Here is a 111,425-nt window from a genome sequence, read left to right on the forward strand (position 1 = left end):
CAATATTAGCCTTGACAATATTTGCTTAGGCAATTAATATTTATTCCATGTCAAAACCATCCACTCCGTTTTACAGCCCGCACAACTACCGGCCGGAAGCCAGCATTGGCTACCTGATGCGCAACATCCTCAACCATGTTGCCCAAGCGGTGGACCGCGAACTCGCGCACACCGAGCTGACCAATGCGCAGTGGATTCCGCTCTTCAAGCTGTATTCCAAGAAAGCTTCCACCGTGGCCGAACTGGCCCGCGCCTGCGAGATCGACAACGGCGCCACCACCCGTCTGCTGGATCGCATGGAGGCCAAGGGCCTGTGCCAGCGCGTGCGCTCCGAGCAGGACCGCCGCGTCGTGAACATCGAGCTCACCCCCGCTGGCAACACGGCTGCGGCAGACATCCCGCGCATCCTCAGCGATGTACAGAACGCCCACCTCGAAGGCTTTAGCCCCGAGGAATTCGACGCGCTCAAGGGCTATCTGCAACGCATTCTGGACAACGCCCAACGCATCAAGGCCACTGCGCAATCGCAAGCGGCCTCCCCTTCTTCCGACAACGAAGCGAACAATGTCTAACACCACCTCTCCCACATCCCAAGCGCTGCGCTGGAGCCGCTTTGCCCTGAGCGCCGTGGCCATCGCCTCCCTGACCGCCTGCGCCAATTTCTCCGGCATCTTCTCCAGTGCAAAACCCGTCGCCACCCAGCAAGCCGGCCTGTCCACCCAAGCAATTCCGGCCGACAGTGTCGCCCTGGACAGCCAATGGTGGAAAGCCTATGGCGATGAACAACTGAACCAGTTGGTGGACAAGGCCCTGGCCAATAACCCCAGCCTGCGCGTGGCCCAGGCCCGCGTCCAGCGCGTGATGGCGTCCATCGACAACGCAGACGCTGCGGGCGCCCCCCAGATGAGCGCCAGCCTGGATGCCAACCGCCAGCTCTACACCCGCAATGGCCTGGTGCCCGCACCCATCGCCGGCAGCGAGCGCGACATCGCCACCCTGCAGGCCTCGGGTAGTTGGGAGCTGGACCTGTTTGGCAAGAACCGCGCAGCGTTGGACGCCGCCATTGGCCAGGGCCGTGCCGCGCAGGCCGATGCCCAGGCCGCCCGCATGCTGCTGGCCAGCAATGTGGCGCGCAACTACTTCCAGTGGATGCGCGTTCAGGGCCAGTTGGAGGTGGCGCAACGCACGCTGGCACAACGCCAGCAAACGCGACAGCTGGTGAAAGACCGCCTGCAAGCCGGCCTGGACACCCAGCTCGAACTGCACGCCAGCGAGAGCGCCCTGCCCGACGCCCGCTTCCAGATCGAAGCCCTCAAGGAACAGGAAGCGCTGCTCATCAACGCACTGGCCGCACTGACCGGACAACAAAATACGAATCTGACCCTCGTCAGCCGTGCGCCAGCAGCTATTAATTCAGTAGCAAACGCGCAAACCAAGGTTGATGCCGTCCCGCTGGACCTGCTGGGCCGCCGTGCCGACGTGGTGGCTGCCCGCTGGCGCGTGGAAGCCTCCACCCGCGATGTGGACAACGCCAAGACCCTGTTCTACCCGAACATCAACCTGACCGCGTTTGCCGGCTTCTCCAGCATCGGCTTTGACAAACTGGTGCAGAGCAGCAGCGCGCAATGGGGCGTGGGCCCCGCCATCCGTCTGCCCCTGTTTGAAGGCGGCCGCCTGCGCGCCAACCTCAAGGGTAAAACGGCTGACCTGGACGCCGCCATCGAAACCTACAACGCGGCCGTGGTCGATGCGGTACGCGACGTGGCCGACCAGCTCGCATCCACCAAAGCCATCGCGCGCCAGCAGCTGGAGCAAAAGGCCGCGCTGCAGTCAGCCGAGTCCGCCTACGCCATCGCCGTACAGCGCTATGAAGCCGGCCTAGGCAACTACCTGAACGTGCTCAATGCCGAAACCACCGTGCTCACACAGCGCAAGCTGGGCGTGGACCTCGCGGCCCGCAGCGTGGACACCCAGATCCAGCTCATCCGCGCGCTGGGCGGCGGCTTTACCGACGCCGACACCAGCACCCATACCGCACAGGCCGGCAACACCGCCGCCCGCTAAGCCCCACAGATACCGACCGAACCTGATTGAAAGACACCACCATGAGCACAACCAACACTCCCGTCGCTACCCCTGCCGGCAACCCCGCTCGCAAGAAGGCCCTGACCGCTCTCTCCATCGTCGTCCTGCTGGGCCTGGCCTATGGCGGCTTTGAGTACTACGGCTCCCGCCACTCCGAAGAAACCGACAACGCCTACGTACAAGGCAACGTGATCCAGATCACGCCCCAGGTCGGCGGCACCGTCACCGCCATCATGGCCGACGACACGGACTTCGTGAAAGCTGGCCAGGCCCTGGTGAAGCTGGACCCGGCCGACGCCAAGGTCGCACTTGACCAGGCCGAAGCCAACCTGGCCCAAGCCGTGCGCCAGGTGCGCACTCTGTACGCCAACAACGGCACCCTGTCAGCCCAGGTGACCCTGCGTGAATCCGACATTGCCAAGGCCCAGACCGAGATCGCCCGCGCCACCGACGACCTGAACCGCCGCCAGGCCCTGGCAGGCAACGGTGCCGTGTCCAAGGAAGAGCTCAACCACGCCAAGTCGCAGCTGACGGCTGCCCAAAACGCCCTGGCCGCCGCCCAGGCCGGTGTGGCCGCCGCACGCGAGCAGCTCTCCAGCAACCAGACACTGACCGAGGGCACCAACGTCGAAGGCCACCCCAGTGTGGTGGCCGCCTCGGCCAAAGTGCGCGAGGCCTACCTGGCCCTGCACCGCGCCGAGCTGCCCGCGCCGGTGGATGGCTATGTGGCCAAGCGCACCGTACAACTGGGCCAGCGCGTGGCCGCTGGTGCGCCGCTGATGTCCATCATCCCCCTCAGCCAAGTCTGGGTGGACGCCAACTTCAAGGAAGTGCAGCTGCGCAACATCCGCATTGGCCAACCCGTGAAGCTGACCGCTGACCTGTACGGCAAGAAGATGGAATACAAGGGCACCGTGGCCGGCCTCGGCGCAGGTACCGGCGCGGCCTTCTCCCTGCTGCCCGCGCAAAACGCCACTGGCAACTGGATCAAGGTCGTGCAACGTGTGCCGGTGCGTGTGGCGCTGGACGCCGAGCAACTGGCCCAGAACCCGCTGCGCGTGGGCCTGTCCATGGAGGCCACGGTGGACGTGACCGACCAGAGCGGCAAGTCGCTGGCGGATGCGCCCCGCTCGGCCTCCGTCACGCAGACCGACGTGTACACCGTGCTGGACCAGCAGGCCAACGATGAGGTGCGCAAGGTCATTGCCACCAACCTGGGCCGCACTGTCAAAGCCAGCGCCCACGCCGCAGCCAAGGCCAACACCGGCGCCTAAGCACCATGAGTTCACCCGCCGCTTACACACCACCGCCGCCCCTGCAAGGGTCGGCGCGCCTGTGGGGCACGATTGCCTTGTCCGCCGCCACGTTCATGAATGTGCTGGACTCGTCGATTGCCAACGTGTCCCTGCCCGCCATCGCCGGCGACCTCGGTGTCAGCTCCAACCAGGGAACCTGGGTCATCACCAGCTTTGGTGTGGCCAACGCCATCGCCCTGCCCCTGACCGGCTGGCTGTCACAGCGCTTCGGCCAAGTCCGCCTGTTCGTCACCAGCGTGCTGCTCTTTGTGCTCTCCAGCTGGCTGTGCGGCATTGCACCCAACATGCCTTTCCTGATCGGTGCACGCGCACTGCAGGGCTTTGTGGCCGGGCCCATGATGCCGCTCGCCCAGACGCTGCTGCTCTCGAGCTACCCGCCGGCCTTGGCCGGGCTGGCCATGGCACTATGGGCCATGACCACCTTGGTCGCGCCCGTCATGGGCCCGTTGCTGGGGGGCTGGATCACCGACAACGCCCACTGGGGATGGATCTTCTTCATCAACGTGCCCATCGGCTTCATTGCAGGCTTCATCACCTGGACCATCTTCCACAAGCGCGAGACGCCGACCCGCAAGCTGCCGATTGACACCGTGGGCCTGGCCCTGCTGGTGATTGCGGTAACAGCCATCCAGATGATGTTGGACCGCGGCAAGGAGCTTGACTGGTTCCACTCCAACGAAATCATTGCCCTGACCGTGCTCTCGGTGGTGGCCTTCGCCTTCCTGATTGCGTGGGAACTGACCGATGAGCACCCGGTGGTGGATCTCAAGCTGTTCAAGGTGCGCAACTTCCTGACTGGCACGGTGGCCATGTCGATTGCCTATGGTCTGTTCATGGGCAACATCGTGCTGCTGCCCTTGTGGCTGCAAAGCTTCATGGGCTACACCGCCACTCAGGCGGGCATGCTGATGGCACCGGTGGGCATTTTCGCCATCATCCTGTCCCCGGTGATCGGCAAGAACATCGCCAAGTTCGACACCCGCAGACTGGCAACCATCGCTTTTCTGGTGTTTGCCCTGGTGTTGTGGATGCGCTCGCACTTCAGCACGCTGTCGGACTTCAACACCATGATGATTCCCACGCTGATCCAGGGCATTGCGCTGGCGCTGTTCTTCATCCCGCTGACCAGCATCATCCTGGGGGGCTTGCCGCCCGAGAAAATTGCCTCGGCGTCGGGTTTGAGCAGCTTTACCCGCGTGCTGTTCGGCTCCTTCGGCACCTCGATCTCGGTGACCCTGTGGCAAGACCGCACCACCCTGCACCATGCGCAGCTCACCGAGATGATCAACCGGGGCAGCGTGGCGTCCAACAGCGCGCTGAGCGGCTTGAATGCCGCCGGCATGAGCACCGAGCAAGCCCTCAGCCAGATCAACCGCATGATCGACCAGCAGGCCGCCACGTTGGCTGCCAACGATGTGTTTTACGCCTCGGCCCTGATCTTCGTGGCGCTGATTCCGCTGGTGTGGCTGTCACGTCCCCAACGTGCCGGAGCAGGTGGCGGCGGCGCGGCCAGTGCGGCAGCCGGCGCCCACTGACACGAGACACGCAAAAGAAAACGGGGCCCAAGGGCCCCGTTTTTCATGGTGCGCAGTGCTCAGCCCAGTTCAGGTGTCACCGGTGCCGTGGCCCGGTTGGCGCGGCTGGCACCGTTGTTGACCGACCAGGGAATGCTGGTGGGCTTGTCCAGCGGAGCCACCTTGGCCAGCAGAGCTTGCCAGAAGAAGCCACTCTGGATGGCAATCACCGCAAACAGCATGTAGCTCTGCGAGCTGGACGCCAGCCACAGGTTGTAGGTAGGCATAAAGACAAAGGGCGAAACCAAGAGCGGCAGCACGATGCGCAGCACCTGCATGGACTCGATGCCCTTGCCCATGTTGAACAGGTCCCAGTAGTAGTTGGTGAACATGCCCAGCACCATCCAGCACACCAAGTGCCATGCATACACGATAGCGTGGTTGCGCACCAGCAAAGTGATCCAGGGCTGCGAGCCCTCGTCTGCATTGACGATCAGAACCATGAAGGTTCCCGTGGTGAGGAACACCACGAAGTAGATGAACATCAGGAATTTGAGCGCTCTGGACATGTTTTCCCCGGGGTTTGAAATTTGGCGAAAGTATCTTACCCCGGGTCAACGCTGCTTCAGAGCAGGGGAACCCCTGTTTTCTCCTGCAACTCCTCGCGGCTGACGCCCGGCGCCAGCTCCACCACCTTCAGGCCCTCGGGCGTCACGTCCATGACAGCCAGGTCGGTGATGATGCGGTCCACCACGCCCACGCCGGTCAGCGGCAGGGTGCATTGGGGCAGGATCTTCAGGTCGGTGGTGCCGTCCTTCTTGCGGGCCACATGCTCCATAAGCACGATAACGCGCTTGACGCCAGCCACCAAGTCCATGGCGCCGCCCATGCCCTTGACCATCTTGCCGGGGATCATCCAGTTGGCCAGGTCGCCCTTGGCGCTGACCTGCATGGCGCCCAGGATGGACAGGTTGATCTTGCCGCCGCGGATCATGGCAAAACTGTCGTGGCTGCCGAAGATGCTGCTGCCCTTGATGGTGGTCACGGTCTGTTTGCCGGCGTTGATCAGGTCGGCGTCCACCTCGTCTTCCGTGGGGAACGGGCCAATGCCCAGCATGCCGTTCTCACTCTGCAGCCAGACTTCCTTGTCGGCGGGGACATGGTTGGCCACCAGCGTGGGGATGCCGATGCCCAAGTTCACATAGAAACCGTCTTCCAGCTCCTGCGCCGCACGGGCGGCCATTTGGTCTTGACTCCAGCTCATGATCAGACTCCTGCTTTCTCGGTGATGGTGCGTTTCTCGATGCGTTTCTCGGGCGCGGCGTTGAGCACGACGCGGTGCACGTAAATGCCCGGCAGGTGCACCTGGTCAGGCGCAATCGCGCCGGTTTCCACAATCTCTTCCACCTCCACCACGCAAATCTTGCCGGCCATGGCCGCGGCGGGGTTGAAGTTGCGCGCCGTAAATCGGAACTGCAGATTGCCGGACTTGTCAGCACGGTGCGCCTTCACCAGCGCCACATCGGGCACCAAGGCACGTTCCATCACATAGGTCTCGCCGTCAAACTCGCGCAGCTCCTTGCCTTCGGCCACGATGGTGCCCACACCGGTCTTGGTGAAGAAGGCCGGAATGCCCGCGCCGCCGGCGCGCAGCTTTTCTGCCAGCGTGCCTTGGGGCGTGAATTCCAGTTCCAGCTCGCCCGCCAGGTACTGGCGCTCGAACTCCTTGTTCTCGCCCACGTAGGAAGAAATCATCTTCTTGATCTGGCGCGTCTCCAGCAGCTTGCCCAAGCCAAAGCCGTCCACGCCAGCGTTGTTGGAAATCACGGTCAGGTTCTTCGCGCCGCTGTCCTTGAGCGCCTCGATCAGCGCCTCGGGAATGCCGCACAGGCCGAAACCGCCCACAGCGAGCAACTGGCCATCGGCCACGATGCCTTCAAGCGCCTTCGCGGCGCTGGGGTAAATCTTGTTCACAGCAAGGTCTCCATAAAAAGAAGCAACGACCGTACGATACTACGTAGTGCCATACGTAGTTCTTCGTAAAGCCCAACCCTATGGACATTGACTACCGCCTCGCCTTCGACCTCGCCCCCGTCGGGCTGGCGCTCTCGCGCAACCGCACCATGGTGGATTGCAACCAGCGCCTGTGCGACATGTTCGGCGCCAGCCGGGCCCAGTTGGTAGGACAGTCCTTTCAGATTCTGTATCCGAGTGCCGACGAGTACGAACGCATTGGCGCGCGCATCAGCCCCATCATGAACCGCAACGGCAGTTATGCCGACGACCGCATCATGAAGCGTCTGGACGGCCGATTCAAGGGGGAAACCTTCTGGTGCCATGTGACCGGGCGGGCACTGAACCGCGACGCACCGCACGAAGCCGGCATCTGGAGCTTTGAAGACCTGAGTGCACGCCGCCCTGTGAAGGCCGAGCTGACTCCGCGCGAACGCGAGGTCGCCGCCCACCTGATGCAGGGCCTGACCTCCAAGCACATTGGCAAAACCCTGGAGATCAGCCACCGCACCGTGGAGATCTATCGCGCCCGCCTGATGCGCAAGTACAAGGCCTCCACCACCGCCGACCTGGTGCACAAGCTCATGTCGGGCAACTAAAGCAGCCTCACAGGTGCAGGCTGCGCACCAGCAAGCCGGCGGCAATGCTCCACATCATGCCGGCTACCAGCAGATCCAGCAGACGCCAGGCCAGGGGCTTGGCAAACAGCGGCGTCAGGACTCGGGCGCCGAAACCCAGACCCAGAAACCACAGCGTGCTGCCCACGCCGGCGCCCAGCAGAAACGCGCCTTGTGTACCCAGTGGCTGCTGTGCGCCCACGGCGCCCACCAGCACCACCGTGTCCAGATACACATGGGGGTTGAGCAGGCTGATGGACAGCGTTTGCGCCACCATACGCCCCACGGGCACCGGCGCCCCTGCGCCAGTAGCCTGCAAGGTGCCGGGCCGCACCGCCCGGCGCAGGGCCAATGCCCCGTAAACAGCCAGCACTGCAGCACCCAACAACCCCAGCGCATCCAGCACGCGCGGGTACTGCCCCAGTGAGGCCGCCAGGCCACTCACGCCCACCGTCATCAGCGCAATGTCCAGCAGCGCGCAGACCGCCACCACGGCCGCCACATGCTCCCGCCGCAGGCCCTGGCGCAGCACATGCGTGTTCTGCGCGCCAATGGCCACGATGAGGGACAGGCTCAGCGTGAAGCCGGTAACAAAGACAGAAGGGCTGAAGGTGTAAGTCATGGCGGCAGTATCCGGCAACTGGTGGTACAGATCTACTGAATTCTGCTAATGTAGAAACAGCAATACTTACTTTTTAACTTCATGCTCGATACCGCTTTGCTCGCCACCGTGGCCGCCGTCGTACGCGAAGGCAGCTTCGAGCGCGCCGCGCGCGTGCTGCACATCACGCCTTCCGCCGTCTCCCAGCGCATCCGACAGGCCGAAGACCGCGTGGGCACCGTACTCGTCGTACGCGGCCAGCCCTGCACGCCGACCGAAGCCGGTGCGCGCCTCTGCCGCCATGCCGAGACCGTGGCCCTGCTGGAAAGCGAGCTGCACCACGACATGCCGGCCTTGCGCAGCGAAGGTGTGCCGGCCGCCACCATCCGCATTGCCATCAACGCCGACAGCATGGCAACCTGGTTTGTGCAGGCCATGCAGGCCTTTTGTGCGCAAGGCAACACGCTGCTGGACGTGGTGCTGGACGACCAGGACCGCACCAGCGAATGGTTGCGCCGCGGCCAGGTTCTGGCGGCCGTGTCCTCCCTGGCCAAGCCCGTACAGGGCTGCCGCAGCCGCAAACTGGGGGCCCTGCGCTACTGCGCCACCGCATCACCGGAATTCATGCAGCGCTGGTTTGCACAAGGCGTCAGCGCCGAGAGCCTGGCCCGGGCACCCAGTCTGGTGTTTGACCGCAACGACCGCCTGCAGGAACGCTGGGTACGCCGCGTAACACGCAAAGACTTGACCCTGCCAGCGCACCGCCTGCCCTCTTCCCAAGCGTTTGTAGATGCCACGCTGGCCGGCCTTGGCTGGGGCATGAACCCCACCGCTCTGGTGCAGGGCCACCTGGCTGCGGGTCGTCTGGTGGAGTTGTTGCCGGACCGGGCACTGGATACCCCGCTGTACTGGCAAGTGGCTCAACTCCCTTTGCCGGAATTGGCGCGGTTGAGTGAATGTGTGCAGAAGGCAGCTGGAGCAGGGCTGGGGAGGTAATTTTTAATACCCAGATAAAAAGTCACCCCGGCTGCGCCCCCTCATACCCCTCAATCACAATCACATCCGCCGTAGCCGCCCCTAGCCGACACTCCCTCGCCGCCTGGTACTCCGGCGAATTCCAGCAGTCCAACGCTGACTGGTAGCTGGGAAACTCGATCAGCACATTGCGCCCACGCGCGCTGCCTTCGACGGCCTCGAAACGCCCCGACCGCACCAGAAAGCGCGCGCCGTACTTGGCAAACGCGACAGCATTGGCAGTGATATAGGTTTGGTACTGCTCGGGGTTGCTCACGTCGACCCGGGCGATCCAGTAGCCTTTGCTCATTCCAGTCCCTTTCCTTCAGATGATTCAGATGAGATTGCGCATGGCGCGCGCGGTTTCCTGCAACACCGGCAGCACGCGAGCCACCGCGTCGTCGGTAGATTCATTGCCCATGGGCATGGTCACATTCAGCGCCCCTACGAGCACGCTGTGCCGGTCCATCAGCGGCACTGCCACGCCGCGGTGGTTCAGCTCCAGTTGCTGCTCCGAGATGGCCCAGCCCTGCTGGCGGATACGCGCCAGCTCCACCCTCAAGCGGTCTTTGCTGGCAATTGTGTGGGAGGTGTAAGCGCGTAATTCGCGGGTGGTAAGCCAGCGCTCCAGCCACTCGGGCTCGCGCATGGACAGCAGTAACATGCCGGCCGCCGTCACCTGCGCGGGCACCCGTGCGCCCAGCACGTAGCCGGTGTTCATGGTGCGGTTGGTGCCGTTGCGCGCGATATAGACGATGTCGTCGCCGTCCATCACACAGACGTAGGCAATCTCTTGCGTGCCCGCCGTCACCCGCTGCAAAAACGGCTGCACGATGCGCGGCAGCCGTGCCGACTCCAGGTAAGACTGGCCCAGACGCAACACACGCGGCGTGAGCCAAAACAGCTTGCCATCGGTGGCCACATAGCCCAAGTACTGCAGGGTCAACAGGTAACGGCGCGCAGCGGTGCGCGTCATGCCGCAGCGCTCGCCCGCCTGGCTGGCGGTCATGCGGGGGTGGGCGTCATCAAAGGTCTCAATGATGGTCAGACCTTTTTCCAGGCCAGCAATCCAGTCTTTCTTGTCCAGCCCCGGCGTTTCGGGTTCGGTCAGGGCAAAGGGGGCGATGGCGGTGGGCGACATGGGCAAATTCTGGCGGCAAGGAATGGCGAAAGGCCTAGTGATAACCCGTATTACGATCGATCATCGAACAACAACGTTCGATGATCGATCTTTTTGACAAGATTATCCTTTTGGAACAGACAGTGCATGGCTAAAGTTCGTTCCGAAATCGCCAACTTGATCGACAAACGAACAATTCCATGCATTCCGCTGCCGTTCCCACCCTTTCAGGCACCACCGACGTCTACCTGATCGTCGGGTACCCGGTAGCCCAGGTACAGGCGCCAGCCCTGTTCAACGCCGTGTTCGCCCGCGCAGGCCTGAACGCCGTGATGGTGCCGGTGGAAATTGCCCCGCTACACCTGCTGGAGTTTGTGAAGTCTGCCTTCCTGGCCCCCAATGTGCGGGGCCTGTGCGCCACCATTCCCCACAAAAATGCGCTGGCCGACGCGATGCACACCTGCAGCCCGAGCGCCCGTATGGCCGGGGCCGTCAATGCCGTGCGCCGCCGTGCCGATGGACACCTCGAAGGCGAACTGTTTGACGGCCAGGGCTTGCGCGCGGCGCTGGACTACTTTGGCATGGACTACAGTGGCAAACGCGCACTGGTGCTGGGTGCCGGAGGGGCAGCCGCCGCCATTGCCAGCGAGCTGGCCAGCGCGGCGCCCTATGCAGCCGCCCAGGTCAGCCTTTATGACCCCGCACCCGGCAAGGCCCAGGCTTTGGCCAAGCGCCTGGCCGCCCACACGCCTGTTCCGGTCGAGGCCGCCAACACCAATGACCCGGCTGGGTTTGACCTGGTGATCAATGCCAGCCCGCTGGGCCTGCAGCCGGACGACGCCCAGCCCTGCGATGTACAACGCATGGAACCCCACGCGGCGGTGATGGACATTGTGATGAAGCACCAGCCCAGCCGCTGGGTGCGTGCGGCGCGGGCCCGTGGCCTGCAGGCCCAGCCCGGATTTGAGATGCTGATACAGCAAACCGCACCCTACCTCGACTTTTTTGGCTTGCACCCTGCGGCCGAACTGGTGCGCAGCGATGCCAGCTTTCTGCGCGAGCAGATATACCCCAACGCACTGCGCAGCGAGATCCGCGGGCATGAGCCTCACCAGCTGATTCCCGCACTGCTCTGACTGAGCCCTACCAATCCATCACCCTGGCTTTCCATTTTTTCAACCGAGGAGACAATGACATGCAAAAACGAAACACTCTCAAATTGATAGCTGCTTGCGCAATTTTGATGGGGGCTAGCACCTCATTTGCACAAGAAACCATCAAGATCGCCAACATTGTGGAACTGTCCGGCGGCGGCGCCACAGCCGGTACCAACTTCAAGAATGGCGTGGAACTGGCCGTGAAGGAAATCAATGCCTCCGGCGGCATCCTGGGCAAGAAGATCCAGACCATCACCTCCGATACCCAGTCCAACCCCGGCGTGGCCAAGGGCCTGACACAAAAGGCCGTGGACGACGACGTGTTTGCCATCTTCGGCCCCGTGTTCTCCGGCTCCATCATGGTGTCCATGGCCGAGAGCCGCAAAGCCGAGATCCCCAACTTCACCGGGGGCGAAGCCGCCAGCATCACCATGCAGGGCAACCCCTACGTCTTCCGCACCAGCTTCACCCAAGCCACAGCCATGCCCAAGGTGGCCCGCTATATCAGCGACGGCGCCAAGCTCAAGACCATTGCCATCATTTATGTGAACAACGACTTCGGCAAGGGCGGCCTGGACATGATCAAGAAGGCGCTGGACAAGTCGCCCACCAAGGTCGTGGCTGAAATCTCCACCGACTCCGGCCAGGTGGACTTCTCCGCCGCCGTGCTCAAGGCCAAGCAAAGCAACGCCGACGGCGTGTTCGTCTACTCCAACGAAGAAGAATCTGCCCGCGCCCTGCGCGAGCTGCGCAAGCAGGGCTGGAACAAGCCCATCATTGGTGAAACCACGCTGACCGGCCAGAAGGTCATCGAACTCGCTGGCGAGGCAGCCAACGGCGCCGTCGCCCACGTGGGTCTGACCGTGGATGCCCCGCTGCCCGCCATCCGTGCCTTCCGCGCCAAGTTCGAGCGCGAGTACAAATATGTGTCCGACCACAACGGCATGAAGGGCTACTCCGGCATCTACACGCTCAAGGCCGCCATCGAAAAAGTGGGCAAGCTGGACCGCAAGGCCGTGGCCAACGCGCTGCACAGCCTTGTAGTCACCACCGACAAGGAACCCGGCATCCTGATGAACGTGGCCTTTGACCAGAACGGCGACCTAGACCGCGAAAGCTTCCTGGTGGAAGTCAAGAACGGCCAGCAAGTGGTGGTGGCCACCCTGCCCCCGCTCAACCCCATCGTGGCCGCCAACAAGCCCGCAGCCCCTGCGGCCAAGCCTGCGGCACCCGCCAAGAAGTAAGCCCGCCGGGCCCGGGGCGGCACACCGCCGCCGGGCCCGCGCTATCCACGTTACCCCACGGGATCTTCCATGACCGATTTCCTCCAACTCTTCTTCAGTGGCATGGCCACGGGCGCCATCTACGCCCTGGCCGCCCTGGGTTTCACCCTGCTGTGGCAGGCCAGCGGCACCATCAACTTCGCCCAGGGCGAGTTCGTCATGCTGCCGGCTTTCATGATGCTGGGCTTCCTCAGCATCGGTGCGCCCCTGGCCGTGAGCTTTGTGCTCACTGCCGTACTGGCCACCTTCCTGCTGGGTTGGGTCTTCAAGCGTGGTCTGGTCGATCCCCTCTTCAAGTTCGGCATGATGCCCATCGTGGTAGCCACCATCGGCCTGTCCATCGCCATGCGCAACGGCCTGCGTGCCGGCTACAGCGCCGAAGCCCACCCCTTCCCCAGCCTGTTTGCCGACAAGCTGTTTCAGGTTGCCGGCGTGACCATTACCTTGGCCGACGTGGGCACCTTCGCCCTGGCACTGGTACTGGTGTTTGCCACCCAGGCTTTCATGACCAAGACCGTCACCGGCCGCGCCATGCAGGCCGTGGCGCAAAACACCGAGAGCGCCAGCGTGCTGGGCATCAACGTGCCGCGCATGATTTTTTACGCCTTTGCCATCAACGCCATCCTGGCCGTGGCAGCGGCCCTGCTGGTCACCCCCACCTACCTGGCCAAGTTCGACATGGGCGAATCGCTGGGCAACAAGGCCTTCTTCGCGGCCATCATCGGCGGCTTCAACAACTCGCGCGGCGCTCTCTTGGGCGGGCTCATCGTGGGCGTGTGCGAAAACCTGGCCGCGGCCTACATCTCCCCGGCCTACAAGGATGCCGTGGCCCTGGTCATCTTCATGGTCGTGATCCTGTTCAAGCCGCAAGGGCTGCTGGGCAAGAAAGTCGAACGCAAGGTCTGACATGAAAAAACTCACTCTTATTTTGATAGCTGCTTGCGCACTGTTGATGCTGGTTGCGCCGCCTTTCCTCAAGAACTACGGGATCTACCTGCTGTCTTACTGGCTGGTCTTCGTGATCGCCACCATGGGCCTGAACCTGACCGTGGGCTACGCCGGGCAAAAGTCCCTGGGCCATGCGGCCTTCTTCGGCATCGGCGCCTACACCGTAGCCATCTTCATGAAAGCCGGCTTCAGCTTCTGGCTGGGCCTGCCCGCTGCGGCGCTGATCTGCTTCTTCGTCGGCATTGCGCTGGGCTTCCCGGCGCTGCGCGTGCAGACCATCTACCTGGCCTTTGCCACCCTGGGCTTCAACACCGCAGTCTGGCTGGTCATGCGCAACGAAGAGTGGCTCACCGGGGGCACCTTCGGCATCAACAACATCGCCCGTCCCAGCCTGTTCGGCATCTCGCTGGAAGGCAACCTGGCTTACTACTACTTTGTGCTGGCTACTGCGCTGTTGCTGGGCGCCCTGCAATGGGGTCTGCTGCGCAGCCCCTGGGGCAAGGCCTTCACCGCGCTGCGTGACAACCCGATCCGCGCCGAGAGCCTGGGTATCAACACCCGCAGTTACACCCTGCTGAGCTTCGCCATCGGCGCCGCCTACGCCGGCATTGCCGGTGCGCTGTTCGCCTCGCTGGTGCAGTTCATCGAACCCGCGCCCTTCACCGTGGGTGCGTCCATCATGATGTACTTGATGGTGGTGGTGGGTGGCCCGGGCTACTTCCTGGGTCCGCTGCTGGGCTCGGCCGTGGGCGTGATCCTGCCCGAGTGGCTGCGCTTCGCGCAGGCCTGGTACCTCTTCGTCTTCGGTGCTGCCGTGGTGCTGCTGATGATCTGGCTGCCCGATGGTCTGCTGAGCATCCCCGACCGCATCAAGGCCAAGCGCCAGGCCCGCGAAGCCAGCACCGCACGCGCCGCTGCCGCACAACAACAGGGAGCCAAATGATGAGCCAACCCGCTGCACAACAACCCGTTCTTAAAGTTACCAACATCAAGAAGGCCTACGGTGCCATCCAGGCCGTGGGCGGTGTGTCCTTCGAAGTCCTGCCCGGAGAAATCTTTGGCGTGATCGGACCCAACGGCTCGGGCAAGACCACCCTGTTCAACAGCATGCTGGGCCAGATCACCCCGGACGAAGGCAAGATCGAACTCAATGGCCGCGACGTGACACAGGCCGGCCCGCTGGAACTCAACCGCCTGGGCGTGGGCCGCACCTTCCAGACCCTGCAGGTCTTCGGCAAGATGAGCGTGCGCGACAACCTGCTGGTGGCTGCCCAGGAGCACAAGGGCACCATGCTCAGCCGCATGTTCGCCCCCGGCGACTCGGGCCTGGGCGCCAAGGCCGACGCGCTGATCGACCAGTTCCGCATCCGCCATGTGGCCGACAAGAACGCCGGCGAACTGTCCTACGGCCAGCAAAAGCTGGTGGACATTGCCATGGCCTTCATGAGCGAGCCCGACCTCGTGCTGCTGGACGAACCCTGCGCCGGCGTGAACCCCAGCCTGGTGGGCGGCATCAGCACTCTGCTGAAGGAACTCAACCAGAACCCCAAGTTCGGCAAGAAGAGCTCCTTCGTCGTCATCGAACACAACATGGACTTCGTGATGGACCTGTGCCACCGCATCATGGTCATGGTCGAAGGCCAGGTCATGGCCATCGGTACGCCTGCCGAAATCCGCGCCAACAAGCAAGTCCTCGACGCCTACCTGGGAAGCTAAGCCATGAGCAACAACATCGCCATTGAATTCAAGGACGTGGTGGCCGGGTACAAGGATTTCATGATCCTGAACAACCTGTCCTTCCAGGCCAAGCGCGGCACCATCACCCTGCTGCTGGGCCCCAACGGCGCGGGCAAGTCCACCGTGCTCAAGACCCTGTTCGGTCTGCTCAAGCCGCGCCAGGGCGACATCCTGCTCGACGGCGTGAGCGTGGCCGGCGCCAGCCAAAAAGCACTGCTGGCACAAGGCATTGCCTTCGTGCCCCAGGGCCGCAACCTGTTTGGCCAGCTTAGCGTGTGGGAGAACCTGGAGCTGGGCGGCATCACCCTGGGCATGAAGACCACGCACGAACGCATTCCCGAGGTGCTGGAGTTTTTCCCCCGCGTGAAAGAGCGCCTGCATTCCGCGGCGTCCGCCCTCTCCGGCGGCGAGCAGAAGCAGCTGGAGATTGGCCGCGCCCTGCTGCTGCGTCCCAAGGTCATCCTGATTGACGAACCCTCCATCGGCCTCTCACCCATGGTGGTAGCCGATGTGTTCAAGCTCTTGCGCAAGCTGGCCGACCAAGGGACCACGGTGCTCATGGTGGAACAGAACGTGAAAAGCGCGCTGAAGATTTCGGACGAAGCCATCGCGCTCGAATCAGGCCGCATGGTGCTGCAAAAGCCGGCCGCCGAGCTGCTGGCTGATCCGCACATCGAGCGCCTGTTCCTGGGCGGAGCCCACACCAGCGCTGCCCCCGCCACCGTGTGACTGCGCCCCCGGCAAGCCAACCGCCCAGAGAGGACCAACCATGCGTTTGAACACCATCCACCGCCGCCTGATGCTGGCGTTTACCGTGGTGCTGGCATTGATGATTCTGATCCTGGGTCAGGGCCTGCTAGGGCAGCAGCACACCGAGAAGATGGTCGACCACCTCGGCAATTCGCTCGCCAGAACGGAGCGTGATGCCTTGCAGTGGAAAGAAATCCTGAGCAGCCAGGGCATCAACACCAGCCTGCTCATCGCCACCGGAGACCCCGAAAAGCAAAAGCCGCTGCGCAGCAACATCCAGACCCAGTTGCAGACCATCGACGGCCTGGTCAAGACCTACACGTCCAAATCCAGCGATGGGCCTGCTGAAGCGGCCTTGCTGCAGCAGCTCAACAGCTCCTATGCGGCCTACAAGACGGCCCTGGCGGCCGTGCTGGCCGCCGTGGATAGCGGCTCCAGCGATTTCTCGCGCACCGAGTTCAACGACACCTATGTGCCCAAGTTGCTGGGCCACCAGAAAGACCTGAGTGCCTGGGCCGCACACCAGCAGGCCTCCATGGATGCAGGCGTCCAAGCCGTCAAGGATGAACAGGACCGGGCAAGGGTGCTGATGGTCGGCGTGGGCCTGCTGGCCTGCACCGTGGGTGTCGTCCTGTCGTGGACCATCTCGCGCAGCATCAGCGGCGCGGCCACGGAAGCCGTACGCCTGGCCCATGCGATTGCCCAGGGCCAACTCGACGTCGCCAGCCGCAACGTCACCAGCTTCGGAGAAATGCAGCAACTGCTCGATGCGCTCAAGGGCATGCAGGACAACCTGGTGCGCGTGGTGTCGGCGGTTCGCTTGGGATCTGAAGGGGTGGCCACAGCGAGTGCAGAAATCGCCAAGGGCAATAGCGACCTGTCCGCCCGCACTGAACAACAAGCCAGCTCGCTGCAGCAGACCACCGGCGCCATGCATGAACTCAGCAACAGCGTGCATGGCAATGCCAGCCATGTGCAACAGGCCAATGCATTGGCCAGCGACGCCTCCGGCACCGCCAGAAAGAGCGGCCAGGTGGTGACGGATCTGGTGCAGACCATGCAACAGATCGATCAGGCCTCCAAGAAGATCGCCGACATCATCCAGGTCATCGACGGCATCGCCTTCCAGACCAACATCCTGGCGCTGAACGCGGCCGTGGAAGCTGCCCGTGCCGGCGAACAGGGCCGCGGCTTTGCCGTGGTGGCTGCCGAAGTGCGCTCGCTGGCAGGCCACAGCGCAGAAGCCGCCAAGCAGATCAAGGGACTGATCGGCACCAGCGTGCAGCGCGTCAACCAGGGCAACCATCTGGTGGAACAGGTGCAGCACTCCATGTCCGACATGGTCCAATCCATCGAACGCGTGACCGAAGTCATGACCCTGATCAGCCAGGCCGGGCAGGAGCAATCCCACGGCGTCTCCCGGCTGGGGGACGCCATTGCCACCATCGACCAGGTCACCCAACAAAACGCCGCACTGGTTGAGCAGATGGCTGCCGCCGCAGCCGGCCTCAACAACATGGCAGAACAGCAGGTGGAGGCGGTTGCCGTCTTTGACCTGGGCACACGCGGCACCACCCAGCCGCTGGCGCTCGCGCGCACCTGATACGCCGCCCCCTCATTAACACCCCATACATCGCCCCCAAATACCAACTGGAGCCAGCACAATGTCCGACTACCGCACCAATCCCTCCCGCCCCAGCGGCGCAGACCGCGAGCACATTGACGAAGGCCCCAACCCGCTGGGACTGGAGGGCATCGAGTTCATCGAGTACGCCACCTCCAAGCCGCAGGCGCTGGGCCAGGTGCTCGAAGCCATGGGCTTTCGCCCGATCGCGCGCCACCGCTCGCGCGAGGTGCTGCTGTACCGCCAGGGCGATGTGAACATCATCGTCAACGCCCATGGCCGTGGCGCCGCGCTGACCGAGAAGCCCGAGATTGCCGCCATCGCCCTGCGTGTGCAGGACGCCTCGGCCGCCTACCGCCGCGCGCTGGAGCGCGGCGCCTGGGCCGTACCGGTGCAGGTGGAGGTGATGGAGCTCCACATTCCGGCCATCCACGGCGTGGGCAACAGCCGCATCTACTTTGTCGACCGCTACCGCGAGTTCTCCATCTACGACGTGGACTTCACGCCCGTTCCCGCAGTGGACAAGTTCCCCCCGGCCATCACCGGCTTGCACTTCTTTGGCGTTGTGCAGTACATCGGCAATGACCGCGTGGACGATTGGACCGAGTTCTACGGCGCGCTGTTCGGCTTCACCGCGCTGGAGCCGGAAACCCGCTTTGGCATCCTGCCCAAGGGCCGCATCCTGCAAAGCCCCTGCAAGACCTTTTACCTGCAACTCATCGAACCCGAGCCCGGTGTGCTGGACGTGGAAGACGACGAATGCTTCCAGCGCGTGGGCCTGGGCACACCCGATGTGCAGGCCACCGTGGCCGCGCTGCGGCAGCGTGGTGTGGAGTTTGTCCCCAGCAAGGACCCGGCGCAGGACAGCAAGGGTGCGCTGACCCGCCCCACCATGGGCAACGCCATGTTCGAGCTGGTCCACCACGTGCGGAGCTGAACGCCATGAGCCAATTCGACGGCAAGTTTGACGATTTCGGCATGGACACCATCACGCTGGCCGGGCCGCTCAAGGCCAAGCTGGCGGCGATGAAGGACGCCGGCTTCACACAGGTGATGTTGCTGGCCCGCGACCTGGTGGGCCACCCCGACGGCTGGCAGGCCGCAGTACAGGAAGTCAAGGACAGCGGCCTGCGCGTCACCGGCTTCCAGGTGCTGCGCGACTTCGAGGGCCTGTCGGGCCACCTGCACGAGTACAAGGTCGATATCGCCAAGAGCATGATGGAGATGTGCGCCGCGCTGGACTGCCGCGTCATGCTGGCCTGCTCCAGCACTTCCACCCACGCCACCGGTGATACCGCCACGCTGGTGAAGGACCTGCGCAAGCTGGCCATGCTGGCCATCCCCATGAACATCAAGATCGCCTTCGAGGCGCTGTCCTGGGGCCGCACCATCAACGAGTTCCCGCAAGCCTGGGACCTCATCATGGAAGCCGACATGCCCAACCTGGGCCTGGGCTTCGACTCCTTCCACATGTTCGCCACCAAGACGCCGCTGGACGACCTGGAAATCCTGGACCCCAGCAAGATCTTCCTGGTGCAGTTGGCCGACTTCATGTGGAACGAGATCAAGACCGTGGAGGAGCGCATCAGCACGGCGCGCACCTTCCGCGTCTTCCCGGGTGAAGGCGTGCACAGCGAGGCCTTGGCCCAGCTGGTGCTCAAGCTGCACCAGCTTGGCTACCGCGGCGACTACAGCTTTGAAGTCTTCAATGACGACTACCAGCAGATGCCGCTGGCCACCGTGGCCGAACGCGCACGCCGCGCCGCCCTGTGGCTGGGCGAGGACGTGTTGCGCCGCTCCGTGCCCCTGCCCAACCAGCTTCGCCTCAAGCAAACCCGACGCTGAATGCCATGAGCAGTGTGTTCGACGATTTTTTGCACCCGCCCGAGGTGCTGCAGTCCTTCGGGGCCCAGCGCTTTGTGGCGGCCATGCTGCGCGTGGAAGCTGCGCTGGCCCAGGCCCAGGCTCAGTGCGGCGTAATTCCGGTGGCGGCGGCCCAGTCCATCGTGGGCACCTGCAAGGTCGACCTGTTTGATGCGCCCAAGATCGTGCGCGACAGCGGTCGTGCTGGCAGCCTGGCGATCCCGCTGGTCAAAAGCCTGCGCGAAACGGTGGGCCTGTTCAACCCCGAAGCGGCCTCCTATGTGCACTTTGCCTGCACCAAGCAGGACCTGGTGGACACCGCCACTGTGCTGATCACCCACGATGTGCTGGAACGACTGCGCAGCGATGTGCAACAGTGCACGCGGCGGCTCGAGGCCCCGGAGATGGCGCACGCCGCCGCCCCGCTGCTGCGCGCCCTGCAGCGGCTGGAGCACAGCGCTAACGACGCGCTGTGCGTACAACTCAGCGGAACGCTGGCTCAAACACCGGAGCATGGCGCCGAGGTGGTGCGCCTGGTGGCGCAGCAGTTGGGCCTGGCCGTACCGGCTGCCCCCTGGCATACCCAGCGCGACGCTTGGGTGGCCCTGGGCTGTGACCTGGGCCTGCTGATCGGCAGCCTGGGCACGCTGGCCAAGGGCATGGCGCGCGACGCTACGGCCGACGAGGTGCCCGCAGGATGCCTGGTGGCCCTGGCCATGGCCAAGCGCGCACCGCAGCGCGTGGCCGGTCTGCTGGCCTCCATGCCCGACGCTTACGAGCGCGGCCTGGGTGTCTGGCAGGCCGAACAGACCGACTGGGCGCAGCTGCTCATGTCAGCACATGCCAGCGCCAATGGGGTGTGGCAGGCCTTGCAGAGGGATGGGCGAGGCTAGGTGGGGGATCCTGTCTCAGGACCTTTACAGCGGTCCCTTTGGTGGGGTGATGCTAGGGAAATGGACGGCGCCTTGGGACCAGAAGCGGATGCCGACGAGCAACCGCTTTGTGGATGTGGATCCGTGCCAGAGCTTTCTCGACTCATAGCCCAAGCTCTGACAGCCCGGCATGGTCATCGGGGCGACGACCAAGCGGCCAGTGGAACTTGCGCTCCGATTCTTGGATAGGCATATCGTTGATGCAAGCGTAGCGACGCTGCATGAGCCCGCTGGCCTCAAACACCCAGTTCTCGTTTCCGTACGACCGGAACCAGTTCCCGGCGTCGTCGTGCCACTCATAGGCATACCGAACGGCGATGCGGTTGCCGTCGTAGACCCAAAGTTCTTTGATGAGCCGGTAGTCAAGCTCCTTCTTCCACTTCCTCTCAAGGAATGCTTGGGCTTCGGCCCGGTTGTTTGCGAACTCGGCGCGATTGCGCCACTTCGTGTCGAGGGTGTAAGCCAGAGCAACCTTGGCCGCGTTGCGCGTGTTCCAGCCGTCTTCGGCAAGTCGGACTTTTTGGATGGCGGTTTCTCGTGTGAACGGGGGTAGGGGTGGGCGTGTTTCCATGGTGCGACCTCTGCAAGTTATGTAGAACGATCTGTCTACATGATGAATGCTAGCAGAGGTGGAACGACCTGTCTACAATGGTCGAATGCAATCTTCTACGCAAACTTTGGTTTCATTGCCTCCTCGGGAGCGCATCTTGGAAGCGGCCCACAAACTCTTCTACAGTGAGGGGATCAGGGCAACGGGTGTTGACAGAATCATTGAGCAGTCGGCCGTGAGTAAGGTGACTTTCTACCGGCAGTACGCAAGTAAAGACGATCTGATTCGGGCGTACCTCGACTACCGGCACGAGAACTGGATTTCCTGGTTCAGGAGTAGCCTTACGAATACGGCCAGTACCAGTTCGAATGCGACGGAAGCACTCGTTACAACACTCAGGAGTTGGTTTGTCCAGCCCGACTTTAGGGGCTGTGCGTTTTTGAATGCCGCCGCTGAGCTGGGCTCATCCGACCCCGAGATATTGAAAGTTGTCTGTCGGCACAAGCAAGATATGTCATCTGTTGTAGATGAGTTCTTCAGTGGAGGCGCTTTGTCTGTGGGGCGCAAGCTGTCACTCGTGATAGACGGCGCAATCGTCCACGTACAGATGGGCAGGCCTGTTGATGAAGTGTTGGAAGACTTCAAAGTCTCAGTTGAGGCCATTGTGGTCTGACAGGGGGCAGCCAAAGAGACCACCGCTGCGGGCCAGGATCGGGCACTCACGAGTGACCGCAATCGGGCGCTAGGCTTCAGATTTAGCCAATTCCCACCTTACTGTCTGATAGCCATCTCACGGGATCTGACACGGACCTTCTCGGGACGTCTATGCGTAGGTATCAACCAAGTTACCTAACGAGATATTTTTTCTATCGGCCTTGTCGCGATTTTCCTGGTCCAGCTTTGCTGCGCTCTGCGCTTTCTGCATCGCAGCATTTTGTTGTTCTTGCTGGCGGGCACGTTGAATGGCCGCGATTTGAGCTTGAACCGTTTGGATCTGTGATTGCAGGAGTTTGACACGCTCCTTCTTCGCTTTCGGCTCCATGTCAGATGTGGCTACGCCTTTGAGCTCTTCCACCAATTCGTGCAGCTGCTTCTGCAACTTTGCGATTGCGCTGGCATCTCCGCCGGCGGCTGAACGGCTGCCTGCGCTGGGAGAAGTTCCAGACAATTGCATTAGTGATTTATCGGTGGATGAGGGCTAAAACTTGAGTGAAGACATTGGGTCAGCCATGTCCGCTTTCGCCGCGAAGTCGAGACATCTATAAACTGACTGCTGTCCTAGCTATTGTTACCCGGCCAGCGCCATAGCGGACGTTGGTATCTAAGCTCTAGGGGCAGCTTCGCAGCAAGTTTTTTTGTCAGAGTGAGCTGCCGCCATGGGCTGTTTGCTGCTGTACAACCAACCTTGAAAGCTCACATGGGGAAAGGCACTTCACGGTTAGCAGTTACAGGGTGAACCAATATTGGCCCACCAAGTGAGCCGGCTACTAGCTGCCATTTGCCTCGCTCATATCCTTCAATCGCATCCTGGGAAACATTCAATTTTTCGTTTGGGAATGCCTTGTTGACTATGCGACTGAACATGTGGACATCACGATTCAACCGCTTCTTCCAGAGTCGAAGTCCCGACTCCCATACTTTGAGTTGATTACCGGTTGCCGGAGTAAAGGTCCCAAAAACGCTTTCAGTGAGGTAGCCATCGATTACGTTGGAGCCATTTAGGCCAATACCCAAACTTCCTGGAAAATCGTTGCCAGTTCTGGGCTGACCTTCAAAAGGGCAAGTATTCAGCCAAAAATTTGTGACTTCTGAATCCTTGTTGCCCAAAACCTCAAGTAAATCACTTATGGCTACAACTTTGAATTCACGACCTCGAAATGACAGCATTGCAAATTGAGCCCCTTTTCTCTCGAATATCTCAATCAAATCGATCAAGTCTCTTTTCGTTACGATGCCCTGAAAACTAACGCGCTTCATTAGTCATATCCTTGAATCGGTATGTGTCCTAAAAGGTGGGGCCTCTAGACCCAATGCTAACGCGTTCATTAGGCCGTAGTCATCACGCGATATTGCTACATCGCAGTTGCCATTTGGTGGTGTTTATACAAAGCAAGGCTATGACCTGCCCCCATCCAGCTGTGCCAAACCGAAAGTCAGCAATCGCGGCAAACGTGAAGTCTACGACTGCCCGCTGACCTGCACAAAGGTGGGTTTCCAGAAAGCCGACGTTCGCGACCGACGGCTTCCGCCGCATAGGCAACCTCGACAAGCCCGCCTAATTTGTAATAGATCGGATGTCCGCTTTTGGGCAGATATTCCAGGTACTCAGAAGTCCGCTTTGCGTTGACTACCGTAAAGTTGCTAATTGCCAGTCCTGATTGCGCATCAACTTGCGCGATGCACGCTTCAAGCAACGGCCTCGTTTTTTGTCCAACGGTGCGAAGTTCGTCAAGGCCTTCAAAGCTTGACATTAGTGCGCAGCAACGCTGTTCTCAACTCGCGGCTAGCTGGTTTTGAAACATCCACGCCCTGCACCGCCAGGTCGAACTGCGAGCCCGGTCTGATGCTGGTTGGGAGTATTTTCTTTACGGGATTCGTATTGGGGTACTTGCCATCAGCAGGACACATGCGGACAGAAAACCCGAATTCGTCAAGCACACCCTTGGCGTACAACTCCGCCAATTGCGGAAACGACACGAATGTTGAACGTTTTACTTCCCTACTCCCTGGCTCGCGGATGACACGAACAATCTCGAATTTGCCGAGAGAATCTCGTTGCGTATTCGTAAAGGGATGCAGCAACAACGTCACACGCAAGCCGCCCTTTGGTAGCGCCAGCGTGTGCTCAACAGCGATATCAGTTAACAACATGTTGTTTTCCTTGCAGACCAATGGGAAGCCGATGCCCCCGAGAAGCGAGGACGGACTTTAACTGAACGACTGCAAATGGATATTCCCAGCTGCAAAGCAATGAACCGCTTTCGGTCGGCTGCTGAGCACGCTTAACCCATACCACGGCAGCAGACCGCCGGTACTTTATTGCACGCAAACAGCGGCGCTAGGGAAAGTCCTAATCCGTCTCTGCAGGGTGCGTACAAATCTGCGAACACAGCGTATAGGCGCCCCGGGCTGCTGCGGCCTAACCTTCGATCCACTGTGTCTGAGGATAGAAGCGCCATGCAGAAGAGACGTTGTTGGAAGTTGCGGCCGCTCGCCGCATTGGGCCTGTGCGCCTGGGCCCTTGGGGCCCAGGCGGTGGACATCACCGTGGCCACGGTGAACAACCGCCAGATGATCGAAATGCAAAAGCTCAGCGTGCATTTCGAGAAGGCCAACCCCGACATCCACGTCAAGTGGACCACCATGGAAGAAGCCGACCTGCGCCAGCGCGTGAGCGCGGACGTGACCAACAAAGGTGGCCAGTTTGACGTGGTCACCATCGGCATGTACGAGACGCCCATCTGGGCCGCCAAAGGCTGGCTGCGCGAGATCACCCCCACCGACGCCTACAACGTGAAGGACCTGATTCCCACGGTGCGCGATGGCCTCTCGTACAACAAGCGCCTGTACGCCGCGCCCTTCTATGGCGAAGGCTCCATGACCATGTACCGCAGCGACTTGTTCGAGAAAGCGGGCCTCAGCATTAACAACCGGCCCACCTGGGAACAGATCCGCGACGCGGCGGCCAAGATCCACAATCCGGCCGCCGGCATCTACGGCATCTGCCTGCGCGGGCGCGCCGGCTGGGGCGACAACATGGCCCTGCTCAGCACCATGGTCAACACCTTTGGCGGCCAGTGGTTCGACATGGCCTGGCGCCCGCAGATCCAGAGCAAACCCTGGAAGGACGCGATCAGCTTCTACATCCAGCTGCTCACCAAATACGGCCCGCCCAACGCAGTAGCCAACAGCTTCAACGAAAACCTGGACCTGTTTGCCCAAGGCAAGTGCGGCATCTGGGTGGACGCCACCAGCGCCGGCGGTGCGCTGATTGACCCCAAGTTCAGCAAGGTGGCGGCCGTGACCGGTTTCTCGCTGGCGCCCACCGCCGTCACCAACAAAGGCGCGGGTTGGCTCTGGTCCTGGGCGTTGGCCATACCGGCCAGCAGCAAAAATGCCGATGCGGCCCAGCGTTTTGTGCAGTGGGCCACGTCCGAGCCCTACCTGCGCCTGGTGGCCGACACCAATGGCTGGACGGCCATGCCCTCGGGCACCCGCCTGTCCACCTACCAACGCCCCGAGTTCACCAAGACTGCGCGCTTTGCCATGACCGAGGCGATTGCCATGGTCACCGCCAACCCGCGCGATGCCACCGAGGGCAAGGCCCCGTATGTAGGTGTGCAGTTTGTCGCCATCCCTGAGTTCCAGGACATCGGCGAACTCACCGGCGCAGAAATCCGCGATGCCTTGGCTGGCAAGCAGACCGTAGACCAAGCCCTGCAGAAAGCGCAGGCCCGGACCGAACAAGTAATGCGTGTGGCGGGGTACATCAAATGAAGAAAGTGACATGGACCGTGGGCCGCCAGCTGGGTGCAGCGTTTGGCGTGATCGTGGTGCTGGTGCTGCTGCTGGCCCTGACGGCCTGGAGCCGCATTGCCGCCATGAACCGCGACTTTGACGCGCTGGTGGACCAGACCCTGCCGGCCCTCACAGCGCTCAGCGATGTGAACGACCGCCTGCAGGTGGTGCGCACGGCCGAGCTCAGCCACCTGGCTGCGCTGACCATGCCCGCCAAGGACCGCGAGGAGGCCGCCGTCAAGGCCACCGTCAAAGCGCTAGACGAGGCTCTGCTGCGCTACACGGCCGCAGCTGCCAGCCTGTCGGACGAGAAAAGCAACGCCACACTGGCGGCCGCCCTTGCGCAATTCCACGCGGCGCGCAGCACCTTTCTGCAGATGTCCAACTCGGCGGCCGGCGCCGAATCCGAGCGCGCGGTAGAGGCCAGCGACTATTTCACCGGCCCCAGCCAGCAGGCCTACAAAGGGGCATATGACGCGGTGCAAACCCAGTGGAAGATGCACCTGGCCCAGGCGGATGCTGCCAAGGCCGCGGGCCGGGTCTCAGCCGTCAAGGCCAACACCATGCTGCTGGCGGTGACGGTGGTGTGCGCCGTGCTGTCGGTGCTGCTGGCGCTGTTCATCACCCGCGCGTTGTTACGCCAGCTGGGTGGCCAGCCGGCTTATGTGGCACAACTGGCCCGCACCATTGCCGATGCCAACCTCGCCTCGCCCGTAGCGGTGCGCCCGGGCGATAACGACAGCGTGGTGGCCGCCATGGCCCGCATGCAGGAATCGCTCACCCGCATCGTGCACGCCGTGCGACAGGGGGCCGACAGCGTGGCCATTGCCAGCGCCGAAATCGCCCAGGGCAACCACGACCTGAGCAGCCGCACCGAACACCAGGCCAGCGCGCTGGAGGAAACCGCCTCCAGCATGGAAGACCTGAACGCCAAGGTGCGCCAGAACGCCCTGAGCGCCGGCCACGCCAACCAGTTGGCGCTGAATGCTTCTAGCGTGGCGGTGCAAGGCGGAGACGTGGTGGGCCAGGTGGTGCAGACCATGAAGGGCATCAACGACGCCTCGCGCAAGATTGGCGACATCATCAGCGTGATCGACGGCATTGCCTTCCAGACCAACATCCTCGCGCTGAACGCGGCGGTGGAAGCGGCGCGCGCAGGCGAACAGGGGCGCGGTTTTGCCGTGGTGGCCAGTGAGGTGCGCAGCCTGGCCGGGCGCAGTGCCGAAGCGGCAAAGGAGATCAAGCAGCTCATCGGCACCAGCGTGCAACGGGTTGAACAGGGCTCCGCCCTGGTGGACCAGGCCGGCCACACCATGACCGAGGTGGTCGCCGCCATTCGCAAGGTGACCGACATCGTGGGCGAGATCAGCGCGGCCAGTTCCGACCAAAGCGCCGGCGTGTCGCAAATTGGCGAGGCCGTGAACGAGATGGACCAGGTGACGCAGCAGAACGCGGCCCTAGTGGAAGAGATGGCCGCGGCCGCCAGCAGCCTGCAGTCGCAGGCCCGTGCGCTGGTGCGCGTGGTGGCCGTGTTCCAGACCACGGAAGCGACCGAAGATGTGGGTAGCACCCCGAAATCGCTATCAAAACAGGAGCTGCTCGCGCTTAATCCATAAGGGCCAGAGGCCTGATTTGCTTCATGTCTGCGGCACCGGGCAGCGCCGCACACGCCTGCACCACAAACTCGCGCAACAGGCGCAGGCCCGGCGTGAGCTGGCGCCGGTCGGGCAGCACCATGTACAGCGGCACTGGCTCGGTCTGCCAGTCAGTGCACAGCTGCACCAGCCGGCCCGCCGCCAGATCGTGCGACACGTCGATCCAGGCCTTGTAGGCCACGCCGCGCCCCGCCAGCGCCCAGCGGCGCACCACGTCGCCGTCATTGGTGACATGGCCGCCCTGCACGCGCACGGCCAGGGCCTGGCCATCGCGCGCAAAGGTCCAGCGGTCATTCACATCCCCGCCCAGCATGAAGCACAGGCAGTCGTGCGTGGCCAGCTCCTGCGGTGTGGCTGGGGTGCCGCGCGTGCGCAGGTACTCGGGGGAGGCTACCAACACGCGCCGGTTGTCGGGCACCACCGGGAGCGCCACGAGACTGGAGTCGCGCGGTTCGCCATGGCGAAAGGCCGCGTCCACCGGTTCGCTGTACATATTGGCCATGCGGTCGGACAAGGTGAGGCGAAAGCGCACCTGCGGGTGCTGGTCCTGAAAGGCCTCCAGCCAGGGCAGCAGCACGTTGCGCCCCATGTCGGACGACGCTGCCAGCCGCAACACGCCCTGCACCTGGTGGCGACCCGTGCCCAGCGCGTGCATGCCCTCCCCCAGGGTCGCCAGCGCCAGCCGGGCGTGCTCCAGAAACAGCGTGCCTTCTGGCGTGAGGCGCAAGCTGCGCGTGGAACGCACCAGCAGCGGCGCATGCAGCTCGGCCTCCAACCGTTTGAGCGCCGCACTGGCTGCTGCCGGCGTGATGTCCAACGCCCGCGCGGTGGCCGAGAGGCTGCCCGTGTCCACGGTGCGCACAAAGATGTCCAAGTCTTGCAGGGCTTTCATTCTCAAATTTTATTTGAAGGTGAATTCAATACACCGCCTATTTTTCTTTCTGGAGATAGGAAAGAAGATCAAGGCTTCTTATCACTGCGCAAGGAAGCACCCCATGAAAGCGATTGGCTACACCCAGCCCCATGCCCTCTCTACCCCGTCTACTCCCGGCCAAGGCCTGCAAGACATCACCCTGCCCGACCCCGTGGCCCAAGGCCATGACCTGCTGGTGGAAGTGCAGGCGATCTCCGTCAACCCGGTAGACACCAAGGTGCGCGCCAGCGCCGCCCCAGCCCCGGGCCAGGACTTCAAGGTGCTGGGCTTTGACGCCAGCGGCATCGTGCGCGCCGTGGGGCCGGAGGTCACGCTATTCAAACCCGGCGACCGCGTGTACTACGCCGGCGCCATCCAGCGCCCCGGCACCAATAGCGCACTGCACCTGGTTGACGAGCGCATCGTGGGCCACATGCCCGCCAGCCTGGACTTCGCCCAGGCCGCCGCCCTACCCCTCACCAGCATCACCGCCTGGGAGCTGCTGTTTGACCGCTTGGGCGTGCAGCCCGGCAAGAAGCCCGGCGGCAAGACCCTGCTGGTGATTGGCGCGGCCGGCGGCGTGGGTTCCATCCTCGTGCAACTGGCGCGCCGCCTCACGGCGCTCACCGTCATCGGCACGGCTTCCCGCCCCGAAACCCAGGCCTGGGTGAAGGAACTGGGCGCCCACCATGTGATTGACCACACCCGGCCCATGACGGAGCAGTTGGCCGCCCTCGGCATCCCGCAGGTCGACATCGTGCTGAGCCTCACCCACACCGGCCAGCACCTGCCGCAGATTCTGGAAGTGCTGGCCCCCCAGGGGCAGTTCGGCCTGATTGACGACCTGCCGGTGCTGGACGTGATGCCCTTCAAGCGCAAGGCGATCTCGGTGCACTGGGAGATGATGTTTACCCGCCCCCTGTTTGCCACGCCCGACATGGTGGCCCAACACCAGCTGCTCAATGAAGTGGCCCAACTGGTGGACGCCGGCCTGCTGCGCACCACGCTGGCCGAACACTACGGCCCCATCACCGCCGCCAACCTGCAGCGTGCCCACGCCTACATCGAGTCCGGCGCTGCGCGGGGCAAGGTGGTGCTGGAGGGCTGGGGCTGACGCCTCGATGAGCACACGGCAGCACGGTCAGGAGAGCTTGTCTGGGTTTGCGGACATCAGCTCGCAGGAATTCACGATGGTAGTAGCGAATTCAGCAAGCCTTACATTCCTGGCTCTGGCGGCAGCGCGTAATTGGTCGAAAGCGGCCACACGACTCAGCCGATAGTGCGCCATCGTGATCCCCACCGCAACATTGATGCTGCGCTCGTTGTCCAGGGCCTGCTGCAGACTCTTTTCTTTGGTACGCACAGCTTGTAACTCTTGACTTCTCGCAAGCGCGGAGCTGACTACAAGCTGCAATTGCGCCTGTTCGATCGGCTTTGAACAGAAAGCAAAAGCGCCTAAAGCGAGCGCCTCATTTACCGTGGAATCATCGCCGTAGGCACTAAGCACGATAAAAGGAATGTGATCCCAATCTTGCAGGCGATGTGCCAAATAAAGTCCACCTTGACCGGGCAGGCGAATATCAAGAATGGCCAGATCCGCGCGCAGACCTCCTACCAGAAGCTCTTCAGCTTCTTCCGCTGATCTGGCACAAGTAACCAAGTACCCAGCATGTTCCAACGAATCAGTCAGCATCAGGCTGACCAATCTATCGTCCTCCACCACAAGCAACTTCGGGGGGTTTTCTGACTTTTTTTGAGCAATCATGACTTCTCCCCGATAAGGAGCACTGGCTGTGTCAGTTCCAGCTCAACGCGCATTAAGCCAGATACCAAAGAAGAGCATAGCCGGGCTCCGGGGTTAGGCAGGAGTTGATGAATGAGCTTGTAGCCCATCCCAGACTCCGCTTGCCTAGGTGTGTCTGAAGCCGGAAAATTTGTAATGCTTAACATCACACCTTGATCGTTACCCGTGGACGATAAATGAACTCGCACATCGCTGCGATCAGAGGGCGAGTGCTTGACTGCATTGACAAGAAGCTCATTGACGATCAAAGCAATAGGGACACCCTCTTCTTCCGCAACCCAATACCCGGTCATAGGGGTCGCCCCAGCGGTGAAATGAATGGGCACCCCCCAAACCACCCCCACTTGCTCAGCAATGGAACACACCATTTGTTCAACGGAAATCTGCTCCGACCCGTACCCACTTTTCAGCCCGTAGGCAGTGGCAACGCTCTTGAGCTGACCAATCGCGTGATTCAGTATGGGGGAGACTTGGGGCTCATTGTTCGCGAAACGCTGCAGTAAACCGGAAACACCTTGGAGACTATTCTTGACGCGATGGTGAACTTCGCGAACCAACGCAGCGCGTTGTGCAGCCTCCTGCCGTCGACGCTCAGCTTCCAAAGCGTATCGTTCAGACAAATCAATATAAGTAGAAACGTAGCTCGAAATCACGCCCTTCGGATCGGTGACAGCTGTGACTGTCAGCGAAACAGGAATGTCGTACCCATCGGCGTGCCGGCACCACAACTCACCGGCCCAGCTCCCGGATGCAAGCAGCCGAGATAACAGATCTTCATAAAACCCGTCAGGGTATCTACTCGATCGCAATGCGGTGGCTCTATGCCCGATCACAGCCTCCTTGGTGTATCCCGTAATGCGGGTAAACGACTTGTTGACCCTCAAAACATTCCGATCTGCGTCTGCAACGAGTATCCCTTCTTGGACTTCAAAGGCTGTCGCCGCAATTCTTAAATCCGCATGCGCCTTGTCCAACTCACGCTGCTGCTCTTTCAGCATAGTGATATCGGACACAAGCACCAAAAAACCACACACCTCGCCTTCCACAACATGGGGGATGTATTGCGCCCAGGTGTGGCCAATTTCGCCATTCGCCTTTACCAAGGTCCGCTCGAAATGCTGATCTTCTCCGGCAAGTGCTGCACGAATGTAAGGTTCATTCTTGGCGAACAACTCAGCCCCCAGCAAGTCCTGTATGCGGATGTCCCGCATCTGCTCTTTGGTGCGCCCAAACCAAGCCAAATAAGCAGCATTCGCATACTGGCAACGCAGCTCGCGGGACCAGTAGCCGACCATCCCAGGAAGGCTGTCAGCAATCAAAGTTACCAGCCCAATTTCCTCGACCATAGACCCATCCCTACATTTGCTTCTAGTAGCTATCGCAATGCTTGCAAACTGAAAACATATAGAGACTGTGACCTAGCACTTTCCCTAATGCAACTAAATACAAGCACTAGACTTATTTTGGTAGCATTACCGACTAGTGCTGGCGGCCCTTGCCCATGGTCCCGGCTCATCAAGGCCCTGCCCCCGCCTTAACAACTGATTGTTGCCATCTCGACTGAACAGACACACGCCATGAAGCTGCGCTAAATATGGCATGCAATGTCTTCAGGCATTGCATGACTTAGTGTATTTCGTGACAAGGGCTTGCCTGAGTGTTGACTGTCCAACTGGGGCTCAATCAGTCCTTAAGAGCGTTGGAGGTCGTTGATGAAACAAATGTCTGTGCGGGCCAAATTGACTTGGTCCTTTGGTGGTCTCGCTTTGATAGTCCTGCTGATAGCCGGTGGCGCACTCAAATCCTTAGGAGACGCGAATTCACGTTTCGAGTCCTATGTCAACGGCATCAATGCGCGCTCCAATACCGCTCATTTAGTGCGGGAAGCCATAGATCTCCGCGCGATCGCTGCACGGAATCTGGTCTTGGTGACATCTCCAGCCGACTTGCAAGTCGAAAAAGGTGTGGTCACCAAGGCCCATGCCGATGTTGAAAGGCACTTGAGCAACCTTAAGAAACTTGCGGAGTCCCCTGACGCGTCAGACGAAGGACGCAAAATGATCGCAGAGATTGCGAGCATTGAATCTGCGTATGCTCCGGTGGCGCTATCCATCGTGGAAATGGCCCTCAATGGCAAACACGAAGACGCCATTGCAAAAATGAACAGCGAATGCCGCCCGTTGTTGGCGAAGCTGGTCACGGTGTCAGAAAAGTATTCGACCTACACCACAGAGCGCGCTGCAAAAATGGTTGAAGCTGCGCAGTCTGACTACTCCAGTCAACGCACCTTTCTGCTTCTGGGATGCTGCATCTCGATGGCCGCAGCTGTAGCCGCAGGCGTTTTGATTACACGAAGCATTACTGGCGCCCTGGGAGCGGAGCCGGATGAATTGTGTGACATTGTCGGGAAGGTGGCAGACGGCAACCTGACAAGCAAAATCAAAGCTCATTCGAACAACGCCAATAGCGTTATGGCGGCGATAGACCGGATGCAGACTGCACTCATTGGCGTAGTCGGCAACGTACGCCAAGGCGCGGAAGGCGTGTCTACCGCAAGTGCAGAAATCGCATCTGGCAACAATGACCTGAGTGCACGCACAGAACAACAAGCAAGTGCCCTGGAGGAGACCGCCGCCTCCATGGAGGAACTTGGCTCAACCGTGAAACAAAATGCAGAGAACGCCCGTCAAGCCAACCAGTTGGCCCTGAGTGCTTCTGAGGTCGCTGTGCGGGGCGGTGAAGTGGTTGGGCAAGTCGTTGAAACCATGAAAGGAATTAACGAGAGTTCCCAGAAAATTGCAGACATCATTAGCGTGATTGATGGCATTGCGTTCCAAACTAATATCCTCGCCTTGAATGCGGCAGTAGAGGCCGCCAGGGCAGGTGAACAAGGCCGCGGCTTTGCGGTAGTGGCGTCAGAGGTACGCAGTCTCGCTGGGCGCTCCGCTGAAGCCGCCAAAGAGATCAAGGGTTTGATTAATGCCAGTGTTGAGCGAGTCGAGCACGGTACAACATTGGTTGACCAAGCCGGAACCACCATGAGCGAGGTGGTCAGCTCTATCAGGCGTGTCACGGACATCATGGGTGAAATAAGCGCTGCCAGCAGCGAACAAGCAGCAGGTGTTGCACAAATTGGCGAAGCAGTCCAACAGATGGACCAAGCCACCCAGCAGAACGCGGCCTTAGTCGAAGAAATGGCAGCAGCTGCCACCAGCCTAAAAAGTCAAGCCGGTGATTTGGTAGGCACCGTCCGCGTATTCAAATTGGATGCATCCTTAAAGGGACAAAACAACACACTGCCCCCGACATTCGGGCAGGCGAGTTTGCAATCAAAGACGAGCAAGTCCGGAAAAAGGAACACGTCCGCACCACCCAAGTTTTTGCCAAACCTGCAAAAATCTTCTCCATCCGACAAAGGACAAAAAGTAGAAAAACCCTCGGGACCGGATGACGATTGGGAAACCTTTTGAATAGCAGCTTAGTCATGGGCAAGCAATTCAAAAAGCAATTGCAGCAGGAAAGCCTGCTGCGCACAGCTACAGCCTTGTGTGCAGCGCGAGACAACTTATTGCTTTGTGCTGAAATGCTGCGTGAGCATTTATTCAATGCCGACATCGTTGGTAGACAGCGCGCCATACAACTTGCAGACGAGGCAGTCAGCAAAGCAAAAGACGATGCGCCTCCCAAGGTGAAAAAGCCGACATAAGACAGCACTCCGCGGCAGCTCACGCGTTCAGTCCTATGCGCCAGCCAAAACGTAACCCGACTGAGAGGTAGTAAAAACCTACCGTTAGACAGCGCTCATCAGTGCCATCACCCGGTTGCGGCCCTGCACCTTGGCCTCGTACAAGGCCTTGTCGGCACGCACAAAGACATCCTGCATGTCCGTATCGTCCGGTGCCCAGCAGCTCAGGCCCACACTGACCGTCGCCTCGTCCACCACCGTGAACAGGGTGCTGGCCACAGCGGAACGTACTTTTTCCGCCACCACCTGGCCCTGGGTGGCATCGGCGGCATCGGGCAAAAGCACCACGAATTCCTCGCCACCGTAGCGGGCCACAAAGTCAGTGGTGCGCACGCACTCCAGCAGCACGTCGGCGAGTTGCTGCAAGACCGCGTCGCCCACGGCATGGCCATGGGCATCGTTGATGCGCTTGAAGTGGTCCATGTCCACCACCAGCAGGCCAAAGGGCTTGCCCGAACGTTGTGCGGCCAGGTAATGGGTGCGCAAGGTGTCGTCAAAGCAGCGGCGGTTGAACAGACCGGTCAGGGCATCGTGCGTAGCCAGACGTTCCAGCTCCCCGTTGGCGCTGGCCAGCGCTTCCGTGCGCTGGGCCACCTGCTCCTCCAGCGAAGCGTTCAGCGCCGCCAGTTCCTGCTCGCGCGCCTGTAGCGACGCGGTCATGGACTGCACAGAGCGGCTGAGCAGCGTGAGTTCGCGAGAGTGTCCGTCTTCTGGATAGCGTGGTTCGCCCGTGCGGCGCTCCACCGCCTGGACAGCAGCCACCAGTTGCTCCAGCGGGCGGCTGAAGCGGATGGACAAGCGGTAGGCCAGGAAGGTGAACAACAGTGCAACACCCAAGCCGATCATCAGCAGGCGCTTGCGCATGTCCGCCACAGGCTCCAGCGCAACGCTGAGCGGCTGGCGCATCACCACGCGCCAGCCCAGGTCGCTGCGTGTGGAGGGCGACACCTTGACCACGCTGGTGACGTACTCGCCATCGGTCCACCGCAAGTTCTGGTAGTGCGCGTCGGCCTTGGGATTGGCGGGCAACTTGAGCTGCCCTGCATGTTTGTAGGGGTAGAGAATGACATCATTGCGGTCCGCAATCAGCACCTCCACCTGCCGCTGTACCGTGTGCTGCGTGACCACCGACTCCACAGTCTCGGTCACCCAGCTCCACAGCGCGTGGGACGCCAGCACGCCTCGCAATTGTCCTTGGACGTCATAGACCGGGGCGGCAAAATCGATAAAGCGCAGCGGCTGCTCCGGCGAGGTCTGTGGCAGAAGCTTGGCCAGCAATACCGCCTCGTGCACATCGCCGGTAAAGACAGCTTCGCGCCCAGCCTTGAACCAGGGGCGCTTGTCCACCATCTGCCCAACCAGCATGCCGCCGGTGGCCTGTTGCACCTGGCCGGCCGCGTCGGTCACCCCAATCCAGGCGTATTCACCGTGCGCAGCCTGGCGTGCCTCCAGCGCCTTGCGTATGGCGGGACTGGACAGGTCGCCGTCGGTCAATAGCGGCGCCTTGCTCAGCATGTCCACTTCCAGCTCACGCTCGCGCAGGTTGGTGGCCAGCAGGTCGGTGGCCGATTTGGTGCTGGCGTAGAGAAATTCCCCACCGGAAGCCACCAGCCCCTCGGTAGCGATCTGCCCTATGTACAGGCCGCTTCCCAGCACGGCGGCCAGCGACAGTCCCACTAGCCAAAGGGTGAGCTGCCCGCGAAAACTGTTCAGCACATTCCAACGCATACCGTCTCCTGACGTCGCTGCTTTTTCTGATCGCCCTGGAGGCAGTCTAAGCCCGAAAGCCTCGCGGGGGAACCGGTCAAACCTGCCCGCCCACCACCTCGTTCGCGGTGCGAAACGCCTCCACCGCAGTGGGGACGCCGCAGTACACCGCAGCGTGCAGCAGCACTTCCTGGACTTCGGCCGGGGTGGCGCCATTGTTCAGCGCACCGCGCACATGACCCTTGAGCTCGTTCTGCTTGCCAAGCGCCGTGAGCATGGCCACGGTGATGAGGCTGCGGGTCTTCAGGTCCAGCCCCGAGCGCTGCCAAACATCGCCCCAGGCGGCACGGGTGATGTGTTCCTGGATGGGGGCGGTAAAGGGGGTGGCATTGGCAAAGGCGGCCTCCACAAAGGTCTCGCCCATGACCTGGGTGCGCATGGCCAGCCCCTTGTCAAAGGCTTCGGGATGCGGGGAAGAGATATCTTGGGGTTTCAGGCTCATGGGCGGCTCCATCAGGGCATTGCATCAATGCCCGTGATAGTAGCCGCCGCATCAGCCGCCGTGCCACTGCGCCAGGTTGGCCAGGGTCACGACGAGGCCGCTGCTCCAGATGGAGAGGCCCAGGGTTTTCTGGATGCTTGCCATGGTGGGTGCTCCGGTTGCGCGAGGGGGTTCGCAGTAGGATGAATGGTAGGAATGCACACCTTGTATGTACATTCAATTAAAAGCATGGCAGCAATAGCTTTTGCAAAACAACAGGAGACACCATGGCCAGCCGCTACCCCCTGCCCGACCTGAACACCCTGCCCGAGGACATCCGCGCCAAGATACTGGAGGTGCAGGAGAAGACGGGCTTTGTGCCCAATGTGTTCCTGGCCTTCGCGCGCCGCCCGGCCGAGTGGCGCGCCTTCTTCGCCTACCACGACGCGCTGATGCTGCGCGAAGGCAGCAGCCTGACCAAGGGCGAGCGCGAAATGATCATCACCGCCACCAGCGCGGCCAACCAGTGCCTGTACTGCGTGGTGGCCCATGGCGCCATCCTGCGCATCTACGAGAAGAAGCCGCTGGTGGCCGACCAGGTGGCGGTGAACTACCGCAAGGCCGACATCACGCCGCGCCAGCGCGCCATGCTGGACTTCGCCATGCAAGTCTGCCTGGAAAGCCACACCGTGGAAGACGCCAACTTTGCCGCCCTGCACGCCCATGGCTTTGACGACGAGGACATCTGGGACATTGCCGGCATCACCGCCTTCTTCGGCCTGTCCAACCGCATGGCCAATGTGACCAGCATGATGCCCAACCCCGAGTTTTATTTGCTGGGCCGCGTTCCCAAGGCCAAATAGGCACCCAGCCCCGTCAATAGTGCGCGAGCAGCTAGCAAATCCATAGCAACCGAGTCGATGCCAGGGCCGGCGCACGTCCGCCGCAGCCGTCGTCGTCCCTACAATCCCGCCATGGCCATCCCCCAAACCTTCATCCAGGAGCTGCTCGCGCGCACCGACGTGGTGGAGATCGTGGGCCGCTATGTGCAGCTCAAGAAGGGCGGCGCCAATTTCATGGGGCTGTGCCCCTTCCACGGCGAAAAATCCCCCTCCTTCTCGGTCAGCCCCACCAAACAGTTCTACCACTGCTTCGGCTGCGGCAAAAACGGCAACGCCATCAGCTTTTTGATGGACCACGCCGGCATGACCTTCATCGAGGCGGTGCAGGACCTGGCCGGCCAGTACGGCATGGTCATCCCCGAGGAAGAAGGCAGCGCGCAGGACCGGGCCCGCGCGCAGGCCCAGCGCCAGAAGCAGAACACCCTGACCAGCGTGCTGGAGAAGGCCGGCGAGGCCTACAAGCGCGGCCTCAAGGAATCGCCGCGTGCCATCGACTACCTGAAAGGCCGCGGCCTTTCGGGCGAGATCGCCAAACACTTCGGCCTGGGTTACGCCCCCGAGGGCTGGCGCAGCCTGGCCAGCATCTTCCCGCAGTACGACGACCCGCTGCTGGTGGAAAGCGGGCTGGTCATCCTGCACGAGGCCGAAAACGGTGGCGAGGAAAAGCGCTACGACCGCTTCCGCGACCGGATCATGTTTCCCATCCGCAACGTCAAGGGCGAGTGCATCGGCTTTGGCGGGCGCGTGCTGGGTGACGAAAAGCCCAAATACCTCAACTCGCCCGAAACCCCGGTTTTCAGCAAGGGCCGCGAGCTCTACGGGCTGTTCGAGGCCCGCAGCGCGCTGCGCGAGCATGGCTATGTGCTGGTCACCGAAGGATATATGGACGTGGTGGCGCTGGCGCAGCTGGGTTTTCCCAACGCCGTGGCCACACTGGGCACGGCCTGTACCAACGAGCACGTCCAGAAGCTGTTCCGCTTCACCGACAGCGTGGTCTTCAGCTTCGACGGCGACGCCGCCGGCCGGCGCGCCGCGCGCAAGGCACTGGACGGCGCCCTGCCCTTTGCCACCGATGTGCGCAGCATCAAGTTCCTCTTCCTGCCACCCGAGCACGACCCCGACAGCTTCATCCGCGCCTACGGCCAGCAGGCTTTTGCCGACTACGTCTCCAAGGCCACGCCGCTGAGCCGCTTCCTCATCGAGGCGGCGCAGGAAGGCTGCGACCTGGCTACGGCCGAAGGCCGCGCCCACATGTCCAGCAACGCCAAGCCGCTCTGGACCCAGATGCCCGAAGGCGCGCTCAAGCTGCAACTGCTGGCCGAGTTGGCCCAAGCCGTGCAATTGCCGGCCACCGAGCTGGGTGCGCTCTGGAGCCAGGGCGCCGCCAAGCCCGCCGCAGAACCGCCACGCCGCAAGGCCCCTACCCCGCCGCCGCAGTACGATGATGCGCCCCACGACCTAGACCACTACAGCTACGAGGAGCCTGCCGAACCCTGGGTACCGCAGGAAGAGTGGAAGAAAAAGACCGAGTGGAAGAGCGACTGGAAAAAGGACGGCTGGACCAAGCGCGACAAGTGGGAAGGCAAAGGCGGCGGGCGCTTTGGGAAGCAGGAGCAACGCCCCAGCGGCCCGCGTGCCAAGCTCGACAGCCGGGCCGACCACGCCGCCCGCCTGCTGCTCAACCACAGCGAGCTGTGGGAGATTCTGACCAGCGAAGACCATGGCTTGCTGTGCGAGCTGCCGTCCCCGCACGGCGAACTGTTTGTCTGGCTGGAAGGCCAGTTGCATGAACACGGCCCGGTGTCGCGCGGCACGCTGCGCGACGCCATCGTGGGTCATGCCGCCGAAGACCTGGCCCTGCGCCTCATGGCCGGCCCCGCCGTCAGCAGCGAGCCCTTGGCCGAGTCCGCCCCCGAACTGCGCGACCTGCTCAACCGCATGCTGATCGACCGCATCAAGGAATTGCAGACCGAGGCCATCGCGGCCGCCAGCCACGATGCTGGCGCCATGCAGCGCTACCGCGAGCTGGAGCTGCGCCGCAAGCAGCTGCTCCAGGCCGTGCAGCCCAACGCCGCCTGAGCCAGGCGCCGCCTAGCGCGCAGCCTTGAGCAGGTACTTCTGGCGCAGCTGGGTGTAGCGCCCGTCGTTCCTGATCTTTTGCAGCGCCGCATTGAGCTTGCGTGCCACTTCTCCGTCCACCGAGAGGTTCAGGCCGTACCAGTAGTTGAGGCTGTCATCCAGCACCAGCACTGGCACCAAGTCGGCGGGATCTAGGCCCGCACTCTTGGCTTTGAAAGCCGCCGCCCAGTCCAGCGACACCTTTTGCAGGGAAAGCCCGGGCTAGTGCCCCCGCCGCCAGCAGGGCGACAGCCAGCACAATGCCTTTGAAAAAATCCATTTGCAAACTATAATGTTGGATTGTTTCGGCAAGAGCGACAGCAGCACCTCCGGCACAGGCCCCCGTAGACACCACGTCACACCGGCCACCTTCCCCGCAAGGACTGCACTCCAAATGTTCGCCCTCCCATCTTGCCACTGGGGCCATGCGCCCCGCCTTGCCACCTACTTCGCCTCTTGCGAACTGTAGCTGGTGCCCTGATCTGTTGTTTGCCTGTTTTTTTGTTGACCTGAGGTTTTTGCATGCCCGCTTCAAAATCTGCCAAGCCTGCCCAGTCCGCCAGCAAGTCCGCCACGAAGACCGATAAGAAAGCCTCCTCCGTGCCCGCATCCAAGTCCAAAGCCGCCCTCCTCGCCGAAGCCGACGAACTGCTCAAGAAGAAGAAACCCGGCCGCCCGCCCAAGGCAGCGGCTGCGGAAGCGAGCGCACCGGCCAAGACGACGACCGGTGCCAAGCGCGGCCGCAAACCCAAGGCAGCGGCAACGGAGTCCAGCGGCGATGATATGGACATGTCGGACATCGAAGCCGACCTGGCCGGAGAACCCGAAACCGCAGCGGCGCCTGGCGAAAAGGTCAAGCCCCTTCGCATGAAGATCAGCAAGGCGAAGGAACGCGCCTTGATGAAGGAATTCGGTCTGGACGAAACCGTCCTCTCCGAAGAAGACATGGCCAAGCGCCGTGCCCGCCTCAAGGCCCTGATCACGCTGGGCAAGACCCGCGGTTACCTGACCCACGGCGAAATCTCCGACCACTTGCCCGACAAGCTGGTCGATGCGGAAACGCTGGAAGTGGTGATCTCCATGTTGAACGACATGGGCGTGGCCGTTTACGAGCAGACCCCTGACGCAGAAACCCTGCTGCTGAACAACAACGTCTCCACCGCCGCGACGGTGGAAGAAGCAGAAGAAGAAGCCGAAGCTGCGCTCTCCACCGTGGACAGCGAATTCGGCCGTACCACCGACCCGGTGCGCATGTACATGCGTGAAATGGGCACCGTGGAGCTGCTGACGCGCGAAGGTGAAATCGAGATCGCCAAGCGCATCGAAGGCGGCCTGATGGACATGATGGAGGCGATCTCCGCCTCCCCCGCCACCATCGCCGAGATCCTGCGCCTGGGCGAGGAAATCCGCGAAGGCAAGGTAGTCATCACCACCATCGTGGACGGTTTCTCCAACCCCAACGAGGCCGACGACTATGTGGCCGAAGAAGACTTCGACGAATTTGACGAAGCCGATGATGACGACGGCAAGGGCGGCTCCAAGGCCCTGACCAAAAAGCTCGAAGAACTCAAGAAGCAGGCGCTGGAACGCTTCGACAAAATGCGCGAGCTCTTCGAGAAGGTGCACAAGGTCTACGACAAGGAAGGCTACGGCACTCCCGCCTACATCAAGGCCCAAAAGGCCCTGAGCGACGAGCTCATGACTATCCGCTTCACCGCCAAGGCCATCGAGAAGCTGTGCGACATGGTGCGCGGCCAGGTGGACGACGTGCGCAAGAAGGAACGTGAGCTGCGCCGCATCATCGTGGACAAGTGCGGCTACCCGCAGGAACAGTTCATCGCCGACTTTGGCGGCCGCGACAAAAACGGCAACAAGATCGCCTCCAACCTGCTCAACCTCAAGTGGATCGAGAAGCAGGCTGCCTCCGGCAAACCCTGGGCTGCCGTGATGGGCCGCAACATTCCGCCGGTACAGGACTTACAACAAAAGCTGATGGACCTGCAAGCCCAGGTCGTGGTGCCTCTGGATCACCTCAAGGACATCAACAAGCGCATGAACGAAGGCGAGTACGCCTCCCGCGCGGCCAAGAAGGAAATGATCGAGGCCAACCTGCGCCTGGTGATCTCCATTGCCAAGAAGTACACCAACCGCGGTCTGCAGTTCCTGGACCTTATCCAGGAAGGCAACATCGGTTTGATGAAGGCGGTGGACAAATTCGAATACCGTCGCGGCTACAAGTTCTCGACCTACGCCACCTGGTGGATCCGTCAGGCCATCACCCGCTCTATCGCGGACCAGGCCCGTACGATCCGCATTCCGGTGCACATGATCGAAACCATCAACAAGATGAACCGCATCAGCCGCCAGCACCTGCAGGAATTCGGCTTTGAGCCCGATGCGTCCGTGCTGGCCGCGAAGATGGAAATCCCCGAAGACAAGATCCGCAAGATCATGAAGATCGCCAAGGAGCCCATCTCCATGGAAACGCCGATCGGGGACGATGACGACAGCCACCTGGGCGACTTCATCGAAGACAGCGCCAACACCGCGCCCATGGAAGCTGCGATGCAGGCCGGCCTGCGCGATGTGGTCAAGGACATCCTGGACAGCCTCACGCCGCGCGAAGCCAAGGTGCTGCGCATGCGCTTCGGTATCGAGATGACGTCGGACCACACGCTGGAAGAAGTGGGCAAACAGTTCGATGTGACCCGCGAGCGCATTCGCCAGATCGAAGCCAAGGCGCTGCGCAAGCTCAAGCACCCCAGCCGCTCCGACAAGCTGCGCAGCTTCACCGACACACTGTAAGCCTCCGGCTTTCAAGCCATTTAGCGCCCCAGCCCACATGGAATGTGCGCGGGGCGCTATTTTTTTTGATAGTACATTCTCCGCACCACTTGCATGGCCCACGAACAACCGTACCGACTCGCCGGTGTGATGGGATGGCCCGTCGCCCATTCCCGCTCCCCCATCCTGCACAACCACTGGATCGCTGAACACGGTCTGCGCGGCGCCTATGTGCTGCTGCCCGTGGAGCCCGAAAAGATTGAACAGGCCCTGCGCGCCCTGCCGGTGCTGGGCTTTGCCGGTTGCAACCTGACCATCCCCCACAAGGTAGCCGCCATGTCCATCGTGGACCACTTGGAACCACTGGCACAGCGCATAGGTGCGGCCAACACCATCGTGGTCGGTACAGATGGCGCGTTAACAGGCCGCAACACCGACGCCTACGGCTTTATCCAAAGCCTGCGTGACGCGCAAGCGCACTGGCGCGCCGACGCCGGGCCGGCCTGCGTGATGGGTGCCGGCGGCGCGGCGCGTGCCGTGATTGCGGGCTTGCTGGACGAGGGCGCGGCCGAAATTCGCCTCAGTAATCGCAGCGAAGGCAAGGCGGTGGATATGGCACAGGAATTCGGCCCGCTGGTACAGGCGGTGCCATGGGCGGAGCGCCACGAAGCACTGGCTGGTGCCGCACTGCTGGTCAACACCACCAACCAAGGCATGCACGGCCAAGCCGCGCTGGACCTGCGCCTGGACGCGCTGCCCCGTACCGCGCTGGTGTCAGATATTGTCTATGTGCCGCTGGAGACACCCTTGCTGGTGGAGGCCAAGGCGCGTGGCAACGCCACGGTGAACGGACTGGGCATGCTGCTGAACCAGGCCCGACCGGCGTTTGAAGCCTGGTTCGGCCCCCTGCCAACCATCAGCCCGGTGCTGATGGACAAAGTACTGGCAACTTTTTAGGCAGCGGCCCTAGCGCGACTGCTTGATGGCGCGCTCGCCCACAAAACCGAAGGCGAACTGCAGCACCTCTTCGAGCGAGAGTTCGATGGCGTGGCGTTCCTGCTCGGTCAGGTAGAACATCATGTCCACGTCATGGCGCACATAGCGTGCCGGCAGGCGGTTCAGCGCCACGCAGGCCACGTCCGCCAGCATGTCGTTCGTGAAGTCGGGGTGGGCCTGGGCCCGGCGCACCACTTCCTCGAATACCAAGCGTTCGTAATAGTTGTGAACCTGCTCAAAATTGAAAATCATGGGAGTCTCCGCAAGGTGCCTGCCCGCTGGGCGTTCAAAGAACGTTAGCACCTCGCCCGCACACTGGCAAGAGCGGGACAGCCCCCATGGCGCAGCCCGGGTTGGAAGCTTTTTCGGGGCTTTATCCCGAAAAGCGTACCTGACCAGCTATGAAACTTGTAGCAGCTGAAAATCTGCGCTATAGTTTCCGCTCAATTCAGCGGTTGTGGCCTCCGGGCGCAATCTGTCAGGGCCAAGACAAAGGGTAAGGTAATGAGTGCAAAAGAAACAGCCGCAGTCGGACAACTGTTGGGCTTGCTGGAGTCCCGATATGCAATCCGGGTGCTGTGGGCCCTGCGCGACGGACATGCTCAAACCTTCCGTCTGCTGCAGGACAGCGTGGGCGGTATCACCCCCAATACCCTGAATACCCGTATCAAGGAGCTGCGCGAAGCCGGCCTCCTGACCCACGGCAATGACGGGTATGTGGTTACCGCAGCTGGCGCCGACCTCCTCAAGCGCCTGGGCGACCTGCAAGCCTTTGCCGTGAAATGGTCCACCAGCCTGGCCAAGAAGGCCAAGTAAGCAAGCACCGGCGCGCGCCGGTTGCTCACCCAGCAAGACAGGCTCAGCCTGTCTTTTTTTCGTCTGCGGCATAATTTAGGGTTTTCTGCGTCCCGGCGCACGCCCACGTTGCGCGAGCAGCTACTCTTTTTATAGCAAACAAGGAACTCCCCATGCAAACCACCGCCACCGGCCTGCAATTCGAAGACACCGTGGAAGGCACCGGCGCCGTCGCGACCAAGGGCCAGAGCGTGAAGGTGCACTACACCGGCTGGCTCTACAACGACGGCACCCAGGGCGCCAAGTTCGACTCCAGTAAGGACCGCAACGACCCCTTCGTGTTCCACCTGGGCGCCGGCATGGTGATCCGCGGTTGGGACGAAGGCGTGGCCGGCATGAAAGTGGGCGGCAGCCGCACCCTCATCATTCCCGCCACCCTGGGCTACGGTGCCCGCGGCGCTGGCGGCGTGATTCCTCCCAATGCCACCCTCAAATTCGATGTGGAATTGCTGGGCGTATCGGGCTAAAACCCCTTGAAACTGCGCTCCCAGTCGCCAACTGGGGCGCAAACCCGCCTAACTTCGATCCAAACGCATGTCTGACAACTCTTCCACCCCTACCCCCACACCTGCGGCAGCCGACTACCAAAGCACCGAGGAAATGGTTGCGGCTCAAGCCGCCAACGAGGCCGATGCCCTGAGTCAGGCTCAGGCGGAATTGGCCACACTGCAGGCCAAGAGCGCCGATCTGGCCGACCAGTACCTGCGCGCCAAGGCTGATGCGGAAAACGCCCGCCGCCGCGCAGAAGACGAAATCGCCAAGGCCCGCAAGTTCGCTGTGGAGTCGTTTGCCGAAAGCCTGCTGCCCGTGGCAGACAGCCTGGAAGCCGGCCTGACCATCAAGGACGCCAGCCCCGAACAGATTCGCGAAGGCGCCGAAGCTACCTTGCGCCAGTTGCTGGCGGCCTTGGAACGCAACAAGGTGATTGCGATTGCACCGGCGGCGGGAACCAAGTTCGACCCGCACCAGCACCAAGCCATCAGCATGGTGCCCGCCGAGCAGGAAGCCAATACCGTGGTGAGCGTACTGCAAAAGGGCTATTCCATTGCCGACCGCGTACTGCGCCCGGCCTTGGTGACCGTGGCAGCCCCCAAATAAGGCCGACCGACCTGAAAAATACCACTTTGAACGTTGTGGGCTCTTGAAACAAGCCAGTTAACCCACACGTTATCCACATCTGAATCTTTAAGTTAGTAGGAGTAAATCATGGGAAGAATCATCGGCATTGACTTGGGTACCACCAACAGCTGCGTCGCCATCATGGAAGGCAACACTGCCAAAGTGATCGAAAACGCAGAAGGTGCGCGTACCACGCCCTCCATCATTGCGTACCAGGAAGATGGCGAAGTGCTGGTCGGCGCGTCCGCCAAGCGCCAGGCCGTGACCAACCCCAAAAATACGCTGTACGCAGTAAAGCGCCTGATCGGCCGCAAGTTCACCGAAAAGGAAGTGCAGAAGGACATCGACCTGATGCCCTACACCATTGCCGCTGCCGACAACGGTGACGCATGGGTGGAGGTGCGCGGCAACAAGCTGGCCCCCCAGCAGGTCAGTGCCGATGTGCTGCGCAAAATGAAGAAGACCGCCGAGGATTACCTGGGCGAGCCCGTCACCGAGGCCGTCATTACCGTGCCTGCGTACTTCAACGACGCACAACGCCAGGCTACCAAGGACGCTGGCCGCATCGCCGGTCTGGACGTCAAGCGCATCATCAACGAACCCACCGCAGCCGCGCTGGCCTTCGGTCTGGACAAGAACGAAAAGGGCGACCGCAAGATCGCCGTGTACGACTTGGGCGGTGGCACGTTTGACGTGTCCATCATCGAAATCGCCGACGTCGATGGCGAGAAGCAGTTCGAAGTGCTGTCCACCAACGGCGACACCTTCCTGGGCGGTGAAGACTTCGACCAACGCGTGATCGACTTCATCATCTCCGAGTTCAAAAAAGAGCAAGGCGTGGACCTGTCCAAGGACGTGCTGGCCCTGCAACGCCTGAAGGAAGCCGCTGAAAAGGCCAAGATCGAACTCTCCAGCAGCTCGCAGACCGACATCAACCTGCCCTACATCACTGCGGATGCATCGGGTCCCAAGCACCTGAACATCAAGCTGACCCGCGCCAAGCTGGAATCCCTGGTGGAAGAGCTGATCGAGCGCACTATTGCCCCCATCCGCACCGCCCTGAAGGATGCTGGTGTCTCCGCCTCTGAAGTGCACGACGTGATTCTGGTCGGCGGCATGACCCGCATGCCCAAGGTGCAAGAGAAGGTCAAGGAACTGTTCGGCAAGGAACCCCGCAAGGATGTGAACCCCGACGAAGCTGTGGCCGTGGGCGCCGCCATTCAAGGCCAGGTGCTGTCCGGTGACCGCAAGGACGTGCTGCTGCTGGACGTCACCCCCCTGTCCCTGGGTATTGAAACCCTGGGCGGCGTGATGACCAAGATGATCACCAAGAACACGACCATCCCGACCAAGTTTGCGCAGACCTTCTCGACTGCGGAAGACAACCAGCCCGCCGTGACCATCAAGGTGTTCCAAGGCGAACGCGAAATTGCATCTGCCAACAAGATGCTGGGCGAGTTCAACCTCGAAGGCATTCCGCCCGCAGCCCGCGGCACACCTCAAATCGAAGTGTCCTTCGACATCGACGCCAACGGCATCTTGCACGTGGGTGCCAAGGACAAGGGCACCGGCAAGGAAAACAAGATCACCATCAAGGCCAACTCCGGTTTGTCCGAAGCAGAAATCCAGCAGATGGTGAAAGATGCCGAGTTGAATGCTGCCGACGACAAGAAGAAGCTGGAACTGGTGCAGGCCAAGAATGAAGCTGATGCCAATGTGCACAGCGTCAAGAAGAGCCTGACCGAGTACGGCGACAAGCTGGAAGCCGGCGAGAAGGAAAAAATCGAAGCGGCCATCAAGGAACTGGAAGATGCGCTGAAGAGCGACGACAAGGACACCATCAAGTCCAAGAGCGACGCGCTGATGGCCGCCAGCCAGAAGTTGGGCGAGAAGATGTATGCCGACATGCAGGCCAAACAGGCAGCCGAAGGCGGTGCCGAAGCGGCATCTGATCAAGGAGCGCAGGCATCTTCTTCCAAACCGGTGGACGACGACAACGTAGTCGACGCGGAAGTCAAGGAAGTCAAAAAAGGCTGATTGCGCTGACATGCGCAGCTGAAAGACGCCGCGTTGAACGCCAGCTGGGGTTCAACGCGGCTTTTCTGTTGTAAACGGGCACAGAGACACACATGGCCAAACGCGACTATTACGAAGTTCTGGGCGTCAGCAAGGGCGCTTCAGAAGACGAGATCAAAAAGGCCTATCGCAAACTGGCGATGAAGCATCACCCTGACCGCAACCAAGGTGATGCGGCCAAAGCCGCTGAAGAGAAGTTCAAGGAGGCCAAAGAGGCCTACGAGATGCTGTCGGATGCGCAAAAACGCGCGGCCTATGACCAGTATGGTCATGCGGGCGTGGACCCCAACCGGGGCGGCGGCGGTGGTGAAGGCTATGGCGGTTTTGCCGAGGCCTTTGGCGACATCTTTGGCGACATGTTTGGCCAACAGCGCGGTGGCGCCCGCGGGGGCCGCCAGGTCTATCGCGGCAGCGACCTGAGCTATGCGATGGAAGTGACGCTGGAAGAAGCCGCACGCGGCAAGGATGCACAAATCCGCATCCCGAGCTGGGACAGCTGCGACACCTGCAAGGGCAGTGGCGCCAAGCCCGGCACCCAGGTCAAGACCTGCGGCACCTGCAATGGCGCGGGTTCGGTGCAGATGCGCCAGGGCTTCTTCAGCGTGCAACAGACCTGCCCCACCTGCCGTGGCGCAGGCAAGGTCATCCCCGAACCCTGCACCGTCTGCAGCGGCCAGGGCAAGATCAAACGCCAGAAGACGCTGGAAGTGAAAATCCCCTCCGGTATCGATGGCGGCATGCGCATCCGCAGTGCCGGCAACGGCGAACCCGGCACCAATGGCGGCCCTCCCGGCGACCTCTACATCGAGATCCGCCTCAAGAAGCACGACATTTTCGAGCGCGATGGCGACGACCTCCACTGCTCCGTGCCCATCAGCTTCGTGACTGCTGCGCTCGGCGGTGAGATTGATGTCCCCACGCTGGCGGGTAAGGCCGCGATCGATATTCCCGAAGGCACGCAGACCGGCAAGCAGTTCCGCCTGCGCGGCAAGGGCATCAAGGGCGTGCGCTCCAGCTACCCCGGCGACCTGTACTGCCACATCGCGGTGGAAACCCCGGTCAAGCTCACCGAGCACCAGCGCAAGCTGCTGAAGGAACTCGACGAGTCCTTCAAGAAGGGCGGCAGCAAGCATTCGCCGTCGGGTGACAGCTGGACCGACCGCCTCAAGAGCTTCTTCAGCTGATCCAGGTCAACCCTGCGGCCTCTCGTCACGAGAGTCCGCAGGGCACAATCCGACGCATGTCCACCGTCCGCTACCTGACCGCTGCGTTCTACAAGTTTGTGGATCTGCCCGACTACGCCGAACGCAAGCCGGCGCTGCTGGCATTCTGCGAGGCGCACCGGGTCAAGGGTCTGATCCTGTTGGCGCGCGAGGGCATCAATAGCACCATTGCGGGCGCGCCCGACGACGTGCACGCCGTGCTCGCCTACCTGCGTGCGGATCCCAAGTTGGCCGATCTGCAGCACAAGGAATCCTTTGCCGACAAGGCGCCCTTCTACCGCATGAAGGTGCGACTCAAGAAGGAGATCGTCACCATGCAGGTGCCTGGCCTGGACCCGACCCGCGACGTGGGCACCTATGTGAAGCCCGAGGACTGGAACGCGCTGATCTCCGCTCCCGACGTGGTCGTGGTCGACACGCGCAACGACTACGAGGTGGAACTGGGAACCTTCACCGGAGCCATCAACCCGCACATCCAGAGCTTTGCCGAACTGCCGCAGTGGGTGCAACAGGCCCAGGCGCTGCAAGCCCGGGACGGGCAGAAGCCCCGCGTGGCCATGTTCTGCACTGGTGGTATTCGCTGTGAAAAATCCACCGCCTACCTGCGTTCCCAGGGCTTTGACGAGGTCTACCACCTGGAGGGCGGCATCCTCAAATATTTGGAAACTGTAGACCCCGCGCGCAGCCTCTGGCAGGGTGAATGCTTTGTGTTTGACGAGCGCGTCTCCGTGGGCCACGGCCTCACGCCGGGCCCACACGGCCTGTGCCGCGCCTGCCGCCACCCACTGGAAGAAGGTGCCAAAGACTCTCCTCTTTTCGAGCCCGGTGTGAGCTGCCCGCGCTGCCACGCCCAAACCAGCGAGACGCAAAAAAACAGCGCGCGCGAACGCCAGCGCCAGTGGGAGCTAGCCAAAGCGCGCCAGCAGGTGCACATAGGCGCGGTACTGCCCGGCGCCTGAGCGCATGCCCATCCTCTACTCGTTCCGCCGCTGCCCCTATGCCATGCGCGCCCGCCTGGCGCTGGCCGTGAGCCAGCAGGTCTGCGAACTGCGCGAAGTGGTGCTGGCACGCAAGCCGGCCGAGCTGCTACAGGCATCGCCCAAGGGTACGGTGCCGGTGCTGCTACTCGACGACGGCAGGCTGCTGGAACAAAGCCTGGACATCATGCACTGGGCCTTGCAGCAACACGACCCGCTGGGCTGGCTACCCCGCACCGGGGCCGCGCAGGCCCGCACACAGGACGCCATTGCACACAATGACGGCCCCTTCAAGCGACAACTGGACCGCTACAAATACCCTGCGCGTCATGGTCTGGAGAGCGGCATGGCCGAGCGCGATGCCGCCGCCGAATGGCTTACCTCGCTCGACAGCGAGCTGCGAGACCACCCCTACCTCGCCGGATCCCATTTCGGCCTGTTTGACGCCGCACTGGCCCCCTTCATCCGCCAATTTGCCCATACCGATCCGGTCTGGTTTGCAGCCCAGCCCTGGCCCGCGCTGCAAGCCTGGCTCACAGCATTTGAAGAATCAGCGCTGTTTCTGGCCTGCATGGACAAGCATACCCCCTGGGTTTCTGGCCAGTCCGGGGTGGTCTTTCCTACAGTCCAAACGGACTATTTACAACTGGTTACCAGAAACACCAACCCGGCCGCGTAAATCTGCGGGTTTGGGCGCCTGCCGCCCTAGGGCGGAGGCGATCGCCATGCGATCATTCCGCATCAGAAATTCAGTCGATGGACGGATGGTCCGCCCGCTCTTGGCGTGGCGCGGCGAGTCCGCGGTACATGAGCGCCTTTCAGTCCTTTTCAGTCAGCACCAGCACCCCGGAGTCCCGCGCACAGGCCGTGCGGCTGGTACGCGCCATGATGGGCAAGACGCTGGGCTATTTTGAAGACCGCGAAGACGCCCAGCTCAAACAGATACGCGCCCACCTGCTGGATCTGGCCGATAGCAAGCTGCCCTTGCTCCAGTCCCAAAACCTGCGCAATGCGGCCGTGCTGCTGGACCGTCAGTCCGAAAAATTCAAACGCGGCTACCGTGAGGCCTTGCAGCAATGCCTGCAGGAAGAGGTGCTGGCGATCTGGCCCGAGATGGAGAAACTGGGGAACAAGCCCGCAGCCCCAGCCGGCGACCACGCGCTGGACGGCATGACGCTGAGCCTCATCGATGTGGACGAGGTGCACCGCATCCTGCTGCTGGACCGTGTAGCCCAACAATTCAACACGCGCTACGAGGCCGTGCTCACGCCGCTGACACAAAAGCTGGGCGTGCTGTTTGGCAACGAATCCCCCAGCCTCTCCTCCAACCCCTTCCGCCCCAGCATTTTGTTGGGTGCCTTTTTGCGCGCCTGGGACAAGGGCGAGTTCGATCCCCAGGCCACGGAACACCTGGTGCAGGCCCTGGAACCGGGCCACACCATGGACCTGACGCAGCTCTACACCGAGCTGGGTGCCACGCTGACCCAGGCTGGTATCCAGGCCCAGACGGTGCACCGCATCCGCAAATCGGTGTCCTCGGCCTACGCGCCGCTCACCGGCGCCGCACCGCTGGGCGAGGCCGGCAACAGCGCCCCCACTCCCCTGAGTTCCGGCCAGGCACCGCTGACACGCGGTGCACCGCTGGCAGCCGTGCCGTCCGCCGGCACAGGGCCAGGGCCGGCGCCTGAACACCAGCGCAGCGCCTGGAGCGCGCTGGCACCTGCTGGCCAGCAAATCGTGACCCAGGTGCGCTCCTTTCTGCAGCGCCTGGGCGTAGGCGCCGCGCCGCATCAGGCAGATGGCGGCGATGTAGCCCGCCTCTACGAGGGTGATACCGAAGGGCCCGACGGACCGCAAACCCTGACCCAACCCTATGGCGGCGGTTCCGGCCAATGGGTCGCCGCCGACCCGGCCCTGCTGGACTACCTGGGCCAGATGCAGGCCAACGCCGGCCCCCATGCCTCGCGCTGGCAACACCTGCAAGCGCAGGACAGCCCGCATGGCCACCACAACGTGCTGCGCCAGATCCGCGAGCAGGAAGAGATCCGCCAGGCGCCCGAGCTGGACCGGGGCACCGTGGACGCACTGGCCGAGGTGTTCGACTATGTGTTTGCCGACCAGGCTATCCCCATGCAAATGAAGGTGGTGATAGGCCGGCTGCAGATTCCTGTGTTGCGCGCGGCCATGATGGACCGTGACTTTTTCCTGAGCAGCGAGCACCCCGCGCGCAAACTGGTGGATACGCTGGCCTCCTCCTCCGTCGCCTGGACGCCCGAGAAAGGTGAGGAAGACCCACTCTATGTGCGCATTGAGCACACCGTGCAGCGCGTTCTCCACGAGTTCGAGGATGACCTCACGCTGTTCAGCCTGCTGCTGGCCGAGTTCACCGAATTCCTGTTCGAGAGCGAACAGCAGGCGCAGCAGCAGATCGAGCCGGTGGCCGACGTGCAGCGCGACGAGGAAGCCCTCAACGCCGCCCTCGCCCATGCCGACGAAATCATCCACGCCCGCATCAGCGCCCTGCCCGAAAAGCTGCCGCTGGTGCCTTTCCTCAAGCCCTTTCTGACCGAGCAGTGGCGCCAGGTGATCGCTGCCGCCTGGCTCACGGAAGACACCGAGCCCGGCCGCTGGAATGCCACGCTGGACACCATGGACCGCCTGATCTGGAGCACCCAGCCCAAGACCAGCTCCGAGGAACGCAAGGAGTTGGTCGGCGTGCTGCCCGAGCTGGTGCGTGTGCTCAATGTGGAGCTGGACGCAATCGACTGGCATGGCGATGCGCGCGCCACCTTCACGCGCCGCCTCATCGGCACGCACATGCTGGCCATCCGCATGAAGGCGCCACCTCCTGTGGACACACAAGCAGCCGCGCTGGAAGAAAGCGCGGGTCAGGCTGCCATGGAGGCACTGGACCAACGCCGTGCCGAGCAGCTCACCGTGCAAAACCCGTCGGAGATGGACGATTTCGACGCCAGCGCCCAGGTGCTCACGCGCGGTGTCTGGTTCGAGGTCGAAGGAATTACCACCGCGGCCCACCGTTGCCGCCTGAGCTGGGTCAGCCCCATGCGCACGCGCTTTCTCTTCACCAACCGCGAAGGCTTTGACGCCTTTGTGCGCAACGAGCGTGAAGTAGCGGCCATGCTGCGTAGCGGCGAGCTGCGCATGTTGGAACAGGCGCCGATTGTGGAACGTGCGCTGAACCGCCTGCTGGCCGAGAACGAGCCGGAACTCCGCCTCCAGGCCTGAGTTCGCTCAGGCGCCGGCCAGCCTCACACTATCAAAAAAATAGCGCCTCGCGCAGATTGCACAGGCGCTACAGGCTGAAAAGCCGGGTATCAGGCGTAATTCCGGGCCAGCAGTTCAGCCTTGGCCTGCGCATATTCACGCTTGAGCTGGGCCACGTACTCGCCGGCGGGCTGGATCTTGTCGACCGCGCCGATGCCCTGGCCGCAGCCCCAGATGTCCTTCCAGGCTTTGGCGGCAGCACTGCCGCCGAAGTTCATCTTGCTGGGGTCGCTTTCGGGCAGATTGGCCGGATCCAGACCGGCCGCGCGGATGCTGGGCGCCAGGTAGTTGCCGTGCACGCCGGTAAACAGGTTGCTGTAGATGATCTCGTCGGAGTCGTGGTCCACGATGGCCTGCTTGTACTCCTGGGCTGCGCGCGCCTCTTCGGTGGCAATGAAGGCTGAGCCAATGTAGGCAAAGTCAGCCCCCATGGCCTGCGCCGCGAGCACGGCTGCCCCGCTGGCAATGGAGCCCGACAGCGCCAGCGGGCCGTCAAACCACTGGCGGATCTCCTGTACCAGCGCAAACGGACTCTTCACGCCCGCGTGGCCGCCCGCACCGGCGGCCACGGCGATGAGGCCGTCGGCGCCCTTCTCTATGGCCTTGCGCGCATGCTTGTTGTTGATCACGTCGTGCAGCACCACGCCCCCATAACTGTGGGCCGCGGCATTGATTTCCTCGCGCGCGCCCAGGCTGGTGATGATGATGGGCACCTTGTACTTCACGCACAGCGCCATGTCGTGCTCCAGCCGGTCATTGCTCTTGTGCACGATCTGGTTGATCGCAAACGGCGCGGCGGGCTTTTCCGGGTGGGCAGCGTTGTGAGCGGCCAGGGCCTCGGTGATTTCCTTCAGCCACTCTTCGAGCAGCTCGGCCGGGCGCGCGTTGAGTGCCGGCATGGAGCCCACCACGCCCGCAATGCACTGCGCAATCACCAGCTTGGGGTTGCTGATGATGAACAGGGGCGAGCCGATCACGGGGAAGGGCAAACGATCCAGGGGCGCAGGCAGCTTGGACATGGGTCTCCTCGGGTCTAAGGATATATGGGAAATACGATGCCAGCCCCCGTGCTTATTGCGCGAGCAGCTAGCAATTCAGTAGCAAACCGGAACTACTCAGAAAGCGTCCAGCGGCAAGGCCGTGACGCTGTCGGCGCCTTCGACAATGCTGTCACGCAGGCCGCCGGCCTTGCTGAGCAGGTGATCGGCGTAGAAACGCGCGGTGGTGATCTTGGCTTGCATGAAGGGCACATCAGTACCGGCCGCGACCTGCTTCTCCGCGACCAACAGCGCACGCGCGAGCTGCCAGCCGGCCATGAGGTTGCCACCCAACATGAGGTAGGGCACGCTGCCGGCAAACACGGCGTTCGGGCTGGCCTTGGTATTGCCGGCCACGAAGTCCACCACGTCAATGAACGCGAGGCGTGCAGCCTTCAGGCGCCGGGCCACGGCCACGGCGTGGGCCGAGCCGCTGGCGGCCAGTTCAGCTTCCGTGGTTTCGATCTGCGCCGCAATCGCCTTGGCGGTCTGGCCGCCGTCGCGTGCGGTCTTGCGGCCGACCAGGTCATTGGCCTGGATGGCGGTGGTGCCTTCGTAGATAGTCAGGATCTTGGCGTCGCGGTAGTACTGGGCCGCACCGGTTTCTTCGATAAAGCCCATGCCGCCATGCACCTGCACGCCCAGGCTGGTGACTTCCAAACTCATCTCGGTGCTGTAGCCCTTGACCAGGGGCACCATGAATTCGTAGAAGGCCTGGTTCTGCTTGCGCGTCTCAGCGTCGGGGTGGTGGTGGGCCGCGTCGTAAGCACTGGCCGCCACGCTGGCCAGGGCGCGGCAACCCTCGGTGTAGGCGCGCATGGTCATGAGCATGCGGCGCACATCAGGGTGGTGGATGATGGCTGCGCTGCCCGGGGTGGAACCGTCGACGGGGCGGCTTTGCACGCGCTCGCGCGAGAAGGTCACTGCTTTCTGGTAGGCACGCTCGGCAATTGCAATGCCCTGCACACCCACGCCATAGCGCGCGGCGTTCATCATGATGAACATGTACTCCAGGCCGCGGTTTTCCTGGCCCACCAGATAGCCGATGGCGCCGCCATGGTCACCGTACTGCAGCACGGCCGTGGGGCTGGCCTTGATGCCCATCTTGTGTTCGATGGAGACGCAGTGCACATCGTTGCGCGCGCCCAGCGAACCGTCCTTGTTGACCATGAACTTGGGCACGACAAAGAGGCTGATGCCCTTGACGCCATCGGGCGCGCCGGCCACTCGGGCCAGCACCAGATGAACGATGTTCTCGGCCATGTCGTGCTCACCCCAGGTGATGAAGATCTTGGTGCCGAACACCTTGTAGCTGCCGTCGGGCTGGGGCTCGGCGCGGGAGCGCACCAGCGCCAGGTCCGAACCGGCCTGGGGTTCGGTCAGGTTCATGGTGCCGGTCCACTTGCCGCTCACCAGGTTTTCCAGGTAGGTAGCTTTGAGCTCGTCAGAGCCGGCTGTCAGCAGTGCTTCAATCGCACCATCGCTCAACAGGGGGCACAGCGCAAAGCTCATGTTGGCGCTGTTCACCATTTCGCCGCAGGCGGCACCAATCGTCTTGGGCAGGCCTTGGCCGCCAAAGTCGGTGGGGTGCTGCAGGCCTTGCCAGCCACCTTCGGTGAACTGCGCAAAGGCTTCCTTGAAGCCCGGGGTTGCCGTGACCACGCCATCCTTGAGGCTGGAGGGGTTCTTGTCGCCTTCCCAGTTCAGCGGGGCCAACACGCCCTCGGTGAACTTGGCCGCCTCTTCCAGCACGGCCTGGGCCGTGTCCAGACCCGCGTCTTCAAAGCCGGGGATTTGGGCGATCTGTTCGATATTGGCCAAGTGCTCGATGTTGAACAGCATGTCCTTGACGGGGGCGACGTAGCTCATGAAAGTCTCCAAAAATTCTTGTTACAAGCGGGTTACGTGGGTATTTAGGCCAAAAAAAAGGGCATCGCACGCGATGCCCTTTTTCCGTCTGGCATCAGAGCGCAGCCACCAGTTCGGGCACCGCCACGAACAAATCTGCTTCCAATCCAAAGTCCGCCACCGAGAAGATAGGCGCCTCAGGATCCTTGTTGATCGCCACGATCACCTTGGAGTCCTTCATGCCGGCCAAGTGCTGGATGGCTCCGCTGATACCGCAGGCCACATACAGCTGGGGCGCCACGATCTTGCCGGTCTGGCCCACTTGCAGATCGTTGGCCGCGTAGCCCGCGTCCACCGCCGCACGGCTGGCACCGATGGCCGCACCCAGCTTGTCGGCCAGAGGGGTCATCACCTCATTGAATTTCTCGCTCGAACCCAGGGCACGGCCGCCAGACACGATGATCTTGGCAGCGGTGAGTTCGGGGCGGTCGTTCTTGGCGATCTCGGCACCCACGAAGGCGACTGCAGCATTGCCGGCAGCGGCTGTGGTAGTTTCCACGGCAGCAGAACCGCCCGTAGCAGCGGCAGGGTCAAAGCCGGTGGTGCGCACGGTCAGCACCTTGACGGCGTCCGTCGCTTGCACGGTGGCGATGGCGTTGCCGGCGTAGATGGGGCGCTCGAAGGTGTCGGCGCTCACCACCTTGGTGATGTCAGAGACTTGGCCGACGTCGAGCTTGGCAGCCACTCGGGGGGCAATGTTCTTGCCGGATGCGGTGGCGGGGAAGACGATGTGGCTGTAGTTGCCAGCAATGGCGAGCACCTGGGCAGTCACGTTCTCGGCCAGGCCGTGGGCCAGGTCGGCGCTGTCGGCATGGATGACTTTGGAGACACCGGCGATCTGGGCGGCAGCCGCAGCAGCGGCAGCGGCGTTGCTGCCTGCCACCAGGATGTGGACGTCGCCACCGGCCTGGGCCGCAGCGGTCACGGTGTTCAGGGTGGCGCCCTTGATGGAGGCGTTGTCGTGTTCGGCGATTACGAGTGCGGTCATGGTCAGATTACCTTTGCGACGTTCTTCAGTTTGTCCACCAGGGTGGCGACATCGGGCACCTTGATGCCGGCGCTGCGCTTGGCAGGCTCGGCCACCGACAGGGTCTTGATGCGGGGGGCCACGTTCACGCCGAGGTCTTCAGGCTTGAAGGTGTCGAGCTGCTTTTTCTTGGCCTTCATGATGTTGGGCAAGGTGACATAGCGGGGCTCGTTCAGGCGCAGGTCGGTGGTGATGATGGCCGGCAGGGTGACGGCCAGGGTTTCCAGGCCGCCGTCCACTTCACGGGTGACATTCGCTTTTCCATCCACCACTTCGACCTTGGAAGCGAAGGTGGCTTGGGGCAGGTCGGCCAGGGCCGCCAGCATCTGACCGGTCTGGTTGCAGTCGTCGTCAATGGCTTGTTTGCCCAGGATGACGAGGCCGGGTTGTTCTTTGTCGACCAGGGCCTTGAGGAGCTTGGCCACGGCCAGGGGTTGGAGTTCTTCGGTGGTTTCGACCAGGATGCCGCGGTCGGCGCCAATGGCCATGGCGGTGCGCAGGGTTTCCTGGCATTGGGTGACGCCGCAGGAGACGGCGATCACTTCGGTGACCACGCCTTTTTCCTTCAGACGCACGGCTTCTTCCACCGCAATTTCGTCAAAGGGGTTCATGCTCATCTTGACGTTGGCGATGTCTACACCGGTGTTGTCCGACTTCACACGGACCTTCACGTTGTAGTCCACCACGCGTTTGACGGGTACCAGGACTTTCATTGCTGCCACTCCAGATGGTTAAAAATTGGTCTCTTCAGTTGACGTGCACGTCAATCAGTGGATTCTATGCCGGGCGGCGCTTGCCACCCTATGGGACATCTCTGCCGTCATCATAATCACAAAATAGAACGATCGTGCTTTTTTATGATTATAGCGGCGCCCATGCCCACTTTGCGCGCTTTGGCGACTTAACTTAGAGGCAGCTCATCAAAAAGCCGCTGCTCAACGCTCCTGGCGCATGTGCACCACGCGCTGCGGGTAGGGAATATCGATGCCATGGCTGCGCAGGGCCTGCAGAATGGACAGATTGATGTCCGAGCGTAAATTGCCCTGCCCGTTCTCCAGATCGTTGATCCAGTAGCTCAGGCTGAACTCCAGGCCATCGGCTCCAAAGTTGGCCAGGCTCACGGTGGGGGCCGGTTGTTGCAGCACACGCGCCTGGCTCTTGGCGGCCGTGAGCAACAGATTCATCACCAGGTTCACATCGCTGTCGTAGCCGACCGCAATGTTGATGGCCTGGTTCACCCGTGTGTCGGCCAGCGACAGATTTTCGACGCGCTGCGTGATCAGCATTTCGTTGGGCACGATGGATTCGCGCCCGGTTTGCGAACGTACCACGGTGTAGCGCGCGTTGATCTGGGTGATGGTGCCCTCAAAGTTGTCCAGTCGCACCACATCGCCAATGCGCATGCTGCGCTCAGCCAGGATGACGAAGCCCGACACATAGTTGGCCGCCAGCTTCTGCAAGCCGAAACCGATACCCACCCCGACCGCACCGCCCAGCACAGAAAGCGCCGTCAGGTCGATGCCCACGGCCGACAGCGCCAGCATCAGGCCTACAAACATGAGCAGTGCGCGCGTGGCATTGCTCACGGCCTTGCGCAGCGACAGCTCACCGCCCGTGGCCGAACGCAGCAGGCGGGACTCGATGCCCGCCGACACCCACAGCGTGAGAATGAGCACGCCGCCTGCGGTGATCAATCCCTCCAACAAGGTACGCACCGACAGCGTGGTGCCGCCCACCTTCCAGGTAATCAGGTCGAGCTCATTGAGAATGACCGGCAGCAGGCCGCTGACCCACAGCACCATGGCCAACCAGGCCACCCAGGAGATGGTCTGCTCCAGCGGCTTGACCCAGGGTGCATCGGTAAAGCTGGCTTGCAGCACCTTCACCCCGACCCGGATGACCACCAGCGACATCAGCACCGGAATCGCCACCCGCAGCACCGCCACCTGCACATAGTTGCCCAGCAACTCCAGCGACAGATAACCCAGGCACAACAAGGCCAGCGGAAACAGCACCCCGTCGATCACGCGCTGGCCAAACCAGATGGAACGGGCGTCCTGTTGGCCCAAGGCACGGCGCAAGGCCGCCACCAGCCCCCAGGCCAGTGCCACGCTGAGTGCCAGCGCCAGAAGTTCCAGCAAGACGGTGGGCTGGGTGAAGGTCTCCAGCCAGCCCTGGAAGTCGTCAATCGGTTTAGGAGCAGGAAGATGTTTCAAAGCATTCATTGCAAATCTGCCAATACGCGCACATGCGCTTCCACACTGCGGGCCAGTGCGTCCAGGTGGTAGCCGCCTTCCAGGCAGGAGACGATACGTCCCTGCGCGTGGCGCCTGGCCACCGCCATGAGCTGCTCCGTGATCCAAGCGTAGTCGCTTTCCACCAGACCCATTTGACCCAGGTCGTCATCGCGGTGGGCATCGAAGCCCGCGCTGATAAAAATCATCTCGGGCCGGTAGGCCTCCAGCCGCGGCAGCCATTCCTGCGTGATGAGTTCGCGCACTGCTGCCCCCTTGGTGTAGGCCGGCACCGGCACGTTGACCAGATTACTGGCCTGCGAACGCGCTCCGCCCGGCGGGTAGAAGGGGTGCTGGTAAAAGCTCACCATGAGGATGCGCTGGTCGCCGGCCACGATGTTTTCGGTGCCATTGCCGTGGTGCACATCAAAGTCCACGATGGCCACGCGCTTGAGTCCGTGGCGCTCCAGCGCGTGGCGCGCGGCCACAGCCACATTGTTGAAAAAGCAAAAGCCCATGGCCTTGTCCTTGCAGGCATGGTGGCCGGGCGGCCGCGTGGCACAAAAGGCATTGGCCATCTCGCCCGCCATCACCGCGTCGGTTGCTGCGACCGCGGCACCAGCCGCACGCAACGCGGCATCCCACGTATGCAGATTGAGGCTGGTGTCGGGGTCCACCTGGGCATGGGCCGGACCACCGGCCTGCATGTCGTCGCGCAGTCGATCCGTCAGGCCGCGGATGGACGCCACATACATGCGGCCATGGGCCAATTCCAGATCAGAAATAGGGGCTTGTGGTGCCTCGCGCTGGTCCAGCGCATCGGCCACGCCGGTGATCAGCAGGCGATCGTCAATGGCGTCCAGCCGTTGCGGGCATTCGGGATGGCCCTCGCCCATCTCATGCTTGCGGCAATCGCGGTGCGAAAAGTAGCCGGTCTTGCTCACGGGTGCGCTCGTCATTCAGGATTTTCAGGTAACGTCGTGCCATGGATGCACAACACAAACTCAAATCATTGCTGGCCCAGCTTAACACGGTGATTGTGGGCAAGCCGGCACAGATCCAGGACTGCGTGGCCTGCCTGCTGGCCGGTGGCCACCTGCTCATCGACGATGTGCCTGGCGTTGGCAAGACCACGCTGGCCCATGCGCTGGCACGCAGCTTCGGCCTGCAGTTTTCGCGTGTGCAGTTCACTTCCGACCTCATGCCCAGCGATCTCTCGGGCGTCTCCATCTACGAGCGCGGCAAGGAAGCCTTTGTGTTCCATCCCGGTCCCCTGTTTGCGCAGGTGCTGCTAGCGGATGAAATCAACCGCGCCAGCCCCAAGACACAAAGTGCTCTGCTCGAAGCGATGGAAGAAAAGCAGGTCACCGTGGAAGGCGAAACCCGCCCCCTGCCCCAGCCCTTCTTTGTCATCGCCACGCAAAACCCGCTGGACCAGCTCGGCACCTACGCCCTGCCCGAGTCACAGTTGGACCGTTTCCTCATGCGCATTTCGCTGGGCTACCCGGACCGCGCCTCCGAGCGCGCCCTGCTGGCGGGTGAAGACCGACGCGGCATGGTGGATGCCCTGCCCAGCCTGCTGGCCGAAGGCGAGCTGGCGCAGCTACAAGCCACCGTGCTGGCCGTGCATGCGGCAGGGCCGCTGCTGGACTATGTACAGGACCTGATTGCCGCGACCCGCTCGGGCCAGTGGTTCTTGCAGGGCCTGTCGCCCCGCGCCGGCATTGCCGTGGTCCGAGCCGCCAAGGCCCAAGCCTTGCTCAGTGGGCGCAACTATGTGGCGCCCGACGATGTGCAGGCCGTGTTGCCGCAGACCATCGCTCACCGCCTCATCCCCGTGGGGGATGCCGGCCGCGGTGCCGTCGAACAAGTGCGGGCCATGTTGCAAGCCGTTCCCCTGCCCTGATGGCCCGGTTCTGGAATCCTCTTGCGCTGGTGCGCGCGCGGTTTCGCCAATGGTGGCAGTCGCGTCTGCCGCGCAAGGACAGCACCACGCTCACCCAGCGCAACGTCTACATCCTACCCACGCGTCCGGGCCTCATGCTGGCGCTCACGCTACTGGTGCTGCTGGTAGCCAGCATCAACTACCAGCTCAACCTGGGCTATGTGCTGACCTTCCTGCTGGCCGGCTGCGCAGTCATTGGCATGCATGTGTGCCACGGCACGCTGCGCGGAATCACTATGCATTTGATAGCGCCTGACGCACAGTTCGTGGGGGCCAGCGTTCAAATTGGCATACAACTGCAAAGCAGCAGCCCGAGGGTTCGCTATGGCATCGGCCTGGCGGTGCTGGATTCGGACCACTGGAGCTGGACCGATATCCCCGCCCAAGGCAGTGCCAAAGTGCAGGTGGCGTTCACGCCTGCCCACCGTGGTCTGCATGCCCTGCCCGCGCTGACGGCAGAAACGCGCTTCCCACTGGGCACCTTCCGCGTCTGGACCATCTGGCGCCCGGCGGCCCAGGTGCTGGTCTACCCTGCCCCTGAAGCCCATCCGCCCCCGCTGCCCCCCGGCGAACCGCGTGCCGGAGGCGCCGCCAACAGCCACAAGCAGACCACTGGTGAATTCGACGGCGTGCGCGCCTACCGGAGAGGCGATCCGCTCAAGCTCGTGGTCTGGAAAAAGGCTGCCAAGGCCGACGAACTGGTGAGCCGCGATGCCCAGCAGGCCCAGCGCTTCGAACTCTGGCTGGACTTGGCCCACGCGGGCCAGGGCTTGGGCACCTCGCGCGAGCACGCGCTCTCACGCCTGTGCGCTTGGGTGCTGCTGGCCGAGAAACAGGGCCTGCGCTACGGCCTGCGCCTGGGCCCCCAAGAAATTGCCCCTGACAGCGGCGCAGCCCATCAGAAAAACTGCCTGCAGGCGCTGGCCCTGGCCTGAAAACGCACACCTCCATGCTGCAACGCCTGTCCCACCTCCCGCGCGAAGCCCGCGACACCCTGTTCCTGCTGCTGGTGATTGCCTGGGTCATCCTGCCGCAGGCCGAACGCCTGCCACTGTGGTGCAGTGCCATGGCCGCACTGGTACTGCTGTGGCGTGGCCGACTGGCCATGCAGGGCGCCCCGCTGCCCTCGCGCTGGTGGCGTCTGGGCCTGCTGGCCGTAGCTACTGCCGCCACCTGGTGGAGCTACAAGACCCTGCTGGGGCGTGATGCCGGCGTCACCCTCATCGTGGTGCTGCTCACCCTCAAGACGCTGGAGATGCGCGCGCGGCGCGACGCCTTTGTGGTGTTCTTCCTGGGCTTCTTCACCATGCTCAGCAACTTCTTCTTCTCGCAAAGCCTGCTCACGGCCGCGGCCATGCTGGTGGCGCTGCTGGGCCTGCTCACGGCCCTGGTCAACGCCCACATGCCCGTGGGCCGCCCACCGCTGCTGCAAGCAGCCAAGACGGCGGGCTGGATGGCGCTGCTGGGTGCGCCCATCATGGCCGTGCTGTTCATGCTGTTCCCGCGCATCGCGCCGCTCTGGGGCCTGCCCGGTGACGCGATGAGCGGACGCAGCGGCCTGTCGGGCCAGATGCAGGTGGGCAGCATTGCCAGCCTGGCGCTGGACGACAGCATCGCAATGCGCATCCGTTTTGACGGCCCACCACCGGCGCAGCGGGACCTTTATTTCCGCGGCCCCGTTTTCTCCACCTTTGACGGGCGCGAGTGGCGTGCGCTGCGCTCGGATTTCCCGTCCCGCTTCCAGCTCAAAGCCGATTTGCAGGTGCAAGGCACACCCGTCAGCTACCAGGTCACCCTGGCCGCCAACAACCGTCCCTGGCTGCTGCTGCTGGACGCCACCACGGACAAACCCGAGATCGTGGGCTACACCCCCAGCATGGGGCCAGACCTTCAATGGACCACCGACCAGCCCATGGCCGACCTGGTGCGTTACCGCGCCACCAGCTACCCGCAGTTCCGCCACGGCCCCACGCGTCTGGAGGTGGGCCTGCAGGACTATGTGGCCCTGCCCAGCGGCTTCAACCCGCGCACCCTGCAGCTGGCCGCCGACATGCGCCGCAGCCCCGAACTGGCCAATGCGCGCACACCCGAACTCGTGGAAGCCGTCATGCAGCGCCTGCGCACCGGGGGCTACGAGTACACGCTGGAGCCCGGTGTCTACGGCACCCACACGGCGGACGAATTCTGGTTCGACCGCAAGGCCGGCTTCTGCGAGCACATCGCATCCAGCTTTGTGCTGCTGATGCGCGCGCTGGATGTGCCGGCCCGCGTGGTCACCGGCTACCAGGGCGGACAGGTCAACACCGTGGACGGTTTCTGGACCGTGCGCCAGAGCGATGCCCATGCCTGGGCCGAAGTCTGGATCGCGGGCCAGGGCTGGGTGCGTGTGGACCCCACCTCGGCCGTGGCGCCCGGCCGGACAGGCTCTTTCACCCGCCTGCAGGCGCCACAGAACGTCTTCACACAGGCTCTCAATACGGTGAGCCCCGGCTTTGCGCTCAATCTGCGCGAAATCTGGGAAGCCGCCAACAACCGCTGGAACCAGTGGGTGCTGAACTACAGCCAGGCGCGCCAGCTGGACCTGCTGCGCAAGCTCGGTTTTGAGGCGCCCAGCTGGGAAGACCTGGGCTACGTGCTGGCCGCCCTGGTCGTCATCGCCAGCAGCCTGGGCGCGCTATGGACACTGTGGGAGCGCTACCACCAGGACCCCTGGCTGCGCATGCTGCACCTCGCGCAGGCCCGGCTGCGCCACGCTGGCTGGAGCGTGGGCGCGCAGGAGCCTCCCCGCCAGTTGGCCAACCGACTGCAGGCAGTGGCCAGCGAACAACCGCAAACCGCCGCCATTGCCACCTGGCTGCTGCGCCTGGAAGCCTGGCGCTACGCTCCCCAAACCCCGGGAAGCCTGGCCGCATTGCGGCGAGAATGCAGGCAATTGGCTTGGCCATCCCGCCTACCCTGAGTACTGGATTCCGTGAAGTTCCTCATTCGCCTTACTGCTACTATTTTCATAGCTGCTTGCGCAATTTCTGCGGGGGCTAGCACACCAAAACACCACAAATCTGCGACGCGCGCCAAAGCGGCTGCGCCCCAGGCCGACAAAGCGGCCGGCCCCCTGTATGCCACCCGACCGGATGTCATGCGCATAGCCGACGATCTGGCCCAGCGCCGGAATCTGGACCCGGCTTGGGTGCGCCACGCCATCAGCCAGGCGCGCTTGATTCCGGCCATTCAGCGCGCCAGCACCCCGCCGGCGGTGGGCACACCCAAGAACTGGGCCGAATACCGCCGCCGCTTCGTCAACCCCATCCGTATCAAGGCGGGCATGCAGTTCTGGCAGGACAACCGTGACACCCTGGAGCGTGCTGAGCGCGAAACTGGCGTACCCGCCCAAATCATTGTGGGCATCGTGGGTGTCGAGACCATCTACGGCCAGCAGACTGGCAACTACCGCGTCATCGACGCGCTCAGCACCCTGGCCTTCGACTTCCCCACCGCCCACCCGCGCGCCGCGGACCGGGCGCGCTTCTTCCTGTCCGAGCTGGAGGCCTACCTCAGCCTCACCGCCCGCACCAATACAGACCCGCTGGCCCTCAAGGGGAGCTACGCCGGCGCCATGGGCCTGCCGCAGTTCATGCCATCGAGCTGGAGCAAGTACGCGGTGGACTTTGATGGCGACAGCCGGGTGGATTTGTTCCACAGCGCGGCCGACGTCATTGGCTCCGTGGCCAACTACTTTGTCGCCTTCAAGTGGCAACGCGGCCTGCCCACGCATTACCCCGTGCAGTTTGACCTGGCCCGGCTGGACCGCACCACCCTGCTGGCGCCCGACATCGTGCCCACCTTCACCCCGCAGGTGATGCAAGACAAGGGCGTGTTGCTGGATGGCGCTGCCGCAGCCCACCCCGGCAAGCTGGCGCTGGTGGAACTGCAGAACGGCGCCGACGCACCGCTCTACATCGCCGGCACCGACAACTTCTACGCCATCACCCGCTACAACTGGAGCAGCTATTACGCCCTGGCCGTGATCGAACTGGGCCGCGAGGTGGCTGCTGCCTTGCCAGACGGCCCTGGCATGCCAAAATAAACCATGCCCACACCCGCACCCCTTGCCCTGGACAAGACGGACGAACACTCGACCACCGCGCTGTACCGCGCAGCGATTGGTGAGGTCAACAGCGCCTACTACCTGCCGCTGTTCGAGCGCTTCGAGGCGGCTGACCGCGCCGGCCTGAGCTGGAACGGCCCCGCCGCGCTCTACACCCTGAACTGGCTGGCCTTCCGCCAGCTCTGGCATGCGGCCCTGCTCTATGCCGGAACGGTGGTGGCCCTGGCGCTGGGCATCTTCGGCATCGGCCGGCTGGTGTTTGGCCTGTCGGAAACCACGCAATGGGCGCTGCTGGGCGGGCTGGTGCTGCTGTCGGTGTTGCTGCCGGGCCTGGGCGGCAATGCCCTGCTGCACCGCGCGACCCGCAAGCGCATGGAAGCTGCGCTGCAAGCCACGCAGACCGTGCCCGAGGCCTGCGCGATGCTCAGCCGCAAGGCGCCCACGCGCAAGGGCCTGATCATCCAGATGGTGTGCAACGCGCTGGCGATTGGCCTGCTGGCCTATGGCTGGCTACAGTTCGAAGGCTGGAGCGCCGCACCGGCCGCCGCGCTGCAAGCCACGTCTGACGCACGCAATGTGGCCGTGGGCCGCACAGTTGATGGCTCCACCCCGGCCGCACCTGCTGCGTCCGCCGCATCCGCACCTGCATCGGCAAGCTCCTCGCCGCTGCCTGCCGCTTCTGCGCTAGCTGCGGTATCCGCCACGTCGGCGCCCGTCGCCACCGTGGCGGCTTCTGCCCCGGTGCGCGCGGCCTCGGCGCCCGCTGCAACCGCATCCAGCCCTGCCGCCCATGCCGCAAGCGCAGCGGCACCACCTGCTACAAAACCCGCAGCATCTGCACCTGTGGCCGCTCGCCCGGCGCCGGCTGCCTCCCGTGTTGCACCGGCCCCTGCTGCTGCCCCCAAGAGCACCCCGACAGCTGCGCCCGCGCGCGCGGCAAGCTCGGCGCCCGCCAAAATCATCCTGCTGTCCAAACCCGTGGTGGTCGAATCTGCCACCGGGGCGCCGCCCGCCACGCCCACACCCGTGCCTGCGGCAACCACCGACGACAAGGCCGGCCGCTACCAGGTGAATGTGGGCATGTTTTCGCAGGAGAACAATGCGCGCAACGCGCTGGCCCAGCTCAGCGATGCGGACCTGCCCACCAGCCGCCAGACGGTGCGCACGGCGCAAGGCCAGCGCATCCGTGTGCGCGTGGGCCCGTTTGACACCTTGGCCGAAGCCGAACGCGCGGCCGACAAGGTGCGCAGCTTGGGACTGGACGCCCAAGTCGCCCCTCAGTAAGGTTTAGAAACCGGCAGGCCCCTCAAACTGGGGGTGCAAGGCGTCCAGCCAGTGGTCGATCTCGGCGTCGCCCACATGCAAATGGGCCAAGCAGCCGGCTCCATGCCGGTCCCACTCTGCATGCACGGCTTGACCTTCATGCAAGGCCACCAGGTGCTCAGCCAACAAAGACATGGCCACCAACATGCGCACATCGGTCGGGATGTTGTCGTCCTTGAGGACCGTGAAATCGTGATGCAGGCGCACCGCAATCGCAACGATGGGCGGCAGCCGCCAGGTCTTGGCCACAATGGCGCCCACCACGGCATGGTCCGTGCGGTGGGCTGCATTTTCCACCTCAGTAAACGGGTGCTCTCCATGCAAGGCCGCATTCAGCGTGGCCTCATAGCCTGGCAAGGCTTGCAACATGATCGGCAGGCCCACGTGGCAAAACAGGCCGCATGTGTGCGCGATGTCGGCATTCATGCCGTACATCTGCCGCGCGATGTAGCCCATGGCGTAGGCGCGGCGGGTGGAGGTTTCCCAGAAGTGCTCCAAGAAGGGGGATTTGGCAGGAATCACCTCACGCAGCAAGAAGCCCGTCAGGATGGACACTGTCTGCGCAATGCCCAACATGGCCACCGCATCGGCCACGGTGGAAGCCGTGCGCGAACGCGCGTAGATCGGGCTGTTGGCCACCCGAATCAGGGCGGCCGCCATGGCTACATCGCGCGAGGCGATCTTGGCGATGGTGGCGGGCTCAGGATCTTCCCGGTTGAACTCGACTCGCAGGTCCGTCAGCAGAGCCGGACAAGGCTGAATGACGATGTCCCGCAAGGGCCCCGCGGACCGGGCGGATTCAATTTCACGGTCAATGTCAGCAACACGCATGCTCGCTCCTCATTGCAGACATTATGCGGACCCGCTGGCGCGGTGGGCCAGCGTTTACCCGCATTTTTCAAGCGCTGGCCTCAGACCGGAACCAGATACTCCCGGCTGATGTGGGCGCCCAAATCGTTCACCCGGTCCAGGAACTGCGTGAGGTAGGCATGCAGGCCCGTGGCCAGGATTTCATCGATGCGGCCGTACTGCAGTTCGGCGCGCAGCTTGCCTGCGCGGCGCAGGGTTTCGCTGTAGGGGTCGCTGGCCACCAGGCTCAGGTTGTTCACCACTTCGTTCAGGCTGGCATGCAGCGAGCGCGGCATGTCGGGCTTGAGGATGAGCAACTCGGCCACGCGCTCAGGCTTGATCACATCGCGGTAGACCTTGCGGTAGTTCTCGAAGCCCGAGACGCTGCGCAAAATGGCGCTCCAGTGGTAGAAGTCGTACTCTTGGTCCTTCTCGCTCGCTGTGCCGAAAAAGTCGCTCTGCACAGCGTGAAACTTCACGTCCACCAGGCGCGCCGTGTTGTCGGCGCGCTCCAGGAAGGTGCCCATGCGCATGAAGTACAGCGCCTCGTCCATGAACATGGTGCCCACGGTCACACCGCGAGAGAGGTGCGAGCGGAACTTGACCCACTCGAAGAACTGCGCCGGGTCTTTCTCGAACTCGCCGGTCTTGATCATGCGCTTGACTTCAAGCCAGGTGGTGTTTTGCGTTTCCCAGACCTCGGTGGTCAGCGTGCCGCGCACGGCGCGCGCGTTCTCGCGCGCAGCGCTCAGGCAAGACATGATGGAGGACGGGTTGCTCTCGTCCTTGACCATGAAGTCCATGACCTCGCGCGCCTGGATCTCACCATGGCGCTGCTTGTAGCTGTAGAGCAGCTCGCTGATGGACAGCAGGCCTTGCCAGCCCAACTGGGCCACGGCCTCGGACTGGGGCAGCAGCGAGGTCTGGTAGTTCACGTCCAGCATGCGGGCAGTGTTCTCGGCCCGCTCGGTGTAGCGGGACATCCAGAAAAGATGGTCAGCGGTTCTAGACAGCATGAAAGTTCCTCCGCTCTACGTTTATTGCTTTTGGGTTTGCGAAGCGGTGCCTGTGGCAGGCGCATCGGCTTCGAGAATCCAGGTGTCCTTGGTGCCCCCGCCCTGCGAGGAGTTCACCACCAGGGAACCATCCTTCAGCGCCACGCGCGTCAGGCCGCCGGGCACCATCTGCACGGTCTTGCCCGACAGCACATAGGGCCGCAGGTCGATATGGCGCGGGGCAATGCCGCTCTCCACAAACGTGGGGCAGCTGGAAAGACTCAGCGTGGGCTGGGCGATGTAGCCGCTGGGGTTGGCCTCCACGGCCTTGCGGAAGTCCTCGATCTCGGCCTTGGTGGCCGCAGGCCCCACCAGCATGCCGTAGCCGCCGGCGCCGTGCACCTCTTTCACCACCAGGTCCTTCAGGTTGGCCAGCGTGTAGGCCAGGTCGTCCTTGTTGCGGCACATGTAGGTGGGCACGTTGTTCAGGATGGGTTTCTCGCCCAGGTAGAACTCGATCATCTTGGGCACATAGGGGTAGATGGATTTGTCGTCGGCAATGCCGGTACCCACGGCGTTGCAGATGGTCACATTGCCCGCCTTGTAGGCGCCCAGGAGGCCGGCGCAGCCCAGCGTGGAATTGGGGCGGAACACCAGCGGATCGAGGAAGTCGTCATCCACGCGGCGATAAATCACATCAACGCGCTTGGGGCCGCGCGTGGTGCGCATGTAGACGAAGTTGTCCTTCACGAACAAGTCCTGGCCCTCGACCAGTTCCACACCCATTTGCTGGGCCAGGAAGGCGTGTTCGAAATAGGCGCTGTTGTACATGCCGGGCGTGAGCACCACCACCGTGGGCTCGGCCGTGGTGGCCGGGCTACTGGCCTGGAGCGTCTCCAGCAACAGGTCGGGGTAGTGGGCGATGGGGGCTACGCGGTGCGCGCTGAACAGGTCTGGGAACAGGCGCATCATCATCTTGCGGTCTTCGAGCATGTAGCTCACGCCGCTGGGTACGCGCAAGTTGTCTTCGAGCACGTAGTACTCGCCATTGCCCTTGGCGTCAGGCGCACGCACGATGTCGATACCGCTGATTTGCGAATAGATGTTGTTGGGAACATCCACACCCATCATCTCGGGACGGAACTGGGCGTTGCCCTCGATCTGCTCGCGCGGCACGATGCCGGCCTTCAGGATTTCCTGGTCGTGGTAGATGTCGTGGATGAAGCGGTTGAGCGCCGTGACGCGCTGCGTCAGGCCCTTTTCCATGCTGGACCATTCGTGTGCGGGAATGATGCGCGGGATCAGGTCAAAAGGAATGAGGCGCTCAGTGCCGGAACCGTCCTCGTCCTTCTCGCCGTAGACGGCAAAGGTGATGCCCACACGGCGGAAGATCATCTCCGCTTCTTCACGGCGTTTGGCCATCATGTCGCCGGGTTGGCGTGCCAGCCATTCGTCGTAAATCTTGTAGTGGTCTCTTATCTGCTTGCCCTGAGTAAAAAACTCGTAGGGGAGCTGGGTGTACATCTCATCGAATTTCCGCATAAAAAGACCTCTCCTATGACAGCTTCCATGCAAGCTTAGTGCCACGGCAAGCACCAGTCCTGCATGCACCACTATGGCACATCATGATGCCAGTATCGGCGCCCATCCTCCCTTTGGCACGCCACATTTTGGGGCTGCTCCGAGCGCCAGAGCATGGCACCACAACGGGGCGACGTCACCAATTGGGTGCCTGCCTGCGCATAGCGCTCAGCCACCGGCGCGGCTGGATGGCCAAAGCGATTGCGGTAGCCCGCCTGTACCAGCGCCCACTGGGGCTGCACGGCCTGCAGGAATTCCGGTGTGCTGGAGGTCTTGCTGCCATGGTGCGGCACCAGCAGCACGTCGGCCAGCAAATGGTCCGTGCCCTGCCAGGCCGCCACCAGGCGTGCCTCCTGCGCGGCCTCGATGTCGCCCACGAGCAGCGCGGCGTGTGCGCCATCGCTGATGCGCAGTACGCATGACAGCGCATTGGGCTTGGGCAAGGGCTGCTGCGCATAGTCCGCCGCCTGCGGGTGCAACACCTCGAAGTCCACTCCATCCCACACCCAGCGCTGGCCCGCCTCGCAACGCCGGGCGGTGCGCAGCTGCTGTAGCGGGTGTTCGGCCTCGATGGAGCTGAGCAGGGCCGCCTGCGGCTGCATGGCCAGCACGGCCGCCGCGCCACCCACATGGTCGGTATCGCGGTGGCTCAGCACCACAGTGTCCAGCCGCACATCCAGCGCCTTGAGCAGGGGCACCAGCACGCGGTGGCCCGCGTCGCTCTCCAGGCTGTAGCGGGGCCCGGTGTCAAACAGCAGCGCATGGCCCGCCGTGCGCACCAGCACCGCATTGCCCTGCCCCACATCGGCAGCGAGAAGGGAAAACGTACCCGGCGCGGGCGCGGCGGGGTGCCAGAACAGCAGCGGCAGCAACAAGGGCAATCCCAGCGCGCGCAGATGCCATGGCACCGGCACGGCCATCAGCATTCCGCCCGCTACGCCCAACAAGCCCCAGCCCAGCGACGGCAAAGGCAGGTTGAAGGTGGCTCCGGGCCAGGTCGCCATGGCGGACAAACACCACCACAAGGCCTCACTGGCTTGCGCTGCCAACGCCCACAGGGGCGACACCACCACGCCCAGCAAGGCCAGCGGCGTGAGCACCAATGTCACCCAGGGAATGGCCAGCAGATTGGCCAGCAAGCCCACCACGGACAGTTGCCCGAACAGCAACAACGTCAGTGGCGCAAGCGCCAAGGTGATGATCCACTGCTCCCGCAGCATGGAGAAAAATCGCCCCATACCCCCCGTGGATTCTGCGCGAGCAGCTCCTGAATCTGTAGCAAACAGCACCCCCACCGCCACAAAGCTGAGCCAGAAGCCCGGCTGCAACAGGGCCCAGGGGTCCAGCGCCACCACGGCGGCGCAAGCCAGCATCCACACCAACGGCCAGGGCCAGCGCGCGCCAGCCAGACGCAGCAGGCTCACGGTTGCCAGCATGAGGCAGGTGCGCTGCGCTGGCACACCCCAACCCGCCAGCACCGCATAGGCCGTGGCCAGCAACAGGCCACCCAGCAGCGCGGCAGAGGGCGCTGGCAACAACAGGCACAGTCGGCGCGAGCGCCGCCACAACCAGCCCGTGAACCAACCAGCGCCCCAGGCAAACATGGTGATGTGGAGGCCTGAAATCGAGATCAGGTGACTGACGCCCGTGGCGCGGTAGACATCCCAGTCACTGCGCTCCACCGCCGCTTGGTCACCCACTACCAGCGCGGCCAACAGGCCGGCGGCGCGCCGCTCTGGCAGGGCCGCCAGAATGCGATCGCGCAACTGCTGACGCGCCCAGGCCACCGGCGCCTGCCAGGTCTGGCCCAGCTGGCGCGGCTCGGGGTCGCGCGGGCCGGCGCGCACATAGGCACGGGCCTGCACGCCCTGCTCCCACAGATAAAGCTCGTAGTCAAAGCCATGCGGGTTGATGCTGCCATGCGGTGCCTTAGGCCGCAGGGTGAACTGCCAGCGCTCGCCCGCCTGCAGCGGGGCCGGCACGCGCTGCAAACCCGTCTGCTCGCCACCCAGCGCGTAGCCCTGGGCATACCAGCCCACAGCCCAGCGCCCGGGCACCACCGCCGGCTGCCCGTCCAGCAGGGCATGTTCCACGCGCAGGGTAAAGCGCAGGCCGGCGTCCGTGGGCTGCGGCAAGCCCTCCACCACACCGGTGACCCGCAGGTCGTGCCCCTCCAGCGCCGGGGCCAGCGTGTGGCAGGCAAAGACAACCGCGCGCAAACCGGTGCTGCCCAAGCCCAGCGCCATGCCAGCACACCACACCAGCACACAGGCCAGCCCCAGAGGCAGCAGACCATCGCGGCTTGGCAGCCAACGTGCTATCTTTTCAGGAGCTGCTTGCACATACAGGACGGGGGCCAGCAGCACAAATAATCCATAGACCCACACCGGCCACAAAGCCGCCTGCTGCAACTGCAGCGCCGCCCCCAGCACAAAGCCCAGCAGCGCCGCAAACACCGTGCGGGGCCATGCGCTGGTGCGGTTGGCGGCAAAGAACATGCGGCCATGCTAACCGCGCCGCCAAAGGGCTGGGCTGCATGGCGCGGGACTTGCTTGGAACCCCTCGTCATCCACCATTGTTAGGATGGGGTCGGTGCGGCAGACAGCGCACCGGCTTTCCAGTGTGTACCCTACCGAGACCGGCCCATGTCCATTCACGCAGCGCTGAACCACGTTACCCACTACACCTACGACCGTTTGGTCAATCTGGGCCCCCAAGTTATCCGTCTGCGCCCTGCGCCCCACTGCCGCAGCAAAGTTCTGTCCTACTCCCTCAAGGTCGAACCCGGCAACCACTTCATCAACTGGCAGCAGGACCCCTTCGCCAACTACCAGGCCCGCCTGGTCTTCCCCGAGAAGACCACCCAGTTCAAGGTCACCGTGGACCTGGTGGTCGAAATGGCGGTCTACAACCCCTTCGACTTCTTCCTGGAGCCGAGCGCCGAAGAGTTCCCCTTCCAGTACGAGTCCGCCCTCAAGCAGGAACTGGCGCCCTACCTCGTGGCCGACGCCATGGAGCCGCTGTTCAAGGGCTTTCTGGACAAGATCGACCTGAAAAAGCGCCGCACCATCGACTTTCTGGTGGACATCAACCAGCTGGTGCACAAGGCCGTCAGCTACACCATCCGCATGGAACCCGGCGTGCAAACGCCCGAAGAAACCCTGGCGCTGGCCAGCGGTTCCTGCCGCGATTCGGCCTGGCTGCTGGTGCAGTTGCTGCGCCGCTGCGGCCTGGCTGCGCGCTTTGTCTCGGGCTACCTGATCCAGCTCGCGCCCGACGTGAAATCGCTGGACGGCCCCAGCGGCACTGAGGTCGATTTCACCGACCTGCACGCCTGGTGCGAGGTCTACCTGCCCGGCGCTGGCTGGATCGGCCTGGACGCCACCAGCGGCCTGCTGGCCGGCGAAGGCCACATCCCCCTGGCCTGCACACCGCAGCCCAGCGGCGCCGCCCCCATCGAAGGCGGTGTGGACAAGAGCGAGGTGGAGTTCAGCCACCACATGCAGGTCACCCGCATTTACGAATCTCCCCGCGTCACCAAGCCCTATACCCCCGAGCAATGGGGCTCCGTCATGGCGCTGGGCGAAGCCGTGGATGCCGAGCTGCTGGCCGGCGATGTACGCCTCACCATGGGCGGCGAACCCACTTTTGTTGCAGTGAACGACCGCGACGCGCCCGAGTGGAACACTGATGCCTTGGGCCCGACCAAACGCGGCTTTGCCACCGAGCTGACGCACAAGCTGCGCGACGAATACGGCCAGGGTGGCTTTCTGCACTTTGGCCAAGGCAAGTGGTACCCCGGTGAGCAGCTGCCACGCTGGGCGCTCAACATCTACTGGCGCGCCGACAAGCAGAAAGTCTGGAACAACACCGCCCTCTTTACCGACGAACGCGAGCCCACCCACTATGTGGCCGAGGATGCGGGCTACTTCATCCGCACCCTGGCCGGCAAGCTGGGCCTGACTGACAAATACGTGCAGGCCGGCTATGAGGACACCTGGTACTACCTCTGGCGCGAGCGCCGTCTGCCGGTGAACGTGGACCCCTTCAACGCCAAGCTCGACGACGAGATGGAACGTGCCCGCCTGCGCCGCGTGTTCGAGCAGAAGCTGGATTCGGTGGTTGGCTATGTGCTGCCGCTCAAAGCCGGCGCCAGCAACAACCCCGGCCTGAGCGGCCCCGAGTGGACCACCGGGCCCTGGTTCTTCCGCGACGAGCGCATGTACCTCATGCCCGGCGACTCGCCCATGGGCCTGCGCCTGCCGCTGGATTCGCTGCCCTGGGTCAGCCAGGGCGACTACCCCTACCTGATCGAACGCGACCCCACCGAAGACCGCGGCCCCCTGCCCCCGCACAGCCGCTTTGCCGCGCGCTACGCCCCCGGCAGCAATGCGCAAGGTGGCAGCGTCACCGACAGCGGCCTGCCCTACCTTGCCGGCAACCTGAGCACCCCCGAAGCCCGCCGCAGCCTGCAGGCGCCCGGCGTGAGCGGCGAGGCCGGCGACAAGGCCCTGCAGGCACGCCAGCCCGAACCCGCGCGCTACGCCCAGGCCCCCGACCGCTTCGAGAGCGCGCACTGGATCACCCGCACCGCGCTGTGCGTGGAAGTGCGCGACCCGCGCCGTGCCAGCGGCCCCAAGGCCGAAGCCGTGGGAAGCAAATCGGGCGTGATGTACATCTTCATGCCGCCGCTGGAGCGGCTGGAAGACTACCTGGACCTGCTCGCCGCCATCGAGGCCACCGCCACCGAACTGAAGATGCAGATCGTGCTGGAAGGCTACCCGCCCCCGCGCGATCCGCGCCTCAAGCTGCTGCAGGTCACCCCCGACCCCGGCGTCATCGAAGTCAACATCCACCCGGTCACCAACTGGAAGGAACTGGTCTACAACACCGAGTTTTTGTACAACGCGGCGTTTGAGTCGCGCCTGTCAGCCGAGAAGTTCATGACCGATGGCCGCCACACCGGCACGGGCGGTGGCAACCACTTTGTGATGGGCGGCGCCACGCCGGCCGACAGCCCTTTCCTGCGCAAGCCTGAGTTGCTGGCCAGCCTGCTGCTCTACTGGCATAACCACCCGTCCTTGAGCTACCTGTTCAGCGGCATGTTTGTGGGCCCCACCAGCCAGGCCCCGCGCGTGGACGAGGCGCGCAACGACCAGCTCTACGAGCTGGAAATTGCCATCGAGCAGATCTACAAAAACCGCGAACTCTACGGCCAGAGCATGCCGCCGTGGCTGGTGGACCGCACGCTGCGCAACATCCTCATCGACGTGACCGGCAACACGCACCGCAGCGAGTTCTCCATTGACAAGATGTACTCGCCGGACTCCAGCACGGGCCGCCTGGGCCTGCTGGAGCTGCGTGCGTTTGAAATGCCGCCGCACCCGCACATGAGCAGCGTGCAGCAGCTCCTGCTGCGCGCGCTGGTGGCCCGCTTCTGGAAAACACCGTACAAGGCGCCCGTCACCCGTTGGGGCACCGAGCTACACGACCGTTACATGCTGCCCACCTTCATCAAGATGGACTTTGACGACGTGATGGCCGACATGAACGCGACGGGCTATGCGTTCGATACCAGCTGGTTTGCCCCGCATTACGAGTTCCGCTTCCCGCTGCTGGGTGCGGTCAAGGCGGCGGGTGTGGAAATGACGCTGCGCAATGCACTGGAGCCCTGGCATGTGATGGGTGAAGAAAGCACGGCCGGTGGCACCGCCCGCTATGTGGATTCCAGCCTGGAACGCATCGAGGTGCGCGTGACGGGCCTGAACGAAAGCCGCTACGTGGTGACCTGCAACGGCGAAGCCCTACCCCTGCAAAGCACCGGTACCGTGGGCGAGTTTGTGGCCGGCGTGCGCTACAAGGCCTGGAACCCGCCTTCCAGCCTGCACCCCACCATCGGCGTGCACGCACCACTGACCTTCGACATTGTGGACACCTGGATGAAGCGTTCGCTGGGCGGCTGCCAGTACTTTGTGGCCCACCCCGGCGGGCGCAATTACGACACCTTCCCGGTCAACAGCTACGAGGCCGAAAGCCGCCGCCTGGCGCGCTTTGCGGCCATGGGCCATACACCCGGCTTGCAGGTGGTGCCACCGGCGACCATCCATGTCGCCGGCAGCAAGGAGTTTCCGTTTACCAAGGATTTGCGGCGAGGCTGATTTTGAAAGAAATCAGGCTCTAGCCCCCGTGAAATATGCGCAAACAGCTACTGAATATGTAGCACTTCCCTTTTCACAGGGTCGCTTCGGAGCTGGAGGAACGGCCCCCGCCTCATACTGTCACACGCCCAGAAAGCGGCGGAAAGCCATTCCCCCAGCTCTGCGGGTGAGGTGGTTGGTAGCCCACAAACGTCGGGCTACTTTAGGTCACGGCCGCTTTGCGGCGATACCGGACATGCGGCGCCATGGTCCAGTTTGATACGATTCCGATGACTCTTCCATTCAATATTCGTTGAGCCTCTATGAAAACACTCGCTCACTGCAGAGAGTTGCCAGGATTGCCGGGAGAGGGGGAGCGTCCGCGCCAGTACAGCGCGACGGGTCAAGGGATGCACCGTGAAGGCTATGTTGTTGAGTTCACACCAAATCACGGTCAGCCGTGGGTGGGAAACTTCCAGCCCGGAGGCACGAGTCTCACAGACCTTGTCGAGTTCCCGCAGAGCGATTCCGTTCTGGTGGTCGCCAAGGGCCAGGGTTACTTAGTCGATATTCAATCCGGAATCCTTCTGGCACAGTACGAAAGCGATATTGACTTTCTATTGACGAGCCCGGCGCCTGATCTGGTAATTGCGGGTACCGTTACGGATTTTTCGGCATTCCGAGGTGCTGCGAAGGTGTGGTGCACACGGCGAATTTCCTGGGATGGTTTTCGCAATCTGGCGGTGCTTGGGAACGAGTTGACGGGGGAGGCATGGTGTTTTGATGACTCGTGGCATGCGTTTTCTGTGGATCTCACAAATGGCAAAGTCACGGGTGGTTCGTACTATGAGTTCGAAGCTTAGAAGGTCAGCGCACACGGACACTCGGCACCAGTTTGCCGGGTGCCAGTGACCTACAACATTAACGACCGCTTCGGAGCGATACGAAAGTCGGCTTTCAGTCTGGAGGCGTCGTGGTGTCGGGTCGATAGACTTCGGAACCGATTAAATATTCGTTGACGACAACATGGCGTTCAAGCATCACTCCTACTTCGAGAAGGTAAAAGATACTCAGAGAGTTCTTTACCCGCATGTCTGTTTCCATTGCAGGAAATCCTTCAAGAAGCCTACGAGTGACCATCCCAGGCGCTGTCCGCAGTGTGCAGGAGCAATGGTATTACTTAGCCGCAAATTCTCAGCGCCCGCTGCTACTGACATAGCTCAATGGAAAAAGGTGGAGTTCTTGGTAGAGCATGGCTTCATTTTTCAGACCGTCTATGAAACGCCGGGCGGCGGAAAGTCCATGCGCTATCCTGCTTCGCTGGAAGAAGCAAGGGGATTCGTTGTTGCTTATGCAGCACAGGCAGTTCGTCCTGCTGCTTAACATCTCACAGAACACAGATCTAGTCCGCGCAGGGTGCGTTCAATACGTCGTGCTATGGCCCTGTCATATGCAAGTTAACGGCTGCTTTGGAGCGCACCGAAAGTCTGCAACCAGTCTTTACCAGTAAAACCATCAATGAAATTAAATCGCGGAGAACCCGACCACCCTCACTGGAAGACGCCTTTCACTCCCCAACAGAAAGCTACGGCGTCCTTGGGTCTTGGCTGTTGCTTCCTACTTCTTGCAATGGTGGATTGGATGGACCCAGCGAAGCCACCTTTTACTGGCCGTTGGGGTTGGCTGAAGTCCGCAGCATACGAGGCCTTCGGCTTGCACGGTGCCGTTGTCCTTTACTGCGTGATTGGGGCCGCTTTTCTTATTGCTGGTTGCGTGAAGTGGCTTCAGTGCCGTACGCCACGCATTCGTTAACGTCAGCTTTCAGTCTGCAGACGTCTGAGCTTTGCCGCGAAAGCGGGCATCCAGGCGCCAGAGTCTATTGGGCTATAGTCGTGAGCACTATGTCCTCTTGGCCATTCGTTAGGTTCTATGAGAATTGACTGCCTTGCTGGTCACATTGAGCTAATCAACGAGCCAGCCTACACCTTTGGCTCAACAGACAATGCGCGCTCGTACGGTTATTCCAAGAACCTGGACGACGAATACCGTTCAACATCAGTTCACGGTGTCCTCCTCAACGGAGAACCTCTTGCCGTTCTTGGCGATAGCGGTGGCTGCAGTGGGGTACACGAACATTCCGCAGTTGTTCTTGACGATCTGCTCTTCTTTGCCGTCGGTCGCCATGTGGTCTGCCTTCGCCCCGCACCGTTCGAATACAGGTGGTCGTTACAAACTGATGCCGCTACTTGTTTCGGCGTTCACTATGACGAGGCGCATCAAGCGTTGGTCTCGCACGGAGAACTAGAAATCGCACGTTTCAACAAAGACGGCTTACTTCTTTGGTCGGCATCTGGTGCAGACATCTTTACCGAAGTTTTTGCGCTCGGGCCGCAGTTCATTGAGGCTCGCGATTTCGAAAACAAAAATTACCGATTCAATTACGCTGATGGCCATGTCATCGTCTAATCAGGTGACGGCGCCTCCGTCACCTCTCCCTTAACGACTGCTTCCAAGCTCAGCAAATGTCTGCAGTCAGTCTGTAGGAGCCCTATTCAAATGTTCATCGAACTGATTGAAGGAAAGGTATTTCGTAGTGCTGATGGCGCAGAGTTCGGTGTCATTCGGAGACTCGACGGCCCTGCGCCCATACAGATTACGGAGCAATCATTTGAGGCATTTGCTGAAGATGAATGTGGCAATTTTTTCGTGCAAAGGCATGACTCTATAGCCTTCTGGGACCATGAAACCAATGCATTCGAACCATTGGCTAATTCTCAGGTTGAGTTCATGTCGAAACTCGTATCGCCGAGGCCTGCGTTGGATCTTCCAGACAACGTTCTCTCCGCGTGGATTGACCCTGAGTTTTTGAAAGAGCAAAACAACAGGTGAGTATCTCGGTTCAGTGGCTGCTGTAGAGAAAACCGAATGTCTGCAACCGGTCTGTTGACGCCTAGCGTATGTGCCGGAAGCTTGAAACACCCTTGAAATCTTGAACCGGTTGCAATTGGTGATAACTGCCCCAGCGGCGTCGCTACCTTAGGGAGTCAGTATTTGGGCGACGGCAGACATCACCCAAGCACTGACTTATGCCTTGCACGCAACTTGCATACGCTGTGACCTTCTTTAAGGAACTTCATGGCTTCAATCAATTTCATCGGCGGCGAAAAAGGCGGGGTCGGCAAATCCGTCGTCGCCCGTGTGCTGGCCCAGTACTTCATCGACCAGGGCCGGGCCTTCACCGGCTTTGACACCGACCGCTCCCACACCTCCTTCACCCGCTTCTATGCCGACTACGCCGCCCCGGTCGTGGTGGACAGCTACGAGGGCCTGGACCTGATTGCGGGCGTATTCGAAGAGGAGCCCGTCATTGGCGTGCCACCCAACGTCATCGTGGACCTGGCAGCACAAACGGCGGCTCCCCTGGCGCGCTGGGTCAAGGACTCGGACCTGGTCTCGCTCATGGCCAGCCTGGGCGTCACGGTGAATTTCTGGCATGTGGCCGACGCCGGCAAGGACTCGGTGGACCTGCTGGACCGGCTGGTCGCCACCTATGGCGCCGGGCCCAACTACATCGTGGTGAAGAACCTGGGCCGGGGCAGCGACTTCTCCCAGCTGGACGACTCTGCGGCCCTCAAAAAGGCGGCTGCACTGGGCGGCCAGGTGGTCAGCCTGCCGGCTCTGCATGAAGCCAGCATGCGCAAGATCGACCGGCAAAACGCCAGCTTCTGGGCAGCCATCCACCGCAAGGAGGGGAAGGATGCGCTGGGCATGCTGGAGCGCCAGCGCGTGAAAACCTGGCTCAAGACCAGCTACGCCGTGCTGGAAACGCTGCCGTTGGGCTGAGCGTGGGTTAGCATCGGCCCTGTCATTGCCAACAAACACCGCCATGTCACTCCAGCCCTTTCACCTTGCCATTCCCGTGGACAACCTGGCGCTGGCGCGCCAGTTCTATGGCGAGGTGTTTGGCTGCGAAGAGGGCCGCAGCAGTGCGCAGTGGGTGGACTTCAATTTTTTTGGCCACCAGTTGGTAATTCACCTGGCGCCCAAGAACGAATCCCAGATCCACGCCCATACCAATGAGGTGGACAGCCACCATGTACCCGTGCCGCACTTTGGCGTGGTGCTGGCGTGGGATACCTGGCACGCACTGGCCGAGCGGCTCAAGAGCCGCCACACCGCCTTTGTGTTGGAGCCCGGCATCCGCTTTCAGGGCCAGGTGGGCGAGCAGGCCACCATGTTCCTGCTGGACCCCTGCGGCAATGCCCTGGAGTTCAAGGCCTTCAAGGACATCGGCCAGCTTTTCGCCAAATAACCCGATACCAGCCGGAGGGCCCCATGCACACCCTGGTCAGCGAATTCAGCCGCGAAGTTTTTGGCGCAGGACTCACCGTCTTCAGCGTGGGCGACGCGGGCGACTCGGCCTACGTCATCGAATCGGGCTGTGTGGAAGTGCTGGTGGGCCCGGTCAACGCCCAGCAGCGCGTTGCCGTGCTCGCCCAGGGCGCCATGTTTGGTGAAGTGGCCCTGCTGGACCGCCAGGCCCGCACCGCCACGGTACGCACCCTGATTCCCACTACCCTGGTGCGCATCGACCGCACCCATGTGGAAGAACTGTTGCTGCGCGCCGACCCGGTCATCCAGTACCTGCTGCGCCTGCTGCTGGAACGCTTTCGCAACAAGCCCCAGGGCGATGCGCTGGCCGCCCAGGTGCCTGCCCAGGTACCAACCGATGCGCCCCCCAGCACCGACCTGCACGCTGCCGCCGTGCGCACCCTGTCGCTGGCGCATGATCTCTCGGACGCCATCGACCACGACCAGCTCGACCTGTACTACCAGCCCATCGTGCGCCTGGACGGGGAGACGCTGGCCGGCTTCGAGGCCCTAGTGCGCTGGCGCCACCCGGCGCTGGGCGTGGTGCGACCCGACGAATTCATTCCCCTGGCCGAAAAAACCGGGCTGGTACACCGCATCGGCCAATGGGTACTCAAGCGTGCCAGTGCCGACTGGCCCCAGCTGCGCCAACGCTGCCTGGCCGCATCCAGCGCCACGCCGTTTGTCAGCGTCAACCTCTCGGCGCCCGAGCTCTGCCACCCCGGCATCGTGGACAGCATCCGCCAATGCATCCAGAACAGCGGCATGCCGCCAGCCGAGCTGCGCATCGAACTGACCGAGACGGTCATCATCAGCAGCGTGGAACAGGTCTCCAAAGCCATCGCCCAACTGCGCGACATGGGCGTGGGCATTGCGCTGGACGACTTCGGCACCGGATACGCCGGACTGGACTACCTGCAGACCCTGCCGTTCACCTCCATCAAGATCGACCGCGCCTTTGTGGCGCAGATGCACGAGTCCGAACGCAGCTTCCAGATCATCAAGTCGGCGCTGGAGCTTTCGCGCCTGTTGGGCATTGCCACCGTGGCCGAAGGCATTGAAGACGCCCGCACCGGCGCCCTGCTGGCAGACATGGGATGCGACTACGGGCAGGGCTACCACTACGCCAAGCCGCTGGCGCTGGCCGAGCTGCTGGCCCGGCCCTGAACGGCCTCAGGGCGCTGGCGCCGAAGCGCGCAACGGCGGCTTGCGCATGCCGGTGTTGAGCGCGCGCAGCGCGGCCTCTCCCGCAGGGCTGCGCTGGAAGCAGACGTAGAGATTCTTCACCTCCAGCACCTTGGCATTGGCCTGCAGGCGCGAAGCCACCTGGGCCACCGCCGCATCGGTGCGCACCAGATGCTGGTAGACGTGGCTGTCGATCACCACCAGGTCCACCCGCCCAGCGGCCAGCTTGAGCACATTGCTGCGGTCGTCCGGCACCTCTTCCGCGTCCAGCGTCTTGTTGGCAATGCGGCTGTCCAGCTCTTCGGTGTTGACAAAGCCCCGCACCACGCCGATGCGCAGCCCGCGCAGGTCGTCGTAGCTGGACCAGCGCACCACCTTGTCGCTGCGTTCCAGAAACATCATGGTGCTGCGCCCCACAGGTTCGGAAAACAGGTAGCGCCGGGCGCGCTCACGCGAGTAGTAGGCGGGGAAGAAGGCGATGTAGTCGGGGTCAGAATCCACCAGATGCACCGCGCGCGACCAGGGGAAGAAGCGGATGTCGACCGAATGCCCCATGGCACCCAGGGCGTCGCGGATGGTGGCCGAGACAAAGCCCTGGCCAGGCAAATCGGCACTGGTATAGGGCGCCCATTCCAGCGTGGCCATGCGGTAGTCGGCCGCCTGGGCTGCGGGCGCCACGCAGCCCCACAGGCAGCACGCCAGTCCCAGCCATCCCGCTATGCGCCACCGAGGGGCCATGCTTTTTTCTCCAATGCGTCCAACGTTCTTCGCAGGGGACCATGGTAGCGGTCTTTGGACAACTTTGTGCAGTTGGGGGGCGGCACAGGCCTTGCGTGCCCCGTCTGCATTGCCAGGCCCCCTGCACTGGCATACTCTGCGCCAGTGAACGCCCCAACCGATCCCCGCCTCGCGGACTCTCTCTCCAGCGCTGCAGACCTGCTGCAGCGGGCACGTGCGTGCACCACCGCAGCCGGCCATTTCGATGAACTGCGTGGCTGCACCGATGGCAAGCCCGCTCCCACCCCCAACGGCGACACCGCCGGCGCTACACAATCGATAGCTGCTTGCGCAGATTTCACGGGAGCCTGGAGCCAATTTCTTGAGCAACTGGAAGAGCACTCCAGTGCCGCCATGGACGCCCGCGCAGCCAGCCTGCAGCGCCAGATCCGCGACAACGGCGTCACCTACAACGTCTACGCCGACGCCGAGGGCCCCCAGCGCCCCTGGTCACTGGACCTGTTCCCCCTGATCGTGGACGCTGCCAGCTGGCAGCAGATCGAAGCCGGCGTGCAGCAGCGCATGCGCCTGCTCGAAGCCGTCATGGCCGATGTCTATGGCCCCCAGTCCTTCCTGGCCCAGGGCCTGCTGCCCCCCGCTTTGGTGCATGGCCACCCCGGTTACCTGCGGCCGTTGGCTGGTGTGCCCCCGGTGGGTGGGCGCCATCTGCATGTGGCCGCCTTTGACCTGGCCCGCGGCCCGGACGGCAACTGGTGGGTGGTCGGCCAGCGCTCCCAGGCGCCCAGCGGCCTGGGCTACCTGCTGGAAAACCGGCTGGCCGTCTCGCGGCAGTTTCCCCAGGCCTTCCAAGCCCTCAAAGTGCAGCGCCTGGCGGGCACCTACCGCGCGCTGGTCGACAGCCTGAAGGCGCACAGCCCGGCCGGGGCTGATGCCCACATCGCCCTGCTGACCCCGGGCCCCTACAACGAGACCTATTTCGAACACGCCTACCTGGCCCGCTACCTGGGCCTGAGTCTGGTCGAAGGCAGCGACCTCATCGTGCGCGACGAGCGCCTGTTCCTCAAGACCCTGCGCGGCCTGGTGCCGGTGCATGGCCTGCTCAAGCGTGTGGACGACCAGTACCTGGACCCGCTGGAGCTGCGCCCCGACTCCACCCTGGGCGTGCCCGGCCTGCTGCAGGCCATACGCGCCGGCCATGTGCTGGTAGCCAATGCGCCCGGTTCGGCCTTTCTGGAATCGCCAGCGCTGCTGGGCTTCCTGCCGGCGCTGGCGCGCCATGCGCTGGGCGAAGAACTCAGCCTGCCGGCCCTGCCCACCTGGTGGTGCGGCGAGCGCAGTGCCATGGAAGACGCACTCTCGCGCCTGCGCGAGCACACCATCAAGCCCACCTACCCAGGCTCCAGCCTGCACACCAGCTTCGAGTCGGTGCTGGGCCACACCCTGGGCCAGACGGCGCTGGACGCCTGGGCCGGGCGCATCATGCGCCAAAGCGAAGACCACACGGTGCAGGCCTATATGCCGCTTTCGCAAATGCCTACCTGGAACAGTGGCGAACCGGGGCGTAGCGGCAGCATGGTTGCCCGCTCGGTGCTGCTGCGGGTGTTTGCCATCTCCGACGGACAGGACGCCCAAGGCCAGCCGCGCTGGCGGGTACTGCCCGGTGGACTGGCCCGCGTGGCCAGCAGCACCAATGCCGACATCGCCAGCATGCAGCGCGGCGGCAGCAGCGCCGACGTCTGGGCGCTGACTGAGGGCGAGGTGGACACCACCACCCTGCTGCCCAGCGCGCTCACCCCCACTGTGCTCTCGCAGCGCAAGCGCCTGGTCACCAGCCGCGCGGCCGAAAACCTCTACTGGCTGGGCCGCTACACCGAGCGCGCCGAGAACACCCAGCGCCTGGCGCGACTCACGCTGGAATGCCTGGGCGGCGAGAACCAAACCTCGGTACCGCTGCTGCAATGGCTCTCGCAACTGGCCGTGGCCAACACGCTGGTGCTGCCGGGCACGCCCTCGGCCGTGCAGGCGCGCCGCGTGTTCGAGCGCACCCTGATCGCCAGCCTTGCAGCGCCCGAAGGGGCCACCAGCGTGGGCTTCAATGTGCGCGCGCTCAAGCTGGCTGCCGCTGCCGTGCGCGAGCGCCTTTCGCAGGAACACTGGCACACCATCGTGCGCACCGAGGAAGAGCTGTTCGACCATTGCCGCCGCCTCAGCGCCCAGGGCGACTACGCCCCAGCCCAGGCCCTGCGCGTGCTGGGCGAACTCAGCGACCAGCTCGCTGCCATCACCGGTGCGCAGACCGACCGCATGACGCGCGACGATGGCTGGCGCCTGCTGAGCATTGGCCGCCACATCGAGCGCCTGCACTTCCTGGCCAATGCGCTGGCACGCGGCTTCGAGACCGGCTCGGTGGACACCGACGGCGGCTTCGAAGCCCTGCTCACGCTGTTTGACAGCACTATCACCTTCCACGCCGAGTACCAGCAAAGCCGCGACATTGCCGCGCTGACCGACCTGCTGGTGCTGGACCGCGACAACCCGCGCTCCCTGGCATGGGTGGCGCACACCTTGCGCGGACGCCTGGCCAAGCTGGCGCTGAGCCCGGCCGGTGAGCTGAGCGAACTCGCCATGCGCGTGCCCAACCCCGACACCTGGGACCTGGCCCACCTGTGCAACACGCCCGCTGGCGAGCCGCCAGCGCCAGAGCTGCGCGCGCTGCTGGACGAATTGAGCCACTGCGCCTTCACGGTGTCGGAAGAGATCAGCAGCACCTATTTCACCCACTCGGGCCAAACCAAGCACAGTCTGGGCACCTGAGGGAGCGACACATGCTGCTGCAAGTCACCCACACCACGCGTTACGACTACCAGCCGGCGGTCGAGACCGCGCAGCACATGGCCTACCTGCATCCGCTGCAGCATGCCGGCCAGAACGTGATGAGCCATGCGCTGCACATCAACCCCATGCCCGCGCAGCAGCGCAGCACGCTGGATGTGTACGGCAACACGCGCTGCTTCTTTTCGCTGGAGGTGCCACACACGGTGCTGGAGGTGCAGGCGCTCAGCCTGGTGTCCACCAACGCCGTGGCCCAGCCCAGCAGCGAACAACCCTGGGAACAGTTGCGCGACCGCATGCGCTATCAGGCACAGGCCGCGTACGAGCCAGCCTCCGAATTCGTCTTCGCCTCGCCGTTTGTGCCGCGCCGTCAGGAATTCGCCCGCTACGCGCGGCTGAGCTTTTCGCCCGGCGTCAATGTGCTGGCCGTGGCGGTGAACCTGATGGAGCGCATCCACGCCGACTTCACCTACGAAAGCCAGAGCACGCAGATCAACACCCCGGCCCTGCAGGCGCTGGAGCAGCGCAAGGGTGTGTGCCAGGACTTCGCCCACATCATGCTGGCCTGCTTGCGCAGCATGGGCCTGCCGGCGCGCTACGTCAGCGGCTACCTGCTGACCCAGCCCGCGCCCGGCGAAGTCAAGCTCATCGGCAGCGACGCCTCGCACGCCTGGGCCAGCGTCTATGTGGCCGACCTGCCCGAGGGCCAGCGATGGGTGGACCTGGACCCGACCAACAACCGCTGGGGCTGGTTCGCACCCGGCGTGGACTATGTGACCGTAGCCACCGGCCGCGATTTTGGCGATGTGTCGCCGCTGCGCGGCGTCATCCACGGCGGCGCCAGCCATACGCTGACCGTGGGCGTGACTGTGGCCCAAATCCCCAGTGACAATAGCGGTTCTGCGCTGACCGCCGAGATGCGGCAGCCGCCAACCCTGGGACAAAGCCAGTCCCAGGGAAGCGGCCAGACCTAAGGGCAAAGCGCTATCAATTAAATAGCTGCTTGCGCACATTCCATGTGGGCTGGCAGCACTTTTAACCCAGAAGGACTTTCCATGAGCATTTACGACAAACTCGCCGCCCTGAACATCACCCTGCCGCCTGTAGCTGTGCCCGCCGCCGCTTATGTGCCCTTTGTGCAAACCGGCAACCTGGTCTTCCTGAGCGGCCACATCGCCAAGAAGGACGGCAAGCCCTGGGTGGGCCAGTTGGGCAAGAACACCAGCACCGAAGAAGGCAAAGCCGCCGCGCGCGCCATTGCCATCGACCTGATGGGCACCCTGCACGCCGCCGTGGGCGACCTCAACCGCGTCAAGCGCATCGTCAAGGTCATGTCCCTGGTCAACTCCACCGGCGAGTTCACCGAACAGCACCTGGTCACCAACGGCTGCAGCGAGCTGCTGGGCGAAGTCTTCGGCCCCGCTGCAGGTGCGCATGCGCGCAGCGCCTTTGGCGTGGCGCAAATCCCCATGGGTGCCTGCGTGGAGATCGAGCTGATCGCCGAAGTCGCCTGATCGGCCATTCGCCGCCGCCCCAAGCGCTGCACCTGCAGCGCTTTTTTATTTCTGCCGCCGTATCCGCGGCAACAATGCAGGCCATGGATTCGATTTACCTCATCGTCGCACTCGGTGCTGTCGTCGCCGGCTTTGTGCAGGGACTCTCCGGGTTTGCCTTCGGGCTGGTGTCCATGTCTTTCTGGGCCTGGAGCCTGGAACCACGCCTGGCGGCGGTACTGGCCGTGTTTGGCGGGCTGACGGGGCAGATCATCGCCGCCGTGTCGGTGCGCCGCGGCTTTGACAAGGTGCGGCTCGCGCCCTTTGTGCTGGGGGGTCTGGTGGGCGTGCCCATCGGGGTGTGGCTGCTTCCGCATCTGGACATGGCCTGGTTCAAGACCATCCTGGGCCTGCTGCTGGCGGCCTGGTGCCCCACCATGCTGATGGCACACAGCCTGCCACGCCTGTCCCACGTGGGCCGTTGGGCCGACGCCGTGGCCGGCCTGAGTGGCGGGGTCATGGGCGGTCTGGGCGGCTTTACCGGGGCGCTGCCCACGCTGTGGTGCACGCTGCGCGGCATGGACAAGGACGTCCAGCGCTCCATCATCCAGAACTTCAACCTGTCCATGCTGGTGGTGACCATGGCCAGCTACCTGGCCACTGGTCTGGTCACGCGTGACATGCTGCCGCTGTTTGCGGTGGTGGCACCCGCCATGCTGGTGCCCACGCTGCTGGGCACCCGTGTCTACATCGGCATCAGCGAGGCGCGCTTCCGCCAGATCGTGCTGGGCCTGCTGACCCTGTCAGGTCTGGCCCTGCTTGGCTCCGGCCTGCCGGGGCTGCTGAAGCGGCTCGGCTAGGTCGTCAGCAACGGCAGATCGCGCCCGCTGCCATGTCCGCCGCCGTGGCCCAACTGCGGCGCGACCTTGAAGACGGACACCGCCTGGGCCAGTTGGGTCGCCTGGTCGCGCAGGCTCTCGGCGGCCGCAGCACTCTCCTCCACCAGCGCCGCGTTCTGCTGCGTCATCTGGTCCAGATTGCCCACGGCCTGGTTCACCTCGGCAATGCCCGCGCTCTGCTCGCTGGAGGCGGCGGTGATCTCGCCAATCACATCCACCACGCGGCGCACGCTCTGCACGATCTCCTGCATGGTGGCGCCAGCATCCGTCACCAGCTTGGTGCCGGATTCGACCTTTTCCACCGAGGTACCGATCAAGCCCTTGATCTCCTTGGCCGCCTCGGCCGACCGGCCCGCCAGTGAACGGACCTCGGAGGCCACCACGGCAAAGCCACGGCCCTGCTCGCCTGCACGGGCGGCTTCCACCGCGGCATTCAGCGCCAGGATGTTGGTCTGGAAGGCGATGCCGTCGATCACGCTGATGATGTCGTTGATCTTCTTGCTGCTTGCGTCGATCTCCTGCATGGTGCTCACCACCTGCGATACCACCTGACCACCGCGCTGGGCCACGGTGGAGGCATTGGCCGCCAGCGTGGCGGCCTGGTGCGCGTTGTCCGAGCTCAGGCGCACGGCGTGGGTCAGGCTGTCCATGCTGGAGGCGGTGGATGCCAGGTTGCTGGAGGTCTGTTCGGTGCGCTGGGCCAGGTCGTTGTTGCCGGTCGCAATCTCGGTACTGGCGGTGGCGATACTGTCGGTACTGTGGCGCACCTGGGCCACCATTTGCCCCAGCGAGCGGTTCATGGTGGCCAGGGAGCGCATCAGGTCACCAAACTCGTCGGCCCGGCTTTCATCCACATTTCCGCTGAGATCGCCCTCGGCAATGCGCGCGGCCAGGGTGTTGGCTTGCAACAAGGGCTGCTGGATAGATCGGATCAGGAACCCGGCGCCGACCAGAATGCCGCCAATCAGCAGCACCAGGCCACCGGCCGAGGTCATGATCAGGCGGCGGCCCTCGGCCTCGAAGTTCTCCCGCAGCTCGTCGTTGGCCGCATCCTGCATGGCCACGAATTCCTGATGGGCCTTCTGCAGCGCCAGCACGGCCGGGCGGTACTGTGTTTCCACAAAAGCCGGCATTTCGGCCGGCTTGGTCACCTTGAGCAGCGCCGTCTGGCTGGTCAGGTCTTGCAAGGTCTTGCGCGCCGCAGTGATCTTGGCCAACTGGGCCTTTTCAGCATCGGACGGGTCTGCGGCCTCAATGGCCTTTTGCAGTTCCTCGATCTTGGCATTGCTCTGGGCAATTTCGTCCTTGAAGGCATTGGCCACGCCGTTGTCGACGGCCACCACGACTGCATAGGCCCGCGTGGAATTCACGTCGACCAGCGCAGCCCATTGGTTTGCCATCTTGATCTGGCCCACCATGGCTGCGTTGATGGTGCCGTAGGCCTCACGCGACTTGCGCGACTGCAATGCGGTGAATGCGATGATGATGGCCAACAGCAGCACCATCAGGCCCATGGCGGCCCATAGCTTGGTGGCCAAGCGTAGTCGGTCTAAGCGCATTCCAATCTCCTTTAATTATTTTGTAATTTAACCATGCCAAAAGCGGTATGGCGGAGCGGAAATGCCCGGATTTACCCTGCCAAACGGGTACAAGCGGGTTACAGCGCCACGGCCCGTTTGGCCGGGGAAAACCGGGGTCAGAGCCGCCAGAGCCCCTGGTCGGCCACCGCCGCCAGGGCCTTGGCATCCACCAGTTCCGGAGCCACATCGGCCAGCGGGCGCAGCACAAAGGCGCGCTCCTGCATGCGCGGGTGCGGCACAGTGAGTGCAGCGCTCTGGATGCGGGCGCTGCCATAGAGCAGCAGGTCAAGGTCCAGCGTGCGCGGGGCATTGCGGTAGGGGCGCTCGCGCCCGGCGTCTTGCTCCACCTGCTGCAAGGCCTGCAGCAATGCGGGGGCAGTCAGGGTGGTGGAGAGCTGGGCCACGGCGTTGACGTAGTCCGGCCCGCCGGAGTCAATCGGGGCACTGCCGTAGAGTGGAGACTGGGCCGTCAGCGTGCACTGCGGCAGGGCCGCTAGCGCAGCCAGTGCCCCCCGCAACGCGGCAACCGGATCCCCCAGATTGGCTCCCAGGCCAATATAGGCCAGCACCGGTGCGCGCATGGCAGTATGGCTGGAAGCGCTTATTCGCCCTGGGGCGCAGCGCCCTCACCACCCCGGCCGCCCGAGCGGCGACGGCGGCGGCGCTTGCGCGGCGCGCTGTCACCAGAAGAACCAGACTCACTCTCGAACTCTTCGCGTGGTGCGGCGTCTTCGGCTGGCGCGGCGGTCTTGGCGGGGGCACGGGGCGGGCGCGGGGCCTGCTTGCGCTGTTGCTGCTGCTCGGCGCGCACCTGGTCCACCATGTCCTGGCGGGTGTCGTCGCTGGCCAGGCTGAATTCCTGCCACCAGTCGGCCAGGGTTTCGTCAATCTCGCCGGCGTCGGCGCGCAGGCGCATGAAGTCAAAGCCAGCGCGGAAACGCGGCTGCTCTACCATGCCAAAGGGCGTGCTGCCCACGCGCTTGTCAAAGCGCGGCTGCATGAGCCAGATCTCGCGCATGTCGCCGGCCAGCTTGCCGCGGCCGGATACATCGCCAATGCGGGCGTTGAACACGTCCTCGATCGCGTCCTGCAGCGCCGGGTGGCTGTGCTGGCCGCTGCGTGTGCGCTGGGACCAGCCGTCGCGCACATCGGCCCAGAGCACGCAGGCCAACAGGAAACTGGGCGCCACGGGCTTGCCTTCGCCCACGCGGCGGTCGGTATCGCGCAGCGCGGCAGCGACGATGCCTTGCTCGGCGCGCTCCACCACCACGTCCAGCAGCGGATAGATACCACGCGCCAGGCCCAGGGCCTTGAGCTGGGCGATGGAGGCCAGCGCGTGGCCGGTCTGCAGCAGCTTGAGCATTTCGTCGAACAAGCGGCTTTGCGGTACGTCGTTGAGCAACTTCTGGCTCTTGACCAGAGGACCGGCGGTCTTGGGTTCCAGCTTGAAGTCCAGCGGGCTGAGCTTGGCGGCGAAGCGCACCGCGCGGATGATACGCACCGGGTCTTCACGGTAGCGCGTGGCGGCGTCGCCAATCATGCGCAGGGTGCGGCTCTTCACGTCCTTGAGGCCGTTGTGGTAGTCCACCACGATCTGGGTCTCGGGGTCGTAGTACATCGCGTTGATGGTGAAGTCGCGGCGCACCGCGTCTTCTTCCTGCGGGCCCCAGACGTTGTCACGCAGCACGCGGCCGCTGCTGTCCACGGCATGCTGCATGCCGGCGAGCTCGCTCTTGCTGGTGCGCTCGTTGCCAGCCACCTGCTCGGCGGCGGCATTGTCCAGGTAGGCGCGGAAGGTGGAAACTTCGATCACCTCATGCTCGCGTCCGCGTCCGTAGACCACGTGCACGATGCGAAAGCGCCGGCCGATGATGAAGGCGCGGCGGAACAGACCCTTGACCTGCTCGGGCGTGGCGTTGGTGGCCACGTCAAAGTCCTTGGGGCGCAGGCCAACCAGCAGGTCGCGCACCGCGCCGCCCACAACATACGCCTCATAGCCCGCTTGTTTCAGGGTGCGCACCACGTTAATGGCGCGGTCGTCCACCAGCGAGGGATCGATGCCGTGCACGGACGAGGGAATCTCCACCCGTTTGCCGAACTTGGGCTTATTGCCGGCAGCCGTTGGGGCCTTGCCCAGCAATTTGTCGATGATTTTCTTGATCAAAAGAGACTTCCACGCGGCCAGCGCCGCAACTCAGGAAAAGAGCTCAAGTATGCGCCATCCGCGCTCTTGGGCCAGGGCGCGCAGGCGCGCGTCGGGGTTGGTAGCGACCGCCACATTGGCTTTTTCCATCAGGGGCACGTCGTTGATGGAGTCGGAATAGAAGGTGGTGTGCACGGTATCCCAGGCCAGGCCACGGTCGCTGAGCCACTGGTTCACACGGGTGACCTTGCCTTCGCGGAAGGACGGCACGCCGGCAATCTCGCCGGTGTACCAGCCTGTGCCGCCGGGAGCATCATCCGTCACTAGGTCCACGGCAATCAGGTCTTCCACGCCAAAGGCTGTGGCAATCGGACGGGTCACAAAAGCGTTGGTGGCCGTCACGATGATCACTGTGTCACCCGCAGCCTGGTGATCCTGCACCAGCTTCAGGGCTTGGGGTTGGATAGCCTTTTGGATCACAGCCCGCATGAAATCTTCGTGAGCAGCTATCGATTTTGCAGCACCCTGCTTCACCACAGCCGCTGTGGCAAAGCGGCAGTAGGCATGGATATCCAGGGTTCCGGCCTTGTAGTGCTCGTAGAACGCGTGGTTTTGCTGCTGGAAGCTGGCCGCATCCGTCCACCCGAGCGCGGTCGTGAATTCGCCCCAGGCGAAATCCGAATCCAGCGGGATCAGGGTGTGGTCCAGGTCAAACAGGGCAAGTTTCTTCAGGGTCATTGGTTCTCCAGCATGGACTTGATCATGGGAATGGTGATGGCGCGCTGGGTCTGCAGGGCATAGCCGTCCATCAGTTCGAGCAGCTCCATGAGGCTGCCCAGGTCGCGGCTGAAGCGCTTGAGCATGAAGTCCATCACCTCATCGCTCAGGAACACACCGCGCGCATCGGCCGCCTGGCGTAGCACCGAGCGGCGCTCGGGCTCGCTGAGCACCTGCAGGCCAAAGATATGGCCCCAGCCCAGGCGGGTGCGCAGGTCATCGCGCAGCTTGAGTTCCACGGGCGCGGCCTCGCCCGCCGCCAGCACGGGGCGCTGGTGGGTCTGGGCGTTCACAAACCAGTTGAATGCCATGTGCTGCTGCTCGGCCGTGTACAGGTGCACATCATCCATCAGCACCGCAGCCCAGCTTTCGTCAAACTCAGCCGGTTCCAGCACGCCGGCATCCAGCCAGCCCACGCGGGCGCCCTGCTCGCGCAGGCCTTCGCGCGCAGCCTTGAGCAAATGGCTTTTGCCGCTACCCTCGGGGCCCCAAAAATAGGTAGGCACTGGCGAGCGGCTCTGCGCGCTGCTCTTGGCGCCTATCCAGAGTTCCAGGTGTCTGAGCGCGGCCTCGTTGGGGCCCGCGAAAAAGTTCGCCACTGTCGGCCCTGTAGACAGGCCGATGTCCAGGGCAATCTGTTGCATTGCCAAAGTGTTATCCCAAATAGAGGCGGCTGGCCAGGTAACCAGCACGGACGCGACGCACCGCGACCAATAGCACGGCACTGGCTGGCAGGGCGATCAGGACGCCCACAAAACCAAACAGCTGCCCGAAAGCCAGCAAGGCAAAAATCACCGCCAGCGGATGCAGGCCAATGCGCTCGCCCACCAAGCGCGGCGTGAGGTACAGGCTTTCCACCAACTGCCCTAGGCCATAGACCACGGCCACCATGACCAACGGGTAAACCACACCACCGCTGGAAAACTCCAGCAGACCGGCAAACGTGGCCAGTACCAGCCCCACGCCAAATCCCAGGTAGGGCACAAAAATTGCCAAGCCTGTAAAGATGCCAATGGGCAAGGCCAGGTCCAGCCCGAACAAGGCCAGGCCCACGCTGTAGCCCACGGCCAAAATCAGCATCACCAGCAGCTGGCCGCGCAGGTACTGGCCCAGCACTTCGTCCGCCTCGGACAGGAAACTGTTGACCCCGGCGCGCATGCGCAGCGGCACCAGCTCGCGCACATGGCCCACCAAACGGTCCCAGTCCATCAACAGGTAGAACAAGGCCACGGGAATCAGGATGGCGTTGCCGATGATGGCAAAGGCCACGCTGCCACCCAGCTTGACCGAGGCCAACACCGAGCCCAGCGCATCTTCGACGTTGGCATTGAGGTACTTCATGACAAAGCCCTTGATGCTGGCCACGTCCAGCGACACGCGGATGCCCCATTGCGCCAGCCAGGGTTTGACGGTGGTGTTCAGGCTGTCCAGCATCGCGGGGAACTGCTCCCGCATGAGCGGCAGCTCCTTCGCAAAGATGGGAACGATGAGCAGCAGCACGCTGAACAGTGCCACCACAAACAGCAGCTCCACCACGACCACGGCCACCAGGCGTGGCAAGCGGCCCCGCCCCAGGTCGTCGAGCCAGTCCACCAGCGGGGTCAGCGCATAGGCCAACACCGCCGCCACCACAAAAGGCGCCAGCACCGGGGCCAGTAGCCACAGCGCCAGTACCAGCAGACCCGCAATCAGGGCCCAGGCGGCAAAACTTTTTTGGGTGGTGGTGAATTGCATGCGGTGGGGTGAAACCTTATGGGAAGTTTTAGCGAGGGTGCAACCTGATTCAGGGGGCTGGCGCAGTCGCAGCTAAAATCTGGGGCAAATTCTATCGGGGTCTGCCTCTGTTCTGCCCCAAAAGCCACATCCCGCCACCGCCCATGACCCAATCTGCCTCCCCCACTCCCCTTTCCTACAAAGACGCCGGTGTTGACATCGTTGCCGGCGACGCGCTGGTCGAACGCATCAAACCCCTGGCGAAAAAGACCATGCGCGAGGGCGTGCTGGCTGGCATTGGCGGCTTTGGCGCCCTGTTTGAAGTGCCCAAGCGCTACAAGGAACCGGTGCTGGTGAGCGGCACCGACGGCGTGGGCACCAAGCTCAAGCTGGCCTTTGAGTGGAATATGCACGACACCGTGGGCATCGACCTGGTGGCCATGAGTGTCAACGACGTGCTGGTGCAGGGCGCCGAACCCCTGTTCTTCCTGGATTACTTTGCCTGCGGCAAGCTGGACGTGGACACGGCTGCTGCCGTAGTTGGCGGCATTGCCAAGGGCTGCGAGCTGTCTGGCTGCGCCCTGATTGGCGGCGAAACCGCTGAAATGCCCGGCATGTACCCCGCCGGCGAATACGACCTGGCCGGCTTCGCCGTCGGTGCGGTCGAAAAGTCTAAGATCCTGACCGGCGCGGACGTGAAGCCCGGCGACGTGGTGCTGGGCCTGGCCTCCGCCGGCGTGCACTCCAACGGCTTCAGCCTGGTGCGCAAGTGCATTGAGCGGGCTGAAAGCGCTGGCACCGTGCCCGCCACGCTGGACGGCAAGCCCTTCAAACAAGCCATCATGGAGCCCACCCGCCTGTACGTGAAGAACGTGCTGGCTGCGCTGGCCGCCCACCCCATCAAGGCCCTGGCCCACATCACCGGTGGCGGTTTGTTGGAAAACATCCCCCGCGTGCTGCCTGAAGGCACGGCCGCCCACCTGAAGAAGGGCAGTTGGCCCCAGACCGAGTTGTTTGCCTGGCTGCAGGCAACGGCTGGCATCGACGACATCGAGATGAACCGCACCTTCAACAACGGCATTGGCATGGTGGTGGTGGTGGATGCCGCTGACGCAGAAGCCACGGCCGCCACGCTGCGCGCCAGCGGTGAAACCGTGCACACCATTGGCGTGATTGCCGTCCAAGGCAGCGGCGCCCAGGTCGTCGTCGCCTGATCCCGGGCGGGAGCCTGATGCGCTCCCGCCACACCCTGCTAGTAAATTTATAGCTGCTCGCGCAGAGCTGCTATGGACTTTTGCCGGTTTTTGGCCCAAACTTTGTCCCTCACTGGGCCATCGTTGGAGCAACATGCCGGTCATCGCAGTCGTGAATCGCAAGGGGGGCAGCGGTAAAAGCACCCTCGCCACCCATCTGGCCGCCTGGCTGGCCCGGCAAGGCGTGGCGGTCATGTTGGGCGATGTGGACCGCCAGCAAAGCACCAAGGCCTGGCTCAAACGCCGCTCTCCCGCCCTCCCCACCATCGCCCCCTGGGCCCTGGACCAGAAGAACGTTCTCAAAGTACCGCATGGCGTGACCCATGTGGTGCTGGACACCCCCGGCGGCATGCAGGGCTTCGAGCTGGCCCGCATCATCATGTCGGCCGACGCGGTGCTGGTGCCCGTCTGCAACTCACTGTTCGACCGGGAATCGGCCGCCGCCTGCCTGGCCGAGCTGGCCAGCCTTCCGCGTGTGGCCTCCGGCCGCTGCCAGCTGGGTGTGGTCGGCATGCGGCTGGACGCGCGCACCAAAGGTGCGGATACCCTGCAGCAATGGGCGCAGGACCTGAAACTCAATTTCCTCGGCGTGCTGCGCGAAACCCAAGGCTATGTGCGCGGGCTGGAAACCGGCATCACCCTGTTTGATGCAGCCAACAGTGCCCAACAGGCCGATCTGGCCCAATGGGAACCCATCCTGCAGTGGCTGCGCCCCATCGCCCGTTTGCAAGCCGCGGCGGTGGCAGCCCCCGCACCGGCTCCCGTGGTCCCGCCTTCCACGGTTCAGGCTTCCCGCGCCGCCAGCCTCATGCCGGCGCAGGAGTCACTGGTGCATGGCAGACGGCTGTCAGTATTTGCCCAAGGCATCAAGACCGGTGCAGACACGGTGACGGGGGTGGATTTGAACCGCGCCCTGCCTGCTGCGGCTTCCAGTGCCGTGCCACAATTTCTGTTGCGGCACTAGCCTGCGTCAGGGCTGGCGCAACTGGCGCCGCAGCACGCTGACCTGCTCGGCCACGGCGTCCACATCGACCACGTTTTCGGCGTGCACCAAGTAGCACTCCAGGTCAGACAATGCGGCCACCTGGTTGCCCAGCGAGGCATGGACCAGACCCCGGTCACGGTATTCGGACCAAGACTCCGGCAATAGCACGACCAGGCGCTCCTGCACCGCCAGCAGCCGGGGCCAGTCTTCCTGGGAGCGGTAGATTTCCTTGAGGTTGCGCAGCATCCGCGCCAGGATCTCGCGCGGCGTGGCGGACTGCAGGTACAGGCCCAGTGGCGCCTCAAAGGCGTCGACCAGCCCGCTACGTTTGCGGTAGGGCTCCAGCATCTCCGAGAGCTCCTCACGGCTCAGCGAGCGACCGGTCAGCGGCTCGATCACCGCCTGGCCCACAGGCAGCATGACCTTGATGAGGAAGTGCCCCGGAAAACTCACCCCATGCACATCCAGGCCCAGGCCCTGGGCCAGCTCCATCCAGACCATGGCCAGCGAGATCGGGATACCGCGGCGCGTGCGCAGCAGCACACTGGGAAAGCTGTTGTCGGGGTCGTAATAATTGTTATGGTTGCCGCCGAACCCCAGGTCATCGTAGAAAAAGCGGTTCAGCACGCGCAGCCGCTGGATGGCCGGCGCGTCGGCTGCCAGGCGGCGCTTGACGCGCGCAAGCAGTTGGTCCATCTCGCCCAGCACGGTCTGCACATCAGTCTCGGGGTACTCGTCCTGGGCCAGACAGACGGCCGCCTCGAAGAGCACAAACTCGCTGTCGCTGTGCACCAGCGCGCCGAAGTAATCCAGCGGCGTGGGAATGGCAAAGGGCAGAACCATGGCTATCTCCCTCTAGGGCTTCACGTCAAGGCACGACACTAACGGCGCAGGAACTGGCGCAGATTCAGGCCGGCCGCCCAGGCCGCGCCCAGGTAGACCAGCGCCGCGCCACTCAGCAGCAGGGCCAGCCAGCCTATGCGCAGCCAGTGCTGGCTGCGCAGCGCCACCCAGTCCACCAGGCCCGCAGCCCAGAGCAGGTATATCACCAACAAGGCACTGGCGGCCAGCACCTGCAATGTAAAGCGCCCCCAGCCCGGCTTGGGCCGGTAACTGCCGCGGCGCAGCAGGCCAATCAGCAACCACAGCGCATTGAGCATGGCCCCCAGGCCGATGGAGAGCGACAGGCCCGCGTGTTTGAACAGCGGCACCAGGGCCAGGTTGAGCAGCTGCGTCACGATGAGCACCACGATGGCGATGCGCACCGGCGTCTTGATGTCCTGGCTGGCGTAGTAGCCCGGCGCCAGCACCTTGATCGCCACAATGCCGACCAGCCCCGCGCCCCAGCCCATCAGGGCCAGCGCGGTCTGCTGCACGTCCGTGGCCGAGAAGGCGCCGTAGTGATAAAGCACCGCCACCAGAGGCTTGGCAAAGGTCAGCAGGCCGATGGCGCAGGGGACGGAGAGCAGCACCACGATGCGCAGGCCCCAGTCCAGCAGGCCCGAGTACTGCTCGGTATCGGCCGTTGCGCGCGCCCCGGCCAGTTGGGGCATAAGCACCACGCCCAGCGCCACACCCAGCATGGCGGTGGGGAATTCCATCAGCCGGTCGGCATAGGTCAGCCAGCTCACGCTGCCGGTGGGCAGGTGCGAGGCGATCTGGGTGTTGATCAGCAGCGAGATCTGGGCCACGCTCACGCCCAGCAGGGCCGGCAGCATGAGTTTGCCAATGCGCCGTGTCTCCGGGTCGGCCCAGGCCTCGCGCAGGGCCGCACCGGCCAGACGCACGCGCGGCAGCATGCCCAGACGCAGCAGCGCCGGAATCTGCACCGCCAGTTGCAGCACACCGCCCAACATGACGCCGCCGGCCAGCGCATAGATCGGCGGCACGCCGCGCGCCGCCAACCAGGGCACGCCCAGCCAGGCCGCCGCAATCATGCTGACATTGAGCAGCACCGGTGTGGCCGCCGGTACTGCAAAGTGCTTCCAGGTATTGAGAATGCCCGAGGCCAGCGCCACCAGCGACATGAAACCGATGTAGGGGAACATGAAGCGCGTCATCTGCACCGCTGCGTCATAGCCCTCGGGGTTTTGCTGCAGGCCGCTGGCCATGGCCCAGACCATGAGCGGCGCGAGCAGCACGCCAAACACACAGGTCAGCAACAGCGCCAGAACCAGCAGGCTGGCCACATGGTCGACCAGCCGCTTGGTGGCGGCCTCGCCGTGCTGGGCCTTGCTGCCGGCCAGCACCGGCACAAAGGCCTGGCTGAAGGCCCCCTCGGCCAGCAGCCGGCGGAACAGGTTGGGAATGCGAAATGCCACGTTGAAGGCATCGGTCATCGCGCTGGCGCCAAAGGCGGCTGCCACCAGCAGTTCACGGACCAGGCCGGTGATGCGCGAGGCCAGTGTCCACAAAGACACGGTAGATACGGATTTGATCAAGCTCACCGTCCGAAGTGTAGCCCTTGGCCCAGGCTGACCAGAGGCCCGGACGGCCGATTTGAGCGTCCGGCCGCTTACTGGTACAATCGCGGGCTTTGCTGGCAACATCCTCCAACACAAGGAATTCAAATCATGGCATCTGGTAAACCCAAGAAAAAGAACCCGCGCCTTGCGTCGGGCCGTAAGCGCGTCCGTCAGGACGTCAAGATCAACGCTGCGAACACCTCCTTGCGTTCCAAGTACCGCACTGCGGTGAAGAACGTGGAAAAGGCAGTGCTGGCTGGTGACAAGACCAAGGCCGGTGAACTGTTCGCCAAGATGCAAGCCGTGGTTGACGCCGTGGCTGACAAGGGCATCTTCCACAAGAACAAGGCCGCTCGCGACAAGAGCCGCCTGGCCTCCAAGGTGAAGACCTTGGCTCTCGCCGCCTAATCACTTAGGCAATCGCACGCATCCTGCCCGTCAGGATGCGCCGTTTGTAGTGGGTGCGCTGCCAGCAAGAAAGCAAACCTAAAAGCAAAAAAGCCGTTCAGATGAACGGCTTTTTTGTTTCCGGCTCCCGCGTGGGGTGCGACAGACAGAAAGTTATTCGGATTTGCGCGCCGGAGGCTCGGGCCGGGTCTCACTGACCTGCAGCTCGTTGTCACGTGCGAAGTTCAGGCAGAAGTCCCAGGCCATGACGTCATAGTCGCGCAGGTCGCGGTGCACGATCACGCATTTAGTCGAGCCGATCGAGGTGGGCACACACCAAGGCGAGTAGCCCAGATGGCTGCCGGGCTGGGGACCGCCGGGACGGAACTGGCTCATGACACCCGCCAAGCGCTCGGCCCAGTCGCTGGGGCGAAACGTCTTGCCTTGCAAGGTCAGTCCCAGGATGAAGAGCTCTTTGGAAGGTGTGGATGCCATCGGGGTGAAGAAGTAAGCGGGGGCGCCGCATATACGCTGGTGGCGTGCTGCGCCGCACAAGAATTCTACCCGCTCTGCCGCCACTCCCACGGCAAAGCTGCTATGCCGACAGGCGCATCGCGGGCATCACAGTGATGCCCATTTGTCACCAAACCACCACGGGCCATGCGCCTAAAATCAGGCTTCAACGGCCCACCCCACGTTGGGCCGCCTTTGTTTGTAGCCAACCCGGAGTTATTGCATGACCGCCGCCACGCCAGCCACCACGCCGTCCTCACCCCATGTGATGAACACCTATGGCCGATTGCCCGTCGCCCTCAGCCACGGCCAGGGCTGCCGCGTGTGGGACGTCAATGGCAAGGAGTACCTGGACGCGCTGGGCGGCATCGCCGTCAACACCGTGGGCCACAACCACCCCAAGCTGGTCGCCGCCCTGCAGGATCAGGTGACCAAGCTCATCCACACCTCCAACTACTACCACATCCCCCTGCAGGAAGAACTCGCCAGCCTGCTGGTGGAGCGCTCGGGCATGACCAATGTCTTCTTCTGCTCCACCGGTCTGGAGGCCAATGAAGCCGCCCTCAAGCTGGCGCGCAAGTTCGGCCACGACAAAGGCATTGAACGCCCCGAGGTGGTGGTCTACGAGAAGGCCTTCCACGGCCGCTCCATCGCCACCCTGAGCGCCACCGGCAACCCCAAGGTCCAGGCAGGCTTTGGCCCGCTGGTCGAGGGCTTTATCCGCGTGCCCGTCAACAACATCGAGGCGCTGAAGAAGGCCACCGAGGGCAACCCCAATGTGGTGGCTGTGTTCTTCGAGGCCATTCAGGGCGAAGGCGGCGTCAACCCCATGCACATGGACTACCTGCGTGAGGTGCGCGCACTGTGCAACGAGCTTGACTGGCTGATGATGATTGACGAGGTGCAGTGCGGCATGGGCCGCACCGGCAAATGGTTTGCGCACCAGTGGGCCGGTATCCAGCCCGACGTGATGCCCCTGGCCAAGGGCCTGGGCTCGGGCGTGCCCGTGGGTGCGGTGGTGGTGGGCCCCAAGGCCGCCAGCATCTTCCAGCCCGGCAACCATGGCTCCACCTTTGGCGGCAACCCGCTGGCCATGCGCGCCGGTGTGGAAACCATTCGCATCATGGAGGCCGAGGGCCTGCTGGCCAATGCCGCAGAGGTGGGCAAGCATCTGCGCGCCGGCCTGGAGAAGGCGCTGGCGGCCGAGCTGGCCAATGGCGGCGTCAAGGAAATCCGCGGCCAGGGCCTGATGCTGGGCATTGACCTGGCCAAGCCCTGCGGTGCACTGGTGCAGCGCGCGCTGGATGCGGGCCTGCTCATCAGTGTCACCGCGGACAGCGTGGTGCGCCTCGTGCCATCGCTGACCCTGAGCCGCGCCGAGGCCGACCAGATCGTCGCCATCCTCTGCCCCCTGATCTCCGCCATCCTCAAGGAAGCCGCATGAGCCTGCCGCACAACGCCGTTCCCAGCACCCTGCCCCAGGGCGCACCGCCGCTGCGGCACTACCTGCAGTTCGACGACTTCAGCGCCGACGAGTACGCCTACCTGCTGGAGCGCACCGCGTTCATCAAGGCCAAGTTCAAGCGCTTCGAGCGCCACCACACGCTGGTGGACCGCACGCTGGCCATGATCTTCGAGAAGGCCTCCACCCGCACGCGTGTGAGCTTCGAGGCCGGTATGTACCAGCTGGGCGGCAGCGTGGTGCACCTCACCACGGGTGATAGCCAGCTTGGCCGTGCCGAGCCCATTGAGGACAGCGCCAAGGTCATCAGCCGCATGACCGACATCGTGATGATCCGCACCTACGAGCAAACCAAGTTGCAAGCCTTTGCGGCCAACTCGCGCGTGCCCGTCATCAACGGCCTGACCAACGAGTTTCACCCCTGCCAGATCCTGGCCGACATCTTCACCTACATCGAACACCGCGGCCCCATCCAGGGCAAAACCGTGACCTGGGTGGGCGATGGCAACAACATGGCCAACACCTGGCTGCAGGCTGCGGCCAAGCTGGGCTTCCACCTGCGCGTGTCCACGCCCAGCGGCTATGAAGTCAATGAAAAATTGGCTGCTAGCCCTCATGGAATGGGCGCGGGTAGCTACAAAACCTATAGCGACCCACTGGAAGCCTGCCGTGGTGCCGACCTCATCACCACCGACGTCTGGACCAGCATGGGCTATGAGGCCGAGAACGAAGTGCGCCGCAAGGCCTTCGCTGCCTGGTGCGTGGACCGCAAGATGATGGCGGCTGCGGCCCCCGACGCCCTCTTCATGCACTGCCTGCCCGCCCACCGCGGCGAAGAGGTGGAAGCCGAAGTGATCGACGGCCCGCAAAGCGTGGTCTGGGACGAAGCGGAGAACCGCATGCACGTGCAAAAGGCACTCATGGAGTACCTGTTGCTGGGGCGCCTGGCCTGAAAGCCCTGGGCGCCCACAGGCGCCTCAACGCATCAAGTCTTCGATCGCGTCCACCACCATGCGCGTGCCAATGGCGATGAGCAAAATGTCATTGGCCACGCGCACGTACTTGTAGCCCGCTGGCGGCACGCCAATGCGCACCGACACCTCGCGCGGCAGCGGGTAGAACACGACATCCCCCGGCAGCGGCTGGCCCCGGGACCACTTCTTGGCCTGCCCGGGCGGCATGCAGCCATTGTTCTTCTTGGCCAAACCGGGCGGGCAATGGCCCTTGGCCTGCTGGCCGCCGTAGTAATCATGCGCCGCGCGGCGCTGCTCGTCGCCAAAGTAGCCGCCTATGCGCACCTCGACCGTGGGCCCCTGCACCTGGGCTGCCTCGCCGTGACCCTTGCCTTTGCCGGCCCATTCGGGCTTGTTGGCCTGGGCGGTTCCGCACAACACGGCGCAGGCCAGCCCCAGTGCCACTGCACGTGCGGGCAGGGAGAAAGACGCGTTGCGATGTTCCATAACGACTCCTTGTGGTTCTACAGAGGCCACATTGTGAGCCTGGAAACTGTGACGATTCAATCCAGCGGAACGGGTAGATCGGCCATCTGCCCCTTGAATTCTTGTAACGAGAAGTGCGACTGCACCTGACGCACGCCAGGCAGGCGGTGCAGCTTGCGTTGCAACAGCTCGGAGTAGTGGTCCAGATCACGCGCCACCACGCCCACCAGAAAGTCCGCCTGTCCCGAGATCGCGTGGAACTGCACGACCTCGGGAATCTCGGATACCGCCTCCACAAAGGCCTGCGAGGAGGTCTCGTTCTGGTGGTCTATGCCGATGAGCACAAAGGCCAGCACGCTATAGCCTAGCGCGCGCCGGTCCAGCGCCGCGTGGTAGCCCTTGATGGTGCCGTTGTCCTCGAGCTGCTTGACGCGCCGCCACGTGGGCGACTGCGAGAGATTAGCCATCTGCGCAAGTTCGCCCGAGGTAAGGCGCGCGTTGTCCTGCAAGGCCCGCAACAGCAGGCGGTCGGCTTTATCGCTAAGTTGTTGCATTAATTTTCCAAATTTCTGCATATGAAGACTAATTTAGTCTAATTTTTTGATTCACTCAAATAGATATCGAACTTTCAAAGTGAGCAACACATAATTCGAAAAACACCCTACCTCACTCCCCATGGCCACACCCTCCCTCACCCTAGCCGACTGCCGCGCACGCGACGCCGCCCACCCCCTGCACCCTCTGCGCGATCTGTTTGACATCCCCGCCGGCGTCATCTACCTGGACGGCAACTCCCTGGGTGTGATGCCCAAAACCGCCGCTGCACGCGCGGCCGAAGTGGTCACCCAGGAATGGGGCCAGGGCCTGATCCGCTCCTGGAACACGGCCGGCTGGTTCAGCCTGCCGCAGCGCCTGGGCAACCGCATTGCTCCGCTGATTGGCGCCGACGCCGACGAAGTGGTGGCCACCGACACCACCTCCATCAACCTCTTCAAGGTGCTGTCCGCCGCGCTCTCCATCGCCGCGCAGGATGCGCCGCAGCGCAAGCTCATCGTCAGCGAGCGCAGCAACTTCCCCACCGACCTCTATATCGCCGAAGGCCTGTGCAAGGAGCGCGGCTACACGCTCAAGCTGGTGGAGCCGGAAGAGATTGCGGCTTCGCTCACGGCCGATGTGGCCGTGCTCATGCTCACCCATGTGAACTACCGCACCGGTGCCATGCACAACATGACGGCGGTGACCGCCGCTGCGCACGCAGCGGGCGCACTGGTGGTGTGGGACCTGGCGCACAGCGCGGGTGCCGTGCCTGTGACGCTCAAAGCCTCGAACGCCGACTTCTCCATTGGCTGCGGCTACAAGTACCTCAATGGCGGCCCCGGCGCGCCGGCCTTTGTGTGGGTGAACCCCAGGCATGCCGACCGTTTCTGGCAGCCGCTCTCCGGCTGGTGGGGCCACGCAGCACCGTTTGCCTTCACGCCCGACTACCAGCCCGCGCCCGGTATCACGCGCTACCTCTGTGGCACCCAGCCCATCGTCAGCATGTCGCTGCTGGGCTGCGGCTTGGAAGGCTTTGAGGCCGCAGAGAAGCTGGGTGGCATGGCCGCACTGCGCGCCAAGTCGCTGGAACTCACCGACCTGTATATCCAGCTCGTCGAAGAGCGCTGCGCAGGCCACGGCCTGGGCCTGGCCACGCCACGTGACCATGCGCAGCGCGGCTCGCAGGTCTGCCTTACGCGTGATGAAGGTGCATTTGCCATCGTACAGGCCCTCATCGCACGCGGCGTCATCGGCGACTACCGCGCTGGCGATGGTGGCATCCACAAAGACATCCTGCGCTTTGGCTTCACGCCGCTCTACATCGGCTTTGAAGACGTCTGGAACGCCGTGGAGCATCTGCGCCAGGTGCTGGAGACCGAAGAGTGGAAGCGCCCCGAGTTCAACCAAAAGCATGCGGTGACCTGAGATGAGCACACCTTCCAACGGCTGCCCCATGCATGGGGCCACACCCCAGCCCTCGCCCTCTGCCGGTGAATCCATCGTCGCCGAAGAAAAGGCCCAGCTCGACTTCAGCCAAAGCATGAGCTACGGCGACTACCTGCAGATCGACACCATTCTGGCCGCGCAGAAGCCACTCTCGCCCACGCACGACGAGCTGCTCTTCATCATCCAGCACCAGACCAGCGAACTCTGGATGAAGCTCATGCTGCACGAGCTGACTGCGGCTATCGCCCACATCGCCAAGGACGACCTGCCGCCCGCCTTCAAGATGCTGGCGCGCGTGAGCAAGATCATGGAACAACTGGTCCACGCCTGGGATGTGCTGGCCACCATGACACCGCCCGAGTACACCGCCATGCGCCCCTACCTGGGCGCCAGCAGCGGATTCCAGAGCTTTCAGTACCGCTGCATTGAGTTCTCGCTGGGCAACAAGAACGTCGCCATGCTCAAGCCCCACGCCCATGCGCCCGAGCGCCTGGCGCTGGTGCAGGCCGCGTACGCAGCGCCCTCGCTGTACGACGAAGCCCTGAAACTCATGGCCCGCCGCGGCATTGCCGTGCCCGCCAGCCACTTGCAACGCGACTGGACCCAGCCCTACGCGGCCGATGCTGGCGTGGAGGCCGCGTGGCTGCAGGTCTACCGCGCACCGCGCGAACACTGGGACCTGTACCAACTGGCCGAAGAGCTGACCGACCTGGAAGACGCCTTCCGCCTCTGGCGCTTCCGCCATGTCACCACCGTGGAGCGCGTCATCGGCTTCAAGCGCGGCACCGGCGGCACCGGCGGCGTGAGCTACCTGCGCAAGATGCTGGACGTGGTGCTGTTCCCCGAAATCTGGTCGCTGCGCACAGCGCTGTAAGCGATTACAAGGAAAAACGGCCTCTAGCCCTTGTCGATATTGCGCCAGCAGCTACTCATTTGATGAGCGGTTGAGTTGTATCGGGCGGGCCAGCGCAGATCACGCCGCCAAAATATCGGTCACCGGCAAGCGGTTCGAGGCCTTCATTTCCCGCAGGGACAGGTTGGAGCGGATGCTCGATACAAAGGGCAGCTTGCGCAGCACCTCTTCCACAAAACGGCTGTAGTCATCCAGATCCCGCGCCACCACCTGCAGCAAAAAATCGGCTTCACCCGTGGTGTTGTGGCAGGCCAGCACGTTCGGGCTGGCCTGGATGATGCGTTCAAACGCGGCGGTGGCTTCGGTGGTGTGCTGGGTGAATGACAGCTGGACAAACGCCATCACCCCCAGGCCCAGTTTGCGGCGGTTCAGCATCACCTGGTAACCCTCAATCACGCCCTGTTCTTCCAGCCGTTTCACGCGCCGCCAGCATGGCGTTTCACTCAGCGAGAGATGTTCGGCCAACTTTGCGTTGGACAGCCGCCCATCCTGCTGCAGGCAATCCAGGATAGCGGCATCCGTTTTGTCAAAGTCACTCATTGGAGGGGATTCTTTCTATTTCTTGCATTTAGCGAAATGTTCACCACCAAACAAGCCCCAACCATAGCAAACAAGGAAAAGTAATTCCAGCCGGATGAGACCATAATTTTTCATCTATTTCGTTCCCGCCAATCCCCCTTCTGGAGTTCCCATGCAAGCCGTTGTCTACGAAGCCTTCTCCGCCCCACCCCGTCTGCAAACCGTGCCGGACCCGACGCCAGAGACGCATGGCGTAGTGGTCAAGGTGCAGGCCACCGGCGTGTGCCGCAGCGACTGGCACGGTTGGGTGGGGCATGACACCGACATCGTGCTACCCCACGTGCCCGGCCATGAACTGGCGGGCACGGTGGAAGCCGTGGGCAAAGACGTGACCCGCTGGAAGGTGGGCGACCGCGTTACCGTGCCTTTTGTGGGTGGCTGCGGCGCCTGTCCGGAATGCCACTCGGGCAACCAGCAGGTCTGCGAAAAGCAGTTCCAACCCGGCTTCACGCACTGGGGTTCGTTCGCGCAGTACGTCTCCATCCACAAGGCCGACCTGAACCTGGTGGCCCTACCCGAGACGCTGGACTTTGCCACCGCCGCCAGCCTGGGCTGCCGCTTTGTGACTTCCTTCCGCGCAGTGGTCGATCAGGGCAAAACCTCGGCGGGCCAATGGGTGGCCGTGCACGGCTGCGGTGGTGTGGGCCTCTCGGCCATCATGATTGCCCACGCGGTGGGCGCCAACGTGGTGGCCATCGACATCTCGGAAGACAAGCTGGCCATGGCGCGTGCCATGGGTGCGGTGGCCACGGTCAACGCCACCCAGGTGGCTAACGTGGTCGAGGCGGTGATGGAGATCACAAAAGGCGGCGCGCATGTGTCGCTGGACGCGCTGGGCCACCCCACAACATGCTTTAACTCCATCAGCAACCTGCGCCGTCGCGGCAAACACATTCAGGTGGGGTTGATGCTCGCCGAGAACAGCACGCCTGCCATCCCCATGGCCAAGGTCATCGCCCACGAGCTGGAGATTTTGGGCAGTCACGGCATGCAGGCCCACCGCTACGGCGCCATGCTCGACATGGTGCGCACCGGCAAACTGGCCCCTGAAAAGCTGGTGGGCAAAAAGATTAACCTTCAACAGTCCATAACCGCGCTGATGAACATGGACAAGTTCGAGGTGGCCGGCGTGACCGTGATCACCGAGTTCTGAGGCCCCTCCCAGTAAGGCCTAAGGCCCTCTCACAAGAGGGCATGCAACGGCCTTCAAGCAAGGTCAATCAATGGAAATAGTGCATCGTCCATCACCGCGCCATCGGGCAAGCGGTCTGCCAGCCCGGTGAAGGGCGGCGAGGTGCGCCAGCTGCGTACGGCGTGGCGGGCGTCGTCGCCCAGGTAGCGGGCAGAGAACACGCGACGCCGCGTGCCCGGCCCCACGCCACTGCTGGCGTGCAGGGTAAGCATATGGAATGCCACCGCATCACCGGGTTGCAGGGCCCAACCGAGTTGCTCAAACTGCTCGGGATGCGCGTCGATCTGGGGTAGTTCGGCCAAGGCGCCCTCAGGGAACCACTTGGCTTGCTGATCCCGGAAGGTGCGCGGCATGTACCAGGTGCCGGCATGGGAGCCAGCCACAAAGCGCAGCGTGCTCTCCAAGGGCACCGGGTCCACAGGAATCCATAAGCTCACGTTCTGCCGGCCCGCCACGTTGTAATAGGGCTGGTCCTGGTGCCAGGGCGTGGGCTGGCGCGTGCCCGGCTCTTTCACCAGCAAGTGGTCGTGGTAGACGCGCACCGTATCGCTCTGCATCAGCTGCGCCGCCACGCGGGGCAAGGCGCTGTGTTGCATCAGGTGCGCGTAGTCGGGGTTGTGCTGCCAGGTGCAGAAGTCTTCGACAAACTTGCCCGGGTCATCGGCACGGCTGGCAACTTGCGCCAGCGGGCTCAGGTGGGCCAGGTTGTATTCGATGCCACGCGCCAGCTGGGCCACTTCGGCAGGGCTGAGCACGCCGCGCAGCACCACGGCGCCTTGGCGCGCGTAGTCACTCACGGTGGAATCTGGCAGGGTGTAGTGAGAGGTGTGCATGCCCTGCATTTCACCTCAAAACCAGCGCCGCGCGCTCAAGGTTGTTGCAAGATGAAGCGGGCTTCGCGCCGGCGCAGGCGCCAGCCATCGGGGGTGTGGGCCAGCGTGTCTACAAACTCCCCCACCTGGGTCAGGGCGTCGGCCACGCGGCCCTTCGGGGCATGCGGCGTGCTGTGTCGCCCAGTCCACAGCAGCACCTTGCTGCGTGCCGTGGCCAGGCCCGCGCTCAGGTCAACCGCCACCTGCTGATTGCAGATGAGGTGCTGGGTCATGCGGTCCGGGTCGCGCGCGGCGTAGGCAGCGGAAATCGCCGCCCTGCCCTGCAGCACGCTGCCGTCGGGCCGCACCAGAACACCTTGGTCCTCAAACAGTGCGGCAAAGCCTTCGGCATCGCCACCGTCCACCGCATCGGCACCGCGCAGCACCAGGGCGCGACAAGCCGCCTCGGCCAGGTAGTGGGCCAGCTCGCTCATACAGGCTGCGCCTCGCGCTGCAACCAGCGGCTCAAGCTGGCAGCCACGGCTTGCGGCCGCTCCATGGGCGCCATATGGCCGGCTTCCTCAATCACGTCGAGCACGGCATGCGACGCCAACTGCTGCATCGCCGCATGCTGCTCAGGGGGCGACCAGCTGTCCTGCGCGCCGCATTGCAGCAGCGTGGGCAAGGCAAGACTGCGCAGCACCCCGCTCGCATCGGGCCGCTCCAGCAGCGCTTCGATCTGCGCTGCGAATACATCGGCGCTCTTGCGCGCAAACATGGCAACAATCGATTCGATGAGTGCCGCATCTTGCAGACGCTGCGGGTGCACCATGCCTTGTACCCACACCTGGGCCATGGCACGCACGCCCTGGCTGCGCGCCACCTCCAGCAATGCATGACGCTTGGCTGCTTCCTGCACACCGGCCTCGCCCATCGCGCGCGGCAGGTGGCCAGTGTCCAGCAGGGCCAGATGACTCACGCGCTGCGGCGCCAAACGCAATACCTCGAACGCCACGCGCCCGCCCATGGAGTGGCCCGCCAGCGCAAAGCGTTCGGCCGGCGCCTGCGCTAACACTACCAGCGCCATGGCCTCCAAGCTGCGCGCCGCGCCATAGTCGGCCACCCATGGTTGCGTACCGGCGGGCAAGTGCGGGTACAGCGGCGCCCAGACGGTGGCGTCGCACATCAGGCCGGGTAACAGAACAAGCGTGGGAACCGTCATGTTTACTTGGCCGCCTTGGCCGGGTCTTTCACGGCGGTGAAGGTTTGCACTTCGGTGTTCCAGAGCTGGCCGCCAGTCTTCTCCACCTTGCGCACATAGATGTTGTGCACCACGTCGCGCGTCTGCGGGTCGATCTGCACCGGGCCGCGCGGGCTCTCGAAGCTCTGACCCTTCATGGCGGCCAGCAGCGCATCGCCCGTACCGCCCTGCGTGGCCTTGGCGGCCTCGTAAATGACACGCATGCCGTCATAGGCGCCCACGGCCATGAAGTTGGGGCGCAGACCGTTGTTGGCCTTGCCAAACGCTTCCACAAAGCGCTTGTTGAGCGCGGAATTGTGCGAGGCCGAGTAATGGTGCGCGGTCACCACGCCTAGCGCTACATCGCCCATGCCGTCCAGGATGTCGTCGTCGGTCACACTGCCCTCGGCAATCACGCGGATGCCCGCCTTGTCCATGCCGCGTTCGGCAAACTGCTTCATCAGCGCCGTGCCCACGCCTGCTGGCACGAAGGTAAACAGCGCATCGGGCCTGGCGTCGCGCACCTTTTGCAGGAAGGGTGCAAAGTCCGGGCTGCGCAGCGGCACGCGCAGCGACTCCACCACCACTCCACCCTGCGCCACAAAGCGCTGGTTGAACCAAGTCTCGGAGTCCACGCCAGGCGCATAGTCGGTCACCAGCGTTACCACCTTGCGGATGTCGTTCTTGATCGCCCAGTCGGCCAAGATGGTCACCACCTGCGGCACCGTGAAGCTGGTGCGCACGATGTAGGGCGAGGCCTCGGTGATGCTGGAAGTGGCCGCAGCCATGACCACCAGCGGTGTTTTGGACTGGGTGGCGATCGGGGCCGAGGCCATGGCCAAAGGGGTGAGGCCAAAGCCGGCCAGCACATTCACCTTGTCGTTCACGACCAGCTCCTGCGCCAGGCGCTTGCTCACGTCGGCCACGCCGGTGTCATCCTTCACGATGAGCTGCACCTTCTTGCCACCCACGGTATCGCCGTTTTGCGCGATATAGAGGCGTGCCGCTGCTTCGAGCTGCTTGCCGGTGGAGGCAAAGGGGCCGGTCAGGGGGAGCAGCAGCCCGATCTTGAAGCTGTCCTGGGCCCAGGCCGGAGCAGCCAAGGTACTGGCTAGAGCGGCCGTGAGGGCGAGAAGTAATTGGCGCTTGCGCATGGGTTGTCTCCTGGTTTTATCTATAGAGACAGTGTGCAATGCAGGCCACCCAACGTCCAATGCAAAGCCCCGCAAAGCTATGCATTCTGCTTATTGCACTGCTTCCTCGCGCAACCCGCACCCCACCGTATGCAGGGCCTGCAGCAACTCGGTCGCCGCAGGCGTTGGCAGGTAATCGGCACGCTGCATCACACCAATACGCCGGCGCGCGTGTTGCACGTGTAGCGGCAGCTGCGCCAGCAGGCCAGTGGCCAGTTCGCGCGCCACCTGGCGCGGCGACATCAGCGCCAATCGCTCGCTATTGGCGAGCAGCGCCTGCATCATCAGCGCGCTATTGGTCCGTATCGGGTCCACAGGCTGCGGCAGGCCTGCGGCGCACACCATGTGCTGAAACGCCGCCTCGGCCGGCGTGTCGGGCATGGGCATCACCCATTGCGCCGTGTGCAACTGCTCCCAACGCAGGCGCTTTCGCGCGGCCAGCGGATGGCCACCACGCACGACCACGGCCAGTTGGTCCTCAAACAGTAACGCCTGCTGCACATCCGGCCCCGGCGCCTGGCTGCGCAGCGCACCGACGATGCAGTCCACCTCTGCGCGGCGCAACTGCGCCAGCAGCGCGTCAAAGGTGCCGTCGATGATGGTCACGCGTACGCCCGGGTGCTTTGCCAGCACGCGCTCCACCGCGGGTGAGAGCAGCATGGTGGTGGAAAACGGCAGCGTGCCCACCACCAGACGGCCACGCAGTGCCGCGCCCTCGGTAAGCCACTCGTCGGCCGCCTGACGCAGCTCGGCCTGGGCCAGGCGCGCGCCTTGCAGTACGCGCTCGCCCGCCTCGTCCAGCCGCAGGCCCGAGCGCACGCGCACAAACAGCGCCGCACCCGCCATGTGTTCCAGCTGTACCAAAGTCTGGTGCACGGCCGGCTGGCTGCTGCCTAGCAGCTGCGCCGCGCGCGCCTGGCTACCGCCCTGCGCCAGTGCCTGCAACACCTGCAGATGGCGCTCGCCCACGCCCAGCACCAGCGGGCTGCCATGCCAGGGCAACCCGGTGCTGCGCGGCCGGTGTGCGTCGGCCTCGGCCAGAAATTGGAAGGCGCGCGTGGCGCGCAGCGCCAGCTGACGCCCGCGCGGCGTGGCCAGCATGCCGCGCGCGCCGCGCTCAAACAGCGGCGTGCCCAACAAGGCTTCGAGCTGCTGCACCGCGCGCGTGACGGACGACTGCGCCACGTGCAACAGAGTGGCCGCTTGCTGGCTGCTTCCGGTCTGCACTACAGCAGCCAGGCTGCGCAGGCCGCGCAAAGCGGGCAACAGCTCCATGGGCGTAGCCTAGCCGGCGCTACCCTGGGCTAGCACTTCGTGCATGGAGGGCGCGTAATCGGTGCTGATCCACTGCGCCACGACTTCGGTGGTCATGGTGTCGGGATGCCCCGCCTCCTCGCTCACGCGAGCCACTTCTTCAGCGCCCGTGAGCGTGCCCACGAACATCTGCAGCACGGCCTGCAAACCGCCCTGGGCCAGGGCCGCATCTCCCAATGCCTTGAGGGCCTCCCAAGCCTGGGCTTCGGACTGGGCGCTATGGGAAACGTAGGAAGAGGTAGACATGGTGGAAGGCTAAAGGACAGCAATGCAACAAGTCTAAACGGCCGTGTTGCGCACAGAGCCCTGGCGCTTGGCACGAAGAGCGGACCGTAGGTAGTCATAAAACACTTGCGATGGCGCGCTCAGGCTCCCTCCCCGCAAGGTAGTCAGGCCCAGCTGGCGCGACACAGAGGGCTTGCGCAGCGCCACCCCCACCAGGGTGGGGTGTTCCGACGGCAAGGCGAGGCGAGGCACGGCAGCCAAGCCCAGGCCAGCCTCCACCATGCCCAGCAACGTTGCAATGTGCGAGACCTCAAAG

106 protein-coding genes (1 of these 106 cut by a window edge) are annotated in these 111,425 nt (G+C 63.3%); 59 read left to right on the forward strand and 47 right to left on the reverse strand.

All coding sequences use genetic code 11. The features are described 5' to 3' along the window. Positions 1–47: 47 nt before the first annotated feature. The 4 genes from AC1RNN_RS07565 to AC1RNN_RS07580 are packed head-to-tail and all read left to right on the forward strand — an operon-like array spanning position 48 to position 4,936. Entirely contained in the window at positions 48–572 is a 525-nt protein-coding gene (locus AC1RNN_RS07565) for a MarR family winged helix-turn-helix transcriptional regulator (RefSeq protein WP_493087307.1), read from the forward strand. After that, positions 565–2,064, forward strand: coding sequence for an efflux transporter outer membrane subunit (locus AC1RNN_RS07570; RefSeq protein ID WP_493087305.1), 1,500 nt, complete (start codon positions 565–567; stop codon positions 2,062–2,064). Before AC1RNN_RS07565 ends, AC1RNN_RS07570 begins: the two co-directional genes overlap by 8 nt. Positions 2,065–2,105: 41 nt before the next feature. Continuing rightward, entirely contained in the window at positions 2,106–3,359 is a 1,254-nt protein-coding gene (locus tag AC1RNN_RS07575; protein ID WP_493087303.1) for an HlyD family secretion protein, read from the forward strand. Positions 3,360–3,364: 5 nt separating this feature from the next. Next, positions 3,365–4,936: a DHA2 family efflux MFS transporter permease subunit gene (locus tag AC1RNN_RS07580; RefSeq protein WP_493087301.1), complete on the forward strand. Its 1,572-nt coding sequence runs from the start codon at positions 3,365–3,367 to the stop codon at positions 4,934–4,936. A gap of 59 nt (positions 4,937–4,995) precedes the next feature. Here AC1RNN_RS07580 and AC1RNN_RS07585 read toward each other — a convergent pair whose 3' ends face one another. The 3 genes from AC1RNN_RS07585 to AC1RNN_RS07595 are packed head-to-tail and all read right to left on the reverse strand — an operon-like array spanning position 4,996 to position 6,889. Further along, entirely contained in the window at positions 4,996–5,484 is a 489-nt protein-coding gene (locus tag AC1RNN_RS07585; RefSeq protein ID WP_493087299.1) for a hypothetical protein, read from the reverse strand. A gap of 56 nt (positions 5,485–5,540) precedes the next feature. After that, positions 5,541–6,179: a CoA transferase subunit B gene (locus AC1RNN_RS07590; protein ID WP_493087297.1), complete on the reverse strand. Its 639-nt coding sequence runs from the start codon at positions 6,177–6,179 to the stop codon at positions 5,541–5,543. A 2-nt stretch (positions 6,180–6,181) separates the two neighbouring features. Continuing rightward, complete coding sequence (locus AC1RNN_RS07595; RefSeq protein WP_493087295.1) at positions 6,182–6,889, reverse strand: CoA transferase subunit A; 708 nt, start codon at positions 6,887–6,889, stop codon at positions 6,182–6,184. Between the two features lie 80 nt (positions 6,890–6,969). Between AC1RNN_RS07595 and AC1RNN_RS07600 the strand changes: the two genes are divergently transcribed. Continuing rightward, positions 6,970–7,527, forward strand: a complete 558-nt coding sequence (locus tag AC1RNN_RS07600) for a LuxR C-terminal-related transcriptional regulator (protein WP_493087293.1) — start codon at positions 6,970–6,972, stop codon at positions 7,525–7,527. Between the two features lie 7 nt (positions 7,528–7,534). Here the strand turns inward: AC1RNN_RS07600 and AC1RNN_RS07605 are convergent, their stop codons facing one another. Then, positions 7,535–8,167, reverse strand: coding sequence for a LysE/ArgO family amino acid transporter (locus tag AC1RNN_RS07605; RefSeq protein ID WP_493087291.1), 633 nt, complete (start codon positions 8,165–8,167; stop codon positions 7,535–7,537). 81 nt (positions 8,168–8,248) lie between these two features. Between AC1RNN_RS07605 and AC1RNN_RS07610 the strand changes: the two genes are divergently transcribed. After that, on the forward strand, positions 8,249–9,142 hold the full coding sequence (locus AC1RNN_RS07610) for a LysR family transcriptional regulator ArgP (protein ID WP_493087289.1): 894 nt from the start codon (positions 8,249–8,251) through the stop codon (positions 9,140–9,142). 22 nt (positions 9,143–9,164) lie between these two features. Here AC1RNN_RS07610 and AC1RNN_RS07615 read toward each other — a convergent pair whose 3' ends face one another. Together AC1RNN_RS07615 and AC1RNN_RS07620 are read right to left on the reverse strand one after the other, a co-directional pair. Then, the gene (locus AC1RNN_RS07615; RefSeq protein ID WP_493087287.1) at positions 9,165–9,470 is read right to left on the reverse strand and encodes a DUF1330 domain-containing protein; all 306 of its coding nucleotides are present in this window, start codon (positions 9,468–9,470) and stop codon (positions 9,165–9,167) included. 24 nt (positions 9,471–9,494) lie between these two features. Next, positions 9,495–10,301, reverse strand: a complete 807-nt coding sequence (locus AC1RNN_RS07620; protein ID WP_493087285.1) for an IclR family transcriptional regulator domain-containing protein — start codon at positions 10,299–10,301, stop codon at positions 9,495–9,497. Positions 10,302–10,480: 179 nt separating this feature from the next. On the opposite strand from AC1RNN_RS07620, the gene AC1RNN_RS07625 reads away from it, so the two are divergent. The 10 genes from AC1RNN_RS07625 (at position 10,481) to AC1RNN_RS07670 (ending at position 20,535) form a co-directional block, all read left to right on the forward strand. Continuing rightward, positions 10,481–11,416: a shikimate dehydrogenase family protein gene (locus AC1RNN_RS07625; RefSeq protein WP_493087283.1), complete on the forward strand. Its 936-nt coding sequence runs from the start codon at positions 10,481–10,483 to the stop codon at positions 11,414–11,416. Positions 11,417–11,475: 59 nt separating this feature from the next. Further along, positions 11,476–12,681 (forward strand): ABC transporter substrate-binding protein, encoded by a 1,206-nt coding sequence (locus AC1RNN_RS07630; RefSeq protein WP_493087281.1) that lies wholly within the window; start codon positions 11,476–11,478, stop codon positions 12,679–12,681. A gap of 69 nt (positions 12,682–12,750) precedes the next feature. After that, the gene (locus tag AC1RNN_RS07635; RefSeq protein WP_493087279.1) at positions 12,751–13,626 is read left to right on the forward strand and encodes a branched-chain amino acid ABC transporter permease; all 876 of its coding nucleotides are present in this window, start codon (positions 12,751–12,753) and stop codon (positions 13,624–13,626) included. Between the two features lies 1 nt (position 13,627). Then, positions 13,628–14,611 (forward strand): branched-chain amino acid ABC transporter permease, encoded by a 984-nt coding sequence (locus AC1RNN_RS07640; RefSeq protein WP_493087277.1) that lies wholly within the window; start codon positions 13,628–13,630, stop codon positions 14,609–14,611. Beyond that, a complete protein-coding gene (locus AC1RNN_RS07645) occupies positions 14,611–15,384 on the forward strand; it encodes an ABC transporter ATP-binding protein (protein WP_493087275.1) in 774 nt (257 codons plus the stop codon). Before AC1RNN_RS07640 ends, AC1RNN_RS07645 begins: the two co-directional genes overlap by 1 nt. Positions 15,385–15,387: 3 nt before the next feature. Beyond that, positions 15,388–16,134 carry an ABC transporter ATP-binding protein gene (locus AC1RNN_RS07650; protein ID WP_493087273.1) on the forward strand — a complete coding sequence of 249 codons (747 nt, stop codon included), beginning with the start codon at positions 15,388–15,390 and terminating at the stop codon, positions 16,132–16,134. Between the two features lie 40 nt (positions 16,135–16,174). After that, complete coding sequence (locus AC1RNN_RS07655; protein WP_493087272.1) at positions 16,175–17,758, forward strand: methyl-accepting chemotaxis protein; 1,584 nt, start codon at positions 16,175–16,177, stop codon at positions 17,756–17,758. 61 nt (positions 17,759–17,819) lie between these two features. Then, a complete protein-coding gene (locus AC1RNN_RS07660; protein ID WP_493087270.1) occupies positions 17,820–18,716 on the forward strand; it encodes a 4-hydroxyphenylpyruvate dioxygenase in 897 nt (298 codons plus the stop codon). A 5-nt stretch (positions 18,717–18,721) separates the two neighbouring features. After that, entirely contained in the window at positions 18,722–19,624 is a 903-nt protein-coding gene (locus AC1RNN_RS07665; protein WP_493087269.1) for a sugar phosphate isomerase/epimerase family protein, read from the forward strand. A gap of 5 nt (positions 19,625–19,629) precedes the next feature. Further along, positions 19,630–20,535, forward strand: a complete 906-nt coding sequence (locus tag AC1RNN_RS07670; RefSeq protein ID WP_493087267.1) for a lyase family protein — start codon at positions 19,630–19,632, stop codon at positions 20,533–20,535. A 142-nt stretch (positions 20,536–20,677) separates the two neighbouring features. Here the strand turns inward: AC1RNN_RS07670 and AC1RNN_RS07675 are convergent, their stop codons facing one another. Beyond that, positions 20,678–21,145 (reverse strand): nuclear transport factor 2 family protein, encoded by a 468-nt coding sequence (locus AC1RNN_RS07675; protein WP_493087265.1) that lies wholly within the window; start codon positions 21,143–21,145, stop codon positions 20,678–20,680. Positions 21,146–21,230: 85 nt separating this feature from the next. On the opposite strand from AC1RNN_RS07675, the gene AC1RNN_RS07680 reads away from it, so the two are divergent. Continuing rightward, positions 21,231–21,797 (forward strand): TetR/AcrR family transcriptional regulator, encoded by a 567-nt coding sequence (locus AC1RNN_RS07680; protein ID WP_493087263.1) that lies wholly within the window; start codon positions 21,231–21,233, stop codon positions 21,795–21,797. Between the two features lie 150 nt (positions 21,798–21,947). Here the strand turns inward: AC1RNN_RS07680 and AC1RNN_RS07685 are convergent, their stop codons facing one another. The 3 genes from AC1RNN_RS07685 to AC1RNN_RS07695 form a co-directional block, all read right to left on the reverse strand. Next, positions 21,948–22,298 (reverse strand): FlxA-like family protein, encoded by a 351-nt coding sequence (locus AC1RNN_RS07685; protein ID WP_493087261.1) that lies wholly within the window; start codon positions 22,296–22,298, stop codon positions 21,948–21,950. A 239-nt stretch (positions 22,299–22,537) separates the two neighbouring features. Continuing rightward, positions 22,538–23,101 carry a hypothetical protein gene (locus AC1RNN_RS07690; protein ID WP_493087259.1) on the reverse strand — a complete coding sequence of 188 codons (564 nt, stop codon included), beginning with the start codon at positions 23,099–23,101 and terminating at the stop codon, positions 22,538–22,540. Between the two features lie 480 nt (positions 23,102–23,581). Continuing rightward, on the reverse strand, positions 23,582–23,995 hold the full coding sequence (locus AC1RNN_RS07695) for a hypothetical protein (RefSeq protein ID WP_493087257.1): 414 nt from the start codon (positions 23,993–23,995) through the stop codon (positions 23,582–23,584). Positions 23,996–24,301: 306 nt separating this feature from the next. Between AC1RNN_RS07695 and AC1RNN_RS07700 the strand changes: the two genes are divergently transcribed. Both AC1RNN_RS07700 and AC1RNN_RS07705 read left to right on the forward strand, forming a co-directional pair. Continuing rightward, positions 24,302–25,621: an ABC transporter substrate-binding protein gene (locus tag AC1RNN_RS07700; protein ID WP_493087255.1), complete on the forward strand. Its 1,320-nt coding sequence runs from the start codon at positions 24,302–24,304 to the stop codon at positions 25,619–25,621. After that, a complete protein-coding gene (locus AC1RNN_RS07705) occupies positions 25,618–27,258 on the forward strand; it encodes a methyl-accepting chemotaxis protein (RefSeq protein WP_493087254.1) in 1,641 nt (546 codons plus the stop codon). Before AC1RNN_RS07700 ends, AC1RNN_RS07705 begins: the two co-directional genes overlap by 4 nt. Here AC1RNN_RS07705 and AC1RNN_RS07710 read toward each other — a convergent pair. After that, positions 27,248–28,189: a LysR family transcriptional regulator gene (locus tag AC1RNN_RS07710; RefSeq protein ID WP_493087252.1), complete on the reverse strand. Its 942-nt coding sequence runs from the start codon at positions 28,187–28,189 to the stop codon at positions 27,248–27,250. The two genes, AC1RNN_RS07705 and AC1RNN_RS07710, sit on opposite strands and share 11 nt — an antisense overlap. Before the next feature lie 103 nt (positions 28,190–28,292). On the opposite strand from AC1RNN_RS07710, the gene AC1RNN_RS07715 reads away from it, so the two are divergent. Further along, the gene (locus AC1RNN_RS07715) at positions 28,293–29,324 is read left to right on the forward strand and encodes a zinc-binding alcohol dehydrogenase family protein (RefSeq protein WP_493087250.1); all 1,032 of its coding nucleotides are present in this window, start codon (positions 28,293–28,295) and stop codon (positions 29,322–29,324) included. A gap of 27 nt (positions 29,325–29,351) precedes the next feature. On the opposite strand, the gene AC1RNN_RS07720 is transcribed toward AC1RNN_RS07715, so the two are convergent. Continuing rightward, positions 29,352–29,975 carry an ANTAR domain-containing response regulator gene (locus tag AC1RNN_RS07720; protein WP_493087248.1) on the reverse strand — a complete coding sequence of 208 codons (624 nt, stop codon included), beginning with the start codon at positions 29,973–29,975 and terminating at the stop codon, positions 29,352–29,354. Continuing rightward, entirely contained in the window at positions 29,972–31,360 is a 1,389-nt protein-coding gene (locus tag AC1RNN_RS07725) for a PAS domain-containing protein (RefSeq protein WP_493087247.1), read from the reverse strand. Before AC1RNN_RS07725 ends, AC1RNN_RS07720 begins: the two co-directional genes overlap by 4 nt. A 366-nt stretch (positions 31,361–31,726) precedes the next feature. Here AC1RNN_RS07725 and AC1RNN_RS07730 point away from each other — a divergent pair, with 366 nt between their 5' ends. Beyond that, a complete protein-coding gene (locus AC1RNN_RS07730; RefSeq protein WP_493087245.1) occupies positions 31,727–33,484 on the forward strand; it encodes a methyl-accepting chemotaxis protein in 1,758 nt (585 codons plus the stop codon). A gap of 14 nt (positions 33,485–33,498) precedes the next feature. After that, complete coding sequence (locus AC1RNN_RS07735) at positions 33,499–33,720, forward strand: hypothetical protein (protein ID WP_493087244.1); 222 nt, start codon at positions 33,499–33,501, stop codon at positions 33,718–33,720. Positions 33,721–33,804: 84 nt separating this feature from the next. Here the strand turns inward: AC1RNN_RS07735 and AC1RNN_RS07740 are convergent, their stop codons facing one another. After that, complete coding sequence (locus AC1RNN_RS07740; RefSeq protein WP_493087242.1) at positions 33,805–35,487, reverse strand: sensor domain-containing diguanylate cyclase; 1,683 nt, start codon at positions 35,485–35,487, stop codon at positions 33,805–33,807. 76 nt (positions 35,488–35,563) lie between these two features. Next, positions 35,564–35,968, reverse strand: a complete 405-nt coding sequence (locus AC1RNN_RS07745) for a carboxymuconolactone decarboxylase family protein (RefSeq protein ID WP_493087240.1) — start codon at positions 35,966–35,968, stop codon at positions 35,564–35,566. Between the two features lie 266 nt (positions 35,969–36,234). Between AC1RNN_RS07745 and AC1RNN_RS07750 the strand changes: the two genes are divergently transcribed. Further along, on the forward strand, positions 36,235–36,810 hold the full coding sequence (locus AC1RNN_RS07750) for a peroxidase-related enzyme (RefSeq protein ID WP_493087238.1): 576 nt from the start codon (positions 36,235–36,237) through the stop codon (positions 36,808–36,810). 111 nt (positions 36,811–36,921) lie between these two features. Continuing rightward, the gene (gene dnaG / locus AC1RNN_RS07755; protein WP_493087237.1) at positions 36,922–38,928 is read left to right on the forward strand and encodes a DNA primase; all 2,007 of its coding nucleotides are present in this window, start codon (positions 36,922–36,924) and stop codon (positions 38,926–38,928) included. A gap of 12 nt (positions 38,929–38,940) precedes the next feature. Here dnaG and AC1RNN_RS07760 read toward each other — a convergent pair whose 3' ends face one another. Continuing rightward, entirely contained in the window at positions 38,941–39,168 is a 228-nt protein-coding gene (locus tag AC1RNN_RS07760) for a hypothetical protein (protein WP_493087235.1), read from the reverse strand. Between the two features lie 321 nt (positions 39,169–39,489). On the opposite strand from AC1RNN_RS07760, the gene rpoD reads away from it, so the two are divergent. Further along, positions 39,490–41,772 (forward strand): RNA polymerase sigma factor RpoD, encoded by a 2,283-nt coding sequence (gene rpoD / locus AC1RNN_RS07765; RefSeq protein WP_493087233.1) that lies wholly within the window; start codon positions 39,490–39,492, stop codon positions 41,770–41,772. Positions 41,773–41,865: 93 nt separating this feature from the next. Further along, positions 41,866–42,708 carry a shikimate dehydrogenase gene (locus AC1RNN_RS07770; protein ID WP_493087231.1) on the forward strand — a complete coding sequence of 281 codons (843 nt, stop codon included), beginning with the start codon at positions 41,866–41,868 and terminating at the stop codon, positions 42,706–42,708. 9 nt (positions 42,709–42,717) lie between these two features. Here the strand turns inward: AC1RNN_RS07770 and AC1RNN_RS07775 are convergent, their stop codons facing one another. Next, positions 42,718–42,999, reverse strand: coding sequence for a late competence development ComFB family protein (locus AC1RNN_RS07775; protein ID WP_493087229.1), 282 nt, complete (start codon positions 42,997–42,999; stop codon positions 42,718–42,720). A 252-nt stretch (positions 43,000–43,251) separates the two neighbouring features. Between AC1RNN_RS07775 and AC1RNN_RS07780 the strand changes: the two genes are divergently transcribed. From AC1RNN_RS07780 to AC1RNN_RS07815, 8 genes are all read left to right on the forward strand, one after another. Next, a complete protein-coding gene (locus tag AC1RNN_RS07780) occupies positions 43,252–43,563 on the forward strand; it encodes a winged helix-turn-helix transcriptional regulator (RefSeq protein ID WP_493087227.1) in 312 nt (103 codons plus the stop codon). A 152-nt stretch (positions 43,564–43,715) separates the two neighbouring features. Next, positions 43,716–44,069 (forward strand): FKBP-type peptidyl-prolyl cis-trans isomerase, encoded by a 354-nt coding sequence (locus AC1RNN_RS07785; protein WP_493087225.1) that lies wholly within the window; start codon positions 43,716–43,718, stop codon positions 44,067–44,069. A 67-nt stretch (positions 44,070–44,136) separates the two neighbouring features. Continuing rightward, positions 44,137–44,700: a nucleotide exchange factor GrpE gene (gene grpE, locus AC1RNN_RS07790; protein WP_493087223.1), complete on the forward strand. Its 564-nt coding sequence runs from the start codon at positions 44,137–44,139 to the stop codon at positions 44,698–44,700. 108 nt (positions 44,701–44,808) lie between these two features. Continuing rightward, positions 44,809–46,758: a molecular chaperone DnaK gene (gene dnaK, locus AC1RNN_RS07795; protein WP_493087222.1), complete on the forward strand. Its 1,950-nt coding sequence runs from the start codon at positions 44,809–44,811 to the stop codon at positions 46,756–46,758. A gap of 92 nt (positions 46,759–46,850) precedes the next feature. Further along, positions 46,851–47,981 (forward strand): molecular chaperone DnaJ, encoded by a 1,131-nt coding sequence (dnaJ, locus tag AC1RNN_RS07800; protein WP_493087220.1) that lies wholly within the window; start codon positions 46,851–46,853, stop codon positions 47,979–47,981. 56 nt (positions 47,982–48,037) lie between these two features. Further along, entirely contained in the window at positions 48,038–48,979 is a 942-nt protein-coding gene (trhO, locus tag AC1RNN_RS07805) for an oxygen-dependent tRNA uridine(34) hydroxylase TrhO (RefSeq protein ID WP_493087218.1), read from the forward strand. A 4-nt stretch (positions 48,980–48,983) separates the two neighbouring features. Next, entirely contained in the window at positions 48,984–49,676 is a 693-nt protein-coding gene (locus AC1RNN_RS07810) for a glutathione S-transferase (protein WP_493087217.1), read from the forward strand. Positions 49,677–49,804: 128 nt separating this feature from the next. Beyond that, positions 49,805–52,243 carry a DUF1631 family protein gene (locus tag AC1RNN_RS07815; RefSeq protein WP_493087216.1) on the forward strand — a complete coding sequence of 813 codons (2,439 nt, stop codon included), beginning with the start codon at positions 49,805–49,807 and terminating at the stop codon, positions 52,241–52,243. A gap of 89 nt (positions 52,244–52,332) precedes the next feature. Here the strand turns inward: AC1RNN_RS07815 and AC1RNN_RS07820 are convergent, their stop codons facing one another. The 6 genes from AC1RNN_RS07820 to AC1RNN_RS07845 all read right to left on the reverse strand — a co-directional run bounded on the left by AC1RNN_RS07820 (position 52,333) and on the right by AC1RNN_RS07845 (position 59,432). Continuing rightward, entirely contained in the window at positions 52,333–53,301 is a 969-nt protein-coding gene (locus tag AC1RNN_RS07820) for an NAD(P)H-dependent flavin oxidoreductase (protein ID WP_493087214.1), read from the reverse strand. A gap of 96 nt (positions 53,302–53,397) precedes the next feature. Further along, positions 53,398–55,188, reverse strand: coding sequence for an acyl-CoA dehydrogenase (locus AC1RNN_RS07825; protein WP_493087212.1), 1,791 nt, complete (start codon positions 55,186–55,188; stop codon positions 53,398–53,400). 94 nt (positions 55,189–55,282) lie between these two features. Further along, a complete protein-coding gene (locus AC1RNN_RS07830) occupies positions 55,283–56,215 on the reverse strand; it encodes an electron transfer flavoprotein subunit alpha/FixB family protein (protein ID WP_493087210.1) in 933 nt (310 codons plus the stop codon). Between the two features lie 2 nt (positions 56,216–56,217). Further along, entirely contained in the window at positions 56,218–56,967 is a 750-nt protein-coding gene (locus AC1RNN_RS07835; RefSeq protein WP_493087208.1) for an electron transfer flavoprotein subunit beta/FixA family protein, read from the reverse strand. A 222-nt stretch (positions 56,968–57,189) separates the two neighbouring features. Continuing rightward, positions 57,190–58,479 carry a mechanosensitive ion channel family protein gene (locus AC1RNN_RS07840; RefSeq protein ID WP_493087206.1) on the reverse strand — a complete coding sequence of 430 codons (1,290 nt, stop codon included), beginning with the start codon at positions 58,477–58,479 and terminating at the stop codon, positions 57,190–57,192. Next, positions 58,476–59,432 carry a histone deacetylase family protein gene (locus AC1RNN_RS07845; protein WP_493088220.1) on the reverse strand — a complete coding sequence of 319 codons (957 nt, stop codon included), beginning with the start codon at positions 59,430–59,432 and terminating at the stop codon, positions 58,476–58,478. The genes AC1RNN_RS07840 and AC1RNN_RS07845 overlap by 4 nt, the downstream gene beginning before the upstream one ends. A 41-nt stretch (positions 59,433–59,473) precedes the next feature. On the opposite strand from AC1RNN_RS07845, the gene AC1RNN_RS07850 reads away from it, so the two are divergent. From AC1RNN_RS07850 to AC1RNN_RS07870, 5 genes are all read left to right on the forward strand, one after another. After that, positions 59,474–60,394 carry an AAA family ATPase gene (locus AC1RNN_RS07850; RefSeq protein WP_493087204.1) on the forward strand — a complete coding sequence of 307 codons (921 nt, stop codon included), beginning with the start codon at positions 59,474–59,476 and terminating at the stop codon, positions 60,392–60,394. After that, the gene (locus AC1RNN_RS07855; RefSeq protein WP_493087202.1) at positions 60,394–61,368 is read left to right on the forward strand and encodes a DUF58 domain-containing protein; all 975 of its coding nucleotides are present in this window, start codon (positions 60,394–60,396) and stop codon (positions 61,366–61,368) included. The genes AC1RNN_RS07850 and AC1RNN_RS07855 overlap by 1 nt, the downstream gene beginning before the upstream one ends. Positions 61,369–61,382: 14 nt before the next feature. Further along, positions 61,383–63,392, forward strand: coding sequence for a transglutaminase TgpA family protein (locus AC1RNN_RS07860; protein ID WP_493087200.1), 2,010 nt, complete (start codon positions 61,383–61,385; stop codon positions 63,390–63,392). A gap of 177 nt (positions 63,393–63,569) precedes the next feature. Beyond that, entirely contained in the window at positions 63,570–64,517 is a 948-nt protein-coding gene (mltB, locus tag AC1RNN_RS07865; protein WP_493087198.1) for a lytic murein transglycosylase B, read from the forward strand. Positions 64,518–64,520: 3 nt separating this feature from the next. Next, positions 64,521–65,822 carry an SPOR domain-containing protein gene (locus tag AC1RNN_RS07870; RefSeq protein WP_493087196.1) on the forward strand — a complete coding sequence of 434 codons (1,302 nt, stop codon included), beginning with the start codon at positions 64,521–64,523 and terminating at the stop codon, positions 65,820–65,822. 3 nt (positions 65,823–65,825) lie between these two features. Here the strand turns inward: AC1RNN_RS07870 and AC1RNN_RS07875 are convergent, their stop codons facing one another. The 4 genes from AC1RNN_RS07875 to AC1RNN_RS07890 form a co-directional block, all read right to left on the reverse strand. Continuing rightward, positions 65,826–66,692, reverse strand: coding sequence for an HDOD domain-containing protein (locus AC1RNN_RS07875; protein WP_493087194.1), 867 nt, complete (start codon positions 66,690–66,692; stop codon positions 65,826–65,828). 80 nt (positions 66,693–66,772) lie between these two features. Next, the gene (locus tag AC1RNN_RS07880; RefSeq protein ID WP_493087192.1) at positions 66,773–67,726 is read right to left on the reverse strand and encodes an alpha-E domain-containing protein; all 954 of its coding nucleotides are present in this window, start codon (positions 67,724–67,726) and stop codon (positions 66,773–66,775) included. Between the two features lie 21 nt (positions 67,727–67,747). Then, the gene (locus tag AC1RNN_RS07885) at positions 67,748–69,247 is read right to left on the reverse strand and encodes a circularly permuted type 2 ATP-grasp protein (protein ID WP_493087190.1); all 1,500 of its coding nucleotides are present in this window, start codon (positions 69,245–69,247) and stop codon (positions 67,748–67,750) included. Positions 69,248–69,318: 71 nt separating this feature from the next. Then, positions 69,319–71,784: a DNA internalization-related competence protein ComEC/Rec2 gene (locus tag AC1RNN_RS07890; RefSeq protein WP_493087188.1), complete on the reverse strand. Its 2,466-nt coding sequence runs from the start codon at positions 71,782–71,784 to the stop codon at positions 69,319–69,321. A 147-nt stretch (positions 71,785–71,931) separates the two neighbouring features. On the opposite strand from AC1RNN_RS07890, the gene AC1RNN_RS07895 reads away from it, so the two are divergent. From AC1RNN_RS07895 to AC1RNN_RS07930, 8 genes are all read left to right on the forward strand, one after another. Then, positions 71,932–75,444: a transglutaminase family protein gene (locus AC1RNN_RS07895; protein WP_493087186.1), complete on the forward strand. Its 3,513-nt coding sequence runs from the start codon at positions 71,932–71,934 to the stop codon at positions 75,442–75,444. 302 nt (positions 75,445–75,746) lie between these two features. Beyond that, entirely contained in the window at positions 75,747–76,286 is a 540-nt protein-coding gene (locus AC1RNN_RS07900) for a hypothetical protein (protein WP_493087184.1), read from the forward strand. Positions 76,287–76,449: 163 nt separating this feature from the next. Continuing rightward, complete coding sequence (locus AC1RNN_RS07905; protein WP_493087182.1) at positions 76,450–76,806, forward strand: hypothetical protein; 357 nt, start codon at positions 76,450–76,452, stop codon at positions 76,804–76,806. A gap of 546 nt (positions 76,807–77,352) precedes the next feature. Further along, on the forward strand, positions 77,353–77,889 hold the full coding sequence (locus tag AC1RNN_RS07910) for a hypothetical protein (protein WP_493087180.1): 537 nt from the start codon (positions 77,353–77,355) through the stop codon (positions 77,887–77,889). A 90-nt stretch (positions 77,890–77,979) separates the two neighbouring features. Further along, entirely contained in the window at positions 77,980–78,312 is a 333-nt protein-coding gene (locus AC1RNN_RS07915) for a hypothetical protein (RefSeq protein ID WP_493087178.1), read from the forward strand. Positions 78,313–78,558: 246 nt separating this feature from the next. Further along, the gene (locus tag AC1RNN_RS07920; RefSeq protein WP_493087176.1) at positions 78,559–79,266 is read left to right on the forward strand and encodes a P-loop NTPase family protein; all 708 of its coding nucleotides are present in this window, start codon (positions 78,559–78,561) and stop codon (positions 79,264–79,266) included. Between the two features lie 43 nt (positions 79,267–79,309). Continuing rightward, complete coding sequence (locus tag AC1RNN_RS07925; protein WP_493087174.1) at positions 79,310–79,735, forward strand: VOC family protein; 426 nt, start codon at positions 79,310–79,312, stop codon at positions 79,733–79,735. Positions 79,736–79,758: 23 nt separating this feature from the next. After that, positions 79,759–80,961 carry an EAL domain-containing protein gene (locus tag AC1RNN_RS07930; protein WP_493087172.1) on the forward strand — a complete coding sequence of 401 codons (1,203 nt, stop codon included), beginning with the start codon at positions 79,759–79,761 and terminating at the stop codon, positions 80,959–80,961. Positions 80,962–80,967: 6 nt separating this feature from the next. On the opposite strand, the gene AC1RNN_RS07935 is transcribed toward AC1RNN_RS07930, so the two are convergent. Continuing rightward, a complete protein-coding gene (locus tag AC1RNN_RS07935; RefSeq protein ID WP_493087170.1) occupies positions 80,968–81,717 on the reverse strand; it encodes a substrate-binding periplasmic protein in 750 nt (249 codons plus the stop codon). Between the two features lie 144 nt (positions 81,718–81,861). On the opposite strand from AC1RNN_RS07935, the gene AC1RNN_RS07940 reads away from it, so the two are divergent. The 4 genes from AC1RNN_RS07940 to AC1RNN_RS07955 all read left to right on the forward strand — a co-directional run bounded on the left by AC1RNN_RS07940 (position 81,862) and on the right by AC1RNN_RS07955 (position 86,902). Further along, complete coding sequence (locus AC1RNN_RS07940; protein ID WP_493087169.1) at positions 81,862–84,531, forward strand: circularly permuted type 2 ATP-grasp protein; 2,670 nt, start codon at positions 81,862–81,864, stop codon at positions 84,529–84,531. Between the two features lie 11 nt (positions 84,532–84,542). Beyond that, on the forward strand, positions 84,543–85,523 hold the full coding sequence (locus AC1RNN_RS07945; RefSeq protein ID WP_493087167.1) for a transglutaminase family protein: 981 nt from the start codon (positions 84,543–84,545) through the stop codon (positions 85,521–85,523). 81 nt (positions 85,524–85,604) lie between these two features. Further along, positions 85,605–86,063 (forward strand): RidA family protein, encoded by a 459-nt coding sequence (locus AC1RNN_RS07950; RefSeq protein ID WP_493087165.1) that lies wholly within the window; start codon positions 85,605–85,607, stop codon positions 86,061–86,063. 83 nt (positions 86,064–86,146) lie between these two features. After that, positions 86,147–86,902, forward strand: a complete 756-nt coding sequence (locus AC1RNN_RS07955) for a sulfite exporter TauE/SafE family protein (protein WP_493087163.1) — start codon at positions 86,147–86,149, stop codon at positions 86,900–86,902. On the opposite strand, the gene AC1RNN_RS07960 is transcribed toward AC1RNN_RS07955, so the two are convergent. The 6 genes from AC1RNN_RS07960 to AC1RNN_RS07985 form a co-directional block, all read right to left on the reverse strand. Further along, positions 86,899–88,500 carry a methyl-accepting chemotaxis protein gene (locus AC1RNN_RS07960; protein ID WP_493087162.1) on the reverse strand — a complete coding sequence of 534 codons (1,602 nt, stop codon included), beginning with the start codon at positions 88,498–88,500 and terminating at the stop codon, positions 86,899–86,901. The two genes, AC1RNN_RS07955 and AC1RNN_RS07960, sit on opposite strands and share 4 nt — an antisense overlap. Before the next feature lie 137 nt (positions 88,501–88,637). Further along, positions 88,638–89,102, reverse strand: a complete 465-nt coding sequence (gene folK / locus AC1RNN_RS07965) for a 2-amino-4-hydroxy-6-hydroxymethyldihydropteridine diphosphokinase (RefSeq protein WP_493087160.1) — start codon at positions 89,100–89,102, stop codon at positions 88,638–88,640. A 20-nt stretch (positions 89,103–89,122) separates the two neighbouring features. Next, on the reverse strand, positions 89,123–90,685 hold the full coding sequence (gene pcnB / locus AC1RNN_RS07970; RefSeq protein WP_493087158.1) for a polynucleotide adenylyltransferase PcnB: 1,563 nt from the start codon (positions 90,683–90,685) through the stop codon (positions 89,123–89,125). Positions 90,686–90,715: 30 nt separating this feature from the next. Next, complete coding sequence (locus AC1RNN_RS07975; RefSeq protein ID WP_493087156.1) at positions 90,716–91,402, reverse strand: histidinol-phosphatase; 687 nt, start codon at positions 91,400–91,402, stop codon at positions 90,716–90,718. Continuing rightward, entirely contained in the window at positions 91,399–92,085 is a 687-nt protein-coding gene (gene hda / locus AC1RNN_RS07980; RefSeq protein ID WP_493087154.1) for a DnaA regulatory inactivator Hda, read from the reverse strand. Before hda ends, AC1RNN_RS07975 begins: the two co-directional genes overlap by 4 nt. Before the next feature lie 10 nt (positions 92,086–92,095). Continuing rightward, entirely contained in the window at positions 92,096–93,175 is a 1,080-nt protein-coding gene (locus AC1RNN_RS07985) for an AI-2E family transporter (protein ID WP_493087153.1), read from the reverse strand. A 143-nt stretch (positions 93,176–93,318) separates the two neighbouring features. Between AC1RNN_RS07985 and purM the strand changes: the two genes are divergently transcribed. After that, entirely contained in the window at positions 93,319–94,368 is a 1,050-nt protein-coding gene (purM, locus tag AC1RNN_RS07990; protein ID WP_493087151.1) for a phosphoribosylformylglycinamidine cyclo-ligase, read from the forward strand. 133 nt (positions 94,369–94,501) lie between these two features. Next, positions 94,502–95,371: a ParA family protein gene (locus AC1RNN_RS07995; protein ID WP_493087149.1), complete on the forward strand. Its 870-nt coding sequence runs from the start codon at positions 94,502–94,504 to the stop codon at positions 95,369–95,371. 6 nt (positions 95,372–95,377) lie between these two features. Here AC1RNN_RS07995 and AC1RNN_RS08000 read toward each other — a convergent pair whose 3' ends face one another. Next, positions 95,378–96,235, reverse strand: a complete 858-nt coding sequence (locus AC1RNN_RS08000) for a SirB1 family protein (protein WP_493087148.1) — start codon at positions 96,233–96,235, stop codon at positions 95,378–95,380. A 38-nt stretch (positions 96,236–96,273) separates the two neighbouring features. After that, the gene (gene murJ, locus AC1RNN_RS08005; RefSeq protein ID WP_493087146.1) at positions 96,274–97,839 is read right to left on the reverse strand and encodes a murein biosynthesis integral membrane protein MurJ; all 1,566 of its coding nucleotides are present in this window, start codon (positions 97,837–97,839) and stop codon (positions 96,274–96,276) included. A 126-nt stretch (positions 97,840–97,965) separates the two neighbouring features. Here murJ and rpsT point away from each other — a divergent pair, with 126 nt between their 5' ends. Next, a complete protein-coding gene (gene rpsT, locus AC1RNN_RS08010; protein WP_493087144.1) occupies positions 97,966–98,265 on the forward strand; it encodes a 30S ribosomal protein S20 in 300 nt (99 codons plus the stop codon). Positions 98,266–98,418: 153 nt separating this feature from the next. On the opposite strand, the gene AC1RNN_RS08015 is transcribed toward rpsT, so the two are convergent. After that, positions 98,419–98,739: a DUF3579 domain-containing protein gene (locus AC1RNN_RS08015; RefSeq protein WP_493087142.1), complete on the reverse strand. Its 321-nt coding sequence runs from the start codon at positions 98,737–98,739 to the stop codon at positions 98,419–98,421. 241 nt (positions 98,740–98,980) lie between these two features. Here AC1RNN_RS08015 and AC1RNN_RS08020 point away from each other — a divergent pair, with 241 nt between their 5' ends. Continuing rightward, entirely contained in the window at positions 98,981–100,201 is a 1,221-nt protein-coding gene (locus tag AC1RNN_RS08020) for an aspartate aminotransferase family protein (protein ID WP_493087140.1), read from the forward strand. Beyond that, positions 100,198–101,172, forward strand: a complete 975-nt coding sequence (gene argF / locus AC1RNN_RS08025; protein ID WP_493087139.1) for an ornithine carbamoyltransferase — start codon at positions 100,198–100,200, stop codon at positions 101,170–101,172. The genes AC1RNN_RS08020 and argF overlap by 4 nt, the downstream gene beginning before the upstream one ends. A gap of 24 nt (positions 101,173–101,196) precedes the next feature. Here argF and AC1RNN_RS08030 read toward each other — a convergent pair whose 3' ends face one another. After that, positions 101,197–101,679 (reverse strand): hypothetical protein, encoded by a 483-nt coding sequence (locus AC1RNN_RS08030; RefSeq protein WP_493087137.1) that lies wholly within the window; start codon positions 101,677–101,679, stop codon positions 101,197–101,199. A 56-nt stretch (positions 101,680–101,735) separates the two neighbouring features. Then, the gene (locus AC1RNN_RS08035; protein ID WP_493087136.1) at positions 101,736–102,212 is read right to left on the reverse strand and encodes an Lrp/AsnC family transcriptional regulator; all 477 of its coding nucleotides are present in this window, start codon (positions 102,210–102,212) and stop codon (positions 101,736–101,738) included. 121 nt (positions 102,213–102,333) lie between these two features. On the opposite strand from AC1RNN_RS08035, the gene kynU reads away from it, so the two are divergent. Together kynU and kynA are read left to right on the forward strand one after the other, a co-directional pair. Continuing rightward, a complete protein-coding gene (kynU, locus tag AC1RNN_RS08040) occupies positions 102,334–103,620 on the forward strand; it encodes a kynureninase (RefSeq protein ID WP_493087135.1) in 1,287 nt (428 codons plus the stop codon). Position 103,621: 1 nt separating this feature from the next. Beyond that, the gene (gene kynA, locus AC1RNN_RS08045) at positions 103,622–104,515 is read left to right on the forward strand and encodes a tryptophan 2,3-dioxygenase (protein ID WP_493087133.1); all 894 of its coding nucleotides are present in this window, start codon (positions 103,622–103,624) and stop codon (positions 104,513–104,515) included. 99 nt (positions 104,516–104,614) lie between these two features. Here kynA and AC1RNN_RS08050 read toward each other — a convergent pair whose 3' ends face one another. Then, positions 104,615–105,094 (reverse strand): Lrp/AsnC family transcriptional regulator, encoded by a 480-nt coding sequence (locus AC1RNN_RS08050; RefSeq protein ID WP_493087131.1) that lies wholly within the window; start codon positions 105,092–105,094, stop codon positions 104,615–104,617. 151 nt (positions 105,095–105,245) lie between these two features. Between AC1RNN_RS08050 and AC1RNN_RS08055 the strand changes: the two genes are divergently transcribed. Beyond that, entirely contained in the window at positions 105,246–106,286 is a 1,041-nt protein-coding gene (locus tag AC1RNN_RS08055) for a zinc-dependent alcohol dehydrogenase family protein (protein WP_493087129.1), read from the forward strand. Positions 106,287–106,339: 53 nt separating this feature from the next. Here AC1RNN_RS08055 and AC1RNN_RS08060 read toward each other — a convergent pair whose 3' ends face one another. The 7 genes from AC1RNN_RS08060 to AC1RNN_RS08090 all read right to left on the reverse strand — a co-directional run. Then, positions 106,340–107,158, reverse strand: coding sequence for a phytanoyl-CoA dioxygenase family protein (locus tag AC1RNN_RS08060; protein WP_493087128.1), 819 nt, complete (start codon positions 107,156–107,158; stop codon positions 106,340–106,342). Positions 107,159–107,193: 35 nt separating this feature from the next. After that, on the reverse strand, positions 107,194–107,631 hold the full coding sequence (locus tag AC1RNN_RS08065; protein ID WP_493087126.1) for an SgcJ/EcaC family oxidoreductase: 438 nt from the start codon (positions 107,629–107,631) through the stop codon (positions 107,194–107,196). Further along, positions 107,628–108,359, reverse strand: a complete 732-nt coding sequence (locus AC1RNN_RS08070; protein ID WP_493087124.1) for an alpha/beta fold hydrolase — start codon at positions 108,357–108,359, stop codon at positions 107,628–107,630. The genes AC1RNN_RS08065 and AC1RNN_RS08070 overlap by 4 nt, the downstream gene beginning before the upstream one ends. A 2-nt stretch (positions 108,360–108,361) precedes the next feature. Further along, positions 108,362–109,531, reverse strand: a complete 1,170-nt coding sequence (locus tag AC1RNN_RS08075) for an ABC transporter substrate-binding protein (RefSeq protein ID WP_493087123.1) — start codon at positions 109,529–109,531, stop codon at positions 108,362–108,364. A 90-nt stretch (positions 109,532–109,621) separates the two neighbouring features. Then, positions 109,622–110,845: a LysR family transcriptional regulator gene (locus AC1RNN_RS08080; protein ID WP_493087122.1), complete on the reverse strand. Its 1,224-nt coding sequence runs from the start codon at positions 110,843–110,845 to the stop codon at positions 109,622–109,624. A gap of 9 nt (positions 110,846–110,854) precedes the next feature. Then, positions 110,855–111,130: a hypothetical protein gene (locus AC1RNN_RS08085; protein ID WP_493087120.1), complete on the reverse strand. Its 276-nt coding sequence runs from the start codon at positions 111,128–111,130 to the stop codon at positions 110,855–110,857. A gap of 33 nt (positions 111,131–111,163) precedes the next feature. Continuing rightward, positions 111,164–111,425, reverse strand: the 3' portion of a protein-coding gene (locus tag AC1RNN_RS08090) for a LysR family transcriptional regulator (protein ID WP_493087118.1). 668 nt of this gene lie beyond the right edge of the window; 262 of the gene's 930 nt are visible here — the last part of the coding sequence; its start codon lies beyond the right edge, outside the window; it ends in the stop codon at positions 111,164–111,166.

Source organism: Rhodoferax sp. GW822-FHT02D07, assembly GCF_058802405.1.

What these genes read in the sequence shown, in the direction of transcription:
- AC1RNN_RS07930 (WP_493087172.1), top strand. Translation starts at nt 79,759, where the DNA reads ATGCACACCCTGGTCAGCGAATTCAGCCGCGAAGTTTTTGGCGCAGGA.
- AC1RNN_RS07740 (WP_493087242.1), bottom strand. Translation starts at nt 35,487, where the DNA reads ATGCGTTGGAATGTGCTGAACAGTTTTCGCGGGCAGCTCACCCTTTGG.
- argF (WP_493087139.1), top strand. Translation starts at nt 100,198, where the DNA reads ATGAGCCTGCCGCACAACGCCGTTCCCAGCACCCTGCCCCAGGGCGCA.
- AC1RNN_RS07995 (WP_493087149.1), top strand. Translation starts at nt 94,502, where the DNA reads ATGCCGGTCATCGCAGTCGTGAATCGCAAGGGGGGCAGCGGTAAAAGC.
- AC1RNN_RS08080 (WP_493087122.1), bottom strand. Translation starts at nt 110,845, where the DNA reads ATGGAGCTGTTGCCCGCTTTGCGCGGCCTGCGCAGCCTGGCTGCTGTA.
- AC1RNN_RS07960 (WP_493087162.1), bottom strand. Translation starts at nt 88,500, where the DNA reads ATGCGCTTAGACCGACTACGCTTGGCCACCAAGCTATGGGCCGCCATG.
- AC1RNN_RS07675 (WP_493087265.1), bottom strand. Translation starts at nt 21,145, where the DNA reads ATGGAAACACGCCCACCCCTACCCCCGTTCACACGAGAAACCGCCATC.
- AC1RNN_RS07640 (WP_493087277.1), top strand. Translation starts at nt 13,628, where the DNA reads ATGAAAAAACTCACTCTTATTTTGATAGCTGCTTGCGCACTGTTGATG.
- AC1RNN_RS07815 (WP_493087216.1), top strand. Translation starts at nt 49,805, where the DNA reads ATGAGCGCCTTTCAGTCCTTTTCAGTCAGCACCAGCACCCCGGAGTCC.
- rpoD (WP_493087233.1), top strand. Translation starts at nt 39,490, where the DNA reads ATGCCCGCTTCAAAATCTGCCAAGCCTGCCCAGTCCGCCAGCAAGTCC.
- AC1RNN_RS07645 (WP_493087275.1), top strand. Translation starts at nt 14,611, where the DNA reads ATGAGCCAACCCGCTGCACAACAACCCGTTCTTAAAGTTACCAACATC.
- hda (WP_493087154.1), bottom strand. Translation starts at nt 92,085, where the DNA reads ATGCAACAGATTGCCCTGGACATCGGCCTGTCTACAGGGCCGACAGTG.
- AC1RNN_RS07885 (WP_493087190.1), bottom strand. Translation starts at nt 69,247, where the DNA reads ATGCGGAAATTCGATGAGATGTACACCCAGCTCCCCTACGAGTTTTTT.
- AC1RNN_RS07625 (WP_493087283.1), top strand. Translation starts at nt 10,481, where the DNA reads ATGCATTCCGCTGCCGTTCCCACCCTTTCAGGCACCACCGACGTCTAC.
- AC1RNN_RS07575 (WP_493087303.1), top strand. Translation starts at nt 2,106, where the DNA reads ATGAGCACAACCAACACTCCCGTCGCTACCCCTGCCGGCAACCCCGCT.
- AC1RNN_RS07565 (WP_493087307.1), top strand. Translation starts at nt 48, where the DNA reads ATGTCAAAACCATCCACTCCGTTTTACAGCCCGCACAACTACCGGCCG.
- AC1RNN_RS07860 (WP_493087200.1), top strand. Translation starts at nt 61,383, where the DNA reads ATGCTGCAACGCCTGTCCCACCTCCCGCGCGAAGCCCGCGACACCCTG.
- AC1RNN_RS07905 (WP_493087182.1), top strand. Translation starts at nt 76,450, where the DNA reads ATGGCGTTCAAGCATCACTCCTACTTCGAGAAGGTAAAAGATACTCAG.
- AC1RNN_RS07830 (WP_493087210.1), bottom strand. Translation starts at nt 56,215, where the DNA reads ATGACCGCACTCGTAATCGCCGAACACGACAACGCCTCCATCAAGGGC.
- folK (WP_493087160.1), bottom strand. Translation starts at nt 89,102, where the DNA reads ATGCGCGCACCGGTGCTGGCCTATATTGGCCTGGGAGCCAATCTGGGG.
- dnaK (WP_493087222.1), top strand. Translation starts at nt 44,809, where the DNA reads ATGGGAAGAATCATCGGCATTGACTTGGGTACCACCAACAGCTGCGTC.
- AC1RNN_RS07605 (WP_493087291.1), bottom strand. Translation starts at nt 8,167, where the DNA reads ATGACTTACACCTTCAGCCCTTCTGTCTTTGTTACCGGCTTCACGCTG.
- AC1RNN_RS07620 (WP_493087285.1), bottom strand. Translation starts at nt 10,301, where the DNA reads ATGTCGCCCACCGCCATCGCCCCCTTTGCCCTGACCGAACCCGAAACG.
- AC1RNN_RS07950 (WP_493087165.1), top strand. Translation starts at nt 85,605, where the DNA reads ATGAGCATTTACGACAAACTCGCCGCCCTGAACATCACCCTGCCGCCT.
- AC1RNN_RS07715 (WP_493087250.1), top strand. Translation starts at nt 28,293, where the DNA reads ATGAAAGCGATTGGCTACACCCAGCCCCATGCCCTCTCTACCCCGTCT.
- AC1RNN_RS08075 (WP_493087123.1), bottom strand. Translation starts at nt 109,531, where the DNA reads ATGCGCAAGCGCCAATTACTTCTCGCCCTCACGGCCGCTCTAGCCAGT.
- AC1RNN_RS07840 (WP_493087206.1), bottom strand. Translation starts at nt 58,479, where the DNA reads ATGAATGCTTTGAAACATCTTCCTGCTCCTAAACCGATTGACGACTTC.
- AC1RNN_RS07745 (WP_493087240.1), bottom strand. Translation starts at nt 35,968, where the DNA reads ATGAGCCTGAAACCCCAAGATATCTCTTCCCCGCATCCCGAAGCCTTT.
- AC1RNN_RS07660 (WP_493087270.1), top strand. Translation starts at nt 17,820, where the DNA reads ATGTCCGACTACCGCACCAATCCCTCCCGCCCCAGCGGCGCAGACCGC.
- AC1RNN_RS08070 (WP_493087124.1), bottom strand. Translation starts at nt 108,359, where the DNA reads ATGACGGTTCCCACGCTTGTTCTGTTACCCGGCCTGATGTGCGACGCC.
- AC1RNN_RS07780 (WP_493087227.1), top strand. Translation starts at nt 43,252, where the DNA reads ATGAGTGCAAAAGAAACAGCCGCAGTCGGACAACTGTTGGGCTTGCTG.
- AC1RNN_RS08055 (WP_493087129.1), top strand. Translation starts at nt 105,246, where the DNA reads ATGCAAGCCGTTGTCTACGAAGCCTTCTCCGCCCCACCCCGTCTGCAA.
- AC1RNN_RS08050 (WP_493087131.1), bottom strand. Translation starts at nt 105,094, where the DNA reads ATGAGTGACTTTGACAAAACGGATGCCGCTATCCTGGATTGCCTGCAG.
- AC1RNN_RS07835 (WP_493087208.1), bottom strand. Translation starts at nt 56,967, where the DNA reads ATGAAAGTCCTGGTACCCGTCAAACGCGTGGTGGACTACAACGTGAAG.
- AC1RNN_RS07985 (WP_493087153.1), bottom strand. Translation starts at nt 93,175, where the DNA reads ATGCAATTCACCACCACCCAAAAAAGTTTTGCCGCCTGGGCCCTGATT.
- AC1RNN_RS07655 (WP_493087272.1), top strand. Translation starts at nt 16,175, where the DNA reads ATGCGTTTGAACACCATCCACCGCCGCCTGATGCTGGCGTTTACCGTG.
- AC1RNN_RS07920 (WP_493087176.1), top strand. Translation starts at nt 78,559, where the DNA reads ATGGCTTCAATCAATTTCATCGGCGGCGAAAAAGGCGGGGTCGGCAAA.
- AC1RNN_RS07610 (WP_493087289.1), top strand. Translation starts at nt 8,249, where the DNA reads ATGCTCGATACCGCTTTGCTCGCCACCGTGGCCGCCGTCGTACGCGAA.
- AC1RNN_RS07850 (WP_493087204.1), top strand. Translation starts at nt 59,474, where the DNA reads ATGGATGCACAACACAAACTCAAATCATTGCTGGCCCAGCTTAACACG.
- AC1RNN_RS07710 (WP_493087252.1), bottom strand. Translation starts at nt 28,189, where the DNA reads ATGAAAGCCCTGCAAGACTTGGACATCTTTGTGCGCACCGTGGACACG.
- dnaJ (WP_493087220.1), top strand. Translation starts at nt 46,851, where the DNA reads ATGGCCAAACGCGACTATTACGAAGTTCTGGGCGTCAGCAAGGGCGCT.
- AC1RNN_RS07925 (WP_493087174.1), top strand. Translation starts at nt 79,310, where the DNA reads ATGTCACTCCAGCCCTTTCACCTTGCCATTCCCGTGGACAACCTGGCG.
- AC1RNN_RS07680 (WP_493087263.1), top strand. Translation starts at nt 21,231, where the DNA reads ATGCAATCTTCTACGCAAACTTTGGTTTCATTGCCTCCTCGGGAGCGC.
- AC1RNN_RS07700 (WP_493087255.1), top strand. Translation starts at nt 24,302, where the DNA reads ATGCAGAAGAGACGTTGTTGGAAGTTGCGGCCGCTCGCCGCATTGGGC.
- AC1RNN_RS08030 (WP_493087137.1), bottom strand. Translation starts at nt 101,679, where the DNA reads ATGGAACATCGCAACGCGTCTTTCTCCCTGCCCGCACGTGCAGTGGCA.
- kynU (WP_493087135.1), top strand. Translation starts at nt 102,334, where the DNA reads ATGGCCACACCCTCCCTCACCCTAGCCGACTGCCGCGCACGCGACGCC.
- AC1RNN_RS07585 (WP_493087299.1), bottom strand. Translation starts at nt 5,484, where the DNA reads ATGTCCAGAGCGCTCAAATTCCTGATGTTCATCTACTTCGTGGTGTTC.
- dnaG (WP_493087237.1), top strand. Translation starts at nt 36,922, where the DNA reads ATGGCCATCCCCCAAACCTTCATCCAGGAGCTGCTCGCGCGCACCGAC.
- AC1RNN_RS07855 (WP_493087202.1), top strand. Translation starts at nt 60,394, where the DNA reads ATGGCCCGGTTCTGGAATCCTCTTGCGCTGGTGCGCGCGCGGTTTCGC.
- AC1RNN_RS07705 (WP_493087254.1), top strand. Translation starts at nt 25,618, where the DNA reads ATGAAGAAAGTGACATGGACCGTGGGCCGCCAGCTGGGTGCAGCGTTT.
- AC1RNN_RS07975 (WP_493087156.1), bottom strand. Translation starts at nt 91,402, where the DNA reads ATGACCCTGAAGAAACTTGCCCTGTTTGACCTGGACCACACCCTGATC.
- AC1RNN_RS07720 (WP_493087248.1), bottom strand. Translation starts at nt 29,975, where the DNA reads ATGATTGCTCAAAAAAAGTCAGAAAACCCCCCGAAGTTGCTTGTGGTG.
- AC1RNN_RS07635 (WP_493087279.1), top strand. Translation starts at nt 12,751, where the DNA reads ATGACCGATTTCCTCCAACTCTTCTTCAGTGGCATGGCCACGGGCGCC.
- AC1RNN_RS07900 (WP_493087184.1), top strand. Translation starts at nt 75,747, where the DNA reads ATGAAAACACTCGCTCACTGCAGAGAGTTGCCAGGATTGCCGGGAGAG.
- AC1RNN_RS07775 (WP_493087229.1), bottom strand. Translation starts at nt 42,999, where the DNA reads ATGATTTTCAATTTTGAGCAGGTTCACAACTATTACGAACGCTTGGTA.
- AC1RNN_RS07915 (WP_493087178.1), top strand. Translation starts at nt 77,980, where the DNA reads ATGTTCATCGAACTGATTGAAGGAAAGGTATTTCGTAGTGCTGATGGC.
- AC1RNN_RS07730 (WP_493087245.1), top strand. Translation starts at nt 31,727, where the DNA reads ATGAAACAAATGTCTGTGCGGGCCAAATTGACTTGGTCCTTTGGTGGT.
- rpsT (WP_493087144.1), top strand. Translation starts at nt 97,966, where the DNA reads ATGGCATCTGGTAAACCCAAGAAAAAGAACCCGCGCCTTGCGTCGGGC.
- AC1RNN_RS08060 (WP_493087128.1), bottom strand. Translation starts at nt 107,158, where the DNA reads ATGCACACCTCTCACTACACCCTGCCAGATTCCACCGTGAGTGACTAC.
- AC1RNN_RS07770 (WP_493087231.1), top strand. Translation starts at nt 41,866, where the DNA reads ATGGCCCACGAACAACCGTACCGACTCGCCGGTGTGATGGGATGGCCC.
- AC1RNN_RS07870 (WP_493087196.1), top strand. Translation starts at nt 64,521, where the DNA reads ATGCCCACACCCGCACCCCTTGCCCTGGACAAGACGGACGAACACTCG.
- kynA (WP_493087133.1), top strand. Translation starts at nt 103,622, where the DNA reads ATGAGCACACCTTCCAACGGCTGCCCCATGCATGGGGCCACACCCCAG.
- AC1RNN_RS07910 (WP_493087180.1), top strand. Translation starts at nt 77,353, where the DNA reads ATGAGAATTGACTGCCTTGCTGGTCACATTGAGCTAATCAACGAGCCA.
- AC1RNN_RS07895 (WP_493087186.1), top strand. Translation starts at nt 71,932, where the DNA reads ATGTCCATTCACGCAGCGCTGAACCACGTTACCCACTACACCTACGAC.
- AC1RNN_RS08085 (WP_493087120.1), bottom strand. Translation starts at nt 111,130, where the DNA reads ATGTCTACCTCTTCCTACGTTTCCCATAGCGCCCAGTCCGAAGCCCAG.
- AC1RNN_RS07955 (WP_493087163.1), top strand. Translation starts at nt 86,147, where the DNA reads ATGGATTCGATTTACCTCATCGTCGCACTCGGTGCTGTCGTCGCCGGC.
- AC1RNN_RS07820 (WP_493087214.1), bottom strand. Translation starts at nt 53,301, where the DNA reads ATGTCCAAGCTGCCTGCGCCCCTGGATCGTTTGCCCTTCCCCGTGATC.
- AC1RNN_RS07670 (WP_493087267.1), top strand. Translation starts at nt 19,630, where the DNA reads ATGAGCAGTGTGTTCGACGATTTTTTGCACCCGCCCGAGGTGCTGCAG.
- AC1RNN_RS07785 (WP_493087225.1), top strand. Translation starts at nt 43,716, where the DNA reads ATGCAAACCACCGCCACCGGCCTGCAATTCGAAGACACCGTGGAAGGC.
- AC1RNN_RS08035 (WP_493087136.1), bottom strand. Translation starts at nt 102,212, where the DNA reads ATGCAACAACTTAGCGATAAAGCCGACCGCCTGCTGTTGCGGGCCTTG.
- AC1RNN_RS07945 (WP_493087167.1), top strand. Translation starts at nt 84,543, where the DNA reads ATGCTGCTGCAAGTCACCCACACCACGCGTTACGACTACCAGCCGGCG.
- AC1RNN_RS08065 (WP_493087126.1), bottom strand. Translation starts at nt 107,631, where the DNA reads ATGAGCGAGCTGGCCCACTACCTGGCCGAGGCGGCTTGTCGCGCCCTG.
- AC1RNN_RS07825 (WP_493087212.1), bottom strand. Translation starts at nt 55,188, where the DNA reads ATGAGCTACGTCGCCCCCGTCAAGGACATGCTGTTCAACATCGAGCAC.
- purM (WP_493087151.1), top strand. Translation starts at nt 93,319, where the DNA reads ATGACCCAATCTGCCTCCCCCACTCCCCTTTCCTACAAAGACGCCGGT.
- AC1RNN_RS07890 (WP_493087188.1), bottom strand. Translation starts at nt 71,784, where the DNA reads ATGTTCTTTGCCGCCAACCGCACCAGCGCATGGCCCCGCACGGTGTTT.
- AC1RNN_RS07650 (WP_493087273.1), top strand. Translation starts at nt 15,388, where the DNA reads ATGAGCAACAACATCGCCATTGAATTCAAGGACGTGGTGGCCGGGTAC.
- AC1RNN_RS07810 (WP_493087217.1), top strand. Translation starts at nt 48,984, where the DNA reads ATGCCCATCCTCTACTCGTTCCGCCGCTGCCCCTATGCCATGCGCGCC.
- AC1RNN_RS08015 (WP_493087142.1), bottom strand. Translation starts at nt 98,739, where the DNA reads ATGGCATCCACACCTTCCAAAGAGCTCTTCATCCTGGGACTGACCTTG.
- AC1RNN_RS07580 (WP_493087301.1), top strand. Translation starts at nt 3,365, where the DNA reads ATGAGTTCACCCGCCGCTTACACACCACCGCCGCCCCTGCAAGGGTCG.
- AC1RNN_RS07875 (WP_493087194.1), bottom strand. Translation starts at nt 66,692, where the DNA reads ATGCGTGTTGCTGACATTGACCGTGAAATTGAATCCGCCCGGTCCGCG.
- grpE (WP_493087223.1), top strand. Translation starts at nt 44,137, where the DNA reads ATGTCTGACAACTCTTCCACCCCTACCCCCACACCTGCGGCAGCCGAC.
- AC1RNN_RS07590 (WP_493087297.1), bottom strand. Translation starts at nt 6,179, where the DNA reads ATGAGCTGGAGTCAAGACCAAATGGCCGCCCGTGCGGCGCAGGAGCTG.
- AC1RNN_RS07630 (WP_493087281.1), top strand. Translation starts at nt 11,476, where the DNA reads ATGCAAAAACGAAACACTCTCAAATTGATAGCTGCTTGCGCAATTTTG.
- trhO (WP_493087218.1), top strand. Translation starts at nt 48,038, where the DNA reads ATGTCCACCGTCCGCTACCTGACCGCTGCGTTCTACAAGTTTGTGGAT.
- AC1RNN_RS07725 (WP_493087247.1), bottom strand. Translation starts at nt 31,360, where the DNA reads ATGGTCGAGGAAATTGGGCTGGTAACTTTGATTGCTGACAGCCTTCCT.
- AC1RNN_RS07600 (WP_493087293.1), top strand. Translation starts at nt 6,970, where the DNA reads ATGGACATTGACTACCGCCTCGCCTTCGACCTCGCCCCCGTCGGGCTG.
- AC1RNN_RS07690 (WP_493087259.1), bottom strand. Translation starts at nt 23,101, where the DNA reads ATGAAGCGCGTTAGTTTTCAGGGCATCGTAACGAAAAGAGACTTGATC.
- AC1RNN_RS07570 (WP_493087305.1), top strand. Translation starts at nt 565, where the DNA reads ATGTCTAACACCACCTCTCCCACATCCCAAGCGCTGCGCTGGAGCCGC.
- AC1RNN_RS07685 (WP_493087261.1), bottom strand. Translation starts at nt 22,298, where the DNA reads ATGCAATTGTCTGGAACTTCTCCCAGCGCAGGCAGCCGTTCAGCCGCC.
- AC1RNN_RS07665 (WP_493087269.1), top strand. Translation starts at nt 18,722, where the DNA reads ATGAGCCAATTCGACGGCAAGTTTGACGATTTCGGCATGGACACCATC.
- mltB (WP_493087198.1), top strand. Translation starts at nt 63,570, where the DNA reads ATGCGCATAGCCGACGATCTGGCCCAGCGCCGGAATCTGGACCCGGCT.
- AC1RNN_RS07615 (WP_493087287.1), bottom strand. Translation starts at nt 9,470, where the DNA reads ATGAGCAAAGGCTACTGGATCGCCCGGGTCGACGTGAGCAACCCCGAG.
- AC1RNN_RS07735 (WP_493087244.1), top strand. Translation starts at nt 33,499, where the DNA reads ATGGGCAAGCAATTCAAAAAGCAATTGCAGCAGGAAAGCCTGCTGCGC.
- AC1RNN_RS07935 (WP_493087170.1), bottom strand. Translation starts at nt 81,717, where the DNA reads ATGGCCCCTCGGTGGCGCATAGCGGGATGGCTGGGACTGGCGTGCTGC.
- AC1RNN_RS08000 (WP_493087148.1), bottom strand. Translation starts at nt 96,235, where the DNA reads ATGGTTCTGCCCTTTGCCATTCCCACGCCGCTGGATTACTTCGGCGCG.
- AC1RNN_RS07750 (WP_493087238.1), top strand. Translation starts at nt 36,235, where the DNA reads ATGGCCAGCCGCTACCCCCTGCCCGACCTGAACACCCTGCCCGAGGAC.
- AC1RNN_RS08020 (WP_493087140.1), top strand. Translation starts at nt 98,981, where the DNA reads ATGACCGCCGCCACGCCAGCCACCACGCCGTCCTCACCCCATGTGATG.
- AC1RNN_RS07695 (WP_493087257.1), bottom strand. Translation starts at nt 23,995, where the DNA reads ATGTTGTTAACTGATATCGCTGTTGAGCACACGCTGGCGCTACCAAAG.
- AC1RNN_RS07880 (WP_493087192.1), bottom strand. Translation starts at nt 67,726, where the DNA reads ATGCTGTCTAGAACCGCTGACCATCTTTTCTGGATGTCCCGCTACACC.